The sequence below is a fragment of the Streptomyces sp. NPDC045431 genome, from assembly GCF_040646655.1.
In the GTDB taxonomy this organism is placed as follows: Bacteria; Actinomycetota; Actinomycetes; order Streptomycetales; family Streptomycetaceae; genus Streptomyces.
This window is the reverse complement of record NZ_JBEZAQ010000002.1, coordinates 563,960-672,270: the sequence shown is the minus strand read 5'-3', so window position 1 is coordinate 672,270 and position 108,311 is coordinate 563,960. Positions and strand designations below refer to the sequence as shown.

The window sequence follows — 108,311 nt, the reverse complement described above, 5'->3', positions numbered from 1 at the left end:
TCCCTCTACTCCGACGCCTGGGAGCGACGCTGCACCCGCGCCGAACTGGAGGCCGCCGTACAGAAGGTCCTCAATGGCGTGGACGACGACGAGGACGACGACTAGACCACCCGACCGGCCGCTCCCCACCTGTACCCCTCTCCTCCGGGTGGGGAGCGGCCACCCTCTCGCGAAGGAAACGCATGCCGATCCTCGGCCTGTGCGCGGGATTCGGCGGCCTGGAAATCGCAGTAGAGGAACTCACAGGCGAGCCCGTTGCCTACGTGGCAGAGGTCGACCGCTACGCCACCCAGATCCTCGCGCACCACCACCCAGACATCCCCAACCTCGGGGACATCACCTCCATCGACTGGACCGAACTCGTCGGCCAGATCGACATCGTCTGCGCGGGCTTCCCGTGCCAGGACATCTCCAACGCAGGTCACAGGAAGGGCATCGATGGCGAGAAGTCGGGCGTCTGGCGAAACGTCGCCGAAGCCGTTCGCACACTTCGACCACGCCTCGTCTTCCTGGAGAACGTCAGCGCCATCGCCCGACGAGGACTCGACCGAGTACTCGGGGACCTGGCCGCGATCGGGTACGACGCGCGGTGGATGTGCTTTCGAGCTTCCGAAGTTGGAGCAGCCCACCACCGCGACCGATGGTTCTGCGTCGCCTTCCCTTCTGCCGACGCCCCTGGCGCGGGACTGGAAGGCGGGCACGGGCAGTCGGCACGGGAGGATGAGCCGACCGCTCAGCGAGGTGGCCCTGCTTCTGCCGGCCGAGCCCCTTCCGCCGAAGATGCTTCCGACACCAACCGCCTCCAACCCCAACGATGGGGAGTCCTTGGCCTCGTGGGAGGCACGCCGACAGCGGAACCTGGCCAAGGGGATCAACGGCAACGGCCAGGGGATCCCGCTGGGCATGGCGGTGAAACTTCTGCCGACCCCGAGGGCCAGCGACGGTCCCAAGGGTGGACCGAATCAGCGAGACAGCAGCGGCAACTACACCTCGTTGCCGGGAGCGGTGACGCATCTGCTGCCGACTCCGACCGCTTCGGACGGCAAGGGCGGCGCCGGACACGCCCCCAACTCGACTGGGTCGATGAACCTGAGGACGGTCGTCACTCACCTGCCGAGTGGTGGGGAGAGTACTGGCCGGCCATCCACCGCTGGGAATCCATCATCGGCGTCCCAGCGCCGTACCCGACCGAGATTGGGCCCCGAGGCGGACGCCGCCTGACCGCAGCCTTCGCCGAGTGGCTGATGGGCGTCCCCGGCCGCGTCACCACCGTTCCGGATCTCAGCCGCTCTCAGCAGCTCCACAAGATCGGCAACGGCGTCGTCCCGCTCCAGGCCTATACCGCCTACCGCCTCATCCTCCTTGAGCTTCTGCTCAACGAACGACTCCAAGTCGCAGCTTGATACGGAAGGACCACGAGACGTGCGCGACGTCATCCTGACGATGGCAGACCTCGACGAGGCTGTCGCGTACTTCTCGCGGTACGACGAGTTCGTCATCGACATCGAAACCGTCGGCGACCACCGCGGCGTCCCGGTCGCCAACGAGATCCTGTGGATCGCACTCGCCACCTACGGCCGCGCGGTCGTCATCCCGATGGGCCACCCCAACGGCGACCGCCTGATCAGCAAGGCGACCTGGCGCAAGAACAAGCAGACAGGGGAGCGGGAGACAGTCCCCGCAGTGTGGAGCGCCCCGCCCAAGCAACTCCGCCCGAGCCAGGTATTCAAGGCCCTGGAGCCGCTGCTCTTCTCCAGCCGGCGAAAGGTCGCCCACAGCGCGACGTTCGACCTCGGCAGCCTCGCCAAGTACTACGGCGGCCGGGTGCCGCCCAAGCCCTACGGCTGCACCCTGGTCGGTTCCTGGCTGCTCGACGAAAACCGCCTCAACGGCCTGAAGAGCCTGGTCGAGAAGCGCTACAAGCACAAGTACGACACCGAGAACGTCGGCAAGGCCGTAGAGAAGTACGGCTTCGGCACAGTGGCCCGCTACGCCTACCTCGACGCCAAGTACACCTGGTTGTTGTGGAGGGCGATGTGCGGCGACCTGGTCGAGCAGGACCTCTCCCGCATCATGGCGCTCGAACTCGGCGTCACCGAAGTCCTGCTCGACATGCACCCCACAGGGGCCTGCATCGACGAGGACCGGCTCCTGGAGCTGGAACACGAACTCGTCATCGCCCTGGAAGAGATTAAGACCCGGCTCTTCCGGGCCGCCGGCAAGGTCTTCAATGTCGGCAGCCCCCAGCAGCGACAGGACATCCTCTTCCAGCCCAAGTCTCAGGGCGGCCAAGGGCTGAAGCCCATCAAGCTCACCGACGGCGGGAAGAGCAAGAAGCGCAACGGCGAGAAGATCGGCTTCCGCGACTGGAGCACCGACGCCGAGACCTTGGAGGCCTATCCGGAGAACGAGGTCTGCCGGATCCTCCTGGAGTACGCCGAGGTCGACAAGCTGTTGTCGACGTACGTCTATGGCTACCTCGGCAGGGCGGACCAGCCACGGAGGATCTTCAACGGCCGAATCCACCCCATCTTCAAGCAGTACGGCGCCCGAACCGGCCGATTCTCCTGCTCGGCACCGAACCTCCAGAACGTGCCTCGGCCTGGCACACCACTCGGCACCAAGATCCGCAGCCTGTTCATCGCGCCCAAGGGGCACAAGCTCCTGGTTGCCGACTGGGGCCAGATCGAGCTACGCGTCCTCGCCCATTACCTCGGCCGCGGTGCGCTCTACGAGGGCTTCCTGGCCGGGGTGGACGCCCATACGGCCACCGCAGCCCTCGTGTTCGGGGTCTCCTGGGACGATGTCACCAAGGAGATGAGACAGGTCGCCAAGGGCCTCAACTTCGCGATCGTGTACGGCGCGGGACCCGAGACCGTTGCGGCCATGGCCGGCATCACGGTGCGCGAAGCCGAGCGCATCATGGGCGTTCACGAGGAGCAGTTCCCCGAGATCTACGAGTTCAAGCGGTCGGTCGTCAGCACCGTCCGCAAGCGTGAGACGCACGACCTCACCACGCTGCTCGGCCGCAAGCGCCGGCTTCCGGAGATCGTCTCCAAGCTGGGATGGCTCCGCTCCAAGGGCGAGCGCCGTGCGGTCAACAGCCTCATCCAGGGCTCCTCGGCCGACCTGATCAAGCTCGCCATGATCCGCCTGCACAAGGCCATCAAGGAGAGTGGCCATGCCGGCATCAAGCTCTCCCTCACGGTCCACGACGAGTTGGTCGTCATCTGCCCGGACGACCTGGTCGACGTCGGCTCCAAGATCCTCCAGGAGGCGATGATCGGCGAGGGAATCCAGCACCTCATCAAAGTCCCCCTCACCGCCGACGTGGTCGTCTGCGACCGCTGGTCCGACGCCAAGGATTGAGTAATGAGAGTAATTCCTTTCGAGGTCCTCAAGGCCGAACTGGCTCAGGACCTCAATGCTGGCCGAGCCGAGAACGACCTGTTCGTTAAGGTCGGCCAAGTCGGGCGCAGCAGCGATGTGCTCGAAATGGAGCAGCTCGAATCCGCTGAGCGGCTGGCGGCCGTTGAGCCCCTGGTGCCGCTGCTGGCGGTCTACGGAGCGCTCACCACCGACGTCCTTTTCGGAGGTATTCTGGACACCTCTGATTTGGAAGACGACCCGGCTGAGCATTCGGCGTTCCGCACGGACTACCAGGCAATCCTGACCGCCTCCGTCATCGCGGTGATGGCCAATCTCATGGACAAGGGACTCATCCAAAGCGGAGTGGTGTAGTGAGCAACTTCTGGAACAAGCACCTCGGCACCCCTGCGGCCCTGGCCTACCAGCCCCCCGCGCCTATGTACCAGCCGCCGGCACCCCAATACCAGCAGCCGGCTCCCCAGTATCCGCAGCAGTACCAGCAGCCCGCCCCGCCGCCCCGTCAAGCCGCACACGCCAGAGACGCCGAAATGTGCCCGGAGTGCGGCGGCAGTAACTACTTCGCTGCCCCGACAGAGCCCCGCGCCGGCAAGCGCTGCTACGAATGCGGATTCCCCAAGCTCCACAGCACCTCCGGGATCTCGGTCAAGTCGGAGGGCAAGGCGACCCCCGCGCGACAGACGGCGGCAAACAAAAGTGGCGGCTTCTCGATGACAGTCGTCGGCCGCATCGGATAACCGGAGAGTATGTGAGCACCATCCTGACCCCGGACGGCACCCTCCAGGACCCGTACCGGAACTACATCGCGCTGTCCCGATACGCGCGCTACCTGGAAGCCGACGAACGCCGGGAAACTTGGGCGGAGACCGTCGACCGCTACTTCACGTTCGTGACCCAGCACCTGGCGGAGAAGTTCGACTACCGCCCGGACAAGGACCTGCTCTACGCGATGCGGCACGCGGTCCTCCAGCATGACGTGATGCCGAGCATGCGCGCCGTCATGACGGCCGGCAAGGCGCTGGAACTGTCCAACATCGCCGGCTTCAACTGCTCCTACCTCCCCCTGCTCGACATACGGGCCTTCTCCGAATTGCTCTACATCCTGATGAACGGCACCGGGGTCGGTTACTCAGTGGAGCGCCATTACGTCGACCAACTCCCGCCCGTCCCCGCCGAGATCACCGCGGACCCCACCGGCCAGGTGATCGTCGTGGAGGACTCCAAGCTCGGCTGGGCCACCGCGTTCGACGAGCTGCTTCGCTCGGTCTGGCTCGACGGACACGTGCGCATCGTCGACTACTCCAAGATCCGGCCGGCCGGCGCCCGTCTGCGTACCTTCGGCGGCCGGGCCAGCGGCCCCGAACCGCTGAAGGACCTGTTCAACTTCGCCATCAAGATGATGCACCGGGCTGCCGGCCGTCGGCTGAAGCCGATCGAGGCGCACGACCTAGCCTGCAAGATCGCCTCCGTCATCGTGGTGGGCGGTGTGCGCCGCTCGGCGATGATCAGCCTGAGCGACCTGGACGACGCCGAGATGGCCGCCGCCAAGTCGGGGGAGTGGTGGAAGGAACACCACCACCGCGCTCTGGCGAACAACAGCGCCGTCTACTACGACGGCATGGACCGCGAGGCGTTCGACGTCGAGTGGGCCAACCTGGTGGGCTCCGGATCCGGCGAGCGCGGCATCTTCCACCGCGGCGCCGCTCAGCGCCAGGCAGCCAAGTACGGACGACGTGACGCAAATGTTGTGTATGGGACAAATCCGTGCAGCGAGATCATTTTGCGTCCGTTCAGTTTCTGTAACCTCTCCGAGGTGGTGGTCCGCGAGGACGACACGGAGGAGACGCTGGCCCGCAAGGTCGAGCTGGCCACGATCCTGGGGACCTGGCAGAGCACCCTGACCGACTACCCCTTCCTCCGACAGGAGTGGCGCGAGAACGCCGAGCGTGAGCGCCTGTTGGGTGTCTCTCTGACCGGGTTCTTCGGCTCCGACCTGCTCGTCACCCAGCCGGCTGAGCAGCGCAACGACCTGCTCGACTCCCTGCGGGAACTGGCGACCGCAGTCAACGCCGTCTACGCCGACGAGTTGGGCATCAACCGCTCGCACGCCATCACCTGCGTCAAGCCCTCCGGTACCGTCTCCCAGCTCACCGGGGTCTCCTCGGGCCTGCACACCTGGCACAGCGAGTACTACATCCGGCGCGTCAGGGCCGACAAGAAGGACCCGCTGTCCCAGCTCATGCAGACCTACGGCGTGCCGTGCGAGGACGACGTCATGTCCCCCTCGAACAACGTCTTCTCCTTCCCGATCAAGGCACCGGCCGGCGCGATCACCCGCGACCAGATCACCGCGGTCGACCACCTGAAGCTCTGGCTGGACGTCCAGCGGCACTGGTGCGACCACAAGCCCTCGGTGACTATCTCGGTGCGCAACGAGGAATGGGGCGAGGTGGGCGAGTGGGTGTGGGCCCACCTCGACGAGATCAGCGGCGTGTCCTTCCTGCCGCACAGCGACCACACGTACCAGCAGGCACCGTACGAGGAGTGCTCTCGGACGGCCTATGAGGAGCTGCTGTCCCGCATGCCGGCAGAGATCCACTGGGAGGACCTGCCGTTCTGGGAGACAGAGGACAGCACGACCGGGAGCCAGGAGCTGGCGTGCACGGCTGGCGCCTGCGAAGTCGTTGATTTGATCGCTGGCTGACGAGAACGAACAAGGGGCCGCCCACCGGGCGGCCCCTTGGTTACGCAGATACGGATTCCTCGTCCTGTCTTGCACCCTCGTGTCCGCGCCAGCGTCGCAGCGCGCCGCCGAGCATGGGCAACGTCAGTCCGGCGAAGAGGAAGATCACTGCTAGGCCGGAGAAGGTCGGACTCATCTTCTCCTCGACGGCCAGCGACCATGGGTGGCCGAGTGTGTAGAGCAGAACGTATGAGCCCTTGCTGATCGTGTACGCAACTCCGAGGGCGGCGGCGACGGACGACATGGCGAAGCCCCAGCCCGTCCAGGGCCGCGTTCCCCAGTTGCGCTGCGCGGTACGTCCGCACATGAACGCGAGCTCGGCGCATGTGATCAGGACGTACGAGAGGTATATGAGGAGGTAGGAAGCGATTCGCGGGTTGTCGACATGCTCGGTCGTGAACTCGACGTTGCGGCCGTTGGTCGCGAGGAAGAGCGGGACCATGATGCAGAGCCAGACGAGGGCGGCGAAGCTGCGCTGGATCAGTGCGGTGCGGAGATAGTCCTGACGATAGGCCAGGTCCACCATCGTGATCTGAAGGCTCGCGCACCAGAGGATCGCACAGAAATGGGCGATGAGCTTCCCGACGTTGGGCACACCCGTGACGTCCGTGGCGAGTGATTCCACGGCCGGGACCGCGAAGAACACGCCGAGCGTGCAGATGCCGAAGGCCGTCGCGATCGACCAGGTGAAGACTCTCGGCTGCCTGCGCGCCCTTCGAACGCACAGCGTGGTGACAAATAGACCTACAACGGTGCAAGCCCACCATATGGCGCTATACAACGGTTACCCTTCCAGTGCATCGGCCGCATATTGCGCAGCCTCGTCTACGCTACGACGTTTCGCCGGCTTGGACTGCATGCTGGTGTCCTCTGCGAACGTGATCGGACTTAGGCCAAGATCGTCACGTCGGCGCTGAAGGTCCGCAATCACGTTTTCCACCTCGGCTGTGGGCAGACCTGCGAGGAGACGAACGACGCGCCGGGCGGCTGGGTCCTCGAAGCCAGTTAGTGCGTCTAGGTCGTCGTAGCTCTCGTGAGGCAGCAGGTACGCCGGAGGGGCCTTCAGTACCTCGCTCAACGACAGGAGGGTCTCCGTCGTCGGGTTCGGCTTGGAGCCGTTGAGCATTCCGGAGATCAACGCGTGGGAGACGGACTTGACGTCCGGAGCCTGGTCGATGGCCGCAGACAAGGGTCGAGGCGTGAGTCGGTGGCGGTCCATCAGTCCCTTGAGCTTGGCGGCTACAGACATGCCGCTTCTCACCGGACGGGACTCGCTCGCCCTGATGTCGTTTCACCTGCTGTCCGATTCGTCGCCATAAGAGGGCCTTTTCTGGGGGGTGCAGAGCCTGTGAGTGGATCTACTGCCTACTTTAGTTGACAGCGATGTGTCAGGGAACGCATGCTCAGTGAGCGGACGTTGACTGCCGGGTGTGCACCGGTTGGTCCCTCTGTGTGCGAGAGGTGCGCCTTGCGGCGTCCGGGGGAGCGTGGAGCGTCATCGTGATGGCAGAGGGCTGGGGAGTCCGGATTCCTGCGTCGGGCGAGGAGATCGTTGATGAGATGCTGGCCGGCGACGTGCTGGCCCAGGCTGTCGAGGATGGCTGGGTGAAGTGCCATATTCACCTCGGTACGGGCGCGGTCGTCTACAGGCTCGCCACCAGCATCGCGGCAGCAGCATGACCGTATGACGCCAAGGCCCCCGACCAATCGGTCGGGGGCCTTTTTCGTTCCCGAACTCGTAATCGATCCGTGATCGTCATGAGCAACTCGACTCCCTGGCTGTGACCTGCATCGGCACCTAATCTCCTCTTGAACGACAAGTTGAGGAACAACTTGTAGAACAAGTGAGGGGTAGGCGTGGCGCCGACAGCGGAGGCACTAGCACTCATGGCCCAGCTCAACAAACGCTTCGGGCCCGAGACCATGATCATGGCCTCCCAGATGCGGCACGTACCGCCGATCGCCAGCGGCAACCTGCCGCTCGACATCATCCTGGGCGGGGGCTTCCCGGCGAACAAGTGGACCGAGATCATCGGCTACGAGAGCAGTGGCAAGACCACCGTCGTCCACAAGACCATCGCCCACCAGCAGGCCAAGAATCCCGAGTTCTCCACGCTGTGGATCGCGGCCGAGGACTACGACAAGGAGTGGGCCCAGCAGCTCGGCGTCGACACCGACCAGGTCGTCGTCGCTGAGATTCGGGCGATGGAAGAGGCGTACGAGGTCATGCTCGAATTCGCCGCCTCCCGCGCGGTCGACGCCATCGTCCTCGACTCCTACCCGGCCCTCATCCCCGCGGAAGAGGACGCCAAGGCCATGGACGAGCTGACCGTCTCGGTCGGCGCGAAGGTGACCAACAAGTTCTACCGCAAGGCCGGCAAGGCGACGAAGCGCAGCCACCTGAACGAAGAACGCTCGGTCATGGGCATCGTCATCAACCAGTGGCGCGAAAAGGTCGGAGCCTTCAGCCCCCAGGGAACGCCGAAGACCACCCCCGGCGGCCTCGGCAAGAACTTCGCCTACTGGACCCGCCTGGAGGTCTCCCGCGCCGAGTTCCTCGACGAGGCGACCCCAGGCAAGGGCAAGACCCGAGTCGGCCAGGCCATGAAGTTCAAGACCATCAAGCACAAGAGTGCCGGCCCTCAGAAGACTGCCGAGACCCACTTCTACTGGAGTGACGCCCCCTCCCGCGGTATCACCGCGGGCTCGTGGGACGCAGTACGCGACCTCATGACGTGGGGCGTCTACTACGACGTCATCCGGCGCCGAGGCCGCTACTTCGATTTCGCCGACCGTACCTGGGACACCAAGGACTCGATCATCGACTCCCTGCGCGGCGAACTCGACCTTCAGGACGACGTAGCCGCAGCGGTTCTGCACGCCGCCTTCGCCAACGACACCGAGGCGGTCGCCGCGTGACCGGCGCCCTGGCCGGCCTGGCGTTCGCCGAGGCCGTCTACATCGTCTTCGTCTCCTGGCGGGCCAGCCGCTTCCTCAAGCGGAAGTCCGACGAGATCGACCAGCTCCTGAGCATGATCCGGACGAGGGTCTCAGGTGACGAACCGAGGCCTTAAGCGATCCCAGAAGCAGGAGAAGAACCTCGCCGCGAAATACGACGGCAAGAGGAGCCCCGGCTCGGGAAACGGCTGGATCCACAAGAACGACGTCCGCAATGACGAATTCAGCTTCGAAGCCAAGACCACCGAGAAGAGCCAGTACACGCTCAAGCTCGACGACCTCAAGCTGGCTGAGCGCAACGCACTGCTTTCCGGGAGAGAAATGGTCTTCGTCATCGAGATGGGAGGGAGGAACTGGATGGTGCTCTCCCAGGAAACTTTCGACACCATCCTGGAGACCTAGTGGCCCTCTACTCCCGATGCTCGGCACCTGACTGGACCGGCGGCGACGAACCTGAATTCGAAGCCAAGTGCCGCAAATTCCAGACACCCTCCCGCGACAACGACCCATGGTTCGACGACATGCGGGAAGCAGCAGCCATCTGCAATGGCGACACCGACGGAAGTATCTGCCCGATGCGCCAGCGCTGCCTGAACTGGGCCATGAAGAACTGCGAGCGCTACGGCGTCTGGGGCGGAATGCTCCCCAACGACCGAGCCAAGCTCCGCAAGCAGTACAGGAACACGAAGAAACCGGAGATGTGGCCATGGCAGCCCCCAAGCGAAAGGCTCCCCGAGCCGTAAAGCGCCGGGCACCGATACCCAGCTCCCTCTCCGACTTCCTCAGCGAGAAGCGCGGGGCTGGCGAAGAGAACTTCCTCGGCACCGTGCGCAAGCACATCGTCGAGAAGAACAAGGCCGACCACAGCCGCCGGCAGGACATCATCCACCCCTCGGAGATGGTCAAGGACGACTGGTGCCCCAAGGCCACGTTCCTGCGCATCACGACGGGCGTGCACCACAAGCAGAACTTCGGGTTCCAGTCGCTCAACATCTTCGACACCGGACACGAAAGCCACCGCAAGTGGCAGGGACGGGCCTGGGACATCGGCTGGCTGGAGGGCATGTTCAAGTGCCTCCACTGCTCGGTCACATGGTGGGACCGAAGCCCGCATAGGTGCCCCACGCCGGACTGCAAGAGCAAGGCCCTGGAGTACGCGGAAGTGCCGCTCTCGGCCGAAGACAGCCATCTGATCTCAGGCCACAGCGACGGGATGCTCACCCCGGCCCGGAGCCTGCTGGAGATCAAGACAGTGGGCGAGGGGACGGTCCGGTTCGAGGAGCCCGAGAGGCTCTCGAAGTACCTGGTCACCATCCCCGACGGCAGCAAGATGGTCGACCTGCCGGCCATGTGGGGATCCATCAAGGTCCCCTTCCCCAGCCACATCCGCCAGGGCCAGATCTACCTGTGGCTGGCCCAGGCTCGCGGACTCGACGTCGACCGGATGACCTACATCTACGAGTCGAAATTCAACCAGGACGTCAAGCAGTTCGTCGTCCGGGCCAACCCCGACATCATCGCTCCGCTGCTGGAGACAGCCAGGGACATCAAGGAGCGCGTCGCAGCCGGCGACTCCGCCCCTGACTGCGTCACAGGCGACGTCTGCAAGCAGTGCAAGCCATACCAGCAGGAGACCGAGACTGATGGCGAGGAAGCCCCTCGACGAGGACGACGACAAGCTCTCGGCGAGGACGACACAGAAGCTCGGCCGACGGGGACTGAAGCTGAGAAGCCGCCCCGAGGACGACATGCCGGATCTGCCGGCAAGCCTGACCGAGCTGACCGACGACAAGCTGATGGAGCTGTTCGTCGAGTTCACCAGGTGGGCCGAGTACGCCGGAACACAGCTAGCAGCAGCCGCGGTCGACGAGAAGGACTCTGAAGCCCACCTCGAACGCTGCAAGGCGATGGCCGCAGTCAAGGCGAAGAACGAGAAGTCCGTGACCGCCCAGAAGGCCGCAGCCGCCTCCGACGAAGACGTCCTCGAAGCCGACGCCGAATACCGCAAGGCGTACGCCGTCCGAAAGCTCACCGAGGCCATCTACAGCGGCGCCGACCGAAAGGCCGCCGTCGTCTCCCGAGAACTCACCCGGCGCATCGGCCGGAGCGACCGAGAAAGCAGGGCAACACGATGGGCAGCCTGACCCTACGATGCATCCTCGCCGCCGTCACGACCTGCATCGGATATGGATGCGCGGCCGGTGCCGGGGCGTTCCTCGCGCTCGTCACCCTCGGCGTCGTCCAGTGGTCGCTGACCGTCTTCCTCTTCCTGGCCGGCCCCGCCCTCTCCTTCAGCATCGCCGCCGAATGCTTCCAGAACCCCAAGAAGGGCCCCAAGCATGCAGCCCGTTGACCAGGGTCAACTCTGGCTGGACAAGCACTCCAAGGGCGAGCGCGTTGTCTATATCCAGTCCGTCACTCCCAACTTCGGGGGCTACGCGAACTGCATCTCCTACAACTTCGCGAAGAACAGCCGGCGTTACGTGCAGATAAAGCTCGCCGGCTTCCACAACCAGTTCCGCTGCCTCGCTACGTAACGCCTCCCGGAGACAACTTCAGCATGGCAATAACGCCAGCCAAGATGGACGATGATGGCGAGGCGCTGGCCGCCCTTACCCTCGACGAGGCCATCGAGCGCTCGCACCGCATCATCGACCAGGCCATCGCGATGACCGAGGACGACGGCAAGGAAGTCACCGCCGTCTGCGCCCTCTTCTCGGGCGGCAACGACTCCACCACCATGCTCCACCTGGTCCGCGACCGAGTTACCCACGCCGTCCACGTCAACACGACCATAGGCATAGAGCAGACCCGCGAATTCGTCCGCGCCACCACCGCCGACATGGGCCTCCCGTTGATCGAGGCCTACCCGCCACACAGCTACGACGAGCTGGTCCGCGGCGAAGTCATCGCCAGCAAGGGCAAGCATGAAGGTGAGCCCGTCTGGAAGGGCTTCCCCGGCCCCGCCGGCCACCAGATGATGTACACCCGCCTCAAGGAACGGGCGCTGCGCATGGTACGCAACCAGTTCGTCTCCAACCCGTTCCGCCAGCGCGTCATCTTCCTCGCTGGCATGCGCGTCTTCGAGTCCTCCCGCCGCTGGCGCAACGCCAACGAGATCGACCGCGAAGGCAGCATCGTGTGGGCCTCGCCCATCGTGCACTGGACCAACGACCACATGCGCGAGTACCGGGCACTCCACCAGGTCCCCCGCAATGAAGTCTCCGACCTCATCCACATGAGCGGCGAGTGCCTGTGCGGAGCTTTCGCCAAGCCCGGCGAACTCGATGAGATCGCCTTCTGGTTCCCGGAGACAGCCCAGCGGATCCGCGACCTCGAAGCCCAGGTCAAGGCCCGCGGCATCGCGGCCTGCAAGTGGGGTGAGCGCCCGCCCAAGCAGCGAGCGTCCACCGCCGGCCGCCTCTGCACCACCTGCGAGTGGGCAGAGGAAGGCGCCGACCCTGGCCCCTCCATCGAGGAGTGGGTAGCCAACCCGTCCATCACCCGCAAGGCCGCCTGAACCCCGGAGCAACCTCTCGTGCCCACACCCGTCACCCCGACCGTCCGCATCATCGGCCGGCCGCACCTGGACCGCGATGAACTCAACCGCTACCTCACGGAAGTCGGCGCCCAGGGCTGGGCCTCGCAGCGAACCCACTTCAACGACGCACAGGACGTCGTCGAGGTCGCAGGCCGCACCTGCTATCGCTCCTGGGCCCCGCGGCTGAACCCCAACGTCACCCGCGTACGCAATGACTCAGACGAGTACCTCGGGAACATCGTTGCCCACCGACACGGCAGCGTCATGGAGCACGCCCAGTACACGTTCATCCTCCAGGACGTCTCGCGGGTCTTCACCCACGAGTGGGTACGCCACCGCCAAGGCGTCGCGATATCGCAGGAGTCGCTCCGCTACGTCAGGCTCGTCGACCTGCCCTTCTGGTTTCCCGAGTGGGCCCAGAACGACGCCGAACTGGTCCGTCGCGGACACGACGTGCTCACCGCCCTGGAGGAGTTCCAGGAGTGGATGGCCGACCACTTCCAGCTCGACGCGCCCGGAGTGTCCTTCCACGAGAAGAAGGCCAAGACCAGCTTCATGCGGCGCTTCGCCCCGGAAGGACTGGCCACGGTCCTGGTCTGGTCGGCCAACATCCGCACCATCCGCCACGTCATCGAGACGCGCACCGACGAAGGCGCCGAAGAGGAAGTCCGCCTGGTAGCCAACCAGATCGGCGAACTGATGGCGATCGAGACACCAGCCCTCTTCGACGACTACGTGATCACCGACGGCGGTGCCTGGACCACCCAGCACCGCAAGGTCTGACCCGCCACAGATCCCTCCCCGAAAGGCACCATCTTGCCTGGCATCTTCGACCCGATCATCGACCTGCTTCCCGTCAAGGCCCGCGTCATCAAGGACCCCCTCAGCAAGCGCTTCGGCGTGCACTTCGCCAGGGTCGAGCCCGGCAGCGGCGCCGCGATACATCAGGGCCGCTACAACAGCATCCGCGGGCAGCTCGAATTCACCGCCCCGCACTACGACACTCAGCCGGCCGTTCTCACGCTGACGCGGGCCGAGTGCGACACGCTCTACGACGCCCTGGCCAAAGCGCTCGGCAAGACGCCCGACCAGACGCTGAAGGACGAGATCGCCGCCGGCAAGAAGGCGCTCGCCGAGGCGCAGCAGGAGCGCGACGACGCCCGCAACCGCAACCGTGTCCTGATCAACGAAGCGGGCCGACACAAGAACGAGCTGCGCGACACTCAGGCCCGCCTCGCCCAGGTCACCGAGCTCTACAACGGCCTGCTGGACCGGCTGACGGCATGACCCTCATTCCTGCCCCGCATGCGACCCGATGTGGCTGCGGCCGGCTGATCGAAGCCGATGAATACGCGGGCCAGGTCGACGGCCACACCATCTGCGAAGTCTGCGTCGCCCCCGACTGGGACGACGACTACGCCACCACCTTCGACTACCTCTGAGCACACCCGGAGCACCACTTGACCAACGTCACCGACTTCCGTCCGTGGCCGAAGATCCCCCGCTTCAACCGTGAGTTCGTCATCACGGAGAAGCTCGACGGCAGCAACTCCCAGGTCGCGATCAAGCGCCTGGCCGACGACGAGGACGCCACCCGCTACCTCAACGAGCACGGCTACAGCGTCGTGTCCAAGGACGACGGCCTGTACGTCCTGCGTGCCGGCAGCCGCAAGCGGTGGATCGCCCCCAACCGGCAGAAGATGGATGGCACCCAAGCCCTCGACAACTTCGGCTTCGCCGCATGGGTCGCCGACAACGCCACCGCCCTGGCCAACCTCGGCGAGGGCACACACTTCGGCGAGTGGTACGGCCGAGGCATCCAGCACGGCTACGGCATGGACGGACGCAAGTTCGCTCTGTTCAACACCACGCGCTGGGGCACACGCGGCCAGGGCCTGCCCGACGAGTCGCCGGCTGAACTGACCGTCGTCCCCGAACTTGCCCGCGTCCGAGGACACCTCCTTAACGAAGCCATCCGAGACTCCATGCGCCTGCTGCGCACCCTCGGCTCCGTCGCCGAACCGGGGGCCAAGGCCGAAGGAGTCGTCATCTACAGCGTCGAAGCCAACCAGTGCTACAAGGCTCTGCTGGAGAACGACGACCTCCCCAAGGCACTGGCCGCATGACCGGCTACTACCTCGCCGCCTACGGCCCGATCGGCTACATCCTCATCGCCCTCGTCACGGCCAAATTCGTGGGTGGACCGATCTTCCGCGCCATGGACCTCGACTACGACCGCAGCGACACCGACGAGTTCGTGATGGCCGGTCTGTTCATCCTCATCGCCGCCATGCTCTGGCCCCTCACCCTGATCGGCTGGTGGGCCCTGCCCAAGAGATCGGAGGTCGAGAGCCAGTGAACTCCTGGTTCCACGCCCGGTCGGCGGCCCGGAAGTGGGGCGGAGACCCCACCGACTACCTGCCCATCAGCGAGTTCATCGACAGCTCCAAGCAGGTCATCGGCGACGTCCGCCACCGCGCCCTCTACCACCACACCCTCGGGGTTTACCTCTGCGAGCGGATCTTCGGCAAGACGTTGAAGGTCGGCCGCAAGGACATCCCCGTCCGCCTCATCGCCGAGCGCCACATCATCGAGGACCTCGGCTGGCTCCCCAGCCCCAAGGACTACATCGACGGCATGCCCATCGCGCCGTGGATGTCCGGAGCGAAGCGCAAGGAAGTTCCCCTCTCTCACATCCTCGGAGCAGCAGCCCAGTGACCGACCTGACCAGGACCGACGCGCCCCAGAACTTCCTGGGCATTCCGATCGTCGGCGATATAGCCTCCGGCTCGACCCGCGTCCCGCAGATCACCAAGGAGGAGTTCGCCGCGCTCCTCAAGCCGGTGCTGAACCACCCCGAAGTTCACTGCATCGGTTGGCGCCAGTACACCCCGTACTTCAACGACGGCGACCCGTGCGAGTTCTCCGCCCACGAGGTCTGGCTGGTCACCAAGAACGACCTGGAGCAGTACGAGTACCTCGTCGAGAACGACCCGTACATGGTCGAGGAAGACCTGGCCGTCGGCAACGAGCGCCACCCCACTCTGGGTGGCCGACCGTACCACTGGGACGACGATGCTCGCCGGATGGTGTACGAGGATTATCAGGGGAACCACCGGGCGCTCTACGACGCCGCCAACGCGCTGGACGCGGCGATTCAGTCAGGCAAGAGCGACCACGTGCTCATCGATCTGTTCGGCGACCACTGCCAGGTCGTGGTCTACAAGGACAAGATTGAAGTCGAGGAGTACTCGCATGACTGAGCCCGCCTTCCGTATCCGCACCCGAGGCGTCAACCAGCGCAAGGTGACGCTCATTGCCCTGGCCGCGCTCCTGGCCGGCGGGCTCGCCGGCTGCGGCATCAGCGAGAAGTACTCCGAGCCCTGGCGGGACGCTCCCCGATCCAGCACCGACAACGGAGCAGCGACCGTTTTCACCATGCCCGACGGCTTCGGCAACGGGGCCACCAAGTGTCTGGCCGGCACTGGGGTCCGCGTCACCACCCTGTACCACCAGGACGGTGCCTACGGGAGCGTGTCGACGATCCTCGACCCCGCCTGCAAGTAGTGCAAGGCCCCGATCTCGGGGCGATCGAGGAGCCGTGGGCCAAGGCAGTCCCCGGCCCTTACACCTTCTGGCTCGACGAAGGAGCCATGGCCTGGGTGGTAGATGACGATGGTCACCGCATCGCCGAGGTCCACGGCTCTACTGGCTCACCGCCCACGCGTTTGCACACGCCCCACCGACATCCGGGCCCTGCTGGACGAGGTCCGGCGACTCAGAAAGACCATCCATGACTCAGCGAGTTGAGCCCGGCCAGATCTGGGCCGACAACGACCCCCGCCGCGCCGGCCGCAAGATCCGCATCGACGACGTCAAGGCCAACTTCGCCTTCTGCACCGTCATACAGAACACCTACGAGGTCCAGCAGAAGATCGACACCTACGGGTTCGGCGCCGCCCAGGACCGCCGCGGCACCACCACCCGCATCGGCCTGTCCCGCTTCTACGACGAGAAGTACCGCCTGTGCGACTCCACCGAACTCCAGGCCATGAGCACTGCCCACTACGGCAACGTCGTGCGGCTGCCCAGCGCCTGCACTGACCTCACCCAGCACCGGTGGGTCCCGGTCACCGTCACCTACAACTCGTCCGCCCGGCCGATGTTCTTCCGCCCGGCCGAGCCCGACGCCTACGTGGTCGTCGCCGTCTGCCCCAAGTGCTGGGCCCACACCGACTTCCCCTCCAAGCGCATACCCGCCCCGACCACCCCTGGAGACCTCGCGGCATGAACCCGCTCCCCGAAGTTCTCGCCCTGGGCGGATACGCGTACGCCGGCAAGGACTCCGTCGCCCAGGTCCTCGTCGAGCGGTACGGCTACACCCGCATAGCCTTCGCCGACGCCGTCCGTGACGTGCTCGAAGCGATGAACCCTCTTGTCCCCACGCCCTACGGCGCGGTCAACCTCGCCTGGGTCCTCAAGGACGTCGGCTGGGACGTAGCCAAACGGGAGTATCCCGAGGTACGTCGGCTCATGCAGCGCCTCGGAGGCTCGGTCCGCGAACACATCGGCGAAGACGCCTGGATACACGCCGCGTTCCGCAAGGCCGAGGACCACCCGCGCGTCGTCTACACCGACGTCCGGCACAAGAACGAGTTGGAAGCGCTGGCCGATCTGGACCACTACACCATCTGGGTCTCCCGCCCTGGCATCGGCCCCCTCAACCAGGACATCTCCGAGAACCAACTCGGCCGGCTCGACTTCGATTTCGGGTTCTTCAACGAGGAAAGCCTGGAGAACCTGCCGGACCAGGTCGGGCTCTTCATGAGCAACATCTTCGGGGTGGAACCGTGAGGCAAGACGGTGAGCCACTGGAGATCTGCCCCGTCACCCTCGCGGAGGCCAAGGACTTCGTCCGCCAGCACCACCGACACCATACGGCCCCCACAGGACACAAGGTCAGCCTCGGCGTACGCACCGTCGACGGCGTATTGCGCGGCGTAGCCATCCTCTCCAGACCGGTGGCCCGCGCGTGGGACGACGGGCAGACGCTGGAGGCCACCCGCGTGGCCACCGACGGTACGAAGAACGCGTGCTCCGCGCTCTACGGCGCTTCCTGGCGCGTTGCCAGGGCCCTCGGGTATCGCCGACTGGTCACCTACACGCAGGAAGGCGAGTCCGGGGCGAGCCTGCGAGGAGCCGGCTGGAAGGTGATCGGACAGCGCAGAGCTCGACGTGGCTGGGATACCCCAGCACGGCACAGAGATGGCAAGGGCAACGACCAGGTCGCCCGCACTGTATGGGAGGCGGCATGACGGTCTGCTTGGGCATCGACCAGTCCTATTCGGGCATGGCCATGGTCGCCTACGACAGCGACACGCAGCGCCGCTACAGCTATCTCCACGCCTTCGCGGCCGACAGGTACGTCACGCAGTCCGACCGTCTCGACGCCGTGCAGATTCAGGTCGGACTCAACATCGACGACATCACGACCATGTTCGGCCGCATCGACGTGGTCGCCATGGAGGGCTACGCGGCCGGCGCAAAGTTCGGTAGGGAGCTGGCCGGCGAACTCGGGGGAGCGGTGAAGCTCGCCCTCCTCGACAAGCTGAACAAGCCCGCCTGCTACCCGATCATCATCGCCCCGACCAAGCTCAAGAAGTACACCACCGGGAAAGGCACCGCAGCGAAGGCCGAGATGCTGCTGGCTGTCTACAAGAAGTGGGGGGTGACCTACGACGACGACAACCTGGCCGATGCATACAGTCTCGCCCGCGCCGCCAACTCCTGGCTCACACGCACCGGCACGAAAGGCGAACTGGAGACTCTGAAAGACCTCAAGCGGTTCAAAGGCGAAACCCATCTCGTCTAAGCAGAAGCCCCGTCGCCCGGCGGGGCTTTTCGCGCATTAACACAATGCAGAAATATCCGCTTAGCCTGACGAAGGAGATCAATTCGAGGAGAAACGAATATGGACACCAAGAAGGAAAACGGCGACGACGCCGTCTTTTTCGTCAAGAGCTCGACCAGCGCCACCGACCTGGGTGCCGCCGTCGCTCACGCCATCTACGCCCGCAAGAACATCACCCTGCGTGCCATTGGCGCCGGTGCCATCAACCAGGCCGTCAAGAGCGTCCCGATCGCACAGGGCTACGCCGGCTCCCGCGGACACCGCCTCGCCATGCGGCCGGCGTTCTTCACCGCCACGGTTCCCGAGGGCGAAGTCTCCGGCCTTTCCTTCATCGTCTTCGACGAGGCCGCATAACACTGGGCACGGAATCACCCATAAACTGATGAGGCAGTTCCATCACACGTAGCTCACTCGCACTCTGCCCGGACTGCATCACACGGCATCTTGCGAGGAGCACAGTGTCCGAGAACGTCCTCTCCAGCGGAGAGTTCCCGACCATGGGAACGTCTGCCGCAACCACCTTTCGTGTCCGCAAGCCCGAGGCCGGCACCCTCGTCAGCAAGTCCGGCAACTCCAAGGGCGGCACGGGCGAGTCGGCTACCGCCAACCACCGCAACGGCGTCCTGAACCGCGACCCGATGGGTGGCCGAGGCGTCAAGGTCTGGCGCGAGTATTCCAACGCCGCCGAGTCCGCTGCGACCGGCCGCAACGTCAAGACGCTTCCGTCGAAGTTCACCACGGACGGGCGGTGACCGATGCTCCCCATCCTCGTACCGCTCCTCGCAGGAGCCGCCAGCGGGGTCGCCCGTGGCCTGACTGACGCCTTCACCGAGGGCGATGGAGAGTCCCGCCCGCAACAGCAGCAGGAGCCCACGCTCGTCAGGGAGACCAACCCGGTCTTCAACCAGAAGTGAGCAGAGGGACGCCCAGTGAGCAACACCCAGTACATCGCGCCCCTGGGCGTCCCCCAACCGGGCACGCCCACCTACGGCGGAGGCGGACGTACCGACATGGTCGGCGCCCGCAGCATCCTCGACGCCAAGCGCATGATGGCGTCAGGCCGAGTCCCCTCCGCCGAATATCCCGACGGCTACCTCGGCACCATCAACACCCGCCGCAGCGACCGCCTCGGCGACCAGGCACTCAACAGCCGACCCATGCGTGCCGCGCAGAAGAGCTACACCCGCGGAGTCCACCGGGGAGAGCGCGCCGACCCCGACGCCTACCTGTGGCCGTCCGACTTCAACCCCATGACCGCCCTGGAGTACCAGGCGCGCGGAAAGAAGTGGACCCAGCACGGCCAGCAGCCGGCGGACACCCGCCTCGTTGGAACCGGGGCCATGCACATGAACGATCCCGACCGCCTGACCGCCTTGCGCAGTCTCCGCCCCCAGTGGAGATGACATGCAGAACCAGGACGGCGTCTACGACCGCACCAAGCCATGGGCCAGCCTTCCCGAGCGTCAGGTCAGCGACGTCCTCGCCTACCTGGCCAGCCAGGCACCAGCCTGCTGGACCCCTCCCAAGCCGGCCCCGAAGACCAGCAAGCACGAGCCCACCATCTACGACGTGCTCGGCATGACCAAGGGAGACCAGCGTGGCTGACAAGAAGCCTATGAGCATGTTCGACCGGCGCCGCGCCGGACGCGGCGACAACGTGAAGTTCACCGTCGGGGACGCTGGCAACCTCACCGGCCCCACCGCAGCCGACCGGTTCACGTCCCTCTTCAACGACCGCAGTTCGAAGCTCGGCGGCAAGGACCTCAAGCTCGGCGGAAAGGCGGCCATCTGATGGGTCTGCCCACACAGCGCAGCCTCAACGGCGACCTCGACAACGGCCTCGACGACGGCCGCTCGCGCCAGTCCAAGCCCAACTGGGGCGGACATACCCCCGCCGACTACGACGCCTTGGACCACAACTGGCGCGCACTGCACGGATGCGAGCCCGTCCAGGGCCGCCACGGCTCGCGCTACTGACCACACACCCACTCGCGTAACCCCACACAGACCACAAACACGGCAGCACGACTTGGAGCACTCACCCTCGGGAGAGCACTCCGATGGCAAGCACCGCTGCCGCCATGCTGGCCGAAGCCCGCAAGTGGAAGGGCTACAAGGAAGGCGCCAGCAACCACACGAAGTTCGGGGAGTGGTACGCCACCCTCGTCAAGGACAAGTCCTTCGCCTACGCCGCCTGGTGCGACGAATACGTCTCCTACTGCGGCTACGCCTCCGGTAACGGGGACGTGGTCGGTCAGTTCGCCTACTGCCCCAGCCACGTCAACTTCTTCAAGAAGCGGGGCCAGTGGCACAAGGCGACCGAGGCCATCAAGCCCGGCGACATCCTGTTCTTCGACTGGAACGACGACGGTGTCGCCGACCACGTCGAGATCGCCACGGCCGCCTCCGCCCCCGGCGCTTCCGTTGCCACCATCGGCGGCAACACCTCGGCGGGCACCGCCGGTTCTCAGTCCAACGGTGACGGAGTCTACGAGCGAACGCGCTACCGCTCCGACATCCTCGGCTTCGGCCGGCCCGCCTATAAGGCAACGGCCCCCGCCGGTACCCCGGACACGAAGCCCCCCACCCCGGCCAAGACCTACACGCCGCCGACCTTCCCCAAGGGGCTGGCGCCCAACAAGTCGACACCGTCGGCGAAGACGCTCCAGAAGGCGCTCAAGGCCACCGGCTGGATGGGCAAGGACGTCGAGCTCTCCCACAACTACGGTCCCCGCACTCAGAAGGGCGTCGCCGGCTTCAACGCCAAGCACGGCCTGAACGACAAGGGGAAGACCTACGACCCGGCCATCGGGCCCAAGGGCTGGGCACTTCTGTTCACCCTGGCCTACGGCTGACAGGCAAAGAAAAGGCGAAAGGCCCCGAGAACATCCATCTCGGGGCCTTCGTGCTATTATGCACCAAGCGTCTGAATGGCCTGCGAGGAACGTCGGACGGGAACGCCCCCAAGGTGAGGAATCCCGTGTGACTCGCAGGCCATTGCTCTGCATACCGGCCGCTCTGCTGCTGACCCTCCTGCCGGTCTCCACCGCCGAGCAACACGGGACCGTGAAGGCCGCACCCGCGCCGACACCGACCGCCTCACCGCCCCCAACGCACAGCCCGCCGGCCTCCCCGACACCCACGCCCGCGGCCAGCACCCCCACGCCGTCCAAGATGCCGAAGTCCAGCAAGGCACCGCGCCCCACGGCCACCCGCTCCGCCACACCGCGCGTCTCGCGATCCACGACGACCTCGCGCCCGCCGGGCTACGGCTCACCCAAGGCGTACGCGCAGTCCGTCCTCAGCTCCACGCAATACGCCTGCGCCGACGCAGTCTTCACCCGCGAGAGCAACTGGAACCTGTACGCCACCAACCCCTCCTCGGGCGCGTACGGCATCGCCCAGGCGCTTCCCCCCACGAAATACGCCTCCGCCGGCTCCGACTGGCGCACCAACCCCATCACACAAGTCCGCTGGGGCATCACCTACATGGAGTCCCGGTACGGCAGCCCCTGCGGCGCCTGGGCGTTCTGGCAATCCCACCACTGGTACTGAGCAAGGATCATCACCACACATGGCCGAGTACATACGCCTACTGCTCTGCAAGACCTGCGGTTCCATGGAGGAGCTGCCCGACTACGAGGGCGACCCCCGCCAGGACTTCCTCCTCGACACCCTGGTCAAGCGGCACCGCAGCCCCGACGGCAACCCCCACATCGCGCACCCGCTGATGAGGGTGGAGAAGCGCCACTGGGACAGCCCCTCCACTCGCGAAGAAATCATCAAGCGCATCCGGGAGCAGACCGGACACACAGGCCTGGACCCCGCCTTCTACGAGGCGAAGAACACCTTCCAGGAAGACGCGATGACGTGCTGGCAGCAGCACAACCGGTCCATCACCTGCTCCGACTGGTGCACGGACAAGAAGCGGCTCACCCCCGACACCGCCGCCGAGCGCAAAGCGGCCGGCCTGCCCAAGTACCGGTCCTCCAAGGACATCTACCTCTGCCACTTCTGCCCAGTCGCCAACGCCGTGCGCCGAGCCGCGTACGACAAGGCCGTCTGATGCACCAGTACCCCGCCAAGATCTTGGCGATCGTGGACGGCGACACCGTAGACACCGAACTCGACCTCGGCTTCGACATCGTCACCCACCAGCGCATCCGCCTACTCGGTGTCAACGCGCCCGAGAAGAACACCCAGGCCGGCCGTGACGCCCGCCAGTTCGTCATCGACTGGGTGAAGCAACACGCCCCCGAGATCACCCTGCACACCGTGCAGACGGCCAAGGGCAGCGAGGCCCGCGAGAAGTACGGCCGCTACCTCGGCACCCTCACCGCCGCCGCGGCCAGCGAGTCCCTCAACGACACGCTCATCGCAGCCGGCCTGGCCAAGCCCTACGACGGCCACGGCCCCCGCACCTGAACCTCAACCCACACACACCGGGAGCACCACAGTGACCATCGACCTGTCCACCATCGCCAGCACCGCCGCCGACACCGTCGAGGAGCTGACCGACGACCAGCGTGAGCAGCTCAAGAAGATGGGGGAGGAGGCTGGCATCACCGAGGAGACCGGCACCCTCGCCGAGACCGCCTTCCTCGTTGTCATCACCCCCGAGGGCCAGGTCCTCGCCGAACCCGACCTGAACTCCAAGATCCGCACCCGCCGGCCGGCCAACCTCGACGACTTCCAGCGCGCCGGCCATGTCCTGGTCGACGACGCCATCGCGATCAAGACCGCATCCATCACCGGCCAGCAGATGATGCAGATGACCGCAGCCATGGTCGAGCAGCAGCGCACCACCGCCCTGGTCAACAGCCTGAAGCTGTGATCTTGAGGTACCCTAGGCTATGAGTTGAGCTTTCTTCCTCGGAGGGATGCTCTCTCCTCTCAAGGGAAGGCCCCCCGGAGACCACCAATCTCCATCAAAAGGGGGGCCTTCGCCTTTTCCGGGGCCCGAAATGCAGCCCCTTTGAATTATTCATATCGCCGGTAGAGTTCGGGATATGGAGACGAACAACTTCTACAGTCGTCTCGGGAACAACGCTCAGCCCATCAGGGACGGCGCGATCGGCGCCTCCGGCTATTTCTCCAGCCCGGCTGACCACCTTGACCCGAACCTCTTCGACGGCGACCACATCATCCCCGATGTCCGTAAGTGGCTCCTTGGCACCCTCTACGCGTTCTGGGACACCAGATACAACGCCCCAGGTCAGTGGTGCGAAGTGTGGCTCGCCGGCTCCGGCATCAGCTACCAGTGGGCCGCCGACCGTGGAAACGGAGACCTTGACGTATTGGTCGGCGTCGATTTCTCTTCCTTCGGTTGGTACAACCCCGACTACTCCGGAATGACCAGCCAGGAAATCGCTGACCTTTTCGACGAGGAACTCAAGGCAGAACTCTGGCCCGACACCGCTACCACGCAATTCGGCGACCGCGTCTACGAGGTCACCTACTACGTCAACCCCAACAGCCGCGACATCCGAAACATCAACCCCTACGCGGCCTACTCCCTCACCAGGGACGAGTGGACCGTCCGCCCGCCCGAGCTACCGGCCAACCCCCGCGACTCCTACTCGCAGGAGTTCAGGGACGCTGCCGCCCGCGACACTGACGAGGCCCAGCGCCTCGTCACGGCCTACAACACCCTTTCCCAGGAGATGCACGCTTCCCCGCAGGGCGGCGGCCACTGGGTCACCCTCGGCTCCCAGCTCAAGACGATCGTCGCCCAGGCCGCTCAGCTCTTCGACGACATCCACCTCGGCCGGCGCGCGGCCTTCGCCCCCGGTGGCAGCGGCTATGCCGACTTCGCCAACTACCGGTGGCAGGCCGGCAAGGAGTCCGGGGCCGTCGAGATGCTCCGAAGCATCAAGGACATCCAGGTCGCCACCCGCAATCAGGTAGAGACCGACACCTGGGGCCAGCCCATCAGCGACGCCCAGTTCGCCCTGCGCAACGCCGCCCTCTGGCGGTCACGGTGAACGTCGTCATCGCCATCGACGGCGTCCTCAAGCGCCCCGACAGTGACGCCGTCATCCCCGCCGGGCAGCTTCTCTACCACGGCCTCGCCGAAACCCACGTCGTCCACCTGGCCGACGAGCACGACACCTTCAACTCCTCGAAGGCCCTCGCGCAGAACTGGCTCAAGCGCTCCGGCTTCACCAAGCACATCCGCGTGATCAAGCCAAGCCCAAGCCAGCGCTACGGCCTTCTCGGTGGCCTCCAGTCCCTGCGAGCCGATCTCCACGTCGACCTGGTCGTCGTCGCCGATCCCACCGTTGCCGCCGACCTCCTCGCAGCCGGCTATACCACCGTCCTGTTCACCCACCCCCGCTACCACCGCCCGCAGTGGAAGCCCGACTACCGCGGCGAGCCCCGAGCGTGGGACAACCTCGTCGCCGAGATCGAGCAGCAGGACCAGCACTACGCCCAGGACGCCAGGCGCACCGCCGGCCCCCTGTAGGAGACAACCCTGTGAAGCTGTACCTGGCCGGCACAGAGATCCCGGCCTACCGCAGCCTGCTCGCCCAGGAGGGACACACCACCGTGGCCCTCTCCTATTGGGGCCTACGCAGGCGCACCAAGTTCACCAAGCCCTACGACCTGGCCGCCAAGTTCGGGGACGAGGCAGAGATCCTCGTCGACTCCGGCTGCCACTCCATCAACACCAAGCCCAACAGCGATCTATCCGACGCCGAGCTGAAGGACATCGCCGAGCACTACTACGAGGCCTTCGTCGCCCTCAACCTGGAGCGGCTCGCCTACTACGTCGAGTTCGACGCCCATCAGCTTGGCAACGATTGGATCACCCAGCAGCGCGAGCGCCTCGACCGGGACAAGGCCATAGTCGTCTGGCGTCCCGAGACCGGCCGCGAGGGTCTAGAGCAGCTCTGCCAGCACTGGCCGAACATCGGCCTCACCCAGGCCGGCATCGACCGGCTCGACGTCGCCCACCTCCTCGCCCACCTGTCCAGGACCACCAACACCCGCCTCTTCGGCCTCGGCATGACCAAGACGGCGGCCCTGGAGCACGGCCTCTGGTACGGCGCCGCCTCCACCTCGTGGATCTCTCCGAGCCAGTTCGGCGACACCATCGTCTGGGCCGGCAAGGAGTTGCACCGCTACCCCCGCCGGTACAAGGACATGGCCCGCAGCCGGCATAAGCACGCCATCGCTGACGCCGGCTTCGACGCCGACGCCGTCCTCGCCGACGACCCCACCGAGGTTCTGCGTGTCTCGATCTGGTCCTGGCGGCAGTTCACCGAGCACATCAACGCCAGAGGAGTAACTGCTGACGCGAAACCGCATACAGCCGAAAACGCGGACCCGACCTCCGAAGCAGTTGATCGACTGCCCGAACCGGCGCGGCACGCAGGAGTAACTCCCGTGCCCGTAGAACAGCGCGAGAAGCGTCCCTTCCCCGGCCTCGCCCTGGTCCAGGACACCGCCGAAGACGGCACTCTCGGACGGCCCGTCCTCAAGACCGTCGACCCCGGCGTCCGCACCTGTGACCGCTGCTATCTCTCCAGCAGTTGCCCCGCGTCCCAGCCCAATACGGCGTGCGCCTTCAGCCTCCCCGTCGAGATCCGCACCAAGGACCAGCGTGCCGACGTCGCCGCCGCGCTCCTTGAGATGCAGGCGGGGCGCGTCTTCAGCCTTCGGTTCGCCGAGGAACTGGAGGGTGGAATCACCAATCCGGTGCTCTCCGGTGAACTCGACCGCTTCAACAAGATGCTCAAGACGGTCGAGGACATGGCGGAGAACTCCTTTTCCGTAAAGATCACCGCCACTCAGAAGGGCGCCGCCGAGACCGGCCTCATCAGCCGGCTCTTCGGTCGTGACGAAGGCGAACAGGCTCGCGCCCTACCCGAGCCGGTCACGGTCGAGCGTGCCGCGATCGAGACGGGCTTCGTGGACGCCGAGGTGATCGAGGACAAGGCCGCATGACCATCACGAGTAACTGGACTGACATGGATGACACCAGCAACGACGGTCGTGTGACCGAGCGTCCCTGCCCGCACTGCAAGGGGCGCTGGCCTGACATGGACGCGTGCATCATCTGTGAAGGTGACGGCACTGTCGTGATCGACTGACCCCGAGCGCATGCAGGCCCCGACCGTCACGGTCGGGGCCTTGCGGTTGACCCACCCCAACTTGTGGAATAAGTTGTGGCACAAGTTGAGCAACAAGTTGGGAATGCCCCCAACCCATGGCCGGCATGCCCAGCCGGCGGCTCACGCCCCGAGTACGAATCGCAAGGAGCTGAGCATGGACGCGCCGGCAAAGGTCATCCCGCTGCACGAGAGAGACCGGGGCCCGAAGGTCGAGGTCCAGTGGACCCCCGAAGAGCAGAGCGATCCCGGCGCCTACCGAAAGCTCCTCGAACTCCTCTTCTTGCCGCGTACCGCGGATGACCAGGCAAAAGCTGCCTAACCAACAGTCAAAAACCGCCACACGTCGGTAAGATCCCCTGAAACACGAGTGACCCCGGCAGCTTGCGACGCGGACCGGGGTCACCCTGCCAGTCTCAGGGAGAACTGACGTGCCACAGACTCTCATATCCAGCATCGACGTCGTAGCCAGAGCAGGCATCGGCGTCGACACTTTGCGCGCCGTCGACTACCTTCGCGTCTCCACCGAGGAGCAGGCCAAGGGCTACGGCATCAGCTACACCAGCAAGCGCACCGCCCGTCACATCACCAACAAGGGCTGGGACCACGTCGGCACCTACGCCGACGAGGGCTACAGCGGCAGCCTCGACCACACCGAGCGCCCGGACCTCAAGCGCCTCATGGCGGACGCTCAGCAAATCCCGCGACCCTTCGACGTCGTCGTCGTTCCCGAAGAACGCGCCATCGGTCGACGCGACCGCGCCTTCTGGCCCTGGGTGTGGAAGCTCGAAGACCTCGGCATCTTCGTCGCCATCGTCCGCGGTGACTATGACAACACCACCGAGGCCGGCCGCTCCCGCATGCGCAAGGAAGCCGACCGCGCTGAGGACGAGCGCATCACCATCCGTGACCGCACCCAGGGCGGCCGGCAGGAGAAGGCGGAATTCGGGGGTCATGACGGCGGAGTTGCCCCCTACGGCTACCGCATCGAGAACAAGGGAAAGCGCGGCGAGAGCCGCCTCGTCCTCGACACCGGAGATGGTGACGAGGCGTACCCCACCCTCCACCGAGCCTGGAAGCACCTCGTCCAGGAGGGAATGAACCCTGCGGAGGTCGAAGACCTTTTCAACGCTGAAGGTGTGCGCGGCCCGACGAAGGACTACTGGCCGCGAGGCTCCCTCCGGCACGTCCTGACCGGCCGAGCCATCCAGGAGTCCAAGCGTGTCTTCCGCGACCCCAAGGGGACGAAGACCAAGGTCGGGCCCGACGGCCAGCCGATATACGGTGACACAGTCGTTATCGACCTCGACCCCGTCTTCACCCCGGAAGAACTCAAGCTCCTCAACATTGCCCTGGCCCGCACCTCCCGAGGGCCTCGCGAATCCGAGGACGAGATCCACCCGCTCAGCAAGCACATCTACGGGATGTGCGGGAGGCATTGGACCGGAGCCAGTAAGACTGGCCGCCGCCAGGTGCCTGTCTACCGCTGCACGGGCAAGATCGAGAAGTTCGTGGACGGCGTCAAGCAGGAGAAGTGCGACTGCGGGCAGATCGACGCCCAGACCCTGGAGAACCGGGTCTGGACAGAGATTTGCCGCCTCCTGGAGGACCCAGACCGACTCAAGCGCATGGCGCAGGACTGGGTCGACATGGCCAAGAACAGCGGCGTCGACTACAAGAAGCGGATCCTCGAACTCGACGAGAAGATCGAGGATCAGGAAGCGCTAATCGACGACACGACAGAGGCCACTGCTCGACGTGCCCGCCGGCGAGGACTCGACAAGCAGGCCACCCAGGATGCCATCGACCGTGCGACTCACGACCAGGAAGAGGAACTGGCACGTCTGGAGAAGCTCCGCAACGAGGCCATCTCCTGGCAGGAGGAGATGGATCGGAACATCGACACTGCCAGGGACCTTGAGGCGCTTGCCGGCATGGCGCGAGTTCAGCTCCACAGCATGGACGCTCGCCAGAAGGAGCACGTCGTCGACCTCCTCGATCTGAAGGTCACGATCCTCGGTCCGACGCCCCGTAAGACCCGCAGTGACGACAAGCTGAGCCAGTGGTTTCGCGACCGCGAACGGGTTGTACCTGACCTCACCGACGAGGCGTGGGCTCGTGTCGAGCACTTCTTCGTGGGCCGTCCGGGGCGTAGCGCTAGCAATCCGCGCGCCATGCTCGACTCCATCCTCACAAAGGCGCGCACGGGTTGCCCCTGGAGCGAACTGTCCTATGGCAAGGTGGCCGGTACCTGGAAGCAGATGCACCAGTCGGGAAGGTGGGACGCCATCATGGAGGCGCTCGCAGACTGCCCTGGTACGCCGCCGAGGGAGGACATCGTCCTGCCGCCGCTGAGGATCGAGGGGCGGGTCGACCCCCGCCTCCTCATTGCACAAGATATTGCTACTGATCAAGACGACGCGTTCAAATCCTCCGACTACAAGATCTCCCCTTTCGAGCTCGAAAGCGCGCTGCTGGAGCACGAGGCGGTCGCGGAGGCGGCCGTCGTCCCCGCGCCCGACCCCGTACGCCTCAGCGTGCCGAAGGCGTACGTCGTCCTCGCCGACGGCTGGGAGCCGGGCCCGGAGACGGCGCGGGTGCTGTTCGCGCACGCGCGCGCGGTCCTCGCCCCGTACAAGCGCATCCGCCGCATCGAGTTCGCCGACCTGCCCAAGACCGTCTCCGGCAAGATCCGCCGCATCGAACTGCGCGAGCGCACCGCCGCCGGGTCGGGCGCCGAGTACGACGAGAGGGAGCTGGGACGATGACTCCGTCGTACGCGCACGGGGTGAGCGGCACGGCCCTGCTCGGTGACACCATCGGCGCGAACCTGGCGCGGGCGGTGGAGCGCTTCCCCGACCGCGAGGCGCTCGTGGACGTGCCGTCGGGGCGGCGCTGGACGTACGCCGCGTTCGGCGCGGCGGTGGAGGAGCTGGCGCGCGGGCTGATGGCGGCCGGGGTCGGCAAGGGCGACCGGGTCGGGATCTGGGCGGTGAACCGCCCCGAGTGGGTGCTCACGCAGTACGCGACGGCACGGATCGGCGCCATCATGGTGAACATCAACCCCGCGTACCGCGCGCACGAGTTGGAGTACGTGCTCCGCCAGGCGGGGATCTCGCTGCTCGTCGCCTCCCTCGCGCACAAGACGAGCGACTACCGGGCCATGGTGGAGCGGGTCCGCGCCGACTGCCCGGAGCTGCGGGCCGTGCACTACATCGGCGACGCGTCCTGGGACGAGCTGGTGGCCGGGACGGTGCCGGAAGCGGAACTCGCCGCCCGGGAAGCCGGGTTGTCGTGCGACGACCCCGTCAACATCCAGTACACCTCCGGCACCACCGGCTTCCCCAAGGGCGCCACCCTCAGCCACCACAACATCCTCAACAACGGCTACTTCGTGGGCGAGCTGCTCGGCTACACCGAGCGCGACCGCATCTGCATCCCCGTCCCGTACTACCACTGCTTCGGCATGGTGATGGGCAATCTCGCCGCCACCTCCCACGGCGCCACCATGGTGATCCCGGCGCCGTCGTTCGAGCCGGCCGCCACCCTGCGCGCCGTCCAGCAGGAGCGGTGCACCTCGCTGTACGGCGTACCGACGATGTTCATCGCCGAGCTGAACCTGCCCGACTTCGCCTCGTACGACCTCTCCTCGCTGCGCACCGGGATCATGGCGGGTTCGCCGTGCCCGGTGGAGGTGATGAAGCGGGTCGTCGCGGAGATGCACATGGCGGAGGTGTCGATCTGCTACGGCATGACGGAGACCTCGCCGGTGTCCACGCAGACGCGCCGCGACGACGACCTGGAGCGCCGCACCGGCACGGTCGGCCGGGTCATGCCGCACGTGGAGGTCAAGATGGTCGACCCGGCGACGGGCGTGACCGTGGAGCGCGGCGAGCCGGGCGAGCTGTGCACCCGCGGCTACGGCGTGATGCTCGGCTACTGGGACGAGCCGGAGAAGACGGCCGAGGCGATCGACGCGGGGCGCTGGATGCACACGGGCGACCTGGCGGTGATGGGCGAGGACGGGTACGTCAGGATCGTCGGTCGCATCAAGGACATGATCATCCGGGGCGGTGAGAACGTGTACCCGCGCGAGATCGAGGAGTTCCTGTACGCCCACCCCAAGATCGCCGAGGTGCAGGTGGTGGGCGTGCCGGACGAGCGGTACGGCGAGGAGATCCTGGCCTGCGTGATCCCGCGCGACCCGGCGGACCCGCCGACGCTCGAGGAGATCACCGCGTACTGCCGCGAACGACTGGCCCACTACAAGGTCCCGCGCCGGGTGGAGGTCCTGGACGCCTTCCCGATGACGGTCAGCGGGAAGGTGCGGAAAGTGGAGCTGCGGGAGCGGTACGGGGTGCGGTGAGGCTTCGCGGCTCGGGCCTTGGACCTCGGGCTTCGGCTTCGGGTTTCGGGCGCGGCCCGGGCCGCGCCCGGCGACGCTTACGCGCCCCGCGCCAGCAGTTCGTCGGCCGAGCTGTTGACGGGCTGCGGCGTGCCCGTCAGGTCCATCACGAAGAGCGGCAGCCGGAGGTCGTCCGCGCGGGCGCGGGCGGCCTCGTCGTACCCGGCGAGTGAGAACGAGACGCTCACCGCCTCGGCCGCCAGGCCGTTGAGCCACAGGCACTCGACGGCGCGCAGCGACACGGGCCTGGTCGTCGGGTCGACCTGGGCGACGAGCCCCGGCCCGCGCAGGTCGATGCCGGACGACCCCACCGGGCGCTCGTCCGGCTGGACGACCTCCCGGAAGCCGAGCCAGCGCAGATAGCGGGCCGCCGCGGTGACGGCGTCCCGCGCCGTGCGGATGGTGACCGGACGGAAGGAGGGGCGCGGCACCGCCGCGGTGCGCGGCAGCGGGATGTGCGAGGGGGACGAGGGGGACGAGGGGGACGAGGGGGACGACGGTGCGGGGGCCGAGGAGGGCGCCGGGGCCTGCGCCGGCACCCTGGTGACGCCCGTCGTGGTCGCGGTGGGGCCGGCCGCGGGCCCCGCTCCACGCCCTCGCCCACGACGACCCCCTTCACTCCGTGACCCATCGTCCACGACGCGTGGCTCCTTGGGGAGGTCTTCGGCCATTGCGGCCCGAGTCGAGCGGTCGCCGCTTGACGCCATCGGCGCAACGACCCTAAATTGTTCCACATAACAGAAGTACACTTCCGCATTACGGAATCGACGCTCTCAGGTGGCGCGACAGAGCCCGATCCGCCAGGCCGAAGCAGGAGCACTCCATGCCTCGTATGACCGCTGCCCGAGCGGCAGTTGAGATCCTCAAGCGTGAGGGCATCACCAACGCGTTCGGGGTCCCGGGCGCGGCCATCAACCCCTTCTACAAGGCGCTGAAGGAGGGCGGTGGCATCAGCCACACGCTCGCCCGCCACGTCGAGGGCGCGTCCCACATGGCCGAGGGCTACACCCGGGCCAAGGCCGGCAACATCGGTGTCTGCATCGGCACCTCCGGCCCCGCCGGCACCGACATGATCACCGGCCTGTACTCCGCGATCGCCGACTCGATCCCGATCCTGTGCATCACCGGCCAGGCCCCGGTCTCGAAGCTCCACAAGGAGGACTTCCAGGCCGTCGACATCGCCGCGATCGCCAAGCCCGTCACCAAGGCGGCGACCACGGTCCTCGAGGCCGCGCAGGTCCCGGGCGTCTTCCAGCAGGCCTTCCACCTGATGCGCTCCGGCCGTCCCGGCCCGGTCCTCATCGACCTGCCGATCGACGTCCAGCAGACCGAGATCGACTTCGACCCGGAGACGTACGAGCCGCTCCCGGTCTACAAGCCGCAGGCCACCCGCGCCCAGGCCGAGAAGGCCATCCGGTTCCTGCTGGAGTCGGAGCGCCCGCTCATCGTCGCCGGTGGCGGCATCATCAACGCCGACGCGTCCGACCTGCTGGTCGAGTTCGCCGAGCTGGTGAACGTCCCGGTCATCTCCACCCTGATGGGCTGGGGCACCATCCCCGACGACCACGAGCTGGCCGCCGGCATGGTCGGTGTCCAGACCGCGCACCGCTACGGCAACGCGACGTTCCTGGAGTCGGACTTCGTCCTCGGCATCGGCAACCGCTGGGCCAACCGCCACACCGGCTACAACATGGAGGCCTACACCAAGGGCCGCAAGTTCGTCCACGTCGACGTCGAGCCGACCCAGATCGGCAAGATCTTCGCCCCCGACTACGGCATCGCCTCCGACGCCAAGGTCGCGCTCGAGCTCTTCATCGAGGTGGCGAAGGAGCTCAAGGCCGCGGGCGAGCTCCCGGACTTCAGCGCCTGGGCCGCCTCCGCGCAGGAGCGCAAGGCCACCCTGCAGCGCCGCACGCACTTCGACAACATCCCGATGAAGCCGCAGCGCGTGTACGAGGAGATGAACAAGGCCTTCGGCCCGGAGACGCGCTACGTCACCACCATCGGCCTCTCCCAGATCGCGGCCGCGCAGTTCCTGCACGTCTACCGCCCGCGCCACTGGATCAACTGCGGCCAGGCCGGCCCGCTCGGCTGGACCATCCCGGCCGCGATCGGTGCCGCCGTCGCCGACCCGGAGACCCCGATCGTCGCGCTCTCCGGCGACTACGACTTCCAGTTCATGATCGAGGAACTGGCCGTCGCCGCGCAGCACAAGGTCCCCTACGTCCACGTGCTCGTGAACAACGCCTACCTCGGCCTGATCCGTCAGGCGCAGGTCAACCTGGACATCAACTTCCAGGTCAACCTCGAGTTCGAGAACATCAACACTCCCGAGATCGGCGTCTACGGCGTCGACCACGTCAAGGTCGCCGAGGGCCTGGGTGTCAAGGCCATCCGCGTCACCGACCCGAACGAGCTCGGTGCCGCCCTCGAGGAGGCCAAGAAGCTGGCGCAGGAGTACCAGGTCCCGGTGGTCGTCGAGGCCATCCTGGAGCGCATCACCAACATCGCGATGAGCAAGACGGTCGACATGAGCAATGTCACCGAGTTCGAGGAGCTGGCGACCGAGCCGGGCCACGCCCCGACGGCGATCCGCCCGCTCGCCTGACCGGCGAACCGAACCACACATCCGGGGGGAGAACGGCCCCCGCCCCGAGCACACCGCTCGGGGCGGGGGCCGCGCCGCGTTGCGGGGCCTTCCGGCTCAGCTCAGCCGGGCCAGCGCAGGGCGCGCAGGACGCGGTGCTCCACGCGGGCGGCGCGGTCCGCCTTGATCTCCACTTTCAGCTGTACGTCGGCGGGCAGGCTGCCGTTGCGCGTGGCGGCCACGTTGAGCACCCCGTCGGGGCCGATCACGCCGCAGTCGATGGGCAGGTCGTGCGACCGGTGCTTGGTGGACAGCGCCAGATTGAGGAACCGCAGGGTGACCCGGGTACCGGCCTGGCCGCGGACCGTGGCGTACGCGGTGACCGTGTACGCGCACGGGCCCTGGAGCAGCGCGGTGTCCTTGGCCATCTGCAGCAGCAGGTACTGCCCCGCCGCGAGGGCCGGGCCGCCGGACACGGACTCGGTGATGACGCTCGGCATGGGGTCCTCCTGTGTGGGGGGCGGGGACTGGCCGCTCGCCCGGGCGACGATCCCGGGGAAGACGACGTTCTTGAACTGGCGCACGCGCGCGTCGCCGGGGCAGGCCGTGCCGGACACGGCCCAGGCGCTGTGCAGCCGGTGGTAGCCGTAACCGGGGTCCGAGGCGCTGCGGCAGACGCGCAACGGGATGCCGTGGCGCTGGTGCAGCCACACGCCCAGCCGGATGAGCTGCTCGACCTGCTTGTCCGTCCACGGGTCGGTGTGCTGGAGGTTCGACGCGGTCTCGATGGACACGGCCCCGGTGCCGTCGGGCCGCCGGTTGGCCTGGTAGTTGGCGTCGGCGCGGGTCTCGGTGCCGATGTACTGGGCGAGGTCGCCCGCGTAACCGAGCCCGAAATGACTCTCCAGATTGGTCGAGTCGCGCCAGTACTCGTACATCCGGCGCGCGGTCCAGGGCGCGGCGATGCTGTGCAGGATGAACTGGGTGGGCCGGATCGCCGGTTGGCCGTCGGACTCCGGCTGTAACTCCATGCGGGTGGCGGCGGGATACCACGCCATGGGGACCCCCTTCGGTCGGGGTGGGGGAGGGGGAAACGTCGCCGGTCGTGTCAGGTGCACGACTGCGAGTGATGCTCGGTGAGGTAATACCCACTCTCCGTAGTCGTCACCCTTCGTGCGGGAGGGTTCCGATGTGCGTATCCGGCGAATCCTGGGTACCCGGGTTCTCATGGCCGATGGGATTGTGGACTCGGACGAACTGCTCCGCCGTATCCGACTCGCCCGGGACTGGGCGCGGCAGCAGGAGGAGCAGGTGACGGATGAAGGCACAGCGGAGACCTACCGCGTGGTGCGCTCGGTTTTGGACGTGATCGTGGACCCGACCCACCACTGACCCCTCATGGGACGCTTCCCGACCGGCCGCGCGCCGCCGCGGCCGAGCGGGCGGTGGTGTCAGGGCAAGGGGTCACCTCCGCTCGGCAGTCTCGCGGGGGTCGTCGGCGGTGATGAGGTCGATGAGCCGGCGGGCCTGTTCTCCAGCCGGTTCGTCCCGGGTGACGGGCAGGTCGAAGACGAAGTCGGAGAGGGGCGCCACTGTGTTGCGACGGCGGCTGAAGTGCACCTTCACCCCTTCGGGTGCGTCGCGCCGGAGCTCCACACGGTTCACAACGCATTCCCACCGCTCGAACCAGCCACTGCTCACGAGTTCCTGGCACAGCAGCCGGGCGACGGTGTCCACGGGCTCCTCCCAGCTGGTGTCGGCGACGGCACGTGCCAGCTCGGCGTCGTACTGAGCCGCATCGAAATGGACGTCCACGGGGACAGGTACCCGGGTGTCGTCCGTGTTCAGCCAGGACGACCACACCACGCGGTTGCCCTGCCGTTGGATGGTGACGAAGACGCCCCCGCAGCAGCCGGTGTCGCAGTCGTTGTTGGAGAGTTCGATCTGGCGGGGTTCCTCCAGCGCTGCCAACGGCCACTCCTCGGCCGGCCCGAACCACTTCCGGCGTGAGCAACTCGCCACCCCGTCGGGATGGATCTCTCCGAGCACGTCCCGGCCGTCGATCAGTGGGCGCACGTCCGCCCACTGCTCTATCGCGAGAGATGCGGTATCGCATGCCTCAGGGCGAGCGTGCTGATACGCGTGGACTGGTCCATGCGATCAATGATCGATGACGGCGGCACGTAGGTACATTCTCTTCGGAGTCAGCTCGTCGGTTTGATGACGCGGCTTGGTGCGTGGAGCCACACCTCCTGGTGTGAGGCGCGCACGGTGAGGCCGAATTCGGTCAGCTCGGGGCTGCCGAGGTGGTCGTATTCCTGCCAGGTGTGCTCGATCTCGCTCCACAGGTCCCGTGGTCCGTACTGCCACACCTCGTCACCGGTGGCCGTGGCCGCTGAGCCTTCGCAGTCCTGCGCCCACACCTGCACGGTGCCGTTCTTCTCGCTGTGCCACAGCCGCACGTCCGGAAGGCGGGTGCCCGCGTAGAGCGCGAAGCCGAGGGAGAGCCCCTGTCGCGGCTGCACCGTGTTCTTGGACGCGCGGGCGGTGGAGTCGTCCACCGGAGCGGCCGCGGGGGCCCGGTGGGAGCGCATCGGCATGTACGAGGCACCGCTGTGGAAGTACCCGGAGGCGGCGCCGTCGTCGCCTACGCGTAGGCGTACGAGCGCGCCGCTCCAGAAGTCCCGCGCCATGGGGGCGACGATGAGGCCGCCGGGACGTACCTGCTGCACCAGTTCGTACGGGATGCGGCGCAGGGCGCAGGTGGCGATGAGCCTGTCGAACGGAGCCTCGTCGGGCCACCCGCAAGCTCCGTCGCCGCAGGCGAGGTTCGGGGTGTAGCCGGCCGCGCGCAGGGTGGCGGCCGCGTGGTGGGCGAGCCCCGGGTCGATCTCGATGCTGTACACGTGTGCATCGCCCAGGCGCCGGGACAGCAGCGCGGCCACGTACCCGGAGGCGGTGCCGATCTCCAGCACCCGGTTGCCCGGCTCGACGTCGAGGAGCCGCAGCATGCGGGCGACCATGGACGGCTGGGAGTTGGAGGAGGTGGCGGTACCGGGGCCGTCGGCGTGTCCGTCGTCGAGCTGGATGACGACGGGCTCATCGCTGTGGATGAGGGCGAGTCGGTCGGCCCCGGTGGTGATGGGCACGCATTCGGTGGGGCCCTGGCGCCAGATCCGCTGGGGGATGAACGGCTCGCGGGGTACGGCGTGCCACACCGCGCGCCAGTCTTCGTCGAGCAGGCCGCGCTCGTAGAGGTCCTCCACGAGCGCGGCGTGCCCGCCCTTGGGGGCGGTCGTCACGGCATCAGCTCCCGGTGTGCTTGCTCGGCCCGGAACCGTCGGGGGACGGCGGGGCGGGCGGCGGCGTCCACGGCTTGTCGGACGGCTCGCCGCCGTGCTTGCCGCTGTCGGCCATCGGGTCGCTCATCTGTGCCTCCTGTGTAGGTGGTGCCGGGTGTGGCGAGGTTCAATGTCGGTGCTCGATCGTGGTGCGCCGGGTGTACGGGGCGTCGCGCGGTCCGCAGTCCGGATGCCGGTAGTCGTCTGGACGGACGCCGGACCCGCACTCGATGGGCGCCGGCTTCTCGGCCTCGCCGTGGATCGGGCGGCCGCAGTGCACGCAGTAGCGTGCGCCGCCGTTCGATCCCGTCATGGCCTCCTCCGCTCGTACGCGCGGCGCAGGTGGTCGCGCAGGAGACTGGGGTCCGTCAGCACGCCGTCGCCGGTCGGCGGATACAGCCACGTCCGGCCGCGCCCCGTCACACCGGGCGCCGGGCAGAGCAGCGCGCCGCCGCGCCCCACGCACACCGTGCCGCGCAGGTCCTCCCACGTCTCCACCGCACCCGCCGGTACGAGGAACTCGACGGTCTGGCGGGGCCGGCAGTACAGCACGGGCCCGAGCGAGGCGGGCATGTTGGCCAGCTCGTCCAGGGCCCGCATGCCGAGCGAGTCGGTGGCGCGCAGAACGTCGAACCGTACGTCGGCGAGGTGGTCGGGGTTGTCGGCCCACTGGGTCAGGATGATCGACGGCGGGTCCATCACGGACGCGAGCCACAGGGCTCCGGTGTTGATCCGGCTGCCTCCCGGGGTAGCGGCCCTCACAGTGTCAACTCCCGGGTGGTGGGCGCCAATACGGCGTACAGCGGCCGGACGCCACGTTTCTGGGCGCACGCGCGGTGGGCGAACACGTGCCGGACGGCGCCCTCGGCGTCTTTGGCTTCGCGGACACACACGTCCGCGCCCGGGTACGGGCAGTACGCACAGGGCCGGTTCATACCAACCGCCGGTGAGACGCGCATACGACGATGGGCCACACGTGGTCCCGAGGCGGAGCCGGGTAGGGCGGTGCGCTCCTGTCGTTCATGGGGAGATAGTGGCCCGCACGAGAGGCCGGAAGTGACACACCTTGTGTCACCCTGTCACACGGCCCCGATCCACTCCGCGAAGGACGTCAGGCTCTCGGCGTCCGAGCGCTTCAGGCGCCGGAGGGTCGCTGCGCTCTCCCGGGCCCAGGGGTGCTCGCGGGTGTGCTGCGGGGCGATGCGGCGCGCCAGCCTGAGCGATGCGAAAGCGTGGTCGTATTGGCCGGCCCAGAGCTGCGCGCGCGCCACCTCGATGTAGAAACCGCTGCGTCGCTCGGCGGGCAGGACCTCAGAGGGTTTCCATTGCCGCGCGACCCCGAGCGCGTTGGCGATGTGATCACCTCCGAGGCTGACGGCCACGGAAACCCGGTGGATGCGCACGGAGTCCGGGCCGAAGGAAGTACCGGCGTATACACGCTCCCGTAGGCCCTCGGCGAGCCGCTGCGCCTCGTCGAGATGCTCGATGGCGGCAGCCGCGTCACCGGCACGTCCCGCGACGACCGCCGCACGCATGTGAAGGGCTCCGTGGGCTGCGGAGGTTCGCTCCTCCCGCGGGCTCGGTGCGGCATCGATAGCGGCGTGCAGGGAGCGCAGCCCGGCCTCGTGGGCGCGGGCGGCGAAGAAGACTTCGGTGCGTACGTACGCGGTGGTAGCGGGCCAGGGGGTCGCTGGTCCGGGGGGCTGCCCATCGCATCAGCTCGATGAGCCGCGCGGACAGGTCGCGGGCACCGAACTTGTACGCCACGGCGTCGGCGGAGCGAGCCACGGACAAGAGGACGGAGGCCGCGCGTGCCCGTTCTCTCGGCGGCGCCGAGTGAAGAGCCGCCGCCGCATCGGCCACGAGCCCTGGTGCTGCGGCGGCGAGGCGTACGTATTGCGCGCCCAGACGCCAGCCCTGCGCCTCTTCGGCTGCGGCCTCCAGGGCGATGAGGGGCCGGTCGGGTGGTGCATCGGGGATGTCGTACGAGGCGATGGCCGCCGACAGAGCGGGCAGCGTCGCGCGTACCCGCCCGTCGGTACGGGTTCGATCGGCGACCAGCCGACTCGGGTCCAGGTCGAGTGCGGCAGCGATCGCGTCGAGGGTGTCGTCGCTCGGTGCGCGGGTACCTTGCTCGATTTTCCGCAACATGCTCAGGGAGATGTGCGCCTGCGCGGCGAGATCGAGTTGAGACAAGCGGCGGGCACGGCGCGCCGTAGCGACGCGTTTGCCCACCTCGCGCATGGGGTCCGGCATACCGGCACAGTAGCGGCGGCGACGTCTCGCCCGGTAGTTGATGCACTGCGCCGGGTAATCACCCGGCGACGATGTCCAGCAGGTCGAGGAGGCTGTCGATGCTGTAGTCGGCAGCCTCGCGCACCTGTGGGTCATCGGCCCACAAATGGCCCCACGGGCCACGGCGCAGGTGCGCGGTGACCAGGCCGGCCTTGCGGGCGGGGAAGACGTCGTTCGCCGGGTGGTCCCCGACGTAGAGCGTTTCACCCGGCGCCGCTTTCCCCGCGTCCAGGACGCGTGCGTAGAAGTCCGGATGCGGCTTGGCGACTCCCCACTCGCCACTGGTCGCGAGCTGGTCCACGGGCAGGTCGAGCGCGCGCAGCAAGGCGCCGGCGCGGCGGGTCTGGTTCCCGGCGATGATCACGCGGACCCCGGCGTCGCGCAGAGCGTTCAGGGCGGGCCGGACGTCGTCGTACAGGTCGCCGTCGTCGAGCTGTTCTCCCTGGCCGGCGGCCTCTCGCGCGCGATACTCGGCGCCGATGTCGATGCCGGGGCGCAGAAGCCGGATCGCGTCGGCGTTGTCCCGCCCCTGTGCCGTGACGGCACCCACCAGGGCGGCGAGGGTGTGTCGCGGCACACCGAGCCAGTCTGCCCAGGACGCCCAGTAGCGGTCATCGCGCACCAGGGTCTCACCGATGTCGAGTGCGACTACACGGATCATGTGCGGCAGCGTAGACGGCGCGCGGAAACGTACGAAGCGCCGTTTCCCGCCCGAAGGCGAGAAGGGGCAGCGGCGCAGCCGCAGAGGGCCGACGGCGGCTGCCACCACCGAGGCACAAGAAGAGCGCGGCGTTGGGGACCGTAAACCCAACGCCGCGCTCGGCTCTGCGATCTTCAGTTGCTCACGCGTGGATACGTGGTGACCGTCCGACGGTGCGAGGCTGGCGCGACAGGACGTTCGCGCCGCCGGACGGAGATCATGGGGGAGGTATCGGGACCGCGGCGGCGGCGACGGGAGGTTCCGTCGTCCCTTCCTTCAGGTCAAGAAGGGGACGGGCTCCCTACCACCGCACTGGCTCGCACGCCGCCACGGTCCTCGATCTGGTCCGTCGCACCGACCACCCCTCATCCGGGCCGGTGTTCCGGACCGCGTACGGCGACAGACCTCCCGTCGGTCGCCGTACGCCGCCTGGTGAGGCTCAGTCCTCGCGCAGGGCGCGGACCGCCTCCTCGACGCGCTTGCCGTAGTCCGGGTCGGCGGCGTGGAAGTGGGCCAGGTTCTTCTCGATGACGTCCTCGCGGGAGACCTGCGACAGGCCGCCTGCGATGTTCGCCACCAGGCGCTGCTTCTCCTCCTCCGACATCAGGCGGTAGAGCTCACCGGCCTGGAAGAAGTCGTCGTCCTTGGTGTGCAGCGGCGCGGCGTGCGTGCCGGTGTAGCCGGCGACGGCCAGCGGGGCGGAGAGCGGCGCGTCGGTCTGTGCGGGACCGGCGTACGAGTTGGGCTCGTAGTTCTTGTCGTGGCGCGAGCCGTTGCGGGTGGCCATGAAGCCGTCGCGGCCGTAGTTGTCCGCCACGGTCGCCTTCGGGGCGTTCACCGGCAGCTGGGTGTGGTTGACACCGAGGCGGTAGCGGTGGGCGTCCGCGTAGGCGAAGAGGCGGCCCTGGAGCATCTTGTCCGGGGAGGGGCCGATGCCGGGAACGAAGTTGTTCGGCGAGAAGGCGGCCTGCTCGACCTCGGCGAAGACGTTCTCCGGGTTGCGGTCGAGGACCATCCGGCCGACGCGCTGCAGCGGGTAGTCGGCGTGCGGCCACACCTTGGTGAGGTCGAACGGGTTGAAGCGGTAGTCCGCCGCCTCGTGCGCCGGCATGATCTGCACGTACAGGGTCCACGAGGGGTTCACACCGCGCTCGATGGCCTGGAGCAGGTCGGTCTGGTGCGAGTTCGCGTCCTTGCCGACCACCTCGGCGGCCTGCTCGGACGACAGGCAGCGGATGCCCTGGTTCGTCTTGAAGTGGTACTTGACGAAGAAGGCCTCGCCCTGGGCGTTCGTCCACTGGTAGGTGTGCGAGCCGTAGCCGTTCATGTGACGGTACGAGGCCGGGATGCCGCGGTCACCCATCAGCCAGGTGATCTGGTGCGTCGCCTCGGGGGCGTGCGCCCAGAAGTCCCAGACGTTGTCCGGCTCCTGCTTGCCCGTGAAGGGGTCGCGCTTCTGGGAGTGGATGAAGTCGGGGAACTTGATCGGGTCCTTGATGAAGAACACCGGGGTGTTGTTGCCGACGAGGTCGTAGTTGCCCTCTTCGGTGTAGAACTTCACCGCGAAGCCGCGCGGGTCGCGGACGGCGTCCGCGCCACCCAGCGAGTCGGCGACGGTGGAGAAGCGGATGAAGAGCTCCGTGCGCTTCCCGACCTCGGAGAGGAAGTCCGCCTTGGTGTACGCGGTGACGTCGTCGGTCACCTCGAAGTAGCCGTACGCACCGGAACCACGGGCGTGCACCACGCGCTCCGGGATACGCTCCCGGTTGAAGCGGGCGAGCTTCTCCAGCAGGTGCTGGTCCTGGAGGAGGAGCGGGCCACCGACGCCGGCGGTGGCGGAGTTCTGGTTGTCGGCGACCGGGGCGCCGGACTCGGTCGTAAGCACGCGCTTCGACATGGTGACCTTCCGTGCAGGAGCTGCTGAGCGGTGTCAGGAGCGTAAATTCGCTCCCGATGAAACGTCAACAGTTTGTTGAAATGAAGGTGGTGAATCCGGGCCGCGGCTGCGCTTGGGCGCGACAGGACAGGTGTCAGCGAAGCCACGGCCCGGATGCCGGGGGGAGGGCCCTCAGGCCCTCGGGCGAGCCGCCGGGCGGAACCGGCGGCTCACCGGGATCAGACCTGCTGGCCGGAGAGGCGCTCGACGGCGCGCAGCAGGGCCGAGTGGTCCAGGCCGCCGTCGCCCTGCGCGCGCAGGGAGGCGACGAGCTGCGCGACCACGGCGCCGACCGGAAGGGCCGCACCCACGTTGCGGGCGGCGTCGGTGACGATGCCCATGTCCTTGTGGTGCAGGTCGATCCGGAAACCGGGCTTGAAGTCGCGGTTGAGGAAGTTGTCCTTCTTGCGGGTCAGGACCGTGGAGCCGGCCAGACCGCCGTTGAGGACGTCCAGGGCCGCGGCGAGGTCCACGCCGGACTTCTCCAGGAAGACGACGGCCTCGGCGCACGCCTGGATGTTGACCGCCACGATGAGCTGGTTGGCGGCCTTCACCGTCTGGCCGGAGCCGTGCGGGCCGCAGAGCACGATGGTCTTGCCGAGGGCCTCGAGGATCGGCTTGGCCTCGTCGAAGTCGGCCTGCTCGCCGCCGACCATGATCGACAGTACGGCCTCGATGGCGCCGGCCTCACCGCCGGAGACAGGGGCGTCCAGGACGCGGATGCCCTTCTCCTTGGCGTTCTTGGCCAGGTCGACGGAGGTCTGCGGGGTGATCGAGGACATGTCGATCAGCAGGGCGCCCGACTTGGCGTTCTCCAGGATGCCCTCGGGGCCGTAGGCGATGGCCTCGACCTGCGGGGAGGCGGGCACCATCGTGATGACCACGTCGGCGTCCTTGACGGCCTCGGCGATCGAGCCGGCGGCCGTGCCGCCCGCCTTGGCCAGGCGGTCCAGCTTGTCCTGCTCCAGGGTGTAGCCGGTGACCTGGTAGCCGGCCTTGATCAGGTTCTCGGACATGGGGGAGCCCATGATGCCGAGGCCGATCCACGCGATCTTGGGGAGATTGCTCATGAGGTGCCTCTCAAAAACTGGTGGTGCGGGAAGAAGTCAGCGGGCCGCGCGGGCCTCGGCCGGGAGCCAGTCGAAGGACTCGGCGCTCGGGCGGTCGCCGGCCTTGTACTCCAGGCCGACCCAGCCGTCGTAACCGGCCTTCTTGAGCTGGTCGAGCAGCTCCTCCAGCGGCAGCGAGCCGGTGCCCGGCGCGCCACGGCCCGGGTTGTCCGCGATCTGGACGTGGCCGGTCTTCGCGGCGTACGCCTCGATGACCTCGCCGACGTTCTCGCCGTTCATCGACAGGTGGTAGATGTCGAGGAGGAACTTGGCGTTGCCGAGGCCGGTCGCCGCGTTCACCTTGTCGATGACCTCGATCGCGGCCGGGGCGCTCACCAGCGGGTAGAGCGGCGACTCCGGCTTGTTGAGGGTCTCGACGAGGAGGATCGCGCCCACCCGGTCGGCGGCGCGGGCCGCGGCGACCAGGTTCTCCAGGGCGAGCTCGTCCTGGACGGCCGGGTCGACGCCCTCGACGCGGTTGCCGTAGAGCGCGTTGAGCGCCTTGCAGCCGACCGAGGCGGCGAAGTCCGCGGCCACGTCGATGTTGGCGCGGAAGCGGTCCGACTCCTCACCCGGGACGGACAGCGCGCCGCGGTCCGGGCCCGGAAGGGCGCCGGCGTAGAAGTTCAGGCCCACCAGCTGGGTGCCGGCGTCGTCCAGCGCCTTCTTCAGGGCGTCGAGTTCGCTCTGGTCGGGCGTGGGCGTCTCGATCCAGGGCCACCACAGCTCGACCGCCGTGAAGCCCGCCGCGGCGGCAGCCGCGGGGCGCTCCAGGAGCGGGAGTTCCGTGAAGAGGATCGACAGGTTCACATCGAAGCGCTGGTCCGTGTATCCCATGAGGGGTTCGGCGCTCCTTCCGTATTGCGGAAGTTCGTTTCTGCTTAACGGAAGATTGCCTGGCGGGGGGGACGGCTGTCAAGACCGGCACCCAAAACGGGCACACAAAAAGGCGCCTTCCGGACGATGGCCCGGAAGGCGCCTGGGGATCCCTGTGCGGTTGTACGGAAAGAAGGGGCCGGAGGAGTCGTCGGAAGGTCGGAGCGCCGGGTCGGAGCGCCGGGTCGGAGCGCTGGGTCAGAGCGCGTCGACGGCGCTCACCTTCCACCCCTCCGACGTGCGCGTGAGCGTCATGCGCACCCGGTTCAGGTCCACGCGCGGCCCCGACACCTGGGTGCTCGTGGTGACCTGGTTCACGAAGAGCAGCACCACGGCCCGGTCCGGCGAGGCCGACACCACCGACACCGCCGGGGCGCCACCGTCCGGCGGCTCCACCACCGACGCCTTCACCACGCCCCGGTACTTCTTCGCCGTCGGCGCCACCACGCTCGTGGTCGTCCTGCGGTACTCGTCGCGGAACGCGCCCGTCAGACGCGCCCCCGCCGCCGCGAAGTCCTTCTCCAGGCGCCGGTGGTCGTACGAGAGCACCACCGGAGCCGCCTCGCGCGCCGCCTCGGCCGCCTCCGCCCGCGCCCGGTCGGTGCCCCGCCCGTCCGCGTACGCCCGGACGAGTACGGCGAGCGCCACCATCCCCGCCACCAGCAGCACGGCGAGCACCGCGAGCAGCGCGGGGCGCCGACGCCCCGGAGGCGGCCCTTCCGGTCCCTCCCAGTCGGGGGCCTCCCAGTCCGGCTCCGGCGGCGGTGCCTGTGCGCCCGGCTCCTCCCGCGCGCGCAGGGTCCGTCCGGACACCACGGGGGCGCCGGGGGCGGCCCGCTCGGCGCGCTTGGCCGCCGCGCGGGCGGCGGCCGGCAGGGAGCGACGGGCAGGGGAGCCGGCGCCCCGGCCCCGGGTGGTCGTGTTCGCCACGGGGTTTCTCCTTTCGGTCGGCCGGTCAGCCGACGAACTCGACGCCGGACGTCAGCCAGCGCCCGTCCTCGCGTACGAGATCGAGCTGGAGCCGGTACGTACGGGCCTGGCCCTGCGGCGCGGCGGTGTTGGTCACCTTGGAGTCGGCGACCACCAGCACGCGCGCCGACCGGTCGTCGGCGCGGACGATGCCCGCCTCCAGCACCTGGCCCTCCGACACCGACTTGTTGGCGGCCACCAGCTTCGTCAGCTGCGCCGTCTGCGCCGCGAACTGCTCCTTGAACTCGCCCGTGGCGCCCTTCAGGACGTTGCCGCTGTCCCGTCCGTAGTGCCGGTAGTCGAGCGAGGTGAAGTTCAGCGCCGACTGGCGGGCGGCGGCGAGGATGTCCTGGCGGCGCTTCTCCTCGGCCCGCTGCTCGTACACCTGCACGCTCAGCCAGCCCGAGGCGGCCGTCACCGCCACGGTCGCCACCGCCAGCGTCGCGGGCATGGCCCGGCCCCGGCGCGCGGCCGCCCGCAGGCGCCGCAGCGCGTGGACGCAGCGCCGCCGCACGGCCCCTGCCATGCCGGCGGCCATGCCGGCGGCCATGCCGGCAGTCATGCCGGCGGTCATGCCATCGGTCCGACGAGCAGCCATTGCCAAGAGTCCTTTCCGAACATGCTCTGTTCGCCGCCCGTCGAGCCGATCTCGACGAGCCTGCCGCCCGGACCGGCGGCGGCGCCGGTCGCCGGGTCGTACGGGGTGACGTGCGGCGTGGCCTGCGGAGCGCCGTACGCCGCCGGGCCGGCGCCGCCGCCACCACGGGCGGCCCCCGAGGGGCCCGGCGCGTTCTGCGCGCCGCGCACCGAGGTCTGCGAGCCGCGCGGGGCCGCGCAGTGCGCCCGCGTGTTCGCCGGGCGCTCGCTCGTGTCGGCCGGGTCGCGGCGCTGGGTGCCGTACCCCTGCCGGCACGCGGGCGGGTCGTCGGCGCCGACGACGAGCCCGAAGTGGGTGGTGCCGTCGCCGGGGATCACCGTGTAACTGCCGGAGACCACCACCGGGAAGGTGACCAGCGCCTGCTCCACGCCGGGCAGCCGGGCCACCGTGACCTGGCCGCCGCTGATGAGGTTCCCGAGCAGCACCGGCACATGGGGCCGGGTCGAGGTCAGCAGCGAGTCGAGCTCCTGCGCGGCGGGCGCGCCCGCGCCGATCAGCCGGCGCAGGTCGCCGTCGCTCGACTTCAGCTCGGCGGTCAGGGCCGCCAGGTCCTCCGAGAAGGCCTTGATGGCCGAACCCTTGTCCGCCTGGGTCTTCAGGACCGTCCGCGAGTCCTCGATCAGCGCGATGGTCTGCGGCAGGGAGTCCGACGCCGACTCGACGAGCCGGTTGCCGGACTCCACCAGCCGGCTCAGCTCCGGGCCCGTGCCCGCGAACGCCTTGCCCAGTTCGTCGACCGTGATCCGCAGGTCCTCCTTGCCGACGGAGTTCACCAGCCGGTCCAGGCTCAGCACGAGCTCGGTGGCCGGCAGCGGCACGCGCGTGTCGCTGCGCGGGATCGTGGAGCCGTCGCGCAGGTACGGACCGCCCGCGCCGCGCGGCTGGAGGTCGACGTACTGCTCGCCGACGGCGGAACGGTTCGCCACGACCGCGACCGTGTCCGCCGGGATCCGCACCCCGTCCTCGAGGTCCAGCTCCACCGTGACCCCGTCGCCCACCCGGCCGCCGGCCCCGTCGCCGGACCCCTTGCCGGTCCCGTCGCCGCCGGTGAGCCGCAGCTCGCCCACCCGGCCCACCGGCACGCCGCGGTACGTCACCTCCGCGCCCGCGAAGACGCCCCCGGAGTCGGCGAAGTCGGCGTGGACGCGGTAGCCGCGGTCGAGGATCGCGTCGACGATCCCGGTGTACTGGGCGCCGACGTACGACACGCCCACGGCGGTCACGGTGGCGAAGGCGAGGAGCTGGGCCTTGACCGTACGGGTGATCACGGTTGCATCCCCTTCAGCAGCAGTTCCGCGAGCGCGATGTCGTACGAGCCCGCATGCGAGCCTCCGTACGCGATCTGCGTACCGGTGCACACCGGCGGGCAGAGCGCGCCGTCGCCATCCCCGCTGCCTCCATTCGCACCGCCGCCTCCGCCCGGTGGCCGCGGCAGCGGCGGAGTGGGCGCCGGCGCACCGGGCACCTCCGGTACGCCGGGGGCCTCCGGCAGCGTCGGAACCTCCGGCAGCCCGGGCGCCTCCGGGAGCCCCGGTACGCCCGGCACCTCCGGGAGGCCGGGCGCCGTCGGCGGCTCGTCGTCGAGGTTTCCGTAGATGCTCGCCAGGTCCAGATCGGCGGTGACCCTGAGGTTGACGTAGTCGCCCTTGATCGCGTCCACGGCGTTGCGCGGGAAGGGGTACGTGGTCAGCAGCTCCAGGGCGTTCGGCAGATCGTCGCCCGCCTTGTTCAGCTGCTCCAGGATCGGCCGCAGGCTGTGCAGGTTGGCGACGACGTCGGAGCGCGAGGCGTTGATCACCTTCGTGCCGGTGGTGCTCAGCGCCGACAGGGAGGTGAGCATCGCCGTCAGCTTGGTCCGCTGGTCCGCCAGCACCTTCAGGGCGGGCGGCAGGGTGTCGACGGCCTGCGCGATGGTCTTCTTCTCCGCCGCGAGCCGCTGGGAGAGCCGGTCGAGACCGGCCAGGGCGCGGACGATCTCGGCTCGCTGCGCGTCGAGGCCGCCGATGAAGGTGTCGAGCTCCTTCAGCAGCGACTTCACCCGGTTCTCGCGGCCCTCCAGGGCCTTGTTGAGCTCCGTGGTGATCGTCTTGAGCTGGGCGACCCCGCCGCCGTTGAGCAGCGCCGACAGGGCCGACAGCACCTCCTCGATCTCCGGGTTGCGCCCGGAGCGCGACAGCGGGATGCGCGCCCCGTCCTTCAGCCGCCCGGCCGGTGCCGCGTCCACGGGAGCCGACAGCGCCACGTACTTCTCGCCGAGCATGCTCGTCTGGCGCAGCTCGGCGACCGCGTTGGCCGGCAGCTTCACCGAGTCGTCGACGCGCAGCCGCACGCGTGCGTGCCAGCCGTCCAGCTCCACCTTCTCGACCGCGCCCACGGTCACGTGGTTCACCTTCACCGCGGACTGCGGCACCAGGTCCAGGACGTCCCGGAACTCGACCGTGACGCGGTACGCGTCGCCGTCGGCGGCCGCGCCGCCCGGCAGGCCGACGTCGTACAGGCCGTCGAAGCCGCAGCCCGACAGCAGCAGCGAACCGGCGGCCGTCCACACGACGGCGGTTACACGCGGTGCCCTCATACGTCCGGCCCTCATGCGTCCGTTGCTCATGCGTCCACCTCCAGGATTCCGCCGAGCGTCCGGTCGACCGAGCCGCTCCCGGCGACCGGCGCAGCGGACGTGAGCGGCTCCGGAAGCGAGTCGAACAGCTTCCTCAGCTCCGCGCAGTCCTTGGCCTTCGCCTCGCCCGTGGTGGAGAGCAGGGAGCACAGCAGCGAGGCCGGGTCCTGGGGGTGGTCGGGGTTGTTGCGCGTGTCGAGCGTCCCGGAGGACGGGTTGTAGGCGTTCTGGAGGTTCGACAGACCGGTCGGCGCCACCTCCAGCAGCTCCGCGAGCGCGGCGCGCTGCGTGACCAGCACCTTGGTCACCTTGGAGAGCCCCTCCACGTTCGTGGTCAGCGCCTTCTTGTTGTCCCGTACGAACGCGGACACGTCGGCGAGCGCCACGCCCAGGTGCCGCAGTGCGGCCGCCAGGTCCTTGCGCTCGGCGGCGAGCTGGTCGGCGACCTGCGCCAGGCTGTCGTTGAACGACCGCACGCTCTTGTCGTCGGCCGCCAGCGCCGCCGTGAAGACCTGGAGGTTGCGGACGGTCGAGAACAGGTCCTGCCGGCCGTCCGACAGCGTGGTCACCGCCAGGGACAGGTCCTCCACCGTCTGGTGCAGCTTGGCGCCCTGCCCTTCGAGGTTGTCCGCGCTCACCCCCAGCAGCCGGGAGAGGGACCCGTCCTTGTTCGCGCCGCGCGGGCCGAGCGCCTCCGCCGTCGTGTGCAGGCTGTCGAAGACGCGGTCCAGCTCGACGGGCACGGCCGTCCGCTCCTCCGGGATGACGTCGCCGTCGCGCAGCCGCTCGCCGCCCCGGTACACCGGGAGCAGCTGGACGTAGCGGTCGCTGACGACGGAGGAGTTGATGATGGCGGCCCGGGCGCCGGCCGGAACCGCGCGCTCGGCGTCGTACTCCAGGGTGACCCGCACCCGCCGGCCCTGCGGGGTGATCTCCTTGACCTCGCCGATGCGCACGCCCAGCACGCGGACGTCGGAGCCGGGGTAGATGCCGACCGTGCGCGGGAAGTACGCGGTGACGCGCACCGGCTCCGAGCGGGGCCACAGCACCACGGTGGCGGCGGCGACGACCGCGAGGGCGACGATCAGGGTGAGCACGCGTCGCTTCGTCACGAGGCACCTCCCGTGCGCGGGACCACCGGGGCGGCGACCATGTTCTGGATGTAGCTGTCGAACCAGCGGCCGTTGCCGAGGGTGTTGGTGAAGACCCGGACGTACGGCGCCATCAGCTTGATGGAGCGGTCCAGGCTCGCCTGATTGCGTTCGAGCATCGCCACCACCTGGTTCAGGCCCTCCAGGGCCGGGCCGATCTGCGCCTTGTTGTCCCGGACCAGGCCGGAGAGCTGGATGCCGAGGGCGGCGGAGCTCTTGAGCAGCGCGTGGATCGCCGCCCGGCGCCGGGCGATCTCCGTGAAGAGCGCGTCGCCGTCCTCGACGAGCTTCGTGAACTCACCCGAGCGCGCCGCGAGCACCCCGCTCACGCCGTTGGCGTGGGCCAGCAGCTCGCGCAGCGCCTGGTCGCGGGAGGCCACCGTGCGGGAGATCCGCGACAGGCCCTCGATCGACGCCCGCACCTCGTCCGGGGAGTCCTCGAAGGTGGTGGAGATGGTGTCCAGCGCCGTCGCCAGCCGCTCCGTGTCGACCTGCTCGGTCGTGGTCGTCAGATCGCTGAAGGCCGCGACGACGTCGTACGCCGGGGTCGTACGGTTCAGCGGGATCTCGCTGCCGGGTGCCAGCTGCCCGGGCCCCTTCGGTTCCAGGGCGAGGTACTTGGCGCCCAGGATCGTCTTGATGCGGATGGCGGCCCCCGTCCGCGTACCGAACGCGGGGTCGCCCTTGACCCGGAACACCACCTTGACGTGGTCGCCGTCGAGGTCCACCTCGTCGACCTTGCCGACCTTCACCCCGGCGATGCGCACCTCGTCACCGGGCTTGAGGCCGCCCGCCTCCGAGAAGGCGGCGCTGTACGTCTCGCCGTCGCCGATCAGCGGCAGGCTGTCGGCGTTGAAGGCGGCGACCGTGAGGAGGGCGAGGGCCGTCAGGCCCGCGGCGCCGATGGTGACGGGGTTGCGGTCCCGGAAGGGGATCATGCGGGGCCGCTTCAGCCTTTTCATGAGCACCTCGCCCGGGCGACGTGGAGCTCGGGGGTGATGACTTCCTTCGTCTTCGGCAGCACGATCCGGCCGTCGAAGTCGCACAGGTAGAAGTTGAACCAGGAGCCGTACGAGGCGGTCCTCGTCAGCTTGGTGAGCTTGTTCGGCAGCCGCTTCAGCACGCCCTCCACGGTCTTCTCGTTCTCGTTCAGCGTTCCGGTGAGCTCGGTCAGCTCGGCGATGTCGTCCTTGAGCGGCGGCCGGGCCTCCGCGAGCAGGCCGGAGGTGGCCTCGGTCAGGTTGTTGATGTTCACGAGCGACTCGCCGATGGGCTTGCGGTCGGCGGCCAGGCCGGAGATCAGCCGCTGGAGCTGCTGGATCAGCCCGGAGAAGCGGGCGCCCCGCTGGTCGAGCGTCGCCAGGGTGGTGTTGAGGTTGTCGATCACCGAGCCGATCAGCTGGTCCCGGTCCGCGAGCGTGGTGGTGAGCGACGCCGTGTGCGCGAGCAGGCTGTTGACCGTGCCGCCCTCGCCCTGGAACGTCTTGATGATCTCGGTGGCGAGCTGGTTGACGTCCTCGGGGCTGAGCGCCGCGAAGAGCGGCTTGAAGCCGTTCAGCAGCGCGTTGAGGTCCAGCGCGGGCTGCGTGCGGGCGAGCGGGATGGTGCCGCCGGGCCGCAGTAGCCGGGTGCCGTCGCCGGCCCCCTCCGTCAGGGCGATGTAGCGCTGGCCGACCAGGCTGCGGTAGCGGATGACGGCGCCGGTGCCGGCCGGCAGCGGCCGGTCCTCGGTGACGGTGAAGGTCACCTCCGCGAGCGTGCGGTCCTTGATGGCGATCTCCTCCACCTCACCGACGCGTACGCCCGCGACCCGGATGTCGTCCCCCTCCTCCAGGCTGGTGACATCGCTGAACACCGCCTTGTACGTGTGCTCGGGCGTGAAGGAGATGGTGACGATGGTCGCCGCCAGCAGCGTGGTCGCCAGGACCGTCACCACCGCGAAGAGGCCGAACTTGATCAGCGGCGCCGCGGTGCCGCGCGCGTTCGTCACCCGGCTCATGCGACGCTCACCGCCGTCCCGCGCGCCATCGGGCCGAACAGCAGTGTCGCCACCGCCGGCACCTCGTCCGCCGGTACGCCCATCACGGGAGCGACGAGCGCGCCCACGGCGCGCTGCTCGGCGGCGGTGGCGGACGAGGGGCGGGCGCCCGGCCCGCCGTGGCCGGGGTGCGCGTCCCGCGTACCGTCGTCGAGTTTGGTGTGCCCGGCCGGGACCGCCGGTCCGGGAAGGCCCCGGCAGTTGGGGCCCGACCGCTCGCGGTAGCGGGGCTCCTCGCCGGGCTCGTAACCCGGCCGCTGCCGGACGATTTCCAGGGTGATGCGCATCTCTCCCCCTCTGAAGGTCTCCTCGGCCGCGGCCTCCTGCCTCACCAGCCCCTTGAGGAGGCACGGGTACTCGGGCGCGTAACGGGCGAACAGCGCCAGGGTGGGGCGGGAGACGCGGCCCAGGGTGATGAGCCGGTCGCCGTTCTCGTCGAGGAAGCCCTCGGCGGTGCGGGAGACCGTGGCCGTGGAGGTGAACAGGGCGGCCAGCTGGTCCTGCTTCTCGACGATCGTGCGGCTGGTGGTGAGCGTGTTGCGCAGGATGCGCAGCAGGTCGGGCGCGGCGTCCCCGTACACCTCGGCCACATCGGCGAACCGCGTGATGTCCTCCTTGATGGACGGCATGTGCGGGTTGAGGCGGCGCAGGTAGTCCTCGACGCGGACCAGGTTGTCGCCGATGCGGTCGCCCCGGCCCTCCAGCGCCGTGGCGAACGCGGACAGGGTGGCGTTGAGTTCGGCGGGCTTCACCGTCCGCAGCAGCGGCAGCAGGTCGTTCATCAGCTGCTGCACCTCGATGCCGACCTTGGTGCGGTCCTGGGTGATGACGTCCCCGGCGCGGATGGGCCGGCCCGCCGGCGTGCCCGGGGGCGCCACGAGATCGACGTACTTCTCGCCGAACAGCGTCTTGGGCAGCAGCCGCGCGTGCACGTTCGCCGGGATGCGCGCCGTGTGCTCCGGCTTGAGCGCGATGTCCAGCGTGGCCTTCTCGCCGTCGGCCCGTACGTCCCTGACCTCCCCCACCAGCAGGCCGCGCAGCTTGACGTCGGCACGCGGCTCCAGCTGGTTGCCGAGGGTGTCCGCCTCCAGCGTGATGCGGACGACGGGGGTGAAGACCTGCTGGTAGACGGCGACGCAGAGGGAGAGGAGGAGGGCGAGGACGGCGAGGAAGACGACGCCGTACAGCCGCAGTTTCAGTTTCACCGGTGTGCGCATCGGCCCTTACCCCGCGATCCGTACGGTCGTGCCGGCGCCCCAGATCGCCAGGCTGAGGAAGAAGTCCAGGACGTTGATCGCCACGATGGACGTGCGCACCGCGCGGCCGACGGCGACGCCGACACCGGCCGGACCGCCGCGCGCGTAGTAGCCGTAGTAGCAGTGCACCAGGATGATCACGACGGCGAAGACGATCACCTTGCCGAACGACCACAGCACGTCGACCGGCGGCAGGTACTGCTGGAAGTAGTGGTCGTACGTCCCCGCCGACTGGCCGTAGTAGCCGGTGGTGATGGTGCGGGCGGCGAAGTACGAGGACAGCAGCCCGACGACGTACAGCGGGATGACGGCGACGAACCCGGCGATCATCCGGGTGGTGACGAGGAAGGGCAGCGACGGGACGCCCATGACCTCCAGGGCGTCCGTCTCCTCGCTGATCCGCATCGCGCCGAGCTGCGCCGTGAACCCCGCGCCGACGGTGGCGGAGAGCGCGAGCCCCGCGACCAGCGGGGCGATCTCGCGGGTGTTGAAGTACGCGGAGAGGAACGCCACGAAGTTCGACGTGCCGAGCTGGTTGAGCGCCGCGTACCCCTGGAGCCCCACCTCGGTGCCGGTGAAGAAGGAGAGGAACGCGATGACGCCGACGGTGCCGCCGACGACCGCGAGCGCGCCGCGCCCGAAGCTCACCTCGGCGAGCAGACGCAGGATCTCCTTCTTGTAGCGGCGCAGGGTGCGGCCGGTCCAGGCGAGCGAGCGGCCGTAGAAGGCGAGTTGGGCGCCCAGCTCCTCCAGGCGGTGCAACAGAGCGGCCATGCGATCACCCCTTCTGCGGAACGACTTGGAAGTACACGGCGGTCAGCACGAAGTTCGTCACGAAGAGCAACATGAAGGTGATCACCACGGACTGGTTGACCGCGTCGCCGACCCCCTTCGGACCGCCCTTCGCCGTCAGGCCCTTGTACGAGGCGACGATCGCCGAGATCGCGCCGAAGACCAGCGCCTTGACCTCGGCGGCCCACAGATCGGAGATCTGCGCGAGGGAGGTGAAGGAGGCGAGGTACGCCCCCGGTGTGCCGCCCTGGAGGACGACGTTGAAGAAGTAGCCGCCCGCGACGCCGACGACGGAGACCAGGCCGTTGAGGAGGACCGCGACCAGCATGGAGGCGAGGACGCGCGGGACGACGAGCCGGTGGATCGGGTCGATGCCCAGCACCTGCATCGCGTCGATCTCCTCGCGGATCTTGCGCGCCCCGAGGTCCGCGCAGATCGCGGTGCCGCCGGCGCCCGCGATCAGCAGCGCCGTGACGATGGGGGAGGCCTCGCGCAGGACGGCGAGGACGGAGGCGGCGCCGGAGAACGACTGGGCGCCCAGCTGGCGCGTGAGGCTGCCGATCTGGAGGGCGATGACCGCGCCGAAGGGGATCGACACGAGCGCCGTCGGCAGGATGGTGACGCTCGCGATGAACCACGCCTGCTGGATGAACTCCCGTACCTGGAAGGGGCGGCGGGGCAGTGTGCGCAGCACGTCCAGGGCCAGCGCGAAGAGGCTGCCGGAGTGGCGCAGGGCGCCGACGGGGGAGAGGCTCACTCGGCCACCGCCTCCTTCACCGTTTCCTTCACCACTTCCTTCACCGCGCCCTTCACCGCTTCCTCGCGCCGTGCGATGGCCTGCCAGCGGTCGGGCCGGTCGATCCCGGCGCTCGGCAGCAGCCGGGGCGTCAGGGGCGCCGGGGCGTCGCCCGACCGGTCGATCTGGGCCAGCTCCTGCTCGACCTGTGCGGCGTCCTTCTCCTCCGCCATGCCGATCGGGCCCTGCATGCGGCCGTTCAGGAACTGCCGTACGACGGGCTCCTCGCTGGTCAGCAGCTGGTCGCGGGGGCCGAACATCACCAGCTCGCGGCGGAAGAGCAGGCCGATGTTGTCGGGGACCTGGCGGGCCGAGGCGATGTCGTGCGTGACGATCAGGAACGTCGCGTCGATCTGCGCGTTGAGGTCGACGATCAGCTGGTTGAGGTAGGCGACGCGGACCGGGTCGAGGCCGGAGTCCGGTTCGTCGAAGAGGATGATCTCCGGGTCGAGGACCAGCGCGCGGGCCAGCCCGGCGCGCTTGCGCATGCCACCGGAGATCTCACCGGGGAGCTTCTCCTCGGCGCCGATCAGACCGACCATGTCCATCTTCTCGAGGACGACGCGCTTGATCTCGCCCTCGGACTTGCGGGTGTGCTCGCGGAGCGGGAAGGCGATGTTGTCGTACAGGTTCATCGACCCGAACAGCGCGCCGTCCTGGAACAGCACCCCGAAGAGCTTGCGCACCTCGTAGAGGTCGTGTTCGCGGAGGGTGGTGATGTCCCGGCCCGCGATGCGGATCGAGCCCCGGTCGGGCTTGAGCAGCCCGACGAGCGTCTTGAGGAAGACCGACTTGCCCGTGCCCGAGGGGCCGAGCATCACCGAGATCTCCCCGGCGGGCAGTGTCAGCGAGACGTCCTGCCAGATGACCTGGTCGCCGAAGGACTTCGTCAGCCCTTCCACGCAGATCTCGACACCCATCCGGTTCACCCTTCAGCCCGTGAGCAGCTCCGTCGTCTGCTCTACGGGGAGGGGCGGGGTGTCCGTCGCGGGGATCCGGAATTTTTTCCGGAGGGGCTCTCCGTCAGGGTGCGGGGAGCTCCGACGGCAGCTGCGGGACCGGTACGGGGGCGGGGAGGTCCACCGCAGGGAGCGGCGCCTCCGGAACGCGGAGCTCCGGGACCTCGGGGAGCGGCGGTACCTCCGCGACGTTCCCGACCTCCGGGACCGCGGGGAGCGGCGGGACCTCCGGGAGCGTCGGCGTGGGCAGCGGCAGGGACGGCAGCGACCGCAGCGGCGGCTGCGCCGGAGCCGTACGGTCCACGGGTGCGGGCTTCGTGGACGGCGTCGCCGCCGGCGCCGGTGCCGGCGTCCGGGAGGGTGACGGCGACGGCGCCACGGCCGTGGGCCGGACGTCCGCCGCCCCCGAGGTCACCGGCGCGGAGGCGGGCCGGTCCTGGGCCGGCGGCCGGTCCTGTGCGTGCGGCAGCACGAACCCGGCCACGGCGAGGGTCGCGGCCGTCGAGGCGGCGGCCACCGCCACCTGGGTGGAGCGCGGACGGCCGCGCCCGCAGAGCCACAGCAGCAGCGCCAGCGTGGCGGCCAGCGAGTTGCGCAGCGTGCGGCGGGCGCGGGCCAGCAGCGACTCGACCGTGCGGTAGCTGAGGCCCATCTTGTGGGCGACCTGCCCGACGTCCAGGTCCTCGGACTTCAGCCAGAGGGCCTCCGCCTGGCGCGCGGGCAGCTCCCCGCTGCGTACCGCCAGCCACCTCGCCTCGGCGCGGTCGCACACGAGCTCGTCGACCGGCGCCGGGCCGGGCGGGACCAGCGCGGCGGCCCGGGCGGGGTCCGTGTCGCGGTGGACCTGGCGGTACCGGTCGACGCACAGCCGCATCGTGACCGTGGTCAGCCAAGCGCCGAGGCGCTCGTCGTCGAGGTGCGGCTGCTCGGCGGCGCGCAGCATCGCCTCGTGCACGGCGTCCTCGGCGTCCTCCAGGCTCATGGACCTGCGCCGGGCCACCTTGAGCAGCTGCTCGCGGTGGCTCCACGCCCGCTGCCAGCGGTCATCGGACACGTCCGTCACCATGAGGGCCCCTTCGCGCTACCCGCCGGTACAGCCTCCGGCGGGTCGCGACATTACCGCCCGGTATCCGGAATTGTGGAGGGGGCTGCGGGCATCGAGTCCTGACCGTTGCCGAGCGGCGGACCGGGCAGGACGGCATCGGCATCCGGAATCGGAAGACGGGATTCCGTAGGCGGTGCTTCCGAGGCCTCTCGTGTACCGGTCGGCCGTGGCCGGGCCGGCTCCGAGGACCCCGACGGTTCCGCCCGCTTCGGCGGTACGGGGCTGGGACCGGCCTTCGACGGAGCGCTCGGCCGCCCCGGGGCGGGGGAGCGGGACGGCTCCGGCGCCGGCGTGCGCGACGGCTCCGTGCTCACCGCGGGACCGGCGACCACCACGGGCTCCCCGCCGAGGAAGTACGCGTACCAGGCCCTGACCGTCCGCAGGTACGCCGCCGAGTGGTTGTAGCCGAGGATCGCCCGGTCCAGGTCGGCCGGGTCCGTCAGGTCGCGCCCGCCCGCGCAGAGGTAGCGCCCGGCGGCCAGCGCCGCGTCGTGGATGTTCCCCGGGTCGGCGCGGCCGTCGCCGTTGCCGTCGGCGCCCCAGGCGGCCCAGGTCGACGGGATGAACTGCATCGGCCCGACCGCGCGGTCGTACGCCGCGTCCCCGTCGTACGCCCCGCCGTCCGTGTCCCTGATCAGCGCGAAGCCGTTCCCGTCGAGCCGCGGGCCCAGGATGGGCCGCACGGTCGTGCCGTCGGCGGTGAGGCGCCCGCCGCGCGCCTGGCCCGACTCCACCTGGCCGATCGCCGCGAGCAGCTGCCAGCGCAGGCCGCAGCCCGGCGCACTGCTCGCGAGCGCGGTCTCGGCGTGCCGGTAGGCGGCCAGAACGGTGGCGGGCAGCGTTCCGCCGAGGCCGCCGGTGCTGGTGGCCTCGGCCGCTGTCGCGGGGGCGGCCGCCGTCCCCTTCCCGGTCCGCAGCGGCGGCAGCTCCGTGCGGTACGGCGAGTCGCCCGTCACGCTCGGTCCCGTCGCGACGTGGCCCCGCCCGTCGGACTCCTCCGTGGCCGAGGCCACCGCCCCCGGCGCCTGCGAGGCGGTCAGCGCCATCATCGCCGCCGCCGCGAGCGCCGTGCCCCTGACAGCTCTTTCCTTGTGTGCGCGTTCGGTCACCGCGTACGCCCTCCCTGCCCGTCCGGCCCTGTCACCGGCTCTACGGGGCGGGAGGCCCGGTCCGTCGCGCGGGGCGGGGCGATTTTCGGGACCGGCGGCGGAAGGCGGCCTGCCGGGCCTTACCGTGGGGGGCATGCAGCGACTGAGAGTGGAGTTCACGACCGAGCCGTTCGACCTGGACGAGGCCCCCGCGCACGCGCTGGTGGCGCGCGAGGTCATCGAGGCGGCCGACCTGGACGCCGTGGACGTGGGACCCTTCGGCAACACCGCCGAGGGCGGCGCGGACGCGGTGCTCACCGCCGTCGACGCGCTCCTGCGGCGGGCTCTGGGCGCGGGTGCCACCCGGGTGTCGTTGCAGGTCAACGTAATCGGCGACGCCGGAGAGGACGACAAGTGACCGAGCCGGGAGATCACCCCCTGGTCACCGCGGTGAAGCCGCTGGTGGACGCGATGGGCGCCGAGATACTGACCCCCCAGCAGGCCGCGGCCGACGACGTCGTCCTCGCGTGGGAGGGCGTGGAGATCCTGGCCGTACGGCTTCCGCAGCTCGCCGACTCGCTGGAGCGCATCCTGGCGGCGATGGAGCGGCGCCACGGCATGCCGCTGTCCGCGCTGGACCGCAAGACGAAGCAGTCGGTGGTCCGTACCCTGGAGGCGCGCGGAGCCTTCTCGGTGCGGCACGGCGTGGAGACGGTGGCGAACGCCCTCGGCGTCAGTCGTTTCACCGTCTACAACTACCTGAACAGGGAAAACGCCGCGAAGAGTGAGTAGCTGAACACGTTGGGTAGAAAGCCGCCGTCCGCATGTCGGGACGGCGGCTTTTGTGTCACCGAAGTTTCAACAAAGTGTTGACGGGGCGTTGGCGGAGGGCGTTAGCTATCCGCAGCCCGTCAAAGCACAGCGAAAAACAGCCACGGAGGCTCCCGTGACCTCGAGTTCACAGCGCCTTTCGGGGGACGACAGCGCCCCCGAGACCCCCGCGGGCCTCACCCGGTTCAACACCTCGGCGGACAGCGACGCGCTCGCCGCCCTGCACGAGGTGTGCGCCAGTTCGGCGTGGGGCAGCAAGCTGCTGGCCCAGCGCCCGTACGCCACCACCGAAGCCCTTCTCCTCGCCAGCGACGCCGCCATGGCCGAGCTGACCGCGGAGGACCTGGCCGAGGCGATGGCGGGGCACCCGCCGATCGGCCGCCCGAAGCCTGGTGACCCCACCTCCTCCCGGGAGCAGAGCGGGATGGCCGGCGCCTCCGAGGCGCTCAAAGCGGAAATGCTCGAGCTGAACCTGGCGTACCAGGACAAGTTCGGGCACGTCTTCCTGATCTGCGCCACCGGCAGGACCGGCGAGCAGATGCGCGACGCGGTCCGCGAGCGGATCGAGAACTCGCCCGAGCAGGAGCGGGAGATCGTCCGCACCGAACTGGGCAAGATCAACCGCATCCGCCTGACCCGTCTCGTAGAGGAAGCACACGCATGAGCACGGAAACCACCGCCTCGGTGTCCACGCACATCCTGGACACCAGCATCGGCCGCCCCGCCGAAGGCGTCGCCATCTCCCTCGCGGCCCGCAGCGGCTCCGACGCGGAGTGGGTGGCGCTCGGCGGCTCGCAGACCGATGCGGACGGGCGTTGCAAGGACCTGCCGGCCCTGCCGGAAGGCACCACCCACGTACGTCTCGACTTCGAGACCGAGGCGTACTTCGACAAGAAGCAAGCCGAGGCGCAGCAGGACGCCCCCCGCGTAAGGGACAGCGGCGCGTTCTTCCCGGAGGTGGCGATCACGTTCGCCGTCGTACCGGGCGAGCACTACCACGTACCGCTGCTGCTCAACCCGTTCGGCTACTCCGTTTACCGAGGGAGCTAGCAGACACATGCCCACGATTCTCGGCCAGAACCAGTACGGCAAAGCAGAGAACCGCGTCGTCAAGATCACGCGGGACGGCGACACCCACCACATCAAGGACCTGAACGTCTCGGTCGCCCTCTCCGGCGACATGGACGAGGTGCACTACTCGGGTTCGAACGCCAACGTCCTGCCGACCGACACCACCAAGAACACGGTGTACGCGTTCGCCAAGGAGTACGGCATCGAGTCCGCCGAGCAGTTCGGCATCCACCTCGCCCGTCACTTCGTGACGTCGCAGGAGCCGATCCACCGGGCGCGCATCCGCATCGAGGAGTACGCCTGGGAGCGCATCGAGACCTCGGACGCCAACTCCAAGTTCATCGGCGCCGACGAGGTCAAGCACTCCTTCGTCCGCAAGGGCCAGGAGACCCGCGTCAGCGAGATCACCTACGACGGTGAGAACTGGCAGGTCATCTCCGGTCTGAAGGACCTGGTCGTCATGAACTCCACCAACTCGGAGTTCTGGGGCTACGTCAAGGACAAGTACACGACCCTGCAGGAGGCGTACGACCGCATCCTGGCGACCCAGGTCTCCGGCCGCTGGCGGTTCAACTGGACCGACGACGAGCAGCGGATGCCCAACTGGGAGCGGTCCTACGAGCAGGTCAGGAAGCACATGCTCCAGGCCTTCGCGGAGACCTACTCCCTCTCGCTGCAGCAGACGCTGTACCAGATGGGTTCGCGCATCATCAACAACCGGTCGGAGATCGACGAGGTGCGCTTCTCCCTGCCGAACAAGCACCACTTCCTGGTCGACCTCGAGCCGTTCGGGCTCAAGAACGACAACGAGGTCTACTTCGCGGCCGACCGCCCGTACGGCCTGATCGAGGCCACCATCCTGCGGGACGGCGTCGAGCCCCAGATCCCGGTCGACATGACCAACCTCTGAGCCAGGCCGTTGACCGCCCCGCCCGCCCGACCCCGGTCGGGCGGGGCGGCACCGGACCGGAGGGACCAGCAATGGCACAGCCTGCAGGGCCGGCATCCGAAGGCCCGTGTTCCACCTCGCCGGACGCCACCGCGCCGCCCGGTGCCGCCCCGGAGGTGCTCACCTCCGCGGCCCACCCCGCACCCCTGAGCGCCGCCGGACCGGACGGCGTCGTCGACTGCCACCCCGTCGACGAGAAACTGCCCTTCTCGCGGCTCGTCCCCGCCGCGCTCCAGCACATCGCCGCCATGTACGCGGGTGTCGTCACCCCTCCGCTCATCATCGGGCAGGCCGTCGGCCTGGACGCGGCCGGCATGACCCGCCTCATCGCCGCGAGCCTGCTCATCGCCGGGCTCGCGACCATCCTCCAGACCATCGGCATCACCAACGTCGCCGGAAACCGGCTCCCGTTCGTGAACGCCGCCTCCTCCGCCGGTATCGCGCCGATGCTCGCCATCGCCGAAACCAGCGCCCCCGGCCACCAACTCCCCGCCATCTACGGCGCGGTGATGGTCGCCGGAGTGTTCTGCCTCGCCGTCGGACCCTTCTTCGGCCGGCTGCTCCGCTTCTTCCCGCCCCTCGTCACCGGCGTCGTCATCACCCTCATCGGGGTGACCCTGATGCCCGTACCGGTCGGCTGGGCGCAGGGCGGGGACAAGACCGCCGCCGACTTCGGCGCCATGAAGTACCTGGCGCTCGCCGCCTTCACGCTCGTCGTGATCCTGCTCTTCCAGCGCTTCGGCAAGGGCTTCGTCAAGCAGATCGCCCTGCTGCTGGGCCTGTTCATCGGCACGCTCGCCGCGATCCCCTTCGGGATGGCCGACTTCAGCTCCCTGCGCGAAGCACCGGTCGCCGCGCTGCCCGCGCCCTTCGCCTTCGGCGCGCCCGAGTTCCAGCCCGCCGCGATCCTCTCCCTGTGCATCGTGATGCTGGTGCTGATGACCGAGTCCAGCGCCGGCATGCTCGCCCTCGGCGAGATCTGCGAGCGGCGCACCGACGGGAAGACCATCACCCGCGGCCTGCGCACGGACGGCATCGCCACGCTCGTCGGTCCCGTCTTCGGCGGCTTCCCCACTTCGGCCTTCGCCCAGAACGTCGGCGTCGTCTCCCTCACCCGGGTACGCAGCCGCTACGTCGTCGCGGTCGCGGGCGGAGCGCTCCTCGTCCTCGGCGCCTTCCCGGTCCTCGGTGCGGTCGTCTCCATGGTCCCTATGCCCGTCCTGGGCGGTGCCGGTATCGTGCTGTTCGGTTCGATCGCGGTCAGCGGCATCCGTACGCTCTCCGAGGCCGGACTGGACGACAGCTCCAACATCATCCTGGTGGCCGTCGCACTCGGAGCCGGCATCATCCCGCTCGCCGCGCCCACCTTCTACGCCGGATTCCCCGCATGGGCACAGACCGTGCTCGGCTCCGGGATCAGCGCGGGAGCGCTCGTCGCGGTCCTGCTCAACCTGTTCTTCCACCATCTCGGCACCCGGAGCCGTCACGCGGCCCCGGCACTCAAATCCTCCTAGGGTCCTGCCGTGCCCACACAGCCACTGCCATTGAAAGAAGAAGGAAGCACCATGGCACCTTCGGCAGCCCAGAGCGCTACCCAGCGCATCGTGATCGAGAACTGCGCCATCGCGACCGTCGACGCGAACGACACCGAGTACGCCTCGGGTCACCTCGTCATCGCGGGCAACAGGATCGAGTCGATCGGAGCAGGCAAGGCCCCCGAGGGCCTGGAGAACGTGGTCCGGCGGATCGACGCCACCGGCCATCTGGTCACCCCGGGCCTGGTCAACACGCACCACCACTTCTACCAGTGGATCACCCGTGGCCTGGCCACCGACCACAACCTCTTCAACTGGCTCGTCGCCCTGTACCCGACGTGGGCGCGCATCGACGAGCAGATGGGGTACTCGGCGGCCCAGGGGTCCCTCGCCATGATGGCCCGCGGCGGCGTCACCACCGCCATGGACCACCACTACGTCTACCCGAAGAACTCCGGCGACCTGTCCGGGGCCATCATCAAGGCCGCCTCCGAGATGGGCGTCCGCTTCACCCTGGCCCGCGGCTCCATGGACCGCAGCGAGAAGGACGGCGGCCTGCCGCCGGACTTCGCCGTCGAGACCCTCGAGGGCGCGCTCGCCGCGACCGAGGAGACCGTCAAGAAGCACCACGACGCCTCCTTCGACGCCATGACGCAGGTCGCCGTCGCGCCGTGCTCCCCCTTCTCCGTCTCCACCGAGCTGCTCAAGCAGGGTGCCGAGCTGGCCCGCCGCCTGGGCGTGCGCCTGCACACCCACGGCTCGGAGACCGTGGAGGAGGAGCAGTTCTGCAAGGAACTGTTCGGCATGGGCCCGACGGACTACTTCGAGTCGACCGGCTGGCTCGGCGAGGACGTGTGGATGGCGCACTGCGTCCACATGAACGACTCCGACATCGAGGCCTTCGCCCGGACGAAGACCGGCGTCGCGCACTGCCCGTCGTCCAACGCCCGCCTCGCCGCCGGCATCGCCCGCGTACCGGACATGCTGAAGGCCGGCGTCCCGGTCGGCCTCGGCGTCGACGGCACCGCCTCCAACGAGTCCGGTGAGCTCCACACCGAGCTGCGCAACGCGCTGCTGATCAACCGCCTCAACAGCGTGCACCGCGAGGCCGCCCTCAACGCCCGCCAGGCGCTGCGCCTCGGCACCTACGGCGGCGCCCAGGTCCTCGGCCGTGCCGAGCAGATCGGCTCCCTGGAGGCGGGCAAGCTCGCCGACCTGGTGCTGTGGAAGCTGGACACCCTCGCGCACGCCTCCATCGCCGACCCGGTGACCGCCCTCGTCTTCGGCGCGGCGGCCCCGGTCACCGCGTCGTTCGTCAACGGCGAGCAGATCGTCGAGAACAACCGCCTGCTGACGGTCGACGAGGACGCCATCGCGCGCTCCACCCGGGAAGAGGCCCAGCGCCTCGCCCGCATCGCCGCCCAGGGCTGAGCCCCTGGCACCACACTCCGGCCGGGTACCTGACACCCGGTCGGACATCGCCACCCGGCCGGTTCCTCCGGCCGGGCGGGGCGATCCACGAAGTCCGGTCGAGGGGGACGGCCCTCGACCGGTCGCCGTGGACCCGAGCGGGGTCCATGGCAGCCGGGCCGGGGGGTGCGTACCCAGAGTGGTACCCGCACCCCCCGGAACGGTGAACGCGTGTCCTCCTCCCCCACGTCCGACGACACGCACCGGGCGCACTACCTGCAACACCGCACCACCTCCCTGAAATCCACGTCATCGCGCGTGTAACCGACCGGAGGAACCGCTGTGGCCGCCAAGCCCAGGTTTCGCAACCCCGAAGACACCCCCGACCCCGAGTCCCCGGACGTGGGAGCCGCCGCCGAGGACCGGAAGCATCCGGTCGACGAAACGCTTCCGCCCGGCAAGATGCTCACCAGCGGCCTCCAGCACGTGGCCGCGATGTACGCGGGCGTGGTGGCCCCGCCCCTGATCGTCGGAGCGGCCGTCGGCCTCTCCGGCACCGAACTCACCTTCCTGACCGGCGCCAGCCTCTTCACCGCGGGCCTCGCCACGTTCCTCCAGACCCTCGGGATCTGGAAGATCGGCGCCCGGCTGCCGTTCGTCAACGGAGTCACCTTCGCCGGTGTCGCGCCGATGCTCGCGATCGTCGCCACCACCGACGACAAGGCCGACGCGCTGCCGGTCATCTTCGGCGCGATCATCGTCGCCGGTCTGCTGGGCTTCATCGCCGCCCCGTTCTTCAGCAAGCTGGTCCGCTTCTTCCCGCCGGTCGTCACCGGCACGGTCATCACCCTGATCGGCGTCTCGCTGCTGCCCGTCGCCTTCGGCTGGGCCCAAGGACCCAATCCGGCGGCCAAGGACTACGGTTCGACGACCTATCTCACCCTCGCGGCCATCACGCTCGTGCTGGTCCTGGTGCTGCGCCGGTTCACGCGCGGCTTCGTCAAGCAGATCGCCGTCCTCATCGGCCTGGTGATCGGCACGCTGATCGCCATACCCTTCGGCGTCACCGACTTCAGCCCCGTCACCGAGGCCGACATCGTCGGCTTCCCCACCCCCTTCCACTTCGGTGCCCCGCAGTTCGCGCTCGCCGCGATCATCTCCATGTGCGTGGTGATGCTCGTGTCGATGACCGAGTCGACCGCCGACATGCTGGCGCTGGGCGAGATCGTCGACCGGCCCGCCGACGAGAAGACCATCGCCGCCGGTCTGCGCGCCGACACCCTCGGCTCGGCGATCAGCCCCTTCTTCAACGGCTTCATGTGCAGCGCCTTCGCGCAGAACATCGGCCTGGTCGCCATGACCCGCATCCGCAGCCGCTTCGTGGTCGCGGCGGGCGGCGGCTTCCTGGTCCTGATGGGCCTGTCCCCGGTCGCCGCCTCGCTCATCTCCGTCGTGCCCCGCCCGGTGCTGGGCGGCGCGGGCGTGGTCCTCTTCGGCTCCGTCGCCGCGAGCGGCATACAGACGCTGGTCAAGGCCGGCCTGGAGAAGGACAACAACGTCCTCATCGTGGCCGTCTCGCTGGCCGTCGGCATCATCCCGATCACGGCGCCGGAGTTCTACCACGCCTTCCCGGAGACCGCGAAGATCATCCTGGACTCCGGTATCTCCACCGGCTGTGTCGCCGCCGTCCTGCTCAACCTGGTCTTCAACCACCTGGGAGGCCGCCGCGACGACGACGAGGTGACGGCCCCGATGGAGCCGGGCGAGGAGATCTCCGAGACCCGCACGGCCAAGACCGCACCGGTGCACTGACCCGTGCACTTAGCCCCCTCCGTGCACTTAGCCCTGCACTTAGCCCTGCACTTAGCCCCATCACCACGTCCCATCACCACGTCCCACCACCGCGCCCGGCCATCACACCCGCTCGGCTCCGCCGTCCCCGCCTCGGCCCCGTAGGGAGACCTCCTTACGGGGCCGAGGCGCGCCATTTCCCGCCCCGCGCCGTCCACCGCCCCGGCCGTTACGCGCCCGGCCAGTCGGGGCGCCACCATGCCCGCCACCTCGCCCGGCAGGGTGACACCGCCCGCCCGGGTGGTGCCCTCCCACGCCTCGGGAGCCCGCCAGGCATCGGCGAGCTCGTCGAGCCGGCGCGGCAGCACGGTGCGCCAGTCGTCGTCGAGGGTCGGCAGGGCGGCCTCGGGACTCGTGTCCGTGGTCGGCCCGAAGTCCTTCCGCGCGGCGTCCCGGAAGGCGAGCGCCAGCCCCGCGAGATGGCCCAGCAGGTGCCGCACGGCGTAGTCGGGACAGGGCGTCGGCGCGTCCAGCCAGTCGTCGTCGACGCCGTCCAGCAGCGCGGCCACCCGCCGGGCCGTGGGTCCGAGATCGACCCCTGTACCGGACCCGCTCACCGGATACGGCGCCGGCATTCGGCCGCCAGCCGCGGATACGCCCGCGCGATGGCCTCGTACACCCGACGCCGCAGCAACCGCTCGGCCTCCGCCCGCCCGGTCGCCCCGAACAGCCCGTCCAGCAGCGTGTCGTACCGCCCCAGCGCGTGGCGCAGATAGTCCACCTGCCACCGCACCAACGCCCCCGCCGGGCCCGGCCCAGGACCACCGCCCCCGCCGTCGCCCGGCCGGTCCCCGGCCGTCAGGCGCCGGTGCCGGACCGCCCGCCGCTCCAGCTCCGGACCGGGCAGCACCGGCACCCGGATCGGCTCCGCCCGGATCGCCGCCAGCACCGCCTCGCGGCGCTTGTGCGCCGCCGCCCGCGCGGCCGCCGAGCCCGGCCCGGCCACCGCCGCACACGCCGCGAACTCCGGCGCCCGCTCCACCGCCTCCACCCGCGCCAGCAGGTACAGCGGCACCGGCGCGACCGACCAGCGGCGCGGATCGCGCCCCTGCACATCCGGCTCACCGAGCAGCTCGCGCACCATCGCGTCCGTCCATCCACGCTGCCGCAGCCCGGCAGCCGTCACATACGTCAGCACCGACCCCATGTCGCCCCCATCCATCGTCACGGAGAGTGATGAACCCAGTGAAGCGCACGCCACTGACAACGGACTCTGATCGCCCATTCGAACCAACACCACGTGAGTACGCCGCTCCCTCCCCCCGGGCGCCCATACGCTCCGGGAGTGACCCGTACCACTGCCCTGAACACCGGACGTGACGACTTCCTCAGCTGGGCGGAGACGGAGCAGGGCGTCACCCTGCCTCTACGCCCGGCCGACGCCGTCCTCACGCTGCTGGCCCTGCGCGGCGCCGACCGGCGCGCGGGCGTGCCCGAGCCGACGCCGCAGCTCCTGCGCCACGTCCTCCACGAGGACCTGCCGGTGCTGCTCCACGCGACCCCGGACGAGCTCGCCGCCGTACCCCGCGTGCTCACCGCCCTCGCCGACCGGGTCCGTGCCGCGCAACGCCTGAACGCCAAGCGCCACGCCCGCCTCCTCGACGCCGTACAGGAGGCCGTACCGGAGTACGAGCGGGCCATGAACGACCCCCTCAACCTGACCTGGCCCCGCTGGTACGCGTCCCTCCTCCAGGCCGACGGCACCGACCCGGACGACCCCGAAGCCGTACGGGCCTGGCTCGCCGCGTACGCGCGCACCCCACGCGCCGAGCGGCGGCAGCTTCCCCCGGAGGTGCCGCGCGCCGACGTGGCCGCCCGCACCTTCGCCGCCCATGCGCTGCTCACCGAGGCGCTCCTGGACGCGTCCGCCCGCGACACCGGGGGCGCCTCGCCCGCGGGCCGCCTGCTGCCCGGGCCCCTCCTCGACGCCGCGGGCCCCGACGAACTCGAGCGCCTCGCGGCCGAGCTCAGCGACCGCTGGACCGCCGCAGGGCTCGGCGAGGCGCTCGCCGGTCCGTACGCCGACCTCGCGCCCGGCCCCGAGGCCCTGCCGCACATCGCCCTCGCGGACCGCCTGCTCGACGAACACCTCGACTACTACGGCGAATCGGGACTCCCGCTGCCGCCGCCGCCCGCGTTCCCCGCACCCGACGAGGTACGGGGCCTGCTGCACGCGGCCCCGCTCCCGGCCGCCCTCGCCGCGGGCGCCGACGACGACCTGAGCGAACTCGCCGAGCGCTGCGGCTTCCCCGAACCGGCCACCGCCGTCTGGAACGAGGGAACCCCGCAGGAGCTCACCGAACTCGCCGCCGACATCCTGGCCGCCACGGTGGAGCGCATCGCCGCCGATGCGGAGGGGGAGGGAGAGGGGGAGACCGAGGACGAGTACGCCCTCGACGCGGCGCACGTCCTGTACTCCCTCTACGAACGCGGCGGCACCCCGGAGTCCGTCGCCCGCAAGGCCTCCGACGTCGCCGGCGGGCCACCGCTCCCGCCGGAGCTGGAGGACGCCCCGGCCGAGGTCCCCGACACGGCGCCGGCGGCCTATGAGACCCCCTCGCCGGAGGAGCTGTCCGCCCTGCTCCACCGCCCCGGCCTCACCGAGGCCGACCGCGCCGGACTCGACGGCCACGCCCGCTCCCTGGCCGCCGTCGTGGACCGGCTGGCCGAGACCGGCTGTGTCTTCCGCACCGGCGACGCCTACGGCCTCACCCCGCTCGGCGACGCCGTCATGCGCCACCTGCTGACCGTGGCCCATGTCGCCGCCCCCGACCGGGACACCGTCCTGACCTGGACGGCGGACCGGGTCGCCACCGCCGTCGAGTACTGGCCGCCGGCCATCGCCGCCGCGACCCTCACCGCCTGGACGAACGGCCGGGGCGGCACCGACGACGCCTGGAGCGAGCTCCTCGCCGCCGTCTCCGCGTCCGCCCACCCCAGCTCCACCCTCTTCGCGCACCTCGCGCTCGCCGGCATCCCCGACGCCCCGCTCCGCGCCGCGCTGACCGACCCGGCCGTGGGGGCCTACGCCCACCGCCTCCTCCGCGCCCGCGGCGAGGAGGCCCCGCAGGACCCGGTCCCGCTCACCGCCCGCGCGCTGCTCCTCCTGGACGACCTGCACACGCGCTGGACGGAGGACATGCGCGCCCTCATCGAGGCGGCCGCCGCCGACGAGGAGGCCCACGAGCCGAAGCCGGAACCCGAGCCCGCCCCGACGGCCCTGCTCGACGCCTTCGACGCGGCCGCCGCGGCCTGGCCCGGCGGCGCGGCGGCCCTCGTCGACGCCCTCGCCGCCGCCCACCCCTCCGCCCTCGTCCTCCTCGACGACCTGCGCGCCCGCCACCCGGACAGCCGCGTCGCGTCCCTGGCCGCCCGCGCGGTGAAGGACGCCCGCCGACGGTCGGCTACCGCGGGAAACCCGTGAGCGTGACGGTGTAGTCGTCGTGACCGGGCCGGTACGCCATGCAGTAGCGCGTCGGGTACCGGCCCGGGATCCGCCAGGAGCGCGGCTGGGGGACCGGGGCGCAGGCACGGTGACCGGGGGCCGTGCGAAGACCCTCCAGGAAGGCTTTCGTGAGCATCGGCTCCATGAAGATGATCTCGCCCGCGTAGGCGCCGTAGATGAAGGTGTGCCCGGACAGGGAGCCGGCGTCCGGCGGGCGGCTGTCCAGGTGTTCGCCCATGGCGCCCTCGGACGTCTCCGGGCTGGAGGGCGGGTAGCCGGGCGGGAGGTGCTCGGCGGGGACGGGCGCGGCGGCCGTGGGGAGCTGGGCGCAGTCGATGAGCAGGGCGCAGCGGCCGAGGCGGATCCGGTCGCGGACCTCGCGCGGGACGAGGTAGAAGTGCACGTCGAAGTGGGGGACGTCGTAGCGGCCGTGGGGCTGGTGACCCTCGGGGTTCCAGTTGAACAGGACCCACCGGAAGGGCGATCCCGGCCGGCCGCCGGGCGGCAGCGCCAGCTCCAGGCCGTGGCCGCCGACGCACTCCTGCGACGGGTGGACGCGCCCGTCGCCGTCCGCGTCCAGGCAGTGCTCGCCGTCGGTCGGCGCGGTGGGCAGGCCGGTCAGGGCGGAGGCGGTGAGGACGACACCCACGGAGCGCGGCCGGCCCCCTGCGGAGTCGGTGAACACCCGGATCCGGCCGTCGCCGAGCCGCGCCACCGGGCCGTACCGGGTGCCGGCCCCTTCCACCACCGCGGCCCCGGGTACGGGCTGCCGCGCCGGGATCGTCATCGCCGCCGCCGGGAGCAGCGCGAGCAGCAGGGCCGCCGACGTCAGTCGGGGCCCGAGGGCGCGGAGGGCGCGGCGGGAGGGGCCAGAGCCGGGGGAGTGGACGGAGCCGACGGAGCGGCGGGGGTGGACGAAGCGCATGCGGAAGCCGTTCGTGCCGGGACGCTCCAGGAGGAGCGTGCGTTGAGCCCCGCCGCGTCCACGCCGGTGACCTTGCGCGTGCAGGACCTGATGTCCGCCAGCTTGTGATCCGGCAGGACCTCGCGAATGTCGGAGAAGCCGTCCGGGGCAAGCATCTCCACCTGATGGAGCAGCGGGTCCGGCTCCAGCCGCCGGTGCGCGGCCAGCAGCGTGGTGGTCTCCGGGCGGCGCATGGCGTCGTACCGCGCCAGCGCCTCGTCCACGTCGTGGTGGGCGAGCAGGTACGCCAGGACGCGCGCGTCGACGATGGCCTGGGACGCTCCGTTGGAGCCGGTCGGGTACAGCGGGTGGGCCGCGTCGCCCAGCAGGACGACCCGGCCGTCGACCCAGCTCGGCAGCGGGTCCCGGTCGATCATCGGGTACCGCAGCACGCGCGGCGCCGCCGCGATCGTGGCGTGGAGGTCCAGGAAGGGGACGCGCCAGCCGGCCAGGTGCGGCAGGACGACGCCGGGGGGCACGGCCGCGTCCCAGTCGGCGGGCGGCACCGTGGCGGGGCCGCCGCCGTGGCGGGTCTCCACGACCCAGTTGAGCGTGGACCGGCCGGACGCGTCCGGCGGCGAGACCGGGTAGACGACGGCCTTCACGCGGGAGTTGCAGCCCACGATGACCATCGTCCGCCCGTCCAGGAACGGCGGCGCGTGGCTCAGACCGCGCCACATGCACACGCCGTTCCAGATCGGCGGCCCCTCGTGCGGGTACATCGCCGCCCGGACGGCCGAGTTGATGCCGTCCGCGCCGATGAGCAGGTCGCAGGTGTACGGGGCCGGGCCCCCGGCCGCGTACGCCCGCACCCGCCGCCGCGTCCGGTCGGCCGGGTCCTGCTCGTACCCGGTCAGGCGCCTGCCCGTGACCACGGCGTGCGGACCGAGCCGCCGCCGCACCTCCCGCAGCAGCACCTCCTGGAGCCGGGCCCGGTGCACCGAGTACTGCGGCCAGTGGTAGCCGGCGGCCCGGCCGCGCGGCTCCGACCAGATCAGGCCGCCGTAGCGGTGGTGGTACTCCAGCCGGGCCGTGGCCACCGCCCGTGCCGCGAGGTCCTCGCCCAGGCCGAGCTCGGTGAGCTCCCGTACGGCGGCGGGCTGGAGGTTGATGCCCGCGCCGACGGCCCGCAGGCGCGGGCACGACTCCACGACCACGACGTCGTCCAGACCCGCCGCATGGAGGCTGAGTGCGGTCGTCAGCCCGCCGATTCCGGCACCCGCGATCAGAATCCGGGGAGAATTCTTTCCGCTGTGTGGCGTCATGTATGGCGTCATTTTCAACAGCCTCCCAGGACGTCCCCCATCAAAAATGCGGGTGGATCCGAAAAGGCACAAACGCAGGCCGGGTCAACTCGGCGTCCGCGCCCGTCGCCCGGGGGTCGTTCACTCGATCGGCCTACACCCGTGTGCCGCCTAACGTGTGACGTGCTTTTAATTGAGCGTCGGCAACAGAAAGGCTGCGACATGAATCACGTGGCATTCGACGCGTGCGACATCCAGCGCCTCCAGCATGCTGTTGACTACGCACACCATGCGTCCAGGAGTACCGTGGAGACCCTTCTCCCGCCCTGGATGCCCGGCGCGCTGAAACAGGAAATCAAGAACCAGTGCATTGTGTCGCACTGTGCGACACTGTTGTTCCCCGCCTCCCAAGAATCGGCCGTCGAGTACTTCAGAGAAAATGGCTGGCGGGCGGCGGCGGTAATTCCGAGTGTTCTGGTGAAGCGCCGGCTCGTCGAGCGCCACGGGCTGCCGGAAGACGCGCGAATACTCGTCACGCGCCTGAGTGTGACCACCAATCCGGGGCCGCAGGTGGAGATATTCCTCTTTCCGCGGTCCAGCCCGGGATACCGCCCGGAGGTCGCCGAGGAGGAGCGCGCCCACGGCTTCGAGAACCACGTGGGCCTCTTCCTGGAGCAGCCCCAGCCCGCCGCGCTCGCCGCCCTGGCGGACCGGCTGGAGGGTGCGGGCTCGATGGTCTACGAGGGCTCCGCGCACAACCCCCACGAGAACACCACCATGCTGTACTTCGCGCCCAGCGCCCGCGTGGCGCGCGTGCGCCGCCGCTTCCCCCGGTGGGAGCTGCAGTGCGCCGGCGATCTGACCGCGGTCGCCGAGGGCCGCCCCGTTCGGGCCGACGCGGTCGAGCGGGCCTACGCCGCGCTGCGCGAGAACTCCGCGACGACCATCTTCACGGCCCCGCTGGCATCACCTCCGGCCGCGTCGACCCCGTCGGCCTCGTCGACCCCGACGGCCGCGCAGGGCTCGTCGGCCGTGTCGGCGCCCGTCGCCTCGACCCGCGCCTGAGAATCCGAGAGCCCCCGGGGTCTTGTCGCCCGGCCGCACCTGTGCCATATAGGTCTGGACCAATACTCCGGACCTGGAGGCCCGACCGTGCGACGCCCCTCCTCCCTCGCCGCCACCCCGGTCCGCGTGGCCGCCCTCCTGCTGGGCGCGAGCGTGAGCGTGAGCGCGTGCACCGCCGCCGCGCCCGACCGGGACAAGGACACCGGGCGCCCCTCGGCGCCCACCGGGGTGACGGCACAGGCGGGGAGCGCCACCTCCGTCCATGTGATGTGGCAGCCGGCCTCCGACGACACCGCGGTCACCGGATACGACGTGTACGAGCGGGGCCGCAAGGTCAGGAGCCTGCCGGCCGCCAGGACCATGGTGGACGTCGACCACCTCGCACCCTCGACCGCGTACAGCTTCACCGTCCGCGCCCGCGACGCCGTCGGGAACGTCTCCGCACCGAGTGCCCCCGTCCCGGTGACCACCCCCGCGCCCACGCCCGACGACCGCACCGCGCCCTCCCGCCCCTCGGGCCTGCGCGGCACCGCCGACGGCAGCCGCGCGGCGACCCTGACCTGGCGACCCGCCTCGGACGACCGGGCGGTCACGGCGTACGACGTCTACCAGGAGGACTCCCGTATCCACAGCGTCGCCGGCACCGCCACCACGGCCCGCCTCACCGGCCTGCGCCCCGGGACGGTCTACACCTTCACCGTCCGCGCCCGCGACGCCGCCGAGAACTCCTCGCCCGACAGCGACGCCGTCGACCTCACCACCGCCCCCGCGCCCGGCGCGCGCCCCGTCACCGCCCCCACGGACCTTGCGGCCACCGCGCTCAAGGGTGGCGAGATCCGGCTCACCTGGACCCCGCCGCGCACCGACGGGGGCGCTCCGGTCAAGGAGCACCAGCTGTACCTCAACGGCAGGTTCGCCACCACGATCGTCTGGGGCGCGCAGCCGCCGCCCGGCACGGCGACGTACACCTTCACCGTCACCGACCGGCCCGGCACCCGCTACAGCGTCAAGCTCCGCGCCAAGCTGCCGGACGGCACCTGGGGCGACTTCTCCGCCCAGCGCACGGTGGTCGTGGCCTGACCGGCCGGGCCGCCCGGTCGGTCAGACCGTCCCCGACAGCAGGGCGCTCGCCACCGTCTCCGCGACCGTACGGGCGAACTCCGGCGCCTTGTCGCGGTCTCCCATCAGCATCAGCAGCCAGACGAAGACCGGCCCGACCAGCAAGGCCTGCACGGTGGCCGGGTCGGGCAGCCCGGTCAGCTCACCGCGCGCCACGGCCCGCTGGAGCACCTCCGTCACGAGGAGCCGCTCGCGGGTGAGGAAGGTCTCCGAGAACCGGACCGCGAGGGCGGAGTCGCCGTAGATGTCCGCGAGCAGCCCGGCGAGCACGTCCATCGGCGCCGAGCCGAGCTGTGCGGCGATGGTCCCGCAGAGCGCGGCCAGGTCCCCGCGCAGGGAGCCGGTGTCCGGCGGCGCCTGCTCCCGCATGTCGTGCACCACCGCCGAGAAGATCATCTCCTGCTTGGTCGCGTACCGCCGGTAGATCGCGGCCTTGCCCACCCCGGCCCGCTCCGCCACCGCGCCGACGGTGAGGCCGGCGTACCCGCGCTCCACCAGCAGCTCGCGGGTGGCGCGGACGATCGCGTGATCCACCTGGCTGTTCCTGGGGCGCCCGACTCCTTGTTTGGGTTCGACCATGGTCCTACTATACGGAACCGGTAGTATCGAAACTCCTGGTTCCGTAATGTAAGTGGGGGGTTGGAATGATCAAGTGGGCCGGCCGCGTCTTCGTGTTCCTGGGAGTCGTGCACATGCTCGCCACGCTGGTGCTGACGTTCCCGCGCTATGCCGGCGCGTGGTTCACGGGGCAGCTGTGGCCGATGTGGGAAAACCCCGTCGATACGGCCCCGGCCATGGGCGCCTTCTGGCTGACCACGGGGAGCTTCGCCGTCCCGCTCCTCGTGGTCGGCCTGCTGGTGCTCTGGCTGGACCGCCGGGGCATCGTGCCGCCGCCGTTCGTCGCGTGGACGCTGGGGGTCTGGTCCGTGTTCGGCGCCGTGATGGTCGAGCCCGCGCCCTGGGTGCTCGTCTGGGTCGCCGTCGGGCTGCTGGTCGCCGGAGCCCGGCGCGCCGGGCGGGCCGCGGTCGCCCCGGCCGCCTGAGCCGGTCCCGGACACGGCTCCGCCCCCGGCGCTGTGCGGCACCGGGGGCGGAGTGACCGGGTGGCGGCGTCAGCCGACCAGCTGCTCGTACGCGGGCAGCGTGAGGAAGTCCGCGTAGTCCGAGTCCAGCGAGACCTTCAGGAGCAGGTCGTGCGCCTCCTGCCACCGGCCGGCCGCGAAGGCCTCTTCGCCGATCTCCTCGCGGATCGCGGCGAGCTCCTCGGCGGCGACCCTGCGGACCAGCTCGGCGGTGGCCTCCTCGCCGTTCTCGAAGACGACACCGGCGTTGATCCACTGCCAGATCTGCGAGCGCGAGATCTCGGCGGTCGCCGCGTCCTCCATCAGGTTGAAGATGGCCACCGCGCCGAGGCCGCGCAGCCATGCCTCGATGTAGCGGATGCCGACCTGGACGGCGTTGCGCAGGCCCTCGTACGTCGGCTTCGCGTCGAGCGAGTCGATGGCGATGAGGTCACCGGGCGCCACGGAGACGTCCTCGCGGAGGCGGTCCTTCTGGTTGGGCTTGTCGCCCAGCACGGCGTCGAAGGAGGCCATCGCGATCGGGACCAGGTCGGGGTGGGCGACCCAGGAGCCGTCGAAGCCGTCGTTCGCCTCGCGGTCCTTGTCCGCCTTGACCTTCTCGAAGGCGACCTTGTTGACCTCGGGGTCCTTGCGGGACGGGATGAACGCCGCCATGCCGCCGATCGCGTGCGCGCCCCGCTTGTGGCAGGTACGCACCAGCAGTTCGGTGTACGCGCGCATGAACGGCGCCGTCATCGTCACCGCGTTGCGGTCCGGCAGGACGAACTTGGCCCCGCCGTCACGGAAGTTCTTGACGATGGAGAACAGGTAGTCCCAGCGGCCCGCGTTGAGGCCCGCGGCGTGGTCGCGGAGCTCGTAGAGGATCTCCTCCATCTCGTACGCCGCCGTGATCGTCTCGATCAGGACGGTCGCGCGGACGGTGCCCTGCGGGATGCCGACGTAGTCCTGCGCGAAGACGAAGATGTCGTTCCAGAGGCGGGCCTCCAGGTGCGACTCCGTCTTCGGGAGGTAGAAGTACGGCCCCTTGCCCAGGTCGATCAGGCGCTGGGCGTTGTGGAAGAAGTACAGGCCGAAGTCGACCAGCGCGCCGGGGACCGGGCGTCCGTCGAAGCGCAGGTGGCGCTCCTCCAGGTGCCAGCCACGCGGGCGCATGACGACCGTCGCGAGCTGGTCGGCCGGCTTGAGGGCGTACGACTTGCCGGTGCGGGGGTCGGTGAAGTCGATGCGCCGCTCGTAGGCGTCGATCAGGTTGAGCTGGCCGAGGATGACGTTCTCCCACGTGGGGGCGGAGGCGTCCTCGAAGTCGGCGAGCCAGACCTTGGCGCCCGAGTTGAGGGCGTTGATGGTCATCTTGCGGTCGGTCGGACCGGTGATCTCGACGCGGCGGTCGTTCAGCGCGGCCGGGGCCGGCGCGACCTTCCAGCTGTCGTCCTCACGGAGCTGTGCGGTCTCCGGGAGGAAGTCGAGCGTGCTGGTGCGGGCGATCTCGGCGCGGCGCTCCGCGCGGCGGGCGAGGAGCTCGTCACGCCGGGGCGTGAACCGCCGGTGCAGCTCGGCCACGAAGGCCAGGGCCGCGTCGGTCAGGACCTCGTCCTGCCGGGGCAGGGGCTCGGCTTCGACGATGGCCAGCGGAGACGGCGCTGGTGCGGACATGAGCTGTCACTTCCTTCAGCGGGGGCTTTGGCGCGGCGCCATGCCGCGGCCGCCGGGCGTACGCGCGCGGCACTGAGTGCCGTGGGAGCCGAGATACGGTCACGGGCGCCTTCTGACGGTCGGGTGCTTCTGAACAGTGGATACTAGTTTCCTCATAGTGGAAGTTCAATGGTCTGTTGATGTCGAGATTCTCTGGGTCGACACAACGTGGCTCTGGGTGCCACCTCGTACACACGGCGTTCACTCCAGCCGCGCGAGATCCGCCGCGGTGTCGATGTCGTAGGCCTCCGCGACGTCCCCGCACTCCACGAGAGCGATCGCCGCCTCGTGCTCCCGCAGATAGGCGCGTGCCCCCCGGTCGCCCTCCGCACTCGCCCTCACCTCCGCCCACCGGTCCGCCCCGAACAGCACCGGATGACCGCGCTTCCCGTCGTACGCCGCCGCCACCAGCGCGTTCCGCGCGCCGGACGTGCCGTATGCGCCCATCACCCGGGCCACCGCCTCCGCCCCGATCCCCGGCTGGTCCACCAGCGACACCACGACCGCGTCCGCGCCCGAACCGGCCAGCGACTCCAGCCCCGCGCGCAGCGACGAGCCCATGCCCCGCTCCCACTCCGGGTTGTCCACCAGGACGCACCCGGGCAGCGACGCCCGCTCCCGTACGGCGTCGGCGGCGGCCCCCAGCACCACGTGCACCACCGCGCAGCCGCCCTCGCGCAGCACCCGCACCGCGTGCTCCACCAGGGGGCGGCCCCGGTGCTCCAGCAGCGCCTTGGGCCGGCCGCCGAGCCTGCGGCCGCCGCCCGCGGCGAGCAGCAGTCCGGCGACGACGGGTTCGCGTGGTGCTCGTCGTGTCGTCTCTTCCCTGGTCTCTTCCATGGGGAGTGCATACCTCATGGCGCGGTCCCGCCCCGGCTTGGATAGGGTGCGGCTTTCGGCATTGGCGTGGGTGCGGTGCCAAGTCCTGGTCAGGAGACATGGGTTGATGAGTGGTGCTCCGCGTGGGGGAAGCGGCGGAACGGTCTTCCAGCCGCTCGAGGAGGACGATCCGCGGTCCGTGGCCGGCTACCGGCTGTCCGCCCGGCTCGGCGCCGGCGGCATGGGTGCCGTGTACCTGTCGTACACCCCGGGCGGTCGCCCGGTCGCCATCAAGGTGATCCGGCCCGACTTCGCCGAGGACGCGGAATTCCGCCGCCGCTTCGCGCAGGAGGTGCGGGCGGCGCAACGCGTCCAGGGGCTGTACACCGCGCCCGTCATCGACGCCGACACCGACGCGCGCCGCCCCTGGCTCGCCACGGCGTACGTGCCCGGGCCGTCCCTCGCCGACGCCGTACGGGCCCACGGGCCGCTGCCCGTCGACACCGTCCTGCTGCTGGTCGCCGGGATCGCCGAAGCCCTCCAGGTCATCCACGGCGCGGGCATCGTCCACCGCGACCTCAAGCCCGCCAACGTCCTCCTCGCCGCGGACGGCCCGCGCGTCATCGACTTCGGCATCGCGCGCGCCGCCGACGCCACCTCGCTCACCGGCAGCGGCGTCACCATCGGCACCCCGTCCTTCATGGCGCCGGAACAGGCGGCCGGCCGCGAGGTCACCCCCGCCACCGACGTCTTCGCGCTCGGCCAGGTCGCGGCGTACGCGGCGACCGGCAGCCCGGCCTTCGGCGAGGGCACCTCGCACGGGGTGCTGTACCGGATCGTCCACGAGGAGCCGGACCTCACCGGAGTGCCCGACCGGCTGCGGGAGTTGGTGACCCGCTGCCTGGACAAGGACCCGGCCGCCCGGCCGTCCGTCGCCGAGCTGCTCGCCCTGTGCCAGGGGGCCAGCGACCAGACCGCCCTGCGCCGCCCCGAGGAGTGGCTGCCCGGCGCGGTCGCCGCGGACATCACCACCCGCACCGCTGCCCCCGCCCCGGTGGCGGCCACGACGCCGCCGCCCCCGGCGACGCCACCGACCGTCGTACCGCCGACGGCCCCGGCCGCCCCAGCCGCTCCGGCCGCCGCACCGCACGCCCCGACGGCTCCGGCGGCGCACGCCGCGCCTCCGCAGGGCTTCGGGCCGCCCGTACCGCTGCCGCCACAGCCACAGCCGCAGCACGCGCACGCGCCGATGTCGGCGCCCGCGCCCACAGTGGCGCCCGCGCCCGCCCGTAAGGGGTCGTCCTCGCGTACCGTCCTCGTCGCCGCCGTGGCCGCGGTGCTCGCCTTCGCCGTCGCGGGCGGCGTCACCGCCTTCTTCCTGCTCAAGGGCGACGACGGCACGAAGCGTACGCAGGCGAGCGAACAGCCGGCCGCCGAGGGCGGCGACGACACCCGGGCGGGCGACGGCGCCGCGGCCGGGCACGAGACCCCGGCGGCGGCCGACCCCGCCGAGCCGTCCGGCGCCGCCACGCCGCCCAAGGCCCCCGAGCCGGTGACGTACAAGGCGATCGACCTGCCGAGCGGGTACGAGGTGTCCCTCGCCGACGACCCCGTGAAGCCCAAGAACGGCAGCACCGGCTACGACCTCAGCTACAGCCTCGGCCTCTCCGCCAACGACGGCGGCCGCCTCGTCCTCCTCCGCAACGGCCAGGACCCGTCGCTGGCGACGTGCACGTCCGAGACGCGGTTCGCCACCTACATCTCCCAGGACATGCTGACCAAGGGCTCCCGCCTCTGCCTCCAGACGAGCGCCGGGGACGTGGCCCTCGTCACGGTCCAGGGCTTCCCGCCCGAGTCCGACCCCAGCGACTACATCACCCTGGACCTGACGGTCTGGCGGGGGGCGCTGGACGTCGAACAGGCGAGCTGAGGGACCTCCCCCCGTGTGGCGCGCGGCGGTGCCCGGACCGTTAATCTGTCCGCGACCGTCCGGTATCCGACCACCACCGCGACGGGTTGCGCGACCGCACAGGGGTGTGCGTGTGAGGGGGAAGAGAGCAGTGTTGCGAAGCATGGGGCAGAAGGGTGCGACCGGCGGCACCGGCACCGGCGAGGGCGCGGAGGACCCGCGGGTCACGGAGCTGCGCTCCGCCGTCGCCCGCCTGCGGCGCGAACTGGCCGCGTATCCGGCAGAGTTCCTGGACCGCGGGATCGCCGAGGAGGAACTGGCCGCGCTCGCCGCGATGGCCCGCGACGGCGCCCCCGAGGTCCCGCGCCTGCGCCGCTCACTGCTCCTGATCGCGGGCGCCGTCGGCTCGGTGAGCGCCCTCGGCGCCGCCCTCACCGGCGTACGCAACGCCGTGGAGCTCTTCGGCGGACCGGCGGGACCGGCGGGGCTGACGGGGGAGTGACGTAGAACCCGGTCTCATCCCGTCGGGCGCCGGTCGTTCCAAGGCCCGCCCGACCGCCCGGATCAGCCCTGCGGCGCGGGCCCCGGTGGCAGGTGGACGGTCATGATCAGATGGCAGGTCCCGTCGCCCGAGCCGCGGTAGGTGTGGGGGGCGTCGCCGTCGAAGGCGGCGGTCTGGCCGGCCTCCATGGGATGCTCGGCGCCGTCCACGACCAGGATCATCCGCCCCGACGTCACGCTGACCGTCTCGACGACTCCCGCCTGGTGGGGGTGGCTGGGGTACTCCTCGCCCGGTTCGAGCCGCCAGCGCCATACCTCCACCGGGGCGGCGCCCGACGTCGTCAGCATGAGCCGGGCCTCGCTGCCCCGCTCTCCGGCCCACAGCGGCCTCACGGCATCGGCGGACACCACGCGGACGCGGCCTTCGGCCGGCCCCTCCATCAGGGCGGACACCGAGACGCCGAGGGTGTCGGCCAGCCGGACCAGGGTGGCGAAATTCGGATTCCCCTGGGCCTTCTCCAGACCGACCAGAGCCCCCTTGCTGACCTTCGCGCGCCGGCCGAGCTCGTCCAGGGACAGGCCCGCGCGGGTGCGGGCCGTCCTGACGTTGTGCGCCAGCGTGCGGAGGGCCGCCTCTGTCTCGGTCATCCGATCACCATCCCCATCCTCGCCCGTCGGTCACTTCAATGCACCGCCCGGTCGTTTTGTTGACAAAGGCCGGTCGGTTCGATGTACGGTCTAGTCGTTCCACTGAAAGAGTAAGGGATGGACGTACCGTGATCGCTCTGCTGCTGGCCCTGGGCAGCTCCCTCGCCTACGGATGCGCCGACTTCCTCGGCGGCCTCGGCGCCCGCAGGGCCCACGTCCTGCGCACCGTGATGATCGCGGCCCCCGCCTCGCTCGCGGTCGAGCTGCTGCTGTGGCCCGTGCTCGGCGCCTCGTTCGGCTCCGGCGCGCTCGCCTGGGGCGCCGCGTCCGGCGTCGCCTCGGCCGCCGCCTTCGCGCTGCTCTACCGGACGCTGGCGATCGGCCCGATGAACGTCCTCTCGCCCATCACCGCGCTGGTCTCCGCCGTGCTCCCTGTCGGCGTGGGCCTGCTGCAGGGCGAGCACCTCGGCCTCGCCGGCCTGCTCGGCCTGCCGCTGGCGCTGGTCGCCGTGGTCCTGGTCAGCGCCGGGCACGGCGCCGGGTCGGCCCGCCCGTCCCGTACGGCACTGCTGCTCGCATTCGGCGCCGGTGCCGCCATCGCGCTCCAACTGATCTTCCTGCACCAGGCACCGTCCGACAGCGGCATCGCCCCGCTGATCATCGGCCGGGCGGTCTCCTCGGCCGTCACCCTGGCCGCGGCCGCGCTGCTGTTCCGCAGGCTGGGGACGGAGAGGCCCGCGTACGCGATGTCGGCCGCCGCCGGTGTGCTGGACTCGGTGGCGAACCTGCTCTTCCTCCTCGCCGCCCGCAGCGGGGACCTCGCCGTCGTCGCCGTCATCACCGCCCTCTACCCGGCCGGGACCGTCCTGCTCGCCCGCGCCGTCCTCGACGAACGCATCCACCGCGGCCAGCTCGTCGGCCTGGGCGCCGCCGCCGTCGCCGTCAGCCTCCTCGCCTTCACCTGACCGGATCACCTGACCGGCTGCCCTCACCGCACCGCACCGCGACCGCCCTCACCTGACCGCCCGAAAGGAGCCTCGCATGCTCATCCACCCCTGGGACGCGAGCCTGGACGAAGCCGAATGGCAGACCTGGATCGCCGACGGCCACGACTTCGGCGTCCTCGGCGTCAACGGCCCGCCCGGCCGGCCACCGGCCGCCGTCCCCACGCACTTCGCGAGCGAGCCCGGCCACCTCCTGGTCCACCTCGCCCGCCCCAACCCCGTCTGGGAGGCGATCGAGCGCGACCCGAACGTCCTGTTCACCGCCTTCGGCGACTACGCGTTCATCCCCGGCCCGTGGCGTGCCGCACCGGACACCCCGCCCACCGACGGCGTCCCCACCAGCTACTACACCGCCGTCCAGTTCACTTGCCGCGCCACGATCGTCGACGAGCCGGAGGCCAAGGCCGAACTGCTGCGACGCCAGATGGCCCACTTCCAGCCCGACGGCGACCACGGCACCATCGCCGTCGGCCGGCCCCCGTACGGCCGGATGCTGCCCGGCATCCGCGGCCTGCGCCTGGCGGTGACCGACGTACGGGCCAAGTTCAAGTACGACGACCACAAGCCCGTCGAGCACCGCACCGCCGTCGCCGACCACCTCACCGAACGGGCCCAGGGCCTCGACGTGTCCGCCGCCGCCCAACAGCGCCGCCGCCGCGACCGCGTCGGCCCCTGGAAGCCCTGACCCACCCACCTCCCCCCGTATGTACGAAGGAACGGCAGCCCCTCCCATGACGACCTTCCGCATCGACCCCGCCGTCGCGGACGCCTTCGCCGACACCCGCATCGCCCTGGTCACCGCCACCGGTCTGCGCGGCCGGGAGCCCTGGCCCGGCACCGTCGCGGCCCTGGAGGCGCTGGAACAGCGGCTCGCCGACGGCGCCTGGCGCCCGGCCGACGAGGCCGACCCACGGATCGAGGCATGGCACACCGCCTACCGCTCCTTCGGCACCAACCCCCGCCGCGTCCGCCCCAGCGTCGACGCCCTCGGCCGCCGCCTGGCCAAGAAGGGCTCCCTGCCGCGGATCAACCCGGCCGTCGACTCCTACAACGCCGTCTCCGTCCGCCACGGCCTGCCCGCCGGGGCCTTCGACCTCGACCACGTCCACGGCGACGTCGTCATCCGCCACGCGGACGGCACCGAGGAGTTCACCCCGCTCGGTGAGCCCGACACCGTCGAGCAGCCCAGGCCCGGCGAGATCGTCTGCGCCGACACCACCGGCGTCCTGACCCGCCACTGGAACCACCGCGACGCCCACCGCACCCGCGTCACCGAGGACTCCTCGCACGTCGTCTTCGTCATCGAAACCCTCCACGCCACCCGCGACGGCCACCTCCTGGAGGCGGCGACCGAGGAACTGCGCGGCCTGCTCACCCCGCACACCGCACGGATCCGGGTGCACCACCTCACTCCGGGACGGCCCCAGGCCGCAGTCTGAGCCCCACCGTCCGAGCGCCTCAGCGGCGGATCAGCCGCCGGTCCCTCGCCGCCGCCACCGCCGCCGTGCGCGAGTCCACGCCCAGCTTCGCGAAGACGTGCACCAGGTGCGACTTCACCGTCGCCTGGCTCAGGAAGAGCCGCCTGCTGATCTGCTGGTTGGACAGGCCCTCGCCCACCAGCTGCAGCACCTCCAGCTCGCGCCTGGTCAGCGCCTGCGCCGGGGTGCGCATCCGGTCCATCAGCCGGTGCGCGACGGCCGGCGCCAGCGCCGACTGCCCGGCCGCCGCCGTGCGCACCGCCGCCGACAGCTCCTCCGGGGGCGCGTCCTTGAGGAGGTAGCCGCTCGCGCCCGCCTCGACGGCCGCGAGGATGTCGGCGTCCGTGTCGTACGTCGTCAGCACGAGCACCCGGGGCGCGCCGGCGCGGGCGGTGATGGCCGCCGTCGCCTCCGCGCCGTCCATCCCGGGCCCGAAGCGCAGGTCCATCAGGACCACGTCCGCGTCCGGTGCCAGCTCCACGGCGCGCTCGGCCGTCGCCGCCTCGGCGACCACCGTGAAGTCGGGCTCCGTGTCGAGGACGGCACGCAGACCGGCCCGTACGACGGGATGGTCGTCCGCGAGCAGCAGGCGGATCGTCATGCGGCCGCCTCCCGGGGCAGGGGCACCGGGAGCGGGAGGGCCACGGCGACGGCCGTGCCCTGGCCCGGCGCGGACTCCACGGTGAAGGACCCGCCGAGCGACTCCGCCCGCGAGCGCATCGCCGGGAGCCCGAAACCGCCGCTCGGAGAGGGGGCGCAGGCGCCCGGGTCGAAGCCCTTGCCGTCGTCGACCACGTCCAGCGTGACCGAGGCGTCCATGAAGGTCAGCGTGATCTCGGCGCGCTCGGCACCCGCGTGCCGCACCGTGTTGGCCAGCGCCGACTGGGCGATCCGCAGCAGCGCCACCTCGTACGGCGTGGGCAGCGGCTGCGGCGTACCGCTCACGGAGAACCGCACCCGCGGCCCCGGCTCCGGTCCCGCCCCCGGCTCGCACAGCCGCTCCAGGGCCGCCGCCAGCGAGCCGCGTTCCAGGTCCGCCGGCGCCAGCGCCCGGACGAACCGCCGCGCCTCCGCCAGGTTGTCCTGCGCGGCGTGGCGCGCCCGCTCGATGTGCGCGGCGGCCGGGGAGCCGCCCGGCAGGGCGCGCTCGGCGGCCCGCAGCAGCAGCTGGATGGAGGAGAGGCCCTGCGCGAGCGTGTCGTGGATCTCGCGTGCCAGCCGCTCCCGTTCCGCGAGCGTGCCCGCGTGCCGCTCGGCGGCCGCCAGCTCGGCCCGGGTCGCGATCAGCTCCTCGATGAGCCGCCTGCGCCGCTCGCTCTCGCGGTACAGCGTCTGGTAGCCCAGCACCGTCGCCACCGCGACCGCCGCCCCCAGCAGCGGCCCGATGAACGCCCCCGGGTTCAGCGGCGCGCCGTGGTGGACGTACGACAGGATCGCCGCGCCCGCGGTGGCGGCCACGGCCGGCAGGGACCAGCGCACCGGCAGCAGGTGCAGGTGCAGGAAGTAGAGGGGGAACGCCGCCCACAGCCCGTCGGGGGTGAGACCCAGCAGCACCAGCCAGGCCGCACTCAGCACGCCCAGCCACAGCGCGGCGGCCGGCGCCGAGGTGCGTACGGGGGGCAGGAGCGAGCCCGCCGCGTACACCGCGCCCATCACCGCGGCCGCGGCCACTACGGCCGGGTCGCCGGAGGACCGCAGCGCGGCGAGGGCCAGCAGCCCCGCCAGCAGCAGATGGAGACAGAGGCGCAGCACGCGCAGGACGGGGGTGAGGGAACGCGGATCCATGACCCGTCCAGGGTAGGTGTCGACGCCCCCGTCGCCCTCAACCGAAAGTTTGACGCGGGGGCCGTCCGACGCGCGATGCGGTGACCGGCGGAGCGTCGGCAGGCTGGGCGTCATGTTCGTGGCATGGAGAGATCTGCGGTTCGCCAAGGGGCGGTTCGCGCTGATGGGCACGGTGATCGTGTTGATCACGCTGCTCGTGGGGCTGTTGTCGGGCCTGACGGCCGGACTCGCGCGGGAGAACGTCTCGGCGATCACCGGGCTGCCCGCCGACCGGCTCGCCTTCGCGGCCCCGCCCCCCGGCCGGTCGGTGTCCTTCGCCGAGTCGGCCGTCCCGGAGAGCGCCTGGCGCGCCTGGTCCCGGCAGCCCGGCGTCACCGCCGCCGAACCGGTGGGCATCAGCACCCTGAACGCCACCGCCGCGGGCGGCCGCACGGCGGCCGTCTCCGCCTTCGGTACGGCCCCGGGCGCCGGGATCGCCCCCGAGAGCGCGAAGCTCGGGCCCGGGAAGGCGGTCCTGTCGCGGCCGGCCGCCGACGAGCTCGGCGGGGCCGGGCCCGGTGACCGCGTACGGCTGGGATCCCGGGACCTGGCCGTGGTGGCGGTCGCGGGCGACGCCTCGTACAGCCATACGCCGGTGGTGTGGACGTCCCTGGGCGACTGGCACGCCATGGGGCAGGGGCGTACGGGGGCGACGGTCATCGCCCTGCGGGGCGCGGGGATTGACGCGGCGGCGGGGGACCGGGCCGCCGGTACGCGGACGCTCGGCGTCGACGAGGCGCTCACCGCCATCGGCTCCTACCAGGCGGAGAACGGCTCGCTCCAGCTGATGCGCGGCTTCCTCTTCGCGATCTCGGCGCTCGTCATCGGCGCCTTCTTCACGGTGTGGACGATCCAGCGCGGCGCCGACGTGGCCGTGCTGAAGGCGCTCGGCGCCTCCACGCCGTACCTGCTGAGGGACGCCCTCGGGCAGGCGGCGCTGATGCTGGCCGGCGGGACGCTGCTCGGGACCGCGCTCGCGGCCGGCGCCGGCGCGCTGGTGAGCGGGGGCGACGTGCCCTTCGTCCTGGAACCGGTGACCGTCCTGGGCCCGGCCGCCGTGATGATCGTCCTGGGAATGCTCGGAGCCGCCCTGTCCATCCGGCGGATCACCGCCGTCGACCCGCTGACCGCGCTGGGGAGCGCCCGATGACCACGATGAGCCTTGTCCTCGACGATGTGACCCTGACCTATCCGGACGGCGACGGCCGGGTCACCGCGCTCGACTCCGTCTCGCTCGCCGTACCGCCGGGCACCCTCACGGCGGTCGTCGGCCCCTCCGGCTCCGGCAAGTCCAGCCTGCTCGCGGTGGCCGCGACGCTGGTGACGCCCGACCGGGGGCGCGTGGTCGTCGCCGGGACCGACACCGGCGTCCTCGACCGGGCGGGCAGGGCGGCCCTGCGGCGTGAGCACATCGGGATCGTGTTCCAGCAGCCGAACCTGCTGCCGTCGCTCACGGCCGCCGAGCAGCTGGTCGTGATGGCCCACCTGTCGGGCCGGCGCAACCGCGCGGCCGCCCGGGCGCGGGCCCTGGAGCTGCTGGACGCGGTGGGCCTCGCGGACCAGGCCGGGCGGCGGCCGCACCAGCTCTCCGGCGGGCAGCGCCAGCGCGTGAACATCGCGCGGGCGCTGATGAACGACCCGGCCGTGCTGCTGGTCGACGAGCCGACCAGCGCGCTGGACCACGAGCGGGGCGCGGCGGTCCTGGACCTGCTGGTCACGCTGACCCGGGCGCGCTCCACGGCCACCGTGCTGGTGACGCACGACCGCGCTCACCTCGACCGCGCGGACCGCACGGTGACGGTCCGGGACGGCCGGCTGTCCGAGCGGCGGCCGGTACGGCTCTGAGGCTCACCCTGCCGGTAGGGCTCTGAGGCTCACCCTGCCGGTAGGGCTCCGAGGCTCAGCCCTGCCAGTGCGGCTCTGAGGCTCAGCCCTGCCAGTGCGGCTCTGAGGCTCAGCCCTGGCCGTTGGCGGCGGCGGTGTTCGCCAGGGCCGTCGACAGGTCCTGCGCGACCTCCTGCAGGATCGGGACGATCTTCTCCGTCGCCGCCTCCGTCACCCGGCCCGCGGGCCCGGAGATGGAGATCGCGGCGGCGGTGGGGGAGTCGGGCACCGAGACCGCGATGCAGCGCACCCCGATCTCCTGCTCGCTGTCGTCGACCGCGAACCCCGCCTCCCGCACCTGTACCAGGGCGTCGAGGAAGCCCTCCGGCGTGGTGATGGTCTTCTCCGTCGCGGCCGGCATCCCGGTACGGGCGAGCAGCGCGCGGACCTCCTCCGGCGGGGTGTGCGCCAGGAGCGCCTTGCCCACGCCGGTGGAGTGCGGCAGCACGCGCCGGCCGACCTCGGTGAACATGCGCATCGAGTGCTTGGAGGGCACCTGCGCCACGTACACGATCTCGTCGCCGTCGAGCAGCGCCATGTTCGCGGTCTCGCCGGTCTCCTCGACGAGGCGGGCGAGGTACGGGCGGGCCCATGTGCCGAGCAGCCGGGCCGCGGACTCGCCGAGGCGGATGAGGCGGGGGCCGAGGGCGTACCGCCGGTTGGGCTGCTGGCGCACGTAGCCGCAGGCGACCAGCGTGCGCATCAGGCGGTGGATGGTGGGCAGCGGCAGCCCGCTGCTGGAGGAGAGCTCGCTCAGACCGACCTCGCCCCCGGCGTCGGCCATCCGCTCCAGAAGGTCGAAGGCACGCTCGAGGGACTGCACGCCGCCGGTCGCGGAGGCGGGCTTGGCGGCGTCGGTGGTGCTGGCGCTGGACGTCGGCACGGCACGGTCCTTTCGGGGCGGATGGGCAAGTCAGCAGCCTACCGGGCCGTCCGGCCGGGCACATCGCCCGCAGTGGGACGTCTTTGCCGGTCAGGGGCCGTTTGTCCGGGTGCTCGCCGGGATCGGTGGCTGCTCGCCGGACCTCCCTCTGTGGGTAGCTACGTTCCCTTGAATGAAATTATCTTTCCACTTCATGGAAACATCCAAGCCGCCTCCGCGCCACCGCGGCGGGCCCTCGGGGGCCTCTTGACGGCACCGGATCGGAGGGGAAGACTCCCTCACAAGCTTCAACAGTTCGTTGAAGTTGAGATGTGTGCCGTGTGCCTTGCCTGTGCCTGTGCCTTGCCTGTGCCGTGGGCTTGTCGGCGTTGGACGATGTGAATGGAGAACGACGGGAACGTGGACGTGAACCTGGTACTGCGCTCGACGCGCGTCATCACCCCCGAGGGGACGCGCGCCGCCTCGGTCGCCGTCGCCGACGGCAAGATCGCGGCGGTGCTGCCGTACGACGCCGAGGTGCCCGCCGGCGCCCGCCTGGAGGACGTCGGCGACGACGTCGTCCTCCCCGGCCTCGTCGACACCCACGTCCACGTGAACGACCCGGGCCGGACCGAGTGGGAGGGCTTCTGGACCGCCACCCGCGCGGCCGCGGCCGGCGGCATCACCACCCTCATCGACATGCCGCTCAACTCCCTCCCGCCCACCACGACCGTCGACAACCTGCGCACCAAGCAGGAGGTGGCCCGCCCGAAGGCCCACATCGACGTCGGCTTCTGGGGCGGCGCCCTGCCCGACAACGTCAAGGACCTGCGGCCCCTGCACGACGCCGGCGTCTTCGGCTTCAAGTGCTTCCTGTCGCCCTCCGGCGTGGACGAGTTCCCGCAGCTCGACCAGGAGCAGCTGACCGCCTCGCTCGCCGAGATCGCCGGCTTCGGCGGCCTGATGATCGTGCACGCCGAGGACCCGCACCACCTGGACGCGGCCCCGCAGAAGAACTCCCCGAAGTACGCCGACTTCCTCGCCTCCCGGCCGCGCGACGCCGAGAACACCGCCATCGAGAACCTGATCAACCAGGCCCGGCGGCTGAACGCGCGCGTCCACGTCCTGCACCTCTCCTCCAGCGACGCGCTGCCAATGATCGCCGCCGCCCGCCGCGAGGGCGTCCAGATCACCGTCGAGACCTGCCCGCACTTCCTCACCCTCACGGCCGAGGAGATCCCGGACGGGGCGACGGAGTTCAAGTGCTGCCCGCCCATCCGCGAGGCGAGCAACCAGGACGCCCTGTGGGAAGGCCTCGCGGACGGGACGATCGACTGCATCGTCTCCGACCACTCGCCCTCCACCGCCGACCTCAAGACCCCCGACTTCGCCACCGCGTGGGGCGGCATCTCCTCCCTCCAGCTGGGCCTGCCCGCCATCTGGACCGAGGCCCGCCGCCGCGGCCGCACCCTCGAGGACGTCGTCCGCTGGATGTCCACCGCCCCGGCGCAGCTCGCGGGCCTCGGCCAGAAGGGCGCCATCGAAGCGGGCCGGGACGCCGACTTCGCCGTCCTCGCGCCCGACGAGACCTTCACCGTCGACCCCGCCGAGCTGCAGCACCGCAACCGGGTCACGGCGTACGCGGGCAAGACCCTGCACGGCGTCGTGAAGTCCACCTGGCTGCGCGGTGAGCGCATCGCCGACAACGGCACCCTGGCCGAGCCGAGTGGCCGGCTCCTCGAAAGGACCAAGTGACACCCGTGACCGCCATACCCAGCTTCACCGGCGACGCGAACCCCTACGGCGGCGGCGACCCGTACGCCGACTACCGCACCGCCGACTTCGCCTTCACCAGCCTGGTCGACCTGGCCGACCGCCGCCTCGGCGCGGGCGTCATCGCCGCCAACGACGAGTTCTTCGCCGAGCGCGAGAACATGCTCAAGCCCGAGCCCGCCGAGTTCGACCCCGAGCACTTCGGCCACAAGGGCAAGATCATGGACGGCTGGGAGACGCGCCGCCGCCGCGGCGTCTCCGCCGACGAGCCGCACCCGACCGCCGAGGACCACGACTGGGCGCTGGTACGCCTCGGCGCGCCCGGCGTCGTACGCGGCATCGTCGTCGACACCGCCCACTTCCGCGGCAACTACCCGCAGGCCGTCTCCATCGAGGCGACCTCGGTGGCCGGTTCCCCGTCGCCCGAGGCCCTCCTCGCCCCCGACGTGAAGTGGACGACGCTCGTCCCGCGCACCGCCATCGGCGGCCACGCGGCCAACGGCTTCGCCGTCGACGTCGAGCAGCGCTTCACGCACCTGCGCGTCAACCAGCACCCCGACGGCGGCATCGCCCGCCTGCGCGTCTACGGCGAGGTCGCCCCGGACCCGGCGTGGCTCGGCGTGCTCGGCACCTTCGACGTCGTCGCGCTGGAGAACGGCGGCCGCGTCGAGGACGCCTCCGACCGCTTCTACTCGCCGGCCACCAACACCATCCAGCCGGGCCGCTCCCGCAAGATGGACGACGGCTGGGAGACGCGCCGCCGCCGCGACAAGGGCAACGACTGGATCCGCTACCAGCTGGTCGAGCAGTCCGCGATCCGCGCGGTCGAGATCGACACCGCGTACCTCAAGGGCAACAGCGCGGGCTGGGCGGCCCTGTCCGTACGCGACGGCGAGAGCGGCGAGTGGACCGAGTTCGTCTCGCGCACCCGCCTCCAGCCGGACACCAACCACCGGTTCGTCCTGCCGGAGCCGGTCGTGGGCACCCACGTCCGCATCGACATCTACCCCGACGGCGGCATCTCCCGCCTGCGGCTGTTCGGCTCGCTGACGGACGAGGGCGCGAAGCGCCTGACCGCCCGCCACGAGGAGCTCAGCTGACCGTATGACCCGGGCAGTACGACACCTGCCCGTACGCGAGCGGCGCACCGGCCCGACAGCACCGGTGCGCCCTCGCGCCTTTTCCGCGCCCGCGGCTCCGGCACGCCCGGACCCGGTGCCCACACGCCCTGCTCGCGGCTTCCGCGACCGCCGCGCGCGCTGGTCCCCGTGCGCGCTGGTCCCCGGCCCGCGGCGCCCGTCGTCCGCCGCTTTTGCGGCGCCCCTCGCCTTCGCGGCGCCTGGCCGCGCCCGCTACGCCGCGTGGCCGCCGTCCACCGCGAACTCGGCGCCCGTCACGTACCCCGCCCCCTCGCCGACGAGGTGCGCGACCATCGACGCCACCTCGTCCGGCGCGCCGAAGCGCCCCAGCGCCGTCATCGCGCGCTGGCCGTCCGCGTACGGGCCGTCCTCCGGATTCAGGTCGGTCCGCCGCCGGTGACCAGAGCGGTCCTGCCGTTCAAGGTGACCTCCATGCCGTCCTCCGTGCTTCCTTCGGAAGTGGTTGCGCGCTCAATCACATCCGAGGGGCCGCCGTACCGCTGGCGGTGATCGGACACGGAGATCCACTGCCGGACGAAGGACGACTTCCTGCCGCGGGCGCGGTCCGGCCATGTGACGGACGATGAAGAAGGACCTGATGAGAAAGGCCTGATGAGAAGGACCTGATGAGAAAGGCACCAGCCATGGCCAAGCTCACCCTCACCTCCTTCGTGACGCTCGACGGCGTGATGCAGGCCCCCGGCGGCCCCGACGAGGACCGCACCGACGGCTTCGCGTACGGCGGCTGGAGCGTGCCGTTCGTGGACGAGGAGTTCGGGCGGTTCGTCGACGAGGTCTTCCAGCGGGTGGACTGCTTCCTCCTCGGCCGGCGGACGTACGAGATCTTCGCCTCGTACTGGCCCAAGGTCAGCGACGAGAGCGACCCCGTCGCGAGCCGCCTCAACACCCTGCCCAAGTACGTGGTCTCCACGACCCTCGACACCGCCGACTGGCACAACTCCACCGTGATCAAAGGCGACCTGACCGAGGAGGTGAACCGCCTCAAGCAGCGGCCCGGCCGCGAGATCCAGGTCCACGGCAGCGCCCGCCTCGCCCAGAGCCTCATCGCGCACGGCCTGGTCGACGAGCTGAACCTCCTCGTCTACCCCGTCTTCCTCGGCAAGGGCCGCCGCCTCTTCCCCGACGGCGGGACCCCGACCGCCTTCGAGCTCACCGGCCACCGCACGACCACCACGGGCGTCAGCATCCATACCTACCGGACCGCCGGGCCCGCCCAGTTCGGCACCTTCCAGCCCGGGGAGTGAGCGGAGAGCCGGCCGGGCCGTGTCCGAGAGGCCCCTCACCCGGCCACCGCCGGGAGGCGTCCCCCGCCCGGCGGGCGGACTACCGGAACGTCCTCCAGTACTGGCGTCGCTTCTCGTCCCTCACGACGACGCCGAGACGGGCCAGTTCCTCCCGGAGCTCCCGTACGTCGTCATCCGAGGGGCCCTTCTTCTCCAACGACTCCTGGCGGGCCTTGAGGATGGCGTTCGCGCCCTCCGGCAAGCCGGGGGTATCAGGGACCCACCGGCGGAACTCGTCCTCGTACGGATCGGCGTCCGCCCACGCGTAGCCGTGCTCGGTGAAGGCGTCGGCGACACGGCCGACGTCCAGATCGCACTCCTGCCGAGCGAGCTCGCCACCGTCGTGGCCGAGCAGGACGAGCTGCTTGCCGTCCCGGAACACCGCGGCAACGGCGTCGCGTGAGAACTCCCGCGCACGCCCCTCACGGGTGAGCACGACGCGCTCGTCCGACAGGCGCATCGCCAACTGCTCGTGCTGGACGACGAATCCGAGGACCAGCCCTGCCGCCGCACCCGCGGCGACCAGCCAGGGAGCGGGGACCGACGCGACGAGCTCGGCCGGCCCCTGCAGCGGTGCCCAGGGAAGCGTCACCAGCCAGTCGGCCAGGGGGCCGGCCAGCCGGCCGGCGCCCGCCCCCGCCAGCAGCAGAACGACGTAGACCAGCACGGTGCCGCGCGCCGACCGGCCGAGCACGGTGACCTTGTCACCTTGCGGGCGTCGCTCACGTCCCTCGCGCATGCTCATGCTTCCCCCTTGCTCCTGTCGGCCTGTAATAATAGACCGAGCGCTCGGTCTATTATTACAGGCCGACGGAGACCGGAAGAGCCGGAGCCGAGCAGAAGGGGACCACGATGAGGACAGTCGATCCGGCAAGGCACCGGGCCCGGCGCCGGCACATCGTCAACACCGCGGCCGAACTCTTCGCCGCCAGAGGTTTCGAGCGCACCACCACGGCGGAGATCTGCAAGGCCGCAGGCATGAGCGCGGGCAACCTGTTCCACTACTTCCCCAACAAGCGCGCCATCTTCCACGCCGTCTTCGAGGACGAGGAGCACGACGGCGCCACCAAGGCCGAGCGTCTCGCCGCCGCCCGCGCCGCCGACGATCCGTGGGCCGCCCTCCTCGACACCGTCGACCTTCTCGCCGCCCCGGCTGCGGAGCCGCTGGTTCCCGCCCTCGTGATGGAGGCGATGATCCAGGCCTACCGCGACCCCGATCTCGAAGCGCTGCTGAGCCGTGACAACGAGGAGGAGCGGGCCACCATCACCACCCTGCTGCGGAAGGCGGGCGCGGCAGGCCGGATCGACCCGGGCCTGGACCCGGACGCCACCGCGGCCTGGGTCATGGCGCTCATCGGCGCTCTCTACACCAGCGCCGCCACCGACCCGTCCTTCACGCCGGCCGAGCAACTCCCCACCCTGCGCCTCATCATCCAGCGCTTCCTGCGGCCCGGGACCCATGAGGAACGGGAGCGGTGAACGGGTGTAGCGGCAGCTCGTCGGCCCGTGCCGGATACGGGGGCCGGGCCGCCTCCGCTCCGGCGTAGGGGCGCTCGACCCGTGGACGCGGCCCGGGTACGGTGATCGTCCGCGTGCGAGCCGCCGACGCCTCCACACCGCCCACGCACCCTGGAGACCGGCCGCATGTCGTCGCTCGCCGCGCCCGCGCCCCCCTACGCCCGGAGGGCCTGGCTCACCGATCTGCCCGTGCTGCTCGTCGCGGCCGTCTGGGGCGCCAGCTACCTCGCCGCCAAGGGCATCACCACCGCGCACACCGTGATCGCGGTGCTGGTCCTGCGCTTCGCGGTGGTCCTGCCCGTGCTCGTGGCCGCCGGGTGGCGGGCGCTGCGCGCCCTGACGGCGGCCCAGTGGCGCGGGGCCGGAGTCCTCGGAGCCGTACTGAGCGGCATCTTCCTGCTGGAGACGTACGGGGTCGTCCACACCTCCGCGACCAACGCCGGGCTCATCATCAGCCTCACCATGATCTTCACGCCGCTCGCCGAGGCGGCCCTGACCAGGATCCGCCCGTCCGGCTCCTTCCTGGCCGCCGCCGGCCTGTCGGTCGCGGGCGTGGTGCTGCTGACGCAGGGCGGCGGGCTCACCGCCCCCTCGGGCGGCGACCTGCTGATGCTGCTCGCCGCCCTCGCCCGTACGGTCCACGTCCTCGCCATGTCCCGTATCAAGGCCGTCCGGAGCGCGGACTCGCTGTCGCTCACGACGGTCCAACTCGGCGGTGCGGTGGCGGTCTTCGCCCTGATCGCCGTCGCCGTGCCGGGGAGCGGCGCGTCGCCGTGGACGGTGGCGGCGGGCTTCGGGGCGCGGGAGTGGGCGGGGCTGCTCTTCCTCGCGGTCTTCTGCACACTGTTCGCGTTCTTCGTGCAGATGTGGGCGGTACGCCGTACCTCGCCGTCCCGCGTGAGCCTGCTGCTCGGCACCGAGCCCCTGTGGGCGGCGGCGGCCGGTATCGCGGTCGCCCGCGAGCAGGTGGGCGCGGTGGGCATCGGCGGCGCCGTGCTCGTGCTCGCCGGGACGTGGTGGGGGAGGAGCGCCGCGGGCCCGCGGTGATCGGCGGGACACCGCGGGCCCGGGACCGGGTGCCGGTCAGCCGAAGTTCACATCGCTGCACAGGTAGTACGTCTGGTCCATGTGCGAGGCCTTCCAGATCGTGTAGACGACGTGGTGGCCCGTGCGCCCTGGAGCGCTGACGTTGTCGATCACGTAGTTCTGGCCCGGGGCGTAGCGGCCGGTCTGCTTGACCAGCTGCAGGTCGCTCCAGCTCAGTGCCTGGGTGGCGGGGTTGAAGCCCTGCTTGGTGACGTAGACGAGGAAGTAGTCGGCGCCGTGGCTGGCCTGGTCGAAGAGCTTGACCGTGAAGGTGCTCGCGACGTTCGTCGTCTTCCACGGGCCGACGGCGTCCAGGGCGTTGTAGCGGCCGCCTTCGGTCCGGCCGCCGCTGCACAGCTGCCCGTTGGGGATGGCCGCCTGGTGGTTGCCGCCGACGCCGTTGCGGTAGAGGCCGTTCCAGTTCCACATGGCGTTCGGGTTCGCCTGCCACGCCTGCCAGCACATGGGGTCCTGCTGCTGCATGGCCGGGTTCATGTGGTCGCTGCCCCAGCGTAACCAGCAGCCGTAGTTACGGGACGCCGGGTCGACGACGGACCCGTGCGCCGAGGCGGTGCCGGACCAGGGGATCAGGGCGAGCAGCGCGGCGGAGAGCAGGGTGAGCAGGTGCACCGTCCAGCGGGGGTGGCGGCGCGTGGGGCCCGTAGTACGGGCCGGGATGTCGAGGTCATGACCAGTCATGTGTGCGGCTCCATCTTCCGGTTGAGTGGGGTGCCGGGTGGATGGGAGCGCTCCCAGTGCTGGCGTACCCACCCCCGCACGGCGGAAAACCCGACGGCGTCCACCACGCGTGGCCCGGACAACGCCGCTCACGTCCGAGTCCGGGCTGCCCGACGGCGAGGGGCGCGCGTAGGGTGGGCCGATGGAAACCGTCGATCTCGGCGCGTACGGCGAGGAGTTCAACGCCGACCCGTATCCGTACTACGCCAAGCTCCGCGCGAGCGGGCCCGTCCACCACGTCCGTACCCGCCTCGGGCACGAGGTGTGGCTGGTCGTCGGCCACGCGGAGGCGCGGGCCGCGCTCGCCGACCCGAGGCTGTCCAAGTCGCCCGCCGCCGCCGGTCTCGAGAGAATGCTCGACGAGCAGCTCATCGGGCCGCACCTGCTGGTCGTCGACCCGCCCGACCACACACGGCTGCGGAAGCTGATCGCCCGTGAGTTCACCGGGCGGCGCGTCGAGGCTCTGCGGCCGCGCGTCCAGGCGATCACGGACAAACTGCTCGACGCCATGGACGGAACCGAGCGGCGTGCCGACCTGGTCGACGCGCTGGCCTTCCCGCTGCCCATCACCGTCATCTGCGAGCTGCTGGGCGTGCCCGCCGCCGACCGTGCCCGCTTCCGCGCCTGGTCCACCGAGATCGTCGCCCCGACCGGAGCGGACCCCGAGCTCGAAGCGATCCATGCCCTCGCCGCCTACCTCGACGAACTCATCGAGGACAAGCGCTGCTCCGGCCCCACCGACGACCTGCTCTCCGCGCTGCTGCGTACGCGCGCCGAGGACGGCGACCGGCTCTCGTCCGCCGAACTGCGGGCCATGGCGTACCTGCTGCTGATCGCGGGGCACGAGACGACCGTCAACCTCATCTCCAACGGGGTGCGCGCCCTGTTCGCCCACCCGGAGCAGCTCGCCGCGCTCCGCGCCGACTTCGGGCTGCTGGACGGCGCGGTGGAGGAGGTGCTGCGCTACGACGGGCCGGTCGAGACCGCCACGGCCCGTTTCGCCCTGGAGCCCGTGCCGGTCGGCGACACCGTCATCCCGGCCGGCGACTGCGTCCTCGTCGGCCTCGCCGCGGGTGACCGCGACGCGGCGAGGTTCCCCGACCCGGACCGCTTCGACATCCGCCGCGACACCGGCGGACACCTCGCCTTCGGCCACGGCATCCACTACTGCCTGGGCGCCCCGCTGGCCCGCCTGGAAGCCCGCGTCGCGCTCCGCGCCCTGCTGGAACGCTTCCCGTCCCTCGAACTCGACCCCTCCGCCGGGCCGCTCGACTGGCTGCCCGGTCTCCTCATGCGCGGCGTGCGCCGCCTTCCCGTCAGGTGGTGACGAACAAACCCATGAGCGGATTCGACCTCGACCTCGACCTCGCCCGGAAGGCCCTCGACGGCCAGCCGTTCAGCCGGCTCCTCGGCGCCCGCATCACCGCCTTCGGCGACGGCGCCGCCGTCCTGGAGCTGGACATCCGCGAGGAACTCCACCAGCAGAACGGCTTCCTCCACGGCGGAGTCCTCTCGTACGCCGCCGACAACGCCCTCACCTTCGCCGCGGGCGCCGCCCTCGGCCCGGCCGTGCTGACGGCCGGCTTCTCCATCCAGTACGTCCGCCCCGCCACGGGCCGCGTGCTGATAGCCCGCGCTTCCGTGGTCCACGCGGGACGGCGGCAGGCGGTGGTGCGCTGCGACCTGCTGACGACCGATGGGGAGGGCGGGGAGGAGACGCTCTGCGCGGTGGCGCAGGGGACGGTGCTGTCGGCCCCGAAAACGGGTGGCTGACGCGCGGGCCGGGTGTGAGGGTTCCGCCCATGGGCAACTCGCAGGCATATCCCGTTCTCCGCACTGACGACGCCTTCACGGCGTACGCCCAGGCCACGCGCCTCTGCGCGCTGCTGGCCGACCGCGAGGACGCGGTGGGCGTCTTCGCCGAGCTGCGTACGGTCCAGGACGTACGGCGGATGGCCGACGTCCTTCCCGGCGCGGCATTCGCGTACGACGGGGCCCGCAAGGACTCGGTCACGGGGGAGTACGTCTGGTTCGACCTCGAGGTGACGGCGCTGGACGATACCGAGCTGGAGGCGCATCTGCCGCTGTCGGTCAGGGAGGACGTCCCCACCGGCAGCGTCGAGGAGCGGTTCGTCGCGGCCCTCGGCCGGGGCGCGGCGGCCATCGAATGGCACGGCATGTGGCCGGACGATCCCGAGGGTGGGCGGTACGGATCGCCGAAGTACGACGGTGTCCAGGTCGTGTTCCACTGCGACGACCCCCAATGGGGCGAGTGGGCCGAGCACCACACCGTCTTCGTTCACGTGACCAAGTTCGGCGACCTGTCCTGGGCCGAGGAACTCGCCGCGCGCGTGGGCGGCGAGGTGCTGGGCGAAGCGCACACCGGTTGGTGAGCCGACGCGGCCGGCGTTGTCGCCCATCGGCTCCGCGCCCGTCGCCGCGGACGGCACCTTCCACTCACACGGACCGGCCCGGACCGCGCCCGCAACCCGCCGAGCCGCCGGGGCACTTCGACCTCCGGCGGCTCTTCGTCGATCAGAGGGCCGACGCGATCTCCTCCAGCCGCACCGGCCGCCGCTCGCGGCGCGACAGTTCGCAGGCCTCGGCGATGCGCAGCGCGCGCAGGGCCTCGTGGCCGTCGCAGGGGTTGTCGCGGTCGCCGCGTGCCAGGCGGACGAAGGCGTCGAGTTCGGCTGCGTACGCCGGGGCGAAGCGTTCGAGGAAGCCCGGCCACGGGTTGTCGGCCGGGGGCGGGCCTAGGGGTTCGGTGGAGGTGAGGGGGGTGCGGTCGTCGAGGCCCACCGCGATCTGGTCGCGTTCGCCGGCGAGTTCCATGCGGACGTCGTAGCCCGCGCCGTTGCAGCGGGTGGCGGTCGCGGTGGCGAGGGTGCCGTCGTCCAGGGTGAGGAGCGCGGCCGCCGTGTCGACGTCGCCCGCCTCGCGGAACATGGCGTGCCCGGTGTCGGATCCGGTCGCGTACACCTCGGTGACCTCGCGGCCGGTGACCCAGCGCAGGATGTCGAAGTCGTGGACCAGGCAGTCGCGGTAGAGGCCCCCGGAGAGCGGCAGGTACGCGGCGGGCGGCGGCGCCGGGTCGGAGGTGATGGCCCGTACGGTGTGCAGCCGGCCGAGCCGGCCGGCGCGCACGGCGTCGCGGGCCGCGCGGTAGCCGGTGTCGAAGCGGCGCATGAAACCGAGTTGGAGCGGGGTATCGGACGCGTCGACCTCGCGCAGTGCGCGGAGGGTGCCGGGCAGGTCGAGGGCGATGGGCTTCTCGCAGAAGGCGGGCAGGCCGGCGCGGGCCGCGCGGGCGATGAGGTCGGGGTGGGCGGCGGTGGCCGAGGCGATCACGACGGCGTCCACGCCCCAGGCGAAGACGTCGTCGACGGTGGGGGCGGCGATGGCGCCGGTGATGCCGGCGACCTCGGCCGCCCGGGCCGGGTCGGCGTCGGCGACCACGAGGGAACCGACCTCCGGGTGGCGGCTGAGCACTCCCGCGTGGAAGGCGCCGATACGTCCCGTTCCGATGAGTCCGATGCGCATGGCCCCCAAGGTGGGGCCGGGCCAGGTGCCATGTCAAGCGTTTGTCATGACAACCGGACTTCACGACTTTCCGTCATGATGGCATGCGGCTACGCTCGGCCCGTGCCCAAGCAGACCCGAGAAGCCCGAGACGTGCGTGGAAGCAGCGGACGCGGTGGCGGCGGCGGACGTGACCGCGGCGAGGCCGCCTCCGTCGCACGGCTCCCCCTGGGCGTCGACCGCACCAGCCCGGTCCCGCTCTACTTCCAGCTCTCGCAGCAGCTGGAGGCGGCCATCGAGCGCGGCGCGCTCACCCCGGGCAGCCTCCTCGGCAACGAGATCGACCTGGCCACCCGGCTCGGCCTCTCCCGGCCCACCGTCCGCCAGGCCATCCAGACCCTCGTCGACAAGGGCCTGCTCGTCCGCCGCCGCGGTGTCGGCACCCAGGTCGTACACAGCCAGATCAAGCGCCCGCTGGAGCTCAGCAGCCTGTACGACGACCTGGAGGCGGCCGGTCAGCGCCCCGCCACCATCGTCCTGACCAACCGCCTGCTGCCCGCCACCGCCGAGGTCGCCGCCGCCCTCGGCGTACCGGAGGGCAGCGACGTCCGATTCCTGGAGCGGCTGCGGTTCGCGCACGACGAGCCCATGGCGCGGCTGCGCAACCACCTGCCGCCCGGCCTGCTCGAACCCGGTTCCGAGGAGCTGGAGGAGACGGGCCTCTACCGGATGATGCGCGGCGCGGGGGTCACCCTGCACAGCGCCCGCCAGTCCGTCGGGGCCCGGGCCGCCACCGCGCTGGAGGCGGACCTGCTCTCCGAGGAGCCGGGTGCGCCGCTGCTCACCATGGAGCGCACCAGCTACGACGACACCGGCCGCCCCGTGGAGTTCGGCTCGCACATCTACCGGGCGTCGCGGTACGCCTTCGAGTTCCAGCTCCTGGTGCGGCCCTAGCCACCGTGCCCGCGCCCGTACATCAAGTCGTCAGCGAGTAAGAATGTTCGGACAAAGTATTGACGGGCCGTCGCCACCGCCGTAGAAACGCACCCAGCCGCAACCGGGCGGCGCCGGGCACAGAAGGCGGACGACCACCATGCGAACCACCCGCACGGCGGCAGCGGCCCTGCTGGCCGCAGTCGTACTCACCGTCACCGCCGCCGGATGCAGCGACTCCGGCGGCAAGAGCGCCGAGGACAAGCCCCCCACCCCCGGCGGAGGCAACCCCGCCACCACCGCGCGCATGACCATCGCCATGGTCACCCACTCCGGCGAGGGCGACACCTTCTGGGACATCGTCCAGAACGGCGCCGAGCAGGCCGCCGCGAAGGACAACGCCGAGTTCCTCTACGCCGCCGACAAGGACGGCAAGGAACAGGCCCAGCTCATCGACTCGTACGTGGCGAAGAAGGTGGACGGCCTGATCGTCACCCTCGCCAAGCCCGAGGCTGTCAAGGCGTCCGTCGCCAAGGCCGTCAAGGCGGGCATCCCCGTCATCACCATCAACTCCGGCGGGCGGCACTCCACGGCGTACGGCGCCCTCACCCACATCGGCCAGGACGAGGGCGTCGCCGGCGAGGCCGTCGGCGCCGAGCTCAACGCACGCGGCAAGAAGAAGGCCCTGTGCGTCATCCACGAGCAGGGAAACGTTTCCCTGGAAGAGCGCTGCGCCGGCGTGAAGAAGACCTTCAAGGGCACCGTCGAGAACCTCAACGTCGAAGGCACCAACATGCCCGCCGCCACCTCCTCCATCGAGGCCAAGCTCCAGAGCGCCGCCGACATCGACGCCGTCGTCACCCTCGGCGCGCCCTTCGCCGCCGCCTCCGTCAGGGCCAAGCAGAGCGCCGGCTCCGACGCGGAGGTCGACACCTTCGACCTCAACGCGGCCGTCGTCGCCCAGCTCAAGGCCCGGCGGATCGGCTTCGCCGTCGACCAGCAGCCCTACCTCCAGGGCTACGTCGCCGTCGACGCGCTCCGGCTCCACAAGGACAACCTCAACGTCATCGGCGGCGGCAAGCCCGTGCTCACCGGGCCCGCCCTCGTCACCGAGAAGGACGCGGAGCGGCTGGAGGACCTCACCGCCCGCGGGACCCGATGAAAACCGGACACATCGCCATGACCGATACTTGCCCAGTCGTACGGCAAGGACAGCGAACAGAGCAAAAGGGGCACGGCGTCGTGGCAAGGAGTCCAAGGAACCCAGGGAATCCAAGGAGCCCGAGGGGTTCGATGGGTCCAAGGGGCCCAAGGGATCCGCAGGCGGCAGGAGCGGCGAAGCCCACACGAACACACACCGGGGTACGGCCGCGGACCCGCGCCCTCCGCGCGGCCCTCGCCGCGGTGCTCGGTCTCACCCTCACCGGGGCCCTCGCCGGCTGCAGCGCCACCGGCGGCAAGCGCGCCGAAGACGCCCGCAAGGCCGCCGCCGCCCAGGGCCGGGCCGCCGTGGACACCCCGCGGTGGACCATCGCCATGGTCACCCACTCCGGCGACGGCGACACCTTCTGGGACATCGTCCAGAGCGGCGCCAAGCAGGCGGCCGTCAAGGACAACATCACCTTCCTCTACGCCCACAGCGACGAGGGGCAGCAGCAGGCCCAGCTCGTCGAGTCCTACATCGACAAGAAGGTCGACGGCCTGATCGTCACCCTCGCCAAGCCCGACGCCATGAAGGCGGCCGTCGCCAAGGCCGTCAAGGCGGGCATCCCGGTGATCACCGTGAACTCCGGTGCCGAGCAGTCCAAGGCCCTCGGCGCCCTCACCCACATCGGCCAGGACGAGAACATCGCGGGCGAGGCCGTCGGCGACGAGCTCGACCGGCGCGGCCGCAAGAAGGCCCTGTGCATCCTGCACGAGCAGGGCAACGTCGGCCACGAGCAGCGCTGCGCCGGCGTGAAGAAGACCTTCGACGGCGACGTGCAGAACCTGTACGTCGACGGCACCAACATGCCCGACGTCCAGGCGTCCATCGAGGCCAAGCTCCAGACCGACCGGTCCATCGACGCCGTCGTCACCCTCGGCGCGCCGTTCGCGGACGCCGCCGTCCAGGCGAAGAAGGCCGCCGGCTCCGACGCGGAGGTCGACACCTTCGACCTCAACGCCAAGGTCGCCGCCGGCCTCAAGGCCCGGCAGCTCGGCTTCGCCGTCGACCAGCAGCCCTACCTCCAGGGGTACGAGGCCGTCGACCTGCTGTGGCTGCACCGCTACAACGCCGACGTCCTCGGCGGCGGCAGGCCCGTCCTCACCGGCCCGCAGATCATCACCCAGCAGGACGCCGCCAAGCTCACGGAATACACGGAGCGGGGAACCCGATGACAGCGACCGCACCACCCGTACCGGACGAGGACCGCACGCCCTCCGGCGGTGACGAGCGGCTGCTGCGCACCTCACCGCTGCGCAGGCTGCTCGGCCGCCCCGAGCTGGGCTCCGTCGTCGGAGCCGTGGCCGTCTTCCTCTTCTTCGCCCTCGCCGCCGACAGCTTCCTGCGCGCCACCAGCTTCGGCACGGTGCTGTACGCGGCCTCCACCATCGGCATCATGGCCGTGCCGGTCGCGCTGCTGATGATCGGCGGCGAGTTCGACCTGTCGGCCGGTGTGCTGGTCACCACGTCCGCGCTCATCTCGTCGATGTTCAGCTACCAGATGACCGCCAACGTCTGGGTCGGCGTCGCCGTCTCCCTCCTCGTCACCCTCGCCGTCGGCGCGTTCAACGGCGTCATGCTGACCCGCACCAAGCTGCCGAGCTTCATCATCACGCTCGGCACCTTCCTGATGCTGACCGGCATGAACCTCGGCTTCACCAAGCTGATCAGCGGCACGGTCTCCACCAAGACCATCGCCGACATGGAGGGCTTCTCCTCCGCCCGGTCCCTCTTCGCCTCGCACGTCACCGTCGGCGGTGTCGACCTCAAGGTCACCATCCTGTGGTGGCTCGCCCTGGTCGCCCTCGCCACCTGGATCCTGCTGCGCACCCGCTTCGGCAACTGGATCTTCGCCGTGGGCGGCAACGCCGACGCCGCCCGCGCGGTCGGCGTCCCCGTCCGTACGACGAAGACCGGCCTCTACATGGGCGTGGCCTTCTGCGCCTGGGTGTCCGGACAGCACCTGCTGTTCTCGTTCGACGTCGTCCAGTCCGGCGAGGGCGTCGGCAACGAGCTGATCTACATCATCGCGGCCGTCATCGGCGGCTGCCTGATCACCGGTGGGTACGGGTCGGCCATCGGCTCGGCGGTCGGCGCGTTCATCTTCGGCATGACCAGCAAGGGCATCGTGTATGCCGAGTGGAACCCGGACTGGTTCAAGTTCTTCCTCGGGGCGATGCTCCTCCTCGCGACCCTGCTCAACGCCTGGGTCCGCAAGCGTGCGGAGGCAACGACATGAGCACCCCCCTCGTGGAGCTCGACGACGTCAGCAAGTACTACGGCAACATCCGCGCCCTGGAGGGCGTCTCCCTCGAGGTCCACGCGGGAGAGATCACCTGCGTCCTCGGCGACAACGGCGCCGGCAAGTCCACCCTCATCAAGATCGTCGCGGGCCTGCACGCCCACGACGGCGGCACCCTGCGCATCGACGGCGAGGAGACCGCCCTCACCTCCCCGCGCGACGCGCTGGACCGGGGCATCGCCACCGTCTACCAGGACCTGGCCGTCGTCCCGCTCATGCCGGTCTGGCGGAACTTCTTCCTCGGCTCCGAGCCCACCAAGGGCGCCGGCCCCTTCAAGCGCCTCGACGTCGACCTCATGCGCGAGACGACCCGCGCCGAGCTGCTGCGCATGGGCATCGACCTGCGCGACGTCGACCAGCCGATCGGCACCCTCTCGGGCGGCGAGCGGCAGTGCGTGGCCATCGCCCGCGCCGTCCACTTCGGCGCGAAGGTGCTGGTCCTCGACGAGCCGACGGCGGCGCTCGGCGTCAAGCAGTCCGGGGTGGTCCTCAAGTACGTGGCCGCCGCGCGCGACGCGGGACTGGGCGTGGTCCTCATCACGCACAATCCTCACCACGCGTATCTGGTCGGTGACCGGTTCGTGCTGCTGAAGCGCGGTGTGATGGCCGGCAGCCACACCAAGGACTCCGTCACGCTGGACGAACTGACCCGTCAGATGGCGGGCGGCAGCGAGCTGGAGGACCTCCGCCACGAGCTCGAACGGGCCCCGGCCCCGCCGCCCGCCCCCTCCCGCGCCGACGCCCCCGCCACCCCGCGGCCCGAGGCGCCGTAACCCCGCCGCACCGCCGCCCCCGCCCCCGTACCTGGCAGAATCGAGGGCGGCGGGCGCCGCCCGCCGCCGGCCCCGGCGCCCCACGCACCGCCCGGCCCACCCCCTGACCAGGGACGACAGGACACGTGAGCACGTACCGCGACCCCGCACACCGCGGCTCCGCCCGCGCCACCGTCCTGCGCACCATCTCCGCCCGCGAACGCCGCTCCCACCTCACCGCGCCCCGGGTGCCCACCGTCGGCATCGACATCGGCGGTACGAAGGTGATGGCGGGCGTCGTCGACGCCGACGGCACCATCCTCGAGCAGCTCAGGACCGAGACCCCGGACAAGTCCAAGAGCCCCAAGGTCGTCGAGGACACCATCACCGAGCTGGTCCTCGACCTCTCCGACCGGCACGACGTCCACGCCGTCGGCATCGGGGCCGCCGGCTGGGTCGACGCCGACCGCAGCCGCGTGCTGTTCGCCCCGCACCTCGCCTGGCGCAACGAGCCGCTGCGCGACGCCCTCCAGGCCCGCCTCGCCGTCCCGGTCATGGTCGACAACGACGCCAACACCGCCGCCTGGGCCGAATGGCGCTTCGGCGCCGGCCGCGGCGAGGACCACCTCGTCATGATCACGCTCGGCACCGGCATCGGCGGCGCCATCCTGGAGGACGGCCGCGTCAAGCGCGGCAAGTACGGCGTCGCCGGCGAGTTCGGGCACATGCAGGTCGTCCCCGGCGGCCACCGCTGCCCGTGCGGCAACCGCGGCTGCTGGGAGCAGTACAGCTCCGGCAACGCCCTGGTGCGGGAGGCCCGCGAGCTCGCGGCGGCCGACTCGCCGGTCGCGTACAACATCATCGAGCGCGTCAAGGGCTCCATCCCCGACATCACCGGACCGCTCATCACCGAGCTCGCCCGCGAGGGCGACGCCATGTGCGTCGAGCTGTTCCAGGACATCGGCCAGTGGCTCGGCGTCGGCATCGCGAACCTCGCGGCCGCCCTCGACCCGTCCTGCTTCGTCATCGGCGGCGGCGTCAGCGCCGCCGACGACCTGCTCATCGGCCCCGCCCGGGACGCCTTCCGCCGCCACCTCACCGGCCGCGGCTACCGCCCCGAGGCCCGGATCGCCAAGGCCCAGCTCGGGCCCGAGGCCGGCATGGTCGGCGCCGCCGACCTCGCCCGGCTCGTCGCCCGCCGCTTCCGCCGCGCCAACCGCCGCCGCGTCGAGCGCCACGAGCGGTACGAGCGCTACGCCCAGGCGCTCCGCGGCGCCCGCTCCACCGAGGAGCCGCAGCCATGACCACCCTTCTCGACCAGACCGCTCCCACGCCCGAGCCGGCCTCCGGGCGCCCCGCCGCGGAGGACCGGCGGCACATGATCCGCCGCCGCTGGGTGACCGCCGTCGTCATCGCCCTGCTCATCGGCATCCCGGCCGGCTACCTCGTCATCTCCGCCGAGCAGAGCCGCGACAGCGGCCGCGACAAGCAGGCCGAGTCCTCCGCCACCGGCCTGCGCGACAGCTGGCCGTCCAAGATGAAGCGCCGCGTCTTCGAGGTGCCGATCCCCGGCAACGCCACCGACGTGGCCTACTTCGAGACCAGCAACTGGAAGTCGAGCCGGCTGTACGTGCAGTTCACGACGGACGGCTCGGGGCTCGACGACTTCCTCCAGGACGTCGGCAGCAGCCGTTCCGAACTGGTCCCGGACCGGGTCACGATCGGCGAGCGCGACGCCGACACGGTCGGCTGGAGCTTCCCCGACTCGCACGACTGGGCCGGCACCACGCACCGGCGGCCCGACCCGCGACCCACCCGCGACATCACGGTCGACCTCACCGACCCGGCCGCCCCGCGCGTGTACGTCGTCTCCACCGCGACCCCGTGACCGGGCCGCCGCGCGGCTACGAGCGGGGGATCTGGCAGGCCCCGCTGCCCTCTTGGCCCTTGGGCGGCGGGGCGCCCTTCGGCCAGGCGAGTCCGACGAAGGTCGGCCGCTCACCGCGTACCTCCGGATCGAGCCTGACCACGGCGACGGCCTTGTTGTAGGCGTTGCCCTTGTTGTCGATGCAGATCCAGCCGCTGGCTCCGTTGACCTTGTGCACCCCCGCAGGGCGTTCCAGTCGGTGCCGATCTCCCGCAGGGTGGGGATGTAGCCGCTCTTGCGGCCCTCCGTGTGCAGCCGGATCCCCGCGATGGCGGTCTTGGCGGAGTCGTGCACGGACTCGGTGCGCGAGTCGTAGACGTCGGCGGGCCCGATCGGCCCGACGCGCGGCGGCGCCGCCAGCCGCCGCATCAGCTCACGGACCACGGCCGGTGAGCCGCCCGTCTCGGGCGGCCGGGGCTTCCTGCTGAGCCAGCGTCCGCGACCCCGTTCTCGACCGGGACCTCGGGCACGTTCACCGGCAGCCGCTCCGCGTACGTGTGGCGCAGGTTCCACAGCAGCTCGTTCTGCTGCGTCCGGTCGAGCCCCACGACCTGATGACGGGCGGCCCGCCCTTGCGCCGCAGCCTGCTTCCCACGCTCGGCCGGTTCCGCGGCTCCATCAGCAGCCCGGAGACGACGCGGGCGAGGACGCGCTCGTACGTCACCCACTTCCCCCGTCCTCGCGGCCGCCGCACCGAAGCCCCATGCGCACCGGCAGCCCCGCGTTGTTGGCGGCCATGTGTATCCGGAGCTCCCCGTACTGGCCAGGGGGAGGGAGCCGAGGCTCCGGTGATTGGCGCGATCTGGTGCCTGTGCCGGGCTGCGCCGGGTAAGGGATGCAGGACGGGAAGTCCTGGAGGGGAGCCGTGCACGAGCGCGACGGACGCCGAGAGCGCCGGTTTGGAGCCGGACGGGGCCTCGTCGCCTGGTCCGCGGGGATCCTGGCGCTCCTGTCGGCCATGCCTCTGGCGGCGAGCGGGCGCCTGCCGGACCGGTTGGCGACCCACTGGAGCGAAGCCGGGCGGCCCGACGGGTCCATGCCCGTGTGGGCGACCGCCGTCTTCCCCGCGTGCGTCTGGGCGGTTCTGGTCCTGGGCGTGGTGCTCGTCCGAAAAAGGACGAAGGACCGGGGCTGGGTGGGCGCCACGCTTCTGTCGGCAGGTGTGTTCCTGGTCGGTGGACAGGCGTCGGTCGTAGGGGCGAACCTCGACCGTACGGACTGGCACCGGGCGGGTTCCCTGACGGTCTGGGTGGTGGCGACCCTCGTGGCGACGTTCACGGCGGGCCTGATGGCGTGGCTTGCGAGCCGCCACCGTGCCACTGTCGTGGCCGAGGACTTCACACCGGCCACGACCCACCGTACGGACACGTCCGACCGACGGGGCGCTTGACCGAGAGGAACGCGCGGTCGCCGCGCGGTGGTCGAACGGGCGCAGTCCCCGGAAGGGGGGTCTCTCCGGATTCGCCGGACCCGCGACGGACCGGCGGTCTAGCGTACGGGCGTGCCGCGCGGCCTGCCGCGGTCGTGTGAGGAGGAATCGTCCTGTGCCATCGCCCTGTGACCCCGAGAACGCTCCCGCCGGTGATGTGGGTGCAGCGCTCATGATGATCGACTCTCAGCTCAAGGCCGTCTATGCCGGCCGGACCGAGATCGACGCCGAGCAGCGCCGGTTGATCGACCAGTACACCGCCTCCCTGACCAGCAGGGAGTTCCACGACCTGCTGGACGGCGCGTGCACGCTCATCTACATGTACATGAGGTGGCTGCGGATGGCCTACGAGGACCACGGCAAGGACGTCATCGAGTACGTCGTGCCGAGCCTCGTGGGCACCATGCGCAACATGCCCAAGAGCTTCCCTCCCGAGAACATCCCCACCATGGCGGGCCTGGTCATCGCGGCGGGCACCGGCCTGAGCCCCAGCCTCTGGCGCAAGCACCTCGGGGACTGGCCCCAGGAGGAGATGACCTCTCTGGAAGGCACCGCCGTCCTGCTCGCGGAGCACATCAACCGGATCACCGACGACCACGACTTCGCCACCCGGCTGATCACGGGAGCCCTGTCCCGCGCCGACGCGGACTGACGCTCGCTTGGCGGTCACCGGCCCGCCCCGGCTCGCTGCCGCGACAGCGGCCTCCGCAGGGCCCGCTTGTACCATGCCAGGCAAACCGGACGCGGAAGACCCGCGTCCGGCGGTGGAGACAGGGGGAGGCCTGGCGGGTGCCCCACCCCCGGCCGTGGGAGATCGTGAGATGTGGGAGCGTTAGCGGGTGAGTACGACGAAGACCGAAACCCTGCAATACCGCTTTGACGGGCCGGAAGACGCCCCTGTGCTGATCATGGGGCCGTCCCTCGGTACCACCTGGCACATGTGGGACCGGCAGATACCCGAGCTCACCCGCCAGTGGAGGGTCCTCCGCTTCGACCTGCCCGGGCACGGCGGTGCCCCCGCCGAACCCGCGTCCGCGGTCTCCGAGCTGACCGACCGGCTCCTCGCCACGCTCGACGGGCTCGGCGTCCACCGCTTCGGGTACGTGGGCTGCTCCATCGGCGGGGCCATCGGCACCGACCTCGCGCTGCGGGCCCCGCACCGGCTCGCCTCGCTCGCGCTGGTCGCCTCCTCGCCCCGGTTCGGCACCGCCGACGAGTTCCGCCGGCGCGGTGTGATCGTCCGCACCAACGGCCTCGACCCGATGGCCCGTACGGCGCCCGAGCGCTGGTTCACGCCCGGCTTCGCCGCCGCGCAGCCCGCCATCGTCGAGTGGGCCGTCCAGATGGTGCGTACGACCGACCCCGGCTGCTACGTCGCCGCCTGCGAGGCGCTCGCCGCCTTCGACGTGCGTGCCGAACTCGGCCGCGTCGGGGTGCCCACGCTCGTGCTGGTCGGCTCGGAGGACACCGTCACCGGCCCCGCCGAGGCCCGGACCCTGGTCGCCGGCATCCCGGACGCCCGCCTCGCGGTGGTGCCCGGCGCGTCGCACCTGGCGCCCGTGGAGCAGCCCGCCGCCGTCACGGACCTGCTGGTACGCCACTTCTCCACCTCGTGGCAGGACACCATGGCCGCCCTCGCGGCGCCGCCCGTGATGCCCGCCATCGCCGCCACGGCCCCGCACGCCGGGCCCCTCACACCGCCCGCGCCCGCCGTCCCCGCGCCCGTCGTGCCCGGCGCCGCAGCCCCCGCCCCCGCCGCACCGGCACCCGCCCCGGGTGCGCCCGCCGCCCCGGTCACCCCCGTCGCCGTGCCGCCCGCTGCGCCGGCCACCGCGTCGGCCGGCCCGGTCGTCACCGCGCCCGTCGTCGTACCCCCCGTCGCCCCCGTCGTCACCGCCCCCGCTCCCACCGCGGCGCCGGAACCGGTACCCGCAGGGCGGCCCGACCCGTACGACGCGGGCATGAAGGTGCGCCGCGAGGTCCTCGGGGACGCGCACGTGGACCGTGCCACGGCCGCCGCCGACGACTTCACCCGCGACTTCCAGGAGCTGATCACCCGCTACGCCTGGGGCGAGGTGTGGACCCGCGAGGGCCTCGACCGCCGCACCCGCAGCGTGGTCACCCTCACGGCTCTGGTCGCGGGCGGCCACCTGGACGAGCTCGCCTTC

The 108,311-nt window shown here is 70.5% G+C and carries 127 protein-coding genes and 3 pseudogenes (2 of these 130 running past the window's edge); 85 read left to right on the top strand and 45 right to left on the bottom strand.

Annotated features, from left to right (window positions below; all coding sequences use genetic code 11):
- From AB0A69_RS07690 to AB0A69_RS07670, 5 genes are all read left to right on the top strand, one after another.
- Positions 1-105: the end of a hypothetical protein gene (locus AB0A69_RS07690; RefSeq protein WP_361416426.1), read on the top strand. It extends 750 nt beyond the left edge of the window; 105 of the gene's 855 nt are visible here — the last part of the coding sequence; its start codon lies beyond the left edge, outside the window; its stop codon occupies positions 103-105.
- A 77-nt stretch (positions 106-182) separates the two neighbouring features.
- Positions 183-1,403, top strand: coding sequence for a DNA cytosine methyltransferase (locus AB0A69_RS07685; protein ID WP_361416423.1), 1,221 nt, complete (start codon positions 183-185; stop codon positions 1,401-1,403).
- 19 nt (positions 1,404-1,422) lie between these two features.
- Positions 1,423-3,369, top strand: a complete 1,947-nt coding sequence (locus AB0A69_RS07680; RefSeq protein WP_361416420.1) for a DNA polymerase — start codon at positions 1,423-1,425, stop codon at positions 3,367-3,369.
- Positions 3,370-3,372: 3 nt separating this feature from the next.
- The gene (locus AB0A69_RS07675) at positions 3,373-3,741 is read left to right on the top strand and encodes a hypothetical protein (RefSeq protein ID WP_361416418.1); all 369 of its coding nucleotides are present in this window, start codon (positions 3,373-3,375) and stop codon (positions 3,739-3,741) included.
- A gap of 394 nt (positions 3,742-4,135) precedes the next feature.
- The gene (locus AB0A69_RS07670; RefSeq protein ID WP_361416415.1) at positions 4,136-6,091 is read left to right on the top strand and encodes a hypothetical protein; all 1,956 of its coding nucleotides are present in this window, start codon (positions 4,136-4,138) and stop codon (positions 6,089-6,091) included.
- 40 nt (positions 6,092-6,131) lie between these two features.
- Here AB0A69_RS07670 and AB0A69_RS07665 read toward each other — a convergent pair whose 3' ends face one another.
- Entirely contained in the window at positions 6,132-6,776 is a 645-nt protein-coding gene (locus tag AB0A69_RS07665) for a hypothetical protein (RefSeq protein WP_361416412.1), read from the bottom strand.
- Between the two features lie 138 nt (positions 6,777-6,914).
- Positions 6,915-7,379 carry a hypothetical protein gene (locus AB0A69_RS07660; protein WP_361416409.1) on the bottom strand — a complete coding sequence of 155 codons (465 nt, stop codon included), beginning with the start codon at positions 7,377-7,379 and terminating at the stop codon, positions 6,915-6,917.
- Positions 7,380-7,633: 254 nt separating this feature from the next.
- On the opposite strand from AB0A69_RS07660, the gene AB0A69_RS07655 reads away from it, so the two are divergent.
- The 41 genes from AB0A69_RS07655 to AB0A69_RS07455 all read left to right on the top strand — a co-directional run bounded on the left by AB0A69_RS07655 (position 7,634) and on the right by AB0A69_RS07455 (position 31,020).
- Entirely contained in the window at positions 7,634-7,810 is a 177-nt protein-coding gene (locus AB0A69_RS07655; RefSeq protein WP_361416406.1) for a hypothetical protein, read from the top strand.
- 207 nt (positions 7,811-8,017) lie between these two features.
- Positions 8,018-9,049, top strand: coding sequence for a hypothetical protein (locus AB0A69_RS07650; RefSeq protein ID WP_361416403.1), 1,032 nt, complete (start codon positions 8,018-8,020; stop codon positions 9,047-9,049).
- Positions 9,046-9,204, top strand: coding sequence for a hypothetical protein (locus tag AB0A69_RS07645; RefSeq protein ID WP_361416400.1), 159 nt, complete (start codon positions 9,046-9,048; stop codon positions 9,202-9,204). Before AB0A69_RS07650 ends, AB0A69_RS07645 begins: the two co-directional genes overlap by 4 nt.
- Entirely contained in the window at positions 9,185-9,490 is a 306-nt protein-coding gene (locus AB0A69_RS07640) for a hypothetical protein (protein ID WP_361416398.1), read from the top strand. Before AB0A69_RS07645 ends, AB0A69_RS07640 begins: the two co-directional genes overlap by 20 nt.
- Positions 9,490-9,831 carry a WhiB family transcriptional regulator gene (locus AB0A69_RS07635; protein WP_361416395.1) on the top strand — a complete coding sequence of 114 codons (342 nt, stop codon included), beginning with the start codon at positions 9,490-9,492 and terminating at the stop codon, positions 9,829-9,831. Before AB0A69_RS07640 ends, AB0A69_RS07635 begins: the two co-directional genes overlap by 1 nt.
- On the top strand, positions 9,795-10,970 hold the full coding sequence (locus AB0A69_RS07630) for a hypothetical protein (RefSeq protein ID WP_361416392.1): 1,176 nt from the start codon (positions 9,795-9,797) through the stop codon (positions 10,968-10,970). The genes AB0A69_RS07635 and AB0A69_RS07630 overlap by 37 nt, the downstream gene beginning before the upstream one ends.
- Positions 10,885-11,232: a hypothetical protein gene (locus AB0A69_RS07625; RefSeq protein ID WP_361416389.1), complete on the top strand. Its 348-nt coding sequence runs from the start codon at positions 10,885-10,887 to the stop codon at positions 11,230-11,232. The genes AB0A69_RS07630 and AB0A69_RS07625 overlap by 86 nt, the downstream gene beginning before the upstream one ends.
- Complete coding sequence (locus AB0A69_RS07620; protein WP_361416387.1) at positions 11,220-11,441, top strand: hypothetical protein; 222 nt, start codon at positions 11,220-11,222, stop codon at positions 11,439-11,441. The genes AB0A69_RS07625 and AB0A69_RS07620 overlap by 13 nt, the downstream gene beginning before the upstream one ends.
- Positions 11,428-11,625: a hypothetical protein gene (locus AB0A69_RS07615; protein WP_361416384.1), complete on the top strand. Its 198-nt coding sequence runs from the start codon at positions 11,428-11,430 to the stop codon at positions 11,623-11,625. Before AB0A69_RS07620 ends, AB0A69_RS07615 begins: the two co-directional genes overlap by 14 nt.
- Positions 11,626-11,648: 23 nt before the next feature.
- Positions 11,649-12,608 (top strand): phosphoadenosine phosphosulfate reductase family protein, encoded by a 960-nt coding sequence (locus AB0A69_RS07610; RefSeq protein ID WP_361416381.1) that lies wholly within the window; start codon positions 11,649-11,651, stop codon positions 12,606-12,608.
- An 18-nt stretch (positions 12,609-12,626) separates the two neighbouring features.
- The gene (gene thyX, locus AB0A69_RS07605; protein WP_361416378.1) at positions 12,627-13,412 is read left to right on the top strand and encodes an FAD-dependent thymidylate synthase; all 786 of its coding nucleotides are present in this window, start codon (positions 12,627-12,629) and stop codon (positions 13,410-13,412) included.
- A 33-nt stretch (positions 13,413-13,445) separates the two neighbouring features.
- The gene (locus AB0A69_RS07600) at positions 13,446-13,916 is read left to right on the top strand and encodes a hypothetical protein (protein WP_361416375.1); all 471 of its coding nucleotides are present in this window, start codon (positions 13,446-13,448) and stop codon (positions 13,914-13,916) included.
- On the top strand, positions 13,913-14,071 hold the full coding sequence (locus AB0A69_RS07595; protein ID WP_361416372.1) for a hypothetical protein: 159 nt from the start codon (positions 13,913-13,915) through the stop codon (positions 14,069-14,071). Before AB0A69_RS07600 ends, AB0A69_RS07595 begins: the two co-directional genes overlap by 4 nt.
- A gap of 18 nt (positions 14,072-14,089) precedes the next feature.
- Positions 14,090-14,755: an RNA ligase family protein gene (locus AB0A69_RS07590; protein ID WP_361416370.1), complete on the top strand. Its 666-nt coding sequence runs from the start codon at positions 14,090-14,092 to the stop codon at positions 14,753-14,755.
- Entirely contained in the window at positions 14,752-14,988 is a 237-nt protein-coding gene (locus AB0A69_RS07585) for a hypothetical protein (protein ID WP_361416368.1), read from the top strand. Before AB0A69_RS07590 ends, AB0A69_RS07585 begins: the two co-directional genes overlap by 4 nt.
- Positions 14,985-15,347: a hypothetical protein gene (locus AB0A69_RS07580; protein WP_361416366.1), complete on the top strand. Its 363-nt coding sequence runs from the start codon at positions 14,985-14,987 to the stop codon at positions 15,345-15,347. Before AB0A69_RS07585 ends, AB0A69_RS07580 begins: the two co-directional genes overlap by 4 nt.
- Positions 15,344-15,892 (top strand): hypothetical protein, encoded by a 549-nt coding sequence (locus tag AB0A69_RS07575; RefSeq protein WP_361416364.1) that lies wholly within the window; start codon positions 15,344-15,346, stop codon positions 15,890-15,892. Before AB0A69_RS07580 ends, AB0A69_RS07575 begins: the two co-directional genes overlap by 4 nt.
- Positions 15,885-16,196, top strand: a complete 312-nt coding sequence (locus AB0A69_RS07570) for a hypothetical protein (RefSeq protein ID WP_361416362.1) — start codon at positions 15,885-15,887, stop codon at positions 16,194-16,196. Before AB0A69_RS07575 ends, AB0A69_RS07570 begins: the two co-directional genes overlap by 8 nt.
- A 226-nt stretch (positions 16,197-16,422) precedes the next feature.
- On the top strand, positions 16,423-16,920 hold the full coding sequence (locus AB0A69_RS07565; protein ID WP_361416360.1) for a hypothetical protein: 498 nt from the start codon (positions 16,423-16,425) through the stop codon (positions 16,918-16,920).
- Entirely contained in the window at positions 16,917-17,483 is a 567-nt protein-coding gene (locus tag AB0A69_RS07560; protein WP_361416358.1) for a hypothetical protein, read from the top strand. Before AB0A69_RS07565 ends, AB0A69_RS07560 begins: the two co-directional genes overlap by 4 nt.
- On the top strand, positions 17,480-17,944 hold the full coding sequence (locus AB0A69_RS07555; RefSeq protein ID WP_361416356.1) for an XF1762 family protein: 465 nt from the start codon (positions 17,480-17,482) through the stop codon (positions 17,942-17,944). The genes AB0A69_RS07560 and AB0A69_RS07555 overlap by 4 nt, the downstream gene beginning before the upstream one ends.
- Before the next feature lie 8 nt (positions 17,945-17,952).
- Positions 17,953-18,501, top strand: a complete 549-nt coding sequence (locus AB0A69_RS07550; protein ID WP_361416354.1) for a hypothetical protein — start codon at positions 17,953-17,955, stop codon at positions 18,499-18,501.
- 99 nt (positions 18,502-18,600) lie between these two features.
- Positions 18,601-18,894 carry a stage V sporulation protein S gene (locus AB0A69_RS07545; RefSeq protein ID WP_361416352.1) on the top strand — a complete coding sequence of 98 codons (294 nt, stop codon included), beginning with the start codon at positions 18,601-18,603 and terminating at the stop codon, positions 18,892-18,894.
- A gap of 143 nt (positions 18,895-19,037) precedes the next feature.
- A complete protein-coding gene (locus AB0A69_RS07540) occupies positions 19,038-19,292 on the top strand; it encodes a hypothetical protein (RefSeq protein WP_361416350.1) in 255 nt (84 codons plus the stop codon).
- Positions 19,293-19,295: 3 nt separating this feature from the next.
- Positions 19,296-19,454, top strand: a complete 159-nt coding sequence (locus tag AB0A69_RS07535; protein WP_361416348.1) for a hypothetical protein — start codon at positions 19,296-19,298, stop codon at positions 19,452-19,454.
- A gap of 15 nt (positions 19,455-19,469) precedes the next feature.
- A complete protein-coding gene (locus AB0A69_RS07530; RefSeq protein WP_361416346.1) occupies positions 19,470-19,943 on the top strand; it encodes a hypothetical protein in 474 nt (157 codons plus the stop codon).
- A 1-nt stretch (position 19,944) separates the two neighbouring features.
- A complete protein-coding gene (locus AB0A69_RS07525) occupies positions 19,945-20,145 on the top strand; it encodes a hypothetical protein (RefSeq protein WP_361416344.1) in 201 nt (66 codons plus the stop codon).
- Complete coding sequence (locus tag AB0A69_RS07520; RefSeq protein ID WP_361416342.1) at positions 20,138-20,332, top strand: hypothetical protein; 195 nt, start codon at positions 20,138-20,140, stop codon at positions 20,330-20,332. The genes AB0A69_RS07525 and AB0A69_RS07520 overlap by 8 nt, the downstream gene beginning before the upstream one ends.
- Positions 20,332-20,517: a hypothetical protein gene (locus AB0A69_RS07515; protein ID WP_361416340.1), complete on the top strand. Its 186-nt coding sequence runs from the start codon at positions 20,332-20,334 to the stop codon at positions 20,515-20,517. The genes AB0A69_RS07520 and AB0A69_RS07515 overlap by 1 nt, the downstream gene beginning before the upstream one ends.
- A gap of 83 nt (positions 20,518-20,600) precedes the next feature.
- Positions 20,601-21,395, top strand: a complete 795-nt coding sequence (locus tag AB0A69_RS07510) for a CHAP domain-containing protein (RefSeq protein WP_361416339.1) — start codon at positions 20,601-20,603, stop codon at positions 21,393-21,395.
- 127 nt (positions 21,396-21,522) lie between these two features.
- Positions 21,523-22,095, top strand: coding sequence for a transglycosylase SLT domain-containing protein (locus tag AB0A69_RS07505; RefSeq protein WP_361416337.1), 573 nt, complete (start codon positions 21,523-21,525; stop codon positions 22,093-22,095).
- Between the two features lie 19 nt (positions 22,096-22,114).
- Entirely contained in the window at positions 22,115-22,606 is a 492-nt protein-coding gene (locus tag AB0A69_RS07500) for a hypothetical protein (RefSeq protein WP_361416335.1), read from the top strand.
- The gene (locus AB0A69_RS07495; protein ID WP_361416333.1) at positions 22,606-22,965 is read left to right on the top strand and encodes a thermonuclease family protein; all 360 of its coding nucleotides are present in this window, start codon (positions 22,606-22,608) and stop codon (positions 22,963-22,965) included. The genes AB0A69_RS07500 and AB0A69_RS07495 overlap by 1 nt, the downstream gene beginning before the upstream one ends.
- 31 nt (positions 22,966-22,996) lie before the next feature.
- Complete coding sequence (locus AB0A69_RS07490; RefSeq protein ID WP_361416331.1) at positions 22,997-23,374, top strand: hypothetical protein; 378 nt, start codon at positions 22,997-22,999, stop codon at positions 23,372-23,374.
- A gap of 175 nt (positions 23,375-23,549) precedes the next feature.
- Positions 23,550-24,524, top strand: coding sequence for a hypothetical protein (locus AB0A69_RS07485; protein WP_361416329.1), 975 nt, complete (start codon positions 23,550-23,552; stop codon positions 24,522-24,524).
- Positions 24,521-25,006 carry a hypothetical protein gene (locus AB0A69_RS07480; protein ID WP_361416327.1) on the top strand — a complete coding sequence of 162 codons (486 nt, stop codon included), beginning with the start codon at positions 24,521-24,523 and terminating at the stop codon, positions 25,004-25,006. The genes AB0A69_RS07485 and AB0A69_RS07480 overlap by 4 nt, the downstream gene beginning before the upstream one ends.
- Before the next feature lie 11 nt (positions 25,007-25,017).
- Positions 25,018-26,490: a hypothetical protein gene (locus AB0A69_RS07475; protein ID WP_361416326.1), complete on the top strand. Its 1,473-nt coding sequence runs from the start codon at positions 25,018-25,020 to the stop codon at positions 26,488-26,490.
- Positions 26,487-26,636 (top strand): hypothetical protein, encoded by a 150-nt coding sequence (locus AB0A69_RS07470; protein ID WP_361416324.1) that lies wholly within the window; start codon positions 26,487-26,489, stop codon positions 26,634-26,636. The genes AB0A69_RS07475 and AB0A69_RS07470 overlap by 4 nt, the downstream gene beginning before the upstream one ends.
- A 175-nt stretch (positions 26,637-26,811) precedes the next feature.
- Entirely contained in the window at positions 26,812-26,976 is a 165-nt protein-coding gene (locus AB0A69_RS07465) for a hypothetical protein (protein ID WP_361416322.1), read from the top strand.
- Positions 26,977-27,085: 109 nt separating this feature from the next.
- Positions 27,086-29,422, top strand: a complete 2,337-nt coding sequence (locus tag AB0A69_RS07460; RefSeq protein ID WP_361416321.1) for a recombinase family protein — start codon at positions 27,086-27,088, stop codon at positions 29,420-29,422.
- A complete protein-coding gene (locus tag AB0A69_RS07455) occupies positions 29,419-31,020 on the top strand; it encodes an AMP-binding protein (RefSeq protein WP_361416319.1) in 1,602 nt (533 codons plus the stop codon). The genes AB0A69_RS07460 and AB0A69_RS07455 overlap by 4 nt, the downstream gene beginning before the upstream one ends.
- Before the next feature lie 77 nt (positions 31,021-31,097).
- Here the strand turns inward: AB0A69_RS07455 and AB0A69_RS07450 are convergent.
- Positions 31,098-31,523: pseudogene (locus tag AB0A69_RS07450) on the bottom strand (hypothetical protein); the annotation flags it as partial.
- 359 nt (positions 31,524-31,882) lie between these two features.
- On the opposite strand from AB0A69_RS07450, the gene gcl reads away from it, so the two are divergent.
- Entirely contained in the window at positions 31,883-33,667 is a 1,785-nt protein-coding gene (gcl, locus tag AB0A69_RS07445) for a glyoxylate carboligase (RefSeq protein ID WP_361416317.1), read from the top strand.
- Positions 33,668-33,768: 101 nt separating this feature from the next.
- Here gcl and AB0A69_RS07440 read toward each other — a convergent pair whose 3' ends face one another.
- Positions 33,769-34,704: an N-acetylmuramoyl-L-alanine amidase gene (locus AB0A69_RS07440; RefSeq protein ID WP_361416315.1), complete on the bottom strand. Its 936-nt coding sequence runs from the start codon at positions 34,702-34,704 to the stop codon at positions 33,769-33,771.
- A gap of 169 nt (positions 34,705-34,873) precedes the next feature.
- Here AB0A69_RS07440 and AB0A69_RS07435 point away from each other — a divergent pair, with 169 nt between their 5' ends.
- On the top strand, positions 34,874-35,038 hold the full coding sequence (locus AB0A69_RS07435) for a hypothetical protein (RefSeq protein WP_361416313.1): 165 nt from the start codon (positions 34,874-34,876) through the stop codon (positions 35,036-35,038).
- Between the two features lie 72 nt (positions 35,039-35,110).
- On the opposite strand, the gene AB0A69_RS07430 is transcribed toward AB0A69_RS07435, so the two are convergent.
- The 24 genes from AB0A69_RS07430 to AB0A69_RS07315 form a co-directional block, all read right to left on the bottom strand.
- Positions 35,111-35,617, bottom strand: coding sequence for a hypothetical protein (locus AB0A69_RS07430; protein ID WP_361416311.1), 507 nt, complete (start codon positions 35,615-35,617; stop codon positions 35,111-35,113).
- Between the two features lie 233 nt (positions 35,618-35,850).
- Positions 35,851-36,948, bottom strand: a complete 1,098-nt coding sequence (locus tag AB0A69_RS07425) for a methyltransferase domain-containing protein (RefSeq protein ID WP_361416309.1) — start codon at positions 36,946-36,948, stop codon at positions 35,851-35,853.
- A 4-nt stretch (positions 36,949-36,952) separates the two neighbouring features.
- Positions 36,953-37,075, bottom strand: coding sequence for a hypothetical protein (locus AB0A69_RS07420; RefSeq protein ID WP_361416307.1), 123 nt, complete (start codon positions 37,073-37,075; stop codon positions 36,953-36,955).
- 39 nt (positions 37,076-37,114) lie between these two features.
- Positions 37,115-37,300: a hypothetical protein gene (locus tag AB0A69_RS07415; RefSeq protein WP_361416305.1), complete on the bottom strand. Its 186-nt coding sequence runs from the start codon at positions 37,298-37,300 to the stop codon at positions 37,115-37,117.
- Positions 37,297-37,749: a hypothetical protein gene (locus AB0A69_RS07410; protein WP_361416303.1), complete on the bottom strand. Its 453-nt coding sequence runs from the start codon at positions 37,747-37,749 to the stop codon at positions 37,297-37,299. Before AB0A69_RS07410 ends, AB0A69_RS07415 begins: the two co-directional genes overlap by 4 nt.
- Positions 37,750-38,066: 317 nt before the next feature.
- Positions 38,067-38,522, bottom strand: coding sequence for a hypothetical protein (locus tag AB0A69_RS07405; protein WP_361416301.1), 456 nt, complete (start codon positions 38,520-38,522; stop codon positions 38,067-38,069).
- Positions 38,488-39,231, bottom strand: coding sequence for a helix-turn-helix transcriptional regulator (locus AB0A69_RS07400; RefSeq protein ID WP_361416873.1), 744 nt, complete (start codon positions 39,229-39,231; stop codon positions 38,488-38,490). Before AB0A69_RS07400 ends, AB0A69_RS07405 begins: the two co-directional genes overlap by 35 nt.
- A 70-nt stretch (positions 39,232-39,301) precedes the next feature.
- Positions 39,302-39,943 carry an HAD family hydrolase gene (locus AB0A69_RS07395; protein ID WP_361416299.1) on the bottom strand — a complete coding sequence of 214 codons (642 nt, stop codon included), beginning with the start codon at positions 39,941-39,943 and terminating at the stop codon, positions 39,302-39,304.
- A gap of 478 nt (positions 39,944-40,421) precedes the next feature.
- Positions 40,422-41,879: a catalase gene (locus tag AB0A69_RS07390; RefSeq protein WP_361416297.1), complete on the bottom strand. Its 1,458-nt coding sequence runs from the start codon at positions 41,877-41,879 to the stop codon at positions 40,422-40,424.
- A gap of 218 nt (positions 41,880-42,097) precedes the next feature.
- Complete coding sequence (locus tag AB0A69_RS07385; RefSeq protein WP_361416295.1) at positions 42,098-42,988, bottom strand: 2-hydroxy-3-oxopropionate reductase; 891 nt, start codon at positions 42,986-42,988, stop codon at positions 42,098-42,100.
- A 36-nt stretch (positions 42,989-43,024) separates the two neighbouring features.
- The gene (locus AB0A69_RS07380) at positions 43,025-43,864 is read right to left on the bottom strand and encodes a TIM barrel protein (RefSeq protein WP_361416293.1); all 840 of its coding nucleotides are present in this window, start codon (positions 43,862-43,864) and stop codon (positions 43,025-43,027) included.
- Between the two features lie 237 nt (positions 43,865-44,101).
- Positions 44,102-44,833, bottom strand: a complete 732-nt coding sequence (locus tag AB0A69_RS07375; RefSeq protein ID WP_361416291.1) for a hypothetical protein — start codon at positions 44,831-44,833, stop codon at positions 44,102-44,104.
- A gap of 25 nt (positions 44,834-44,858) precedes the next feature.
- Positions 44,859-45,434: a hypothetical protein gene (locus tag AB0A69_RS07370; RefSeq protein ID WP_361416289.1), complete on the bottom strand. Its 576-nt coding sequence runs from the start codon at positions 45,432-45,434 to the stop codon at positions 44,859-44,861.
- An 8-nt stretch (positions 45,435-45,442) separates the two neighbouring features.
- Positions 45,443-46,798 carry an MlaD family protein gene (locus tag AB0A69_RS07365; protein ID WP_361416287.1) on the bottom strand — a complete coding sequence of 452 codons (1,356 nt, stop codon included), beginning with the start codon at positions 46,796-46,798 and terminating at the stop codon, positions 45,443-45,445.
- Positions 46,795-48,105 (bottom strand): MCE family protein, encoded by a 1,311-nt coding sequence (locus AB0A69_RS07360; protein WP_361416870.1) that lies wholly within the window; start codon positions 48,103-48,105, stop codon positions 46,795-46,797. Before AB0A69_RS07360 ends, AB0A69_RS07365 begins: the two co-directional genes overlap by 4 nt.
- Before the next feature lie 26 nt (positions 48,106-48,131).
- Positions 48,132-49,256 carry an MCE family protein gene (locus tag AB0A69_RS07355; protein ID WP_361416285.1) on the bottom strand — a complete coding sequence of 375 codons (1,125 nt, stop codon included), beginning with the start codon at positions 49,254-49,256 and terminating at the stop codon, positions 48,132-48,134.
- Positions 49,253-50,233 carry an MCE family protein gene (locus AB0A69_RS07350; protein WP_361416867.1) on the bottom strand — a complete coding sequence of 327 codons (981 nt, stop codon included), beginning with the start codon at positions 50,231-50,233 and terminating at the stop codon, positions 49,253-49,255. The genes AB0A69_RS07355 and AB0A69_RS07350 overlap by 4 nt, the downstream gene beginning before the upstream one ends.
- Before the next feature lie 20 nt (positions 50,234-50,253).
- Entirely contained in the window at positions 50,254-51,294 is a 1,041-nt protein-coding gene (locus tag AB0A69_RS07345) for an MCE family protein (RefSeq protein WP_361416283.1), read from the bottom strand.
- Positions 51,291-52,550, bottom strand: a complete 1,260-nt coding sequence (locus tag AB0A69_RS07340; protein WP_361416281.1) for an MCE family protein — start codon at positions 52,548-52,550, stop codon at positions 51,291-51,293. The genes AB0A69_RS07345 and AB0A69_RS07340 overlap by 4 nt, the downstream gene beginning before the upstream one ends.
- Before the next feature lie 6 nt (positions 52,551-52,556).
- Complete coding sequence (locus AB0A69_RS07335; protein ID WP_361416279.1) at positions 52,557-53,363, bottom strand: ABC transporter permease; 807 nt, start codon at positions 53,361-53,363, stop codon at positions 52,557-52,559.
- A 4-nt stretch (positions 53,364-53,367) separates the two neighbouring features.
- A complete protein-coding gene (locus AB0A69_RS07330) occupies positions 53,368-54,138 on the bottom strand; it encodes an ABC transporter permease (RefSeq protein ID WP_361416277.1) in 771 nt (256 codons plus the stop codon).
- Positions 54,135-55,097 carry an ABC transporter ATP-binding protein gene (locus AB0A69_RS07325; protein ID WP_361416275.1) on the bottom strand — a complete coding sequence of 321 codons (963 nt, stop codon included), beginning with the start codon at positions 55,095-55,097 and terminating at the stop codon, positions 54,135-54,137. Before AB0A69_RS07325 ends, AB0A69_RS07330 begins: the two co-directional genes overlap by 4 nt.
- 103 nt (positions 55,098-55,200) lie before the next feature.
- The gene (locus AB0A69_RS07320) at positions 55,201-56,202 is read right to left on the bottom strand and encodes a sigma-70 family RNA polymerase sigma factor (RefSeq protein WP_361416273.1); all 1,002 of its coding nucleotides are present in this window, start codon (positions 56,200-56,202) and stop codon (positions 55,201-55,203) included.
- A 50-nt stretch (positions 56,203-56,252) separates the two neighbouring features.
- The gene (locus AB0A69_RS07315; protein WP_361416864.1) at positions 56,253-57,290 is read right to left on the bottom strand and encodes a lytic murein transglycosylase; all 1,038 of its coding nucleotides are present in this window, start codon (positions 57,288-57,290) and stop codon (positions 56,253-56,255) included.
- 193 nt (positions 57,291-57,483) lie between these two features.
- Here AB0A69_RS07315 and AB0A69_RS07310 point away from each other — a divergent pair, with 193 nt between their 5' ends.
- The 8 genes from AB0A69_RS07310 (at position 57,484) to AB0A69_RS07275 (ending at position 64,937) form a co-directional block, all read left to right on the top strand.
- Entirely contained in the window at positions 57,484-57,747 is a 264-nt protein-coding gene (locus AB0A69_RS07310; RefSeq protein WP_361416271.1) for a hypothetical protein, read from the top strand.
- On the top strand, positions 57,744-58,121 hold the full coding sequence (locus AB0A69_RS07305) for a helix-turn-helix domain-containing protein (RefSeq protein ID WP_361416269.1): 378 nt from the start codon (positions 57,744-57,746) through the stop codon (positions 58,119-58,121). Before AB0A69_RS07310 ends, AB0A69_RS07305 begins: the two co-directional genes overlap by 4 nt.
- A 154-nt stretch (positions 58,122-58,275) precedes the next feature.
- Entirely contained in the window at positions 58,276-58,824 is a 549-nt protein-coding gene (uraD, locus tag AB0A69_RS07300; RefSeq protein WP_361416267.1) for a 2-oxo-4-hydroxy-4-carboxy-5-ureidoimidazoline decarboxylase, read from the top strand.
- The gene (uraH, locus tag AB0A69_RS07295) at positions 58,821-59,210 is read left to right on the top strand and encodes a hydroxyisourate hydrolase (RefSeq protein WP_361416265.1); all 390 of its coding nucleotides are present in this window, start codon (positions 58,821-58,823) and stop codon (positions 59,208-59,210) included. Before uraD ends, uraH begins: the two co-directional genes overlap by 4 nt.
- A gap of 7 nt (positions 59,211-59,217) precedes the next feature.
- Positions 59,218-60,141, top strand: a complete 924-nt coding sequence (gene pucL / locus AB0A69_RS07290; protein ID WP_361416263.1) for a factor-independent urate hydroxylase — start codon at positions 59,218-59,220, stop codon at positions 60,139-60,141.
- Between the two features lie 71 nt (positions 60,142-60,212).
- Entirely contained in the window at positions 60,213-61,694 is a 1,482-nt protein-coding gene (locus AB0A69_RS07285) for a nucleobase:cation symporter-2 family protein (RefSeq protein ID WP_361416261.1), read from the top strand.
- A gap of 51 nt (positions 61,695-61,745) precedes the next feature.
- The gene (locus AB0A69_RS07280; RefSeq protein ID WP_361416259.1) at positions 61,746-63,146 is read left to right on the top strand and encodes an 8-oxoguanine deaminase; all 1,401 of its coding nucleotides are present in this window, start codon (positions 61,746-61,748) and stop codon (positions 63,144-63,146) included.
- A gap of 441 nt (positions 63,147-63,587) precedes the next feature.
- Positions 63,588-64,937, top strand: coding sequence for a nucleobase:cation symporter-2 family protein (locus AB0A69_RS07275; protein ID WP_361416861.1), 1,350 nt, complete (start codon positions 63,588-63,590; stop codon positions 64,935-64,937).
- A gap of 230 nt (positions 64,938-65,167) precedes the next feature.
- Here AB0A69_RS07275 and AB0A69_RS07270 read toward each other — a convergent pair.
- Together AB0A69_RS07270 and AB0A69_RS07265 are read right to left on the bottom strand one after the other, a co-directional pair.
- Positions 65,168-65,551: pseudogene (locus AB0A69_RS07270) on the bottom strand (TIGR03086 family metal-binding protein); the annotation flags it as partial.
- The gene (locus AB0A69_RS07265) at positions 65,530-66,123 is read right to left on the bottom strand and encodes a hypothetical protein (RefSeq protein ID WP_361416257.1); all 594 of its coding nucleotides are present in this window, start codon (positions 66,121-66,123) and stop codon (positions 65,530-65,532) included. The pseudogene AB0A69_RS07270 and the gene AB0A69_RS07265, both read right to left, overlap by 22 nt.
- A 138-nt stretch (positions 66,124-66,261) precedes the next feature.
- Here AB0A69_RS07265 and AB0A69_RS07260 point away from each other — a divergent pair, with 138 nt between their 5' ends.
- The gene (locus AB0A69_RS07260) at positions 66,262-68,400 is read left to right on the top strand and encodes a hypothetical protein (RefSeq protein ID WP_361416255.1); all 2,139 of its coding nucleotides are present in this window, start codon (positions 66,262-66,264) and stop codon (positions 68,398-68,400) included.
- Here AB0A69_RS07260 and AB0A69_RS07255 read toward each other — a convergent pair.
- Both AB0A69_RS07255 and AB0A69_RS07250 read right to left on the bottom strand, forming a co-directional pair.
- Complete coding sequence (locus tag AB0A69_RS07255; RefSeq protein ID WP_361416253.1) at positions 68,381-69,346, bottom strand: hypothetical protein; 966 nt, start codon at positions 69,344-69,346, stop codon at positions 68,381-68,383. The two genes, AB0A69_RS07260 and AB0A69_RS07255, sit on opposite strands and share 20 nt — an antisense overlap.
- A complete protein-coding gene (locus AB0A69_RS07250; protein ID WP_361416251.1) occupies positions 69,250-70,650 on the bottom strand; it encodes a flavin-dependent oxidoreductase in 1,401 nt (466 codons plus the stop codon). Before AB0A69_RS07250 ends, AB0A69_RS07255 begins: the two co-directional genes overlap by 97 nt.
- A 525-nt stretch (positions 70,651-71,175) precedes the next feature.
- Between AB0A69_RS07250 and AB0A69_RS07245 the strand changes: the two genes are divergently transcribed.
- Both AB0A69_RS07245 and AB0A69_RS07240 read left to right on the top strand, forming a co-directional pair.
- Positions 71,176-71,694, top strand: coding sequence for a hypothetical protein (locus tag AB0A69_RS07245; RefSeq protein WP_361416249.1), 519 nt, complete (start codon positions 71,176-71,178; stop codon positions 71,692-71,694).
- 87 nt (positions 71,695-71,781) lie between these two features.
- Positions 71,782-72,774 carry a fibronectin type III domain-containing protein gene (locus tag AB0A69_RS07240; protein ID WP_361416247.1) on the top strand — a complete coding sequence of 331 codons (993 nt, stop codon included), beginning with the start codon at positions 71,782-71,784 and terminating at the stop codon, positions 72,772-72,774.
- Positions 72,775-72,795: 21 nt separating this feature from the next.
- Here AB0A69_RS07240 and AB0A69_RS07235 read toward each other — a convergent pair whose 3' ends face one another.
- The gene (locus AB0A69_RS07235) at positions 72,796-73,392 is read right to left on the bottom strand and encodes a TetR/AcrR family transcriptional regulator (protein ID WP_361416245.1); all 597 of its coding nucleotides are present in this window, start codon (positions 73,390-73,392) and stop codon (positions 72,796-72,798) included.
- 65 nt (positions 73,393-73,457) lie between these two features.
- Here AB0A69_RS07235 and AB0A69_RS07230 point away from each other — a divergent pair, with 65 nt between their 5' ends.
- Positions 73,458-73,856 carry a DUF6463 family protein gene (locus AB0A69_RS07230; RefSeq protein ID WP_361416243.1) on the top strand — a complete coding sequence of 133 codons (399 nt, stop codon included), beginning with the start codon at positions 73,458-73,460 and terminating at the stop codon, positions 73,854-73,856.
- 69 nt (positions 73,857-73,925) lie between these two features.
- On the opposite strand, the gene aceB is transcribed toward AB0A69_RS07230, so the two are convergent.
- Positions 73,926-75,548 carry a malate synthase A gene (gene aceB / locus AB0A69_RS07225; RefSeq protein ID WP_361416241.1) on the bottom strand — a complete coding sequence of 541 codons (1,623 nt, stop codon included), beginning with the start codon at positions 75,546-75,548 and terminating at the stop codon, positions 73,926-73,928.
- Between the two features lie 240 nt (positions 75,549-75,788).
- Positions 75,789-76,427 carry a nucleotidyltransferase family protein gene (locus AB0A69_RS07220; RefSeq protein ID WP_361416240.1) on the bottom strand — a complete coding sequence of 213 codons (639 nt, stop codon included), beginning with the start codon at positions 76,425-76,427 and terminating at the stop codon, positions 75,789-75,791.
- Positions 76,428-76,533: 106 nt separating this feature from the next.
- On the opposite strand from AB0A69_RS07220, the gene AB0A69_RS07215 reads away from it, so the two are divergent.
- Both AB0A69_RS07215 and AB0A69_RS07210 read left to right on the top strand, forming a co-directional pair.
- Entirely contained in the window at positions 76,534-78,336 is a 1,803-nt protein-coding gene (locus AB0A69_RS07215) for a serine/threonine-protein kinase (RefSeq protein WP_361416238.1), read from the top strand.
- Between the two features lie 142 nt (positions 78,337-78,478).
- Entirely contained in the window at positions 78,479-78,817 is a 339-nt protein-coding gene (locus tag AB0A69_RS07210; RefSeq protein WP_361416236.1) for a DUF5955 family protein, read from the top strand.
- 62 nt (positions 78,818-78,879) lie between these two features.
- Here the strand turns inward: AB0A69_RS07210 and AB0A69_RS07205 are convergent, their stop codons facing one another.
- Complete coding sequence (locus tag AB0A69_RS07205; protein WP_361416234.1) at positions 78,880-79,464, bottom strand: XRE family transcriptional regulator; 585 nt, start codon at positions 79,462-79,464, stop codon at positions 78,880-78,882.
- A 128-nt stretch (positions 79,465-79,592) separates the two neighbouring features.
- On the opposite strand from AB0A69_RS07205, the gene AB0A69_RS07200 reads away from it, so the two are divergent.
- From AB0A69_RS07200 to AB0A69_RS07190, 3 genes are all read left to right on the top strand, one after another.
- Positions 79,593-80,429, top strand: coding sequence for an EamA family transporter (locus AB0A69_RS07200; protein WP_361416232.1), 837 nt, complete (start codon positions 79,593-79,595; stop codon positions 80,427-80,429).
- Positions 80,430-80,505: 76 nt separating this feature from the next.
- Positions 80,506-81,153 (top strand): FMN-binding negative transcriptional regulator, encoded by a 648-nt coding sequence (locus AB0A69_RS07195; RefSeq protein ID WP_361416230.1) that lies wholly within the window; start codon positions 80,506-80,508, stop codon positions 81,151-81,153.
- A gap of 46 nt (positions 81,154-81,199) precedes the next feature.
- Positions 81,200-81,907, top strand: a complete 708-nt coding sequence (locus AB0A69_RS07190) for a phenylalanine--tRNA ligase beta subunit-related protein (RefSeq protein WP_361416228.1) — start codon at positions 81,200-81,202, stop codon at positions 81,905-81,907.
- Between the two features lie 19 nt (positions 81,908-81,926).
- On the opposite strand, the gene AB0A69_RS07185 is transcribed toward AB0A69_RS07190, so the two are convergent.
- Together AB0A69_RS07185 and AB0A69_RS07180 are read right to left on the bottom strand one after the other, a co-directional pair.
- Positions 81,927-82,547 carry a response regulator transcription factor gene (locus AB0A69_RS07185; protein WP_361416226.1) on the bottom strand — a complete coding sequence of 207 codons (621 nt, stop codon included), beginning with the start codon at positions 82,545-82,547 and terminating at the stop codon, positions 81,927-81,929.
- Positions 82,544-83,731, bottom strand: a complete 1,188-nt coding sequence (locus AB0A69_RS07180) for a sensor histidine kinase (protein ID WP_361416224.1) — start codon at positions 83,729-83,731, stop codon at positions 82,544-82,546. The genes AB0A69_RS07185 and AB0A69_RS07180 overlap by 4 nt, the downstream gene beginning before the upstream one ends.
- 112 nt (positions 83,732-83,843) lie before the next feature.
- Between AB0A69_RS07180 and AB0A69_RS07175 the strand changes: the two genes are divergently transcribed.
- A complete protein-coding gene (locus AB0A69_RS07175) occupies positions 83,844-84,920 on the top strand; it encodes an ABC transporter permease (protein ID WP_361416222.1) in 1,077 nt (358 codons plus the stop codon).
- A 5-nt stretch (positions 84,921-84,925) separates the two neighbouring features.
- On the top strand, positions 84,926-85,615 hold the full coding sequence (locus tag AB0A69_RS07170) for an ABC transporter ATP-binding protein (protein WP_361416858.1): 690 nt from the start codon (positions 84,926-84,928) through the stop codon (positions 85,613-85,615).
- A 109-nt stretch (positions 85,616-85,724) separates the two neighbouring features.
- Here AB0A69_RS07170 and AB0A69_RS07165 read toward each other — a convergent pair whose 3' ends face one another.
- On the bottom strand, positions 85,725-86,537 hold the full coding sequence (locus AB0A69_RS07165) for an IclR family transcriptional regulator (protein WP_361416220.1): 813 nt from the start codon (positions 86,535-86,537) through the stop codon (positions 85,725-85,727).
- Positions 86,538-86,918: 381 nt separating this feature from the next.
- Between AB0A69_RS07165 and allB the strand changes: the two genes are divergently transcribed.
- Both allB and alc read left to right on the top strand, forming a co-directional pair.
- A complete protein-coding gene (gene allB / locus AB0A69_RS07160) occupies positions 86,919-88,271 on the top strand; it encodes an allantoinase AllB (protein WP_361416218.1) in 1,353 nt (450 codons plus the stop codon).
- Between the two features lie 5 nt (positions 88,272-88,276).
- Positions 88,277-89,389 carry an allantoicase gene (gene alc / locus AB0A69_RS07155; protein ID WP_361416216.1) on the top strand — a complete coding sequence of 371 codons (1,113 nt, stop codon included), beginning with the start codon at positions 88,277-88,279 and terminating at the stop codon, positions 89,387-89,389.
- 252 nt (positions 89,390-89,641) lie between these two features.
- On the opposite strand, the pseudogene AB0A69_RS07150 reads toward alc, so the two are convergent.
- Positions 89,642-89,815: pseudogene (locus AB0A69_RS07150) on the bottom strand (SDR family oxidoreductase); the annotation flags it as partial.
- Positions 89,816-90,072: 257 nt separating this feature from the next.
- Here AB0A69_RS07150 and AB0A69_RS07145 point away from each other — a divergent pair.
- On the top strand, positions 90,073-90,693 hold the full coding sequence (locus AB0A69_RS07145; RefSeq protein WP_361416855.1) for a dihydrofolate reductase family protein: 621 nt from the start codon (positions 90,073-90,075) through the stop codon (positions 90,691-90,693).
- Positions 90,694-90,772: 79 nt separating this feature from the next.
- Here AB0A69_RS07145 and AB0A69_RS07140 read toward each other — a convergent pair whose 3' ends face one another.
- Entirely contained in the window at positions 90,773-91,477 is a 705-nt protein-coding gene (locus AB0A69_RS07140; protein WP_361416214.1) for a hypothetical protein, read from the bottom strand.
- 107 nt (positions 91,478-91,584) lie between these two features.
- Here AB0A69_RS07140 and AB0A69_RS07135 point away from each other — a divergent pair, with 107 nt between their 5' ends.
- Both AB0A69_RS07135 and AB0A69_RS07130 read left to right on the top strand, forming a co-directional pair.
- Positions 91,585-92,211, top strand: a complete 627-nt coding sequence (locus AB0A69_RS07135; protein ID WP_361416212.1) for a TetR/AcrR family transcriptional regulator — start codon at positions 91,585-91,587, stop codon at positions 92,209-92,211.
- A gap of 165 nt (positions 92,212-92,376) precedes the next feature.
- Positions 92,377-93,297 carry a DMT family transporter gene (locus AB0A69_RS07130; protein ID WP_361416210.1) on the top strand — a complete coding sequence of 307 codons (921 nt, stop codon included), beginning with the start codon at positions 92,377-92,379 and terminating at the stop codon, positions 93,295-93,297.
- 36 nt (positions 93,298-93,333) lie between these two features.
- Here the strand turns inward: AB0A69_RS07130 and AB0A69_RS07125 are convergent, their stop codons facing one another.
- On the bottom strand, positions 93,334-94,035 hold the full coding sequence (locus AB0A69_RS07125) for a lytic polysaccharide monooxygenase (RefSeq protein ID WP_361416208.1): 702 nt from the start codon (positions 94,033-94,035) through the stop codon (positions 93,334-93,336).
- Positions 94,036-94,216: 181 nt separating this feature from the next.
- Here AB0A69_RS07125 and AB0A69_RS07120 point away from each other — a divergent pair, with 181 nt between their 5' ends.
- The 3 genes from AB0A69_RS07120 to AB0A69_RS07110 are packed head-to-tail and all read left to right on the top strand — an operon-like array spanning position 94,217 to position 96,467.
- Positions 94,217-95,401: a cytochrome P450 gene (locus tag AB0A69_RS07120; protein WP_361416206.1), complete on the top strand. Its 1,185-nt coding sequence runs from the start codon at positions 94,217-94,219 to the stop codon at positions 95,399-95,401.
- Positions 95,402-95,412: 11 nt separating this feature from the next.
- Positions 95,413-95,847: a PaaI family thioesterase gene (locus AB0A69_RS07115; protein WP_361416204.1), complete on the top strand. Its 435-nt coding sequence runs from the start codon at positions 95,413-95,415 to the stop codon at positions 95,845-95,847.
- A gap of 29 nt (positions 95,848-95,876) precedes the next feature.
- Positions 95,877-96,467 carry a hypothetical protein gene (locus tag AB0A69_RS07110; protein WP_361416202.1) on the top strand — a complete coding sequence of 197 codons (591 nt, stop codon included), beginning with the start codon at positions 95,877-95,879 and terminating at the stop codon, positions 96,465-96,467.
- 142 nt (positions 96,468-96,609) lie between these two features.
- On the opposite strand, the gene AB0A69_RS07105 is transcribed toward AB0A69_RS07110, so the two are convergent.
- Positions 96,610-97,617: a Gfo/Idh/MocA family oxidoreductase gene (locus AB0A69_RS07105; protein ID WP_361416200.1), complete on the bottom strand. Its 1,008-nt coding sequence runs from the start codon at positions 97,615-97,617 to the stop codon at positions 96,610-96,612.
- A 102-nt stretch (positions 97,618-97,719) separates the two neighbouring features.
- On the opposite strand from AB0A69_RS07105, the gene AB0A69_RS07100 reads away from it, so the two are divergent.
- The 7 genes from AB0A69_RS07100 (at position 97,720) to AB0A69_RS07070 (ending at position 104,675) form a co-directional block, all read left to right on the top strand.
- Entirely contained in the window at positions 97,720-98,550 is an 831-nt protein-coding gene (locus AB0A69_RS07100; RefSeq protein WP_361416198.1) for a GntR family transcriptional regulator, read from the top strand.
- A 139-nt stretch (positions 98,551-98,689) separates the two neighbouring features.
- Positions 98,690-99,691, top strand: coding sequence for a sugar ABC transporter substrate-binding protein (locus AB0A69_RS07095; protein ID WP_361416196.1), 1,002 nt, complete (start codon positions 98,690-98,692; stop codon positions 99,689-99,691).
- Between the two features lie 242 nt (positions 99,692-99,933).
- Positions 99,934-100,908: a substrate-binding domain-containing protein gene (locus AB0A69_RS07090; RefSeq protein WP_361416194.1), complete on the top strand. Its 975-nt coding sequence runs from the start codon at positions 99,934-99,936 to the stop codon at positions 100,906-100,908.
- Positions 100,905-101,972 (top strand): ABC transporter permease, encoded by a 1,068-nt coding sequence (locus tag AB0A69_RS07085; protein ID WP_361416192.1) that lies wholly within the window; start codon positions 100,905-100,907, stop codon positions 101,970-101,972. Before AB0A69_RS07090 ends, AB0A69_RS07085 begins: the two co-directional genes overlap by 4 nt.
- A complete protein-coding gene (locus tag AB0A69_RS07080; RefSeq protein ID WP_361416190.1) occupies positions 101,969-102,808 on the top strand; it encodes an ATP-binding cassette domain-containing protein in 840 nt (279 codons plus the stop codon). The genes AB0A69_RS07085 and AB0A69_RS07080 overlap by 4 nt, the downstream gene beginning before the upstream one ends.
- A 125-nt stretch (positions 102,809-102,933) precedes the next feature.
- Positions 102,934-104,091, top strand: coding sequence for an ROK family glucokinase (locus tag AB0A69_RS07075; RefSeq protein ID WP_361416188.1), 1,158 nt, complete (start codon positions 102,934-102,936; stop codon positions 104,089-104,091).
- A 74-nt stretch (positions 104,092-104,165) separates the two neighbouring features.
- A complete protein-coding gene (locus tag AB0A69_RS07070) occupies positions 104,166-104,675 on the top strand; it encodes a hypothetical protein (protein ID WP_361416852.1) in 510 nt (169 codons plus the stop codon).
- Positions 104,676-104,691: 16 nt separating this feature from the next.
- Here the strand turns inward: AB0A69_RS07070 and AB0A69_RS07065 are convergent, their stop codons facing one another.
- On the bottom strand, positions 104,692-104,892 hold the full coding sequence (locus AB0A69_RS07065; RefSeq protein ID WP_361416186.1) for a hypothetical protein: 201 nt from the start codon (positions 104,890-104,892) through the stop codon (positions 104,692-104,694).
- A 190-nt stretch (positions 104,893-105,082) separates the two neighbouring features.
- Entirely contained in the window at positions 105,083-105,262 is a 180-nt protein-coding gene (locus tag AB0A69_RS07060; RefSeq protein WP_361416184.1) for a hypothetical protein, read from the bottom strand.
- A 317-nt stretch (positions 105,263-105,579) separates the two neighbouring features.
- Between AB0A69_RS07060 and AB0A69_RS07055 the strand changes: the two genes are divergently transcribed.
- From AB0A69_RS07055 to pcaC, 3 genes are all read left to right on the top strand, one after another.
- A complete protein-coding gene (locus tag AB0A69_RS07055; protein WP_361416182.1) occupies positions 105,580-106,104 on the top strand; it encodes a DUF1648 domain-containing protein in 525 nt (174 codons plus the stop codon).
- 154 nt (positions 106,105-106,258) lie between these two features.
- A complete protein-coding gene (locus AB0A69_RS07050) occupies positions 106,259-106,795 on the top strand; it encodes a hypothetical protein (RefSeq protein ID WP_361416180.1) in 537 nt (178 codons plus the stop codon).
- Positions 106,796-106,982: 187 nt separating this feature from the next.
- On the top strand, positions 106,983-108,311 hold the 5' portion of the coding sequence (gene pcaC / locus AB0A69_RS07045; RefSeq protein ID WP_361416178.1) for a 4-carboxymuconolactone decarboxylase. The gene runs 156 nt beyond the window's last position; 1,329 of the gene's 1,485 nt are visible here — the first part of the coding sequence; it begins with the start codon at positions 106,983-106,985; its stop codon lies beyond the right edge, outside the window.

Excerpts from the sequence above, each read along its gene's own strand:
- AB0A69_RS07685 (WP_361416423.1), top strand. The coding sequence starts at position 183 with ATGCCGATCCTCGGCCTGTGCGCGGGATTCGGCGGCCTGGAAATCGCA.
- AB0A69_RS07675 (WP_361416418.1), top strand. The coding sequence starts at position 3,373 with ATGAGAGTAATTCCTTTCGAGGTCCTCAAGGCCGAACTGGCTCAGGAC.
- AB0A69_RS07660 (WP_361416409.1), bottom strand. The coding sequence starts at position 7,379 with ATGTCTGTAGCCGCCAAGCTCAAGGGACTGATGGACCGCCACCGACTC.
- AB0A69_RS07655 (WP_361416406.1), top strand. The coding sequence starts at position 7,634 with ATGGCAGAGGGCTGGGGAGTCCGGATTCCTGCGTCGGGCGAGGAGATC.
- AB0A69_RS07650 (WP_361416403.1), top strand. The coding sequence starts at position 8,018 with ATGGCCCAGCTCAACAAACGCTTCGGGCCCGAGACCATGATCATGGCC.
- AB0A69_RS07630 (WP_361416392.1), top strand. The coding sequence starts at position 9,795 with ATGGCAGCCCCCAAGCGAAAGGCTCCCCGAGCCGTAAAGCGCCGGGCA.
- AB0A69_RS07625 (WP_361416389.1), top strand. The coding sequence starts at position 10,885 with ATGGAGCTGTTCGTCGAGTTCACCAGGTGGGCCGAGTACGCCGGAACA.
- AB0A69_RS07620 (WP_361416387.1), top strand. The coding sequence starts at position 11,220 with ATGGGCAGCCTGACCCTACGATGCATCCTCGCCGCCGTCACGACCTGC.
- AB0A69_RS07615 (WP_361416384.1), top strand. The coding sequence starts at position 11,428 with ATGCAGCCCGTTGACCAGGGTCAACTCTGGCTGGACAAGCACTCCAAG.
- AB0A69_RS07610 (WP_361416381.1), top strand. The coding sequence starts at position 11,649 with ATGGCAATAACGCCAGCCAAGATGGACGATGATGGCGAGGCGCTGGCC.
- AB0A69_RS07595 (WP_361416372.1), top strand. The coding sequence starts at position 13,913 with ATGACCCTCATTCCTGCCCCGCATGCGACCCGATGTGGCTGCGGCCGG.
- AB0A69_RS07585 (WP_361416368.1), top strand. The coding sequence starts at position 14,752 with ATGACCGGCTACTACCTCGCCGCCTACGGCCCGATCGGCTACATCCTC.
- AB0A69_RS07570 (WP_361416362.1), top strand. The coding sequence starts at position 15,885 with ATGACTGAGCCCGCCTTCCGTATCCGCACCCGAGGCGTCAACCAGCGC.
- AB0A69_RS07565 (WP_361416360.1), top strand. The coding sequence starts at position 16,423 with ATGACTCAGCGAGTTGAGCCCGGCCAGATCTGGGCCGACAACGACCCC.
- AB0A69_RS07560 (WP_361416358.1), top strand. The coding sequence starts at position 16,917 with ATGAACCCGCTCCCCGAAGTTCTCGCCCTGGGCGGATACGCGTACGCC.
- AB0A69_RS07545 (WP_361416352.1), top strand. The coding sequence starts at position 18,601 with ATGGACACCAAGAAGGAAAACGGCGACGACGCCGTCTTTTTCGTCAAG.
- AB0A69_RS07540 (WP_361416350.1), top strand. The coding sequence starts at position 19,038 with ATGGGAACGTCTGCCGCAACCACCTTTCGTGTCCGCAAGCCCGAGGCC.
- AB0A69_RS07535 (WP_361416348.1), top strand. The coding sequence starts at position 19,296 with ATGCTCCCCATCCTCGTACCGCTCCTCGCAGGAGCCGCCAGCGGGGTC.
- AB0A69_RS07525 (WP_361416344.1), top strand. The coding sequence starts at position 19,945 with ATGCAGAACCAGGACGGCGTCTACGACCGCACCAAGCCATGGGCCAGC.
- AB0A69_RS07515 (WP_361416340.1), top strand. The coding sequence starts at position 20,332 with ATGGGTCTGCCCACACAGCGCAGCCTCAACGGCGACCTCGACAACGGC.
- AB0A69_RS07510 (WP_361416339.1), top strand. The coding sequence starts at position 20,601 with ATGGCAAGCACCGCTGCCGCCATGCTGGCCGAAGCCCGCAAGTGGAAG.
- AB0A69_RS07500 (WP_361416335.1), top strand. The coding sequence starts at position 22,115 with ATGGCCGAGTACATACGCCTACTGCTCTGCAAGACCTGCGGTTCCATG.
- AB0A69_RS07495 (WP_361416333.1), top strand. The coding sequence starts at position 22,606 with ATGCACCAGTACCCCGCCAAGATCTTGGCGATCGTGGACGGCGACACC.
- AB0A69_RS07485 (WP_361416329.1), top strand. The coding sequence starts at position 23,550 with ATGGAGACGAACAACTTCTACAGTCGTCTCGGGAACAACGCTCAGCCC.
- AB0A69_RS07470 (WP_361416324.1), top strand. The coding sequence starts at position 26,487 with ATGACCATCACGAGTAACTGGACTGACATGGATGACACCAGCAACGAC.
- AB0A69_RS07465 (WP_361416322.1), top strand. The coding sequence starts at position 26,812 with ATGGACGCGCCGGCAAAGGTCATCCCGCTGCACGAGAGAGACCGGGGC.
- AB0A69_RS07455 (WP_361416319.1), top strand. The coding sequence starts at position 29,419 with ATGACTCCGTCGTACGCGCACGGGGTGAGCGGCACGGCCCTGCTCGGT.
- gcl (WP_361416317.1), top strand. The coding sequence starts at position 31,883 with ATGCCTCGTATGACCGCTGCCCGAGCGGCAGTTGAGATCCTCAAGCGT.
- AB0A69_RS07440 (WP_361416315.1), bottom strand. The coding sequence starts at position 34,704 with ATGGCGTGGTATCCCGCCGCCACCCGCATGGAGTTACAGCCGGAGTCC.
- AB0A69_RS07435 (WP_361416313.1), top strand. The coding sequence starts at position 34,874 with ATGGCCGATGGGATTGTGGACTCGGACGAACTGCTCCGCCGTATCCGA.
- AB0A69_RS07420 (WP_361416307.1), bottom strand. The coding sequence starts at position 37,075 with ATGAGCGACCCGATGGCCGACAGCGGCAAGCACGGCGGCGAGCCGTCC.
- AB0A69_RS07415 (WP_361416305.1), bottom strand. The coding sequence starts at position 37,300 with ATGACGGGATCGAACGGCGGCGCACGCTACTGCGTGCACTGCGGCCGC.
- AB0A69_RS07405 (WP_361416301.1), bottom strand. The coding sequence starts at position 38,522 with ATGCGTGCGGCGGTCGTCGCGGGACGTGCCGGTGACGCGGCTGCCGCC.
- AB0A69_RS07400 (WP_361416873.1), bottom strand. The coding sequence starts at position 39,231 with ATGCGCGAGGTGGGCAAACGCGTCGCTACGGCGCGCCGTGCCCGCCGC.
- AB0A69_RS07395 (WP_361416299.1), bottom strand. The coding sequence starts at position 39,943 with ATGATCCGTGTAGTCGCACTCGACATCGGTGAGACCCTGGTGCGCGAT.
- AB0A69_RS07390 (WP_361416297.1), bottom strand. The coding sequence starts at position 41,879 with ATGTCGAAGCGCGTGCTTACGACCGAGTCCGGCGCCCCGGTCGCCGAC.
- AB0A69_RS07385 (WP_361416295.1), bottom strand. The coding sequence starts at position 42,988 with ATGAGCAATCTCCCCAAGATCGCGTGGATCGGCCTCGGCATCATGGGC.
- AB0A69_RS07380 (WP_361416293.1), bottom strand. The coding sequence starts at position 43,864 with ATGGGATACACGGACCAGCGCTTCGATGTGAACCTGTCGATCCTCTTC.
- AB0A69_RS07370 (WP_361416289.1), bottom strand. The coding sequence starts at position 45,434 with ATGACTGCCGGCATGGCCGCCGGCATGGCCGCCGGCATGGCAGGGGCC.
- AB0A69_RS07360 (WP_361416870.1), bottom strand. The coding sequence starts at position 48,105 with ATGAGGGCACCGCGTGTAACCGCCGTCGTGTGGACGGCCGCCGGTTCG.
- AB0A69_RS07350 (WP_361416867.1), bottom strand. The coding sequence starts at position 50,233 with ATGATCCCCTTCCGGGACCGCAACCCCGTCACCATCGGCGCCGCGGGC.
- AB0A69_RS07345 (WP_361416283.1), bottom strand. The coding sequence starts at position 51,294 with ATGAGCCGGGTGACGAACGCGCGCGGCACCGCGGCGCCGCTGATCAAG.
- AB0A69_RS07340 (WP_361416281.1), bottom strand. The coding sequence starts at position 52,550 with ATGCGCACACCGGTGAAACTGAAACTGCGGCTGTACGGCGTCGTCTTC.
- AB0A69_RS07335 (WP_361416279.1), bottom strand. The coding sequence starts at position 53,363 with ATGGCCGCTCTGTTGCACCGCCTGGAGGAGCTGGGCGCCCAACTCGCC.
- AB0A69_RS07325 (WP_361416275.1), bottom strand. The coding sequence starts at position 55,097 with ATGGGTGTCGAGATCTGCGTGGAAGGGCTGACGAAGTCCTTCGGCGAC.
- AB0A69_RS07320 (WP_361416273.1), bottom strand. The coding sequence starts at position 56,202 with ATGGTGACGGACGTGTCCGATGACCGCTGGCAGCGGGCGTGGAGCCAC.
- AB0A69_RS07315 (WP_361416864.1), bottom strand. The coding sequence starts at position 57,290 with ATGATGGCGCTGACCGCCTCGCAGGCGCCGGGGGCGGTGGCCTCGGCC.
- AB0A69_RS07310 (WP_361416271.1), top strand. The coding sequence starts at position 57,484 with ATGCAGCGACTGAGAGTGGAGTTCACGACCGAGCCGTTCGACCTGGAC.
- uraH (WP_361416265.1), top strand. The coding sequence starts at position 58,821 with ATGAGCACGGAAACCACCGCCTCGGTGTCCACGCACATCCTGGACACC.
- pucL (WP_361416263.1), top strand. The coding sequence starts at position 59,218 with ATGCCCACGATTCTCGGCCAGAACCAGTACGGCAAAGCAGAGAACCGC.
- AB0A69_RS07285 (WP_361416261.1), top strand. The coding sequence starts at position 60,213 with ATGGCACAGCCTGCAGGGCCGGCATCCGAAGGCCCGTGTTCCACCTCG.
- AB0A69_RS07280 (WP_361416259.1), top strand. The coding sequence starts at position 61,746 with ATGGCACCTTCGGCAGCCCAGAGCGCTACCCAGCGCATCGTGATCGAG.
- AB0A69_RS07275 (WP_361416861.1), top strand. The coding sequence starts at position 63,588 with ATGCTCACCAGCGGCCTCCAGCACGTGGCCGCGATGTACGCGGGCGTG.
- AB0A69_RS07265 (WP_361416257.1), bottom strand. The coding sequence starts at position 66,123 with ATGGGGTCGGTGCTGACGTATGTGACGGCTGCCGGGCTGCGGCAGCGT.
- AB0A69_RS07255 (WP_361416253.1), bottom strand. The coding sequence starts at position 69,346 with ATGCGCTTCGTCCACCCCCGCCGCTCCGTCGGCTCCGTCCACTCCCCC.
- AB0A69_RS07250 (WP_361416251.1), bottom strand. The coding sequence starts at position 70,650 with ATGACGCCACACAGCGGAAAGAATTCTCCCCGGATTCTGATCGCGGGT.
- AB0A69_RS07235 (WP_361416245.1), bottom strand. The coding sequence starts at position 73,392 with ATGGTCGAACCCAAACAAGGAGTCGGGCGCCCCAGGAACAGCCAGGTG.
- AB0A69_RS07230 (WP_361416243.1), top strand. The coding sequence starts at position 73,458 with ATGATCAAGTGGGCCGGCCGCGTCTTCGTGTTCCTGGGAGTCGTGCAC.
- aceB (WP_361416241.1), bottom strand. The coding sequence starts at position 75,548 with ATGTCCGCACCAGCGCCGTCTCCGCTGGCCATCGTCGAAGCCGAGCCC.
- AB0A69_RS07220 (WP_361416240.1), bottom strand. The coding sequence starts at position 76,427 with ATGGAAGAGACCAGGGAAGAGACGACACGACGAGCACCACGCGAACCC.
- AB0A69_RS07215 (WP_361416238.1), top strand. The coding sequence starts at position 76,534 with ATGAGTGGTGCTCCGCGTGGGGGAAGCGGCGGAACGGTCTTCCAGCCG.
- AB0A69_RS07210 (WP_361416236.1), top strand. The coding sequence starts at position 78,479 with ATGGGGCAGAAGGGTGCGACCGGCGGCACCGGCACCGGCGAGGGCGCG.
- AB0A69_RS07205 (WP_361416234.1), bottom strand. The coding sequence starts at position 79,464 with ATGACCGAGACAGAGGCGGCCCTCCGCACGCTGGCGCACAACGTCAGG.
- AB0A69_RS07195 (WP_361416230.1), top strand. The coding sequence starts at position 80,506 with ATGCTCATCCACCCCTGGGACGCGAGCCTGGACGAAGCCGAATGGCAG.
- AB0A69_RS07190 (WP_361416228.1), top strand. The coding sequence starts at position 81,200 with ATGACGACCTTCCGCATCGACCCCGCCGTCGCGGACGCCTTCGCCGAC.
- AB0A69_RS07185 (WP_361416226.1), bottom strand. The coding sequence starts at position 82,547 with ATGACGATCCGCCTGCTGCTCGCGGACGACCATCCCGTCGTACGGGCC.
- AB0A69_RS07180 (WP_361416224.1), bottom strand. The coding sequence starts at position 83,731 with ATGGATCCGCGTTCCCTCACCCCCGTCCTGCGCGTGCTGCGCCTCTGT.
- AB0A69_RS07175 (WP_361416222.1), top strand. The coding sequence starts at position 83,844 with ATGTTCGTGGCATGGAGAGATCTGCGGTTCGCCAAGGGGCGGTTCGCG.
- AB0A69_RS07170 (WP_361416858.1), top strand. The coding sequence starts at position 84,926 with ATGAGCCTTGTCCTCGACGATGTGACCCTGACCTATCCGGACGGCGAC.
- allB (WP_361416218.1), top strand. The coding sequence starts at position 86,919 with ATGGAGAACGACGGGAACGTGGACGTGAACCTGGTACTGCGCTCGACG.
- AB0A69_RS07145 (WP_361416855.1), top strand. The coding sequence starts at position 90,073 with ATGGCCAAGCTCACCCTCACCTCCTTCGTGACGCTCGACGGCGTGATG.
- AB0A69_RS07140 (WP_361416214.1), bottom strand. The coding sequence starts at position 91,477 with ATGAGCATGCGCGAGGGACGTGAGCGACGCCCGCAAGGTGACAAGGTC.
- AB0A69_RS07135 (WP_361416212.1), top strand. The coding sequence starts at position 91,585 with ATGAGGACAGTCGATCCGGCAAGGCACCGGGCCCGGCGCCGGCACATC.
- AB0A69_RS07130 (WP_361416210.1), top strand. The coding sequence starts at position 92,377 with ATGTCGTCGCTCGCCGCGCCCGCGCCCCCCTACGCCCGGAGGGCCTGG.
- AB0A69_RS07125 (WP_361416208.1), bottom strand. The coding sequence starts at position 94,035 with ATGACTGGTCATGACCTCGACATCCCGGCCCGTACTACGGGCCCCACG.
- AB0A69_RS07120 (WP_361416206.1), top strand. The coding sequence starts at position 94,217 with ATGGAAACCGTCGATCTCGGCGCGTACGGCGAGGAGTTCAACGCCGAC.
- AB0A69_RS07115 (WP_361416204.1), top strand. The coding sequence starts at position 95,413 with ATGAGCGGATTCGACCTCGACCTCGACCTCGCCCGGAAGGCCCTCGAC.
- AB0A69_RS07110 (WP_361416202.1), top strand. The coding sequence starts at position 95,877 with ATGGGCAACTCGCAGGCATATCCCGTTCTCCGCACTGACGACGCCTTC.
- AB0A69_RS07105 (WP_361416200.1), bottom strand. The coding sequence starts at position 97,617 with ATGCGCATCGGACTCATCGGAACGGGACGTATCGGCGCCTTCCACGCG.
- AB0A69_RS07095 (WP_361416196.1), top strand. The coding sequence starts at position 98,690 with ATGCGAACCACCCGCACGGCGGCAGCGGCCCTGCTGGCCGCAGTCGTA.
- AB0A69_RS07085 (WP_361416192.1), top strand. The coding sequence starts at position 100,905 with ATGACAGCGACCGCACCACCCGTACCGGACGAGGACCGCACGCCCTCC.
- AB0A69_RS07080 (WP_361416190.1), top strand. The coding sequence starts at position 101,969 with ATGAGCACCCCCCTCGTGGAGCTCGACGACGTCAGCAAGTACTACGGC.
- AB0A69_RS07070 (WP_361416852.1), top strand. The coding sequence starts at position 104,166 with ATGATCCGCCGCCGCTGGGTGACCGCCGTCGTCATCGCCCTGCTCATC.